Consider the following 95,095-nt stretch of genomic DNA (forward strand, 5'->3'; position numbering starts at 1 on the left):
CCGCCGGGCTCCCCCCCCGGGGCGTCTCCCCCCCCCCGTGGGGGGGGGTTTGGGGGGGGGGGCGGTTTCCCCCCCCCCCCGACCCCGAATGCGCTCAAGCTGCGTCGCGATAGGTCCGCGTGTTGGCCTGCGCCCTGCCCAATTCGGTAACCCGGCAGAACGCGGCGATGGTGGAGGAAACCACAGCCGCCGGCCGCACACAGATATTATTCGCCGCGGAATACGATACTGTTCTATCGATCTCGTAGAATCGCCTTGCGCAAGAACGCGCAATGACTGCAGCCAGATATGGGGTGCTTTAGCTGACGACGTTCCTTTTGCCGAGGAGGGCCGCGCGGATCTGTTCGCTTTTGCTCAACAGGGGAGCGGGAACCGGTGCTGCCTGCTCTGGCGCGTCGGCTTTGCCGGTGATCTGTTTGAGACTCAGGAAACGTTTTTGCGCGACCAGCCGGTCTTCGGGCGACAGTGGCTCGACGGGTTCGCCGTCAAGGCCATGGCGCATGGAATCGGGCTGGGCGCTGGCGAAATAGTAGCGCCGGCAGTGGACATAGGCCGCGGTCGCCCGCCGCAGGGTCGTGACGCCGGCATCGGGCTTCAGGAGCGGACGGAACTCGTTGAAAAGACCGACGGCAAAGGGACGGATCGCATCTCCCGACTTGGCCGGAAGGACGCCGACCGGCCGGATCAACAGCATGTTGATCGCGTTTGCCTTCTCCACGTCGAGCTCGGTTGCCGCAATCGGTCCGCGGCTGATCTTCCAGGGCTTGTCCATGCGTCCTCCATGTAACGTCCATAGCGACCGACTGTGATGGTATCTTGACGGACAGGGCGAGTAACGGAAGTCGCACATCGTCGGTTCCACTGCAAGCCGGTGAGGAGCGGTATGGGAGCCCGTGTGGTGAAATGGCGTTTCCGGGGTCGATATCGCCTGCTGTCATCGGCTGCCGTTGCATCTAATCGTTTTTATCGAGAAATATGCATTGACCTGTCACATCGATTACACTTCATATCCGCGCCCAAGATGGAGTGACCGGCCGCGGGGAGGATATATGCGGGTTTTCTCGAGTATTGACGAGCTGCGCCACACGCTCGATGCACTGAAGCGGCAGGGGCGAACCGTCGGCCTCGTTCCGACGATGGGCTATCTCCATGCCGGTCATATGGAGCTCGTCGCGCGTGCGCGCGCTGAGAACGACATCGTCGTCGTCTCGATTTTCGTCAATCCACTGCAGTTCGCCCCGGCGGAAGACCTCAGCAAATATCCGCGCGATCTGGAACGCGATGCCGCCATGCTGAAACAGGCCGGCGTCAATTTCCTCTTTTCGCCTGGCGTCGAGGACATGTATCCCCGCCCGATGCTGACTGTCGTCGACGTTCCCGATCTCGGCTGCGAACTCGAGGGGGCGGTACGCCCCGGGCATTTTGCCGGCGTCGCCACTGTCGTCTGCAAGCTTTTCAACATCGTGCAGCCGCAGACCGCCTATTTCGGAGAGAAGGATTACCAGCAAGTCGTCATCATCAAGCGCATGGTGGACGATCTGGCCGTGCCGGTGCGGGTAATATCGGTGCCGACGGTCAGGGACGCCGACGGCCTCGCCTTGTCGTCGCGCAACGTCTATCTCAGCGCAGCGGAGCGGCGTGCCGCCGTAATCGTTCCTCAGACCCTCGACGAGGCGGAGCGTCTGGTCGCCGGCGGCCTTACCGATCCGGGGAAGCTCGAGGCCAAGCTCACGGCGTTTCTTAATCGCGAGCCTCTGGCAAAGCCGGAGGTCGTCGCCGTCAGGGATGCCTCGACACTGCAGCCGGTCACGTCGATTGCGGAACCCGTCGTCATCGCACTCTTCGTTCGGGTCGGCTCGACACGGCTTCTCGACAACAGGGTTATCGGTGACAACAGGATTGCCGGGGGCAACAGGGTCGCCGGGGGCAACCGCATTATCGGCGGGCGGAGCTTGCCGGGAAAGGGAGTGGCCAGATGAGCGCCGCCGGAATTCAGAAGCGCCTTACGCCAGCCCGAATCTTGGCGATGAAGGGCGGCAAGCCGATCGTCTGCCTGACCGCCTATACGACGCCGATGGCGCGGCTGCTCGATGAGCATTGCGATCTCCTGCTGGTCGGGGATTCACTCGGCATGGTGCTCTACGGCATGGAGACCACCATCGGCGTCACGCTCGACATGATGATCGCGCACGGCAAGGCGGTGATGCGCGGCGTCGGCAAGGCCTGCGTCGTCGTCGACATGCCGTTCGGCAGTTATCAGGAATCGAAGGAGGTCGCCTTCCGCAATGCCGTCCGAATCCTGCAGGAAACCGGCTGCGATGCCGTCAAGCTGGAGGGCGGCGAGGAGATGGCCGAGACCATCGCCTTTCTGACGAAGCGGGGTGTCCCGGTCATGGGGCATATCGGTCTGATGCCGCAGCAGGTCCAGACCGCAGGTGGCTATCGTTCCGTCGGCCATTCCGAACACGAGACGTCGAAGATCCGGCGCGACGCACACGCCATCGGCGGCTCGGGCGCCTTTGCAGTCGTCATCGAGGGCACGGTTGAGCCGCTCGCCCGCGAGGTAACGGCCGCCATGCACATACCGAGCATCGGTATCGGCGCCTCTTCGGCCTGCGACGGCCAGGTTCTGGTCTCCGACGACATTCTCGGGCTCTTCAACGATTTCACCCCGCGTTTCGTCAAGCGCTACGACGAACTGGGCAAGAGGATCGCGGCGGCCGCCGCTGCTTATGCGGACGAGGTCCGGTCGCGACAGTTTCCGGCAGCCGAGCATACATTCAAGCGGCGGCCCTGAAGCGAGCCGCCCGGCCCATCACCGGACGATAGACTGTTGGCGCATCGTCTCGGCCGACCGGCGGACCGCCTCGGAAACCTGCAGCAGCTGTTTGGCCATCGGTGTCGAATTGCGCCAGACCATACCAATCGTGCGCGACGGCTGCGGAGACGGGAATCGGGAAATCGACACACGCGCCGAGCGTGTTTCCACCGGAACGGCCATCTCCGGAATCAAGGTGATGCCGATGCCGGCACTGACCATCTGCACCAGAGTGGAGAGCGAACTGCCTTCCATGACTTCGCGGGGCCGAGCCGGCCCTATCTTGCAGAAAGACAGGGCCTGATCGCGGAAACAGTGGCCTTCCTCGAGCAGCAGCAACCGCATTTCGCGCAGCACCTCGCGTTCCGGCACAGGTTTGCCCTCGTCCTCATGTCGCCTGACCAGCACGAACTCTTCCTTGAAGAGCTCGAGTTCCGTGAGGGAGGGTTCCGACACCGGCAGCGCAACGATCGCCATATCCAGCTGACCGTGCGCCAGTTCCTGAACCAGCTTCGCCGTCTGCGTCTCGCGCACCTCGATCTGGATGCCGGCGAAGGTCCTGTTCAGGTCGTTGATGATGACAGGCAGCAGATAAGGTGCGATCGTCGGTATGATGCCGATGCGCAGCCGCGTCAGGAAGGAATTGCGCGAGGCGCGCGCCAGCTCCCCAAGCTCGTCGACGGCGCGCAGGATATCGCGGACCCGCAGCGCGAAGGTCTGGCCGAACGGAGTGAGCTTCACCTCGCGCGCACTGCGCTCGAAGAGCTCGTTGCCCAACTCTTGCTCAAGTTCTTTGATCTGCATTGAGAGCGCAGGCTGGGAGATGGCACAGGCGTCGGCAGCACGTCGGAAGCGGCCATCCCTTGCCAGGGCTTCAAAATAACGCAGCTGTTTCAGGGTAAGATTCTTCATAAGCTCAGCTTATCGCAACGATCAGTAAATCCAACTTAAAATTATTAAACGCTTCCGATATGAAGACTGCAGGGGAGAGAGCGGGCGCCGGCTCGGCTCATCTTTTTCGACGGGCAGACAAATTAAGCAATGAAGGAGACGATCATGGACAACCCCACTGACAGCGCAGGCAAATGTCCTGTTGCACATACGCATAAGGCTCCGACTGCCAGGACGAATCGTGACTGGTGGCCGAACCAGCTGAATGTTCAGATTCTTCATCACAATTCCGGCCGCGCCGATCCGTTGGGCCAGGCCTTCGATTATGCCGAAGAGTTCAAGAAGCTCGATCTCGACGGCCTGAAGAAGGATCTTCAGGCACTGATGACGGATTCGCAGGACTGGTGGCCGGCTGATTTCGGTCATTACGGCGGTCTTTTCATCCGCATGGCCTGGCACAGCGCCGGCACCTACCGCATCACCGACGGCCGCGGTGGCGCCGGCCAGGGCCAGCAGCGTTTCGCGCCGCTCAACAGCTGGCCTGATAATGCCAACCTCGACAAGGCCCGCCGCCTGCTCTGGCCAATCAAGCAGAAATACGGCAACCGCATCTCCTGGGCCGACCTGCTGATCCTCACCGGCAATGTCGCGCTCGAATCCATGGGCTTCAAGACCTTCGGTTTCGCCGGCGGCCGCGCCGACGTCTGGGAGCCGGAAGAACTCTACTGGGGTCCTGAAGGCACCTGGCTCGGCGACGAACGCTACAGTGGCGAGCGCGAGCTGGCCGAACCGCTCGGCGCCGTGCAGATGGGCCTCATCTATGTCAACCCCGAAGGCCCGGGCGGCAATTCCGATCCGCTGTCTTCCGCCCGCGACATCCGCGAAACCTTCGCCCGCATGGCGATGAACGACGAAGAGACCGTGGCGCTGATCGCCGGCGGCCACACCTTCGGCAAGACGCATGGCGCCGGCGACCCGTCCCTGATCGGCCCCGAGCCGGAAGGCGGCGCGATCGAGGATCAGGGCCTCGGCTGGAAGAGCTCGTTCGGCACCGGTGTCGGCAAGGATGCCATCACCGCCGGCCTCGAAGTCACCTGGTCGCAGACGCCAACCAAGTGGAGCAACTACTTCTTCGAAAACCTCTTCGCCTTCGAATGGGAACTGACGACGAGCCCGGCCGGCGCGAAGCAGTGGCAGGCCAAGAACGCCGAAGCCTCCATTCCGGATGCCTACGACGCCTCGAAGAGGCACCTGCCGACCATGCTGACGAGCGATCTGGCACTGCGTTTCGATCCGGCCTACGAGAAGATCTCGCGCCGCTTCCTCGAGAATCCAGACCAGTTTGCCGACGCTTTCGCCCGCGCCTGGTTCAAGCTGACCCATCGCGACATGGGACCGAAGGTACGCTATCTCGGCCCGGAAGTTCCGGCCGAAGACCTGATCTGGCAGGATGTGATCCCGGCCGTCGACCATCCGCTCGTCGACGACAAGGACATTGCCGACCTCAAGGAAAAGGTTCTCGCCACCGGCCTCACCGTGCAGGAACTGGTCTCGACCGCCTGGGCGTCAGCCTCGACCTTCCGCGGCTCCGACAAGCGCGGCGGCGCCAATGGCGCACGCATCCGCCTTGCCCCGCAGAAGGACTGGGACGCCAACCAGCCGGCGCAGCTCGCCAAGGTGCTCGGCGTTCTCGAAGGCATCCAGAAGGACTTCAACGCCGCCCAGACCGGGGCTAAGAAGATCTCGCTCGCCGACCTGATCGTTCTCGCCGGTGCAGCAGGTGTCGAGAAGGCGGCAGCGGCCGGCGGCAACGCCGTCAGCGTGCCCTTCACGCCGGGCCGCATGGATGCCTCCGAAGCCCAGACCGACGCGCATTCCTTCGCAGCGCTCGAGCCGCGTATCGACGGCTTCCGCAACTACGTGAACGACAAGCGCCATCAGTTCATGAAGCCGGAAGAAGCACTCGTCGACCGCGCCCAGCTCCTGACGCTGACCGGACCTGAGATGACCGTCCTCGTCGGCGGTCTGCGCGTCCTGAAGGCAGGCAGCCCCGAGCACGGCGTCTTCACCTCGCGTCCCGAGACGCTGACGAACGACTTCTTCGTCAACCTGCTCGACATGGGCACGCAGTGGGTTCCCCTCGCCGGCAAGGAAGGCGTCTATGAAGGCCGCGACCGCAAGACCGGCGCTGCCAAGTGGACCGGCACCCGCGTCGACCTGATCTTCGGCTCGCACTCGCAGCTTCGCGCCTTCGCCGAAGTCTACGGCCAGGCCGACGCCAAGGGGAAGTTCGTCAAGGACTTCGTCGCCGCTTGGACCAAGGTCATGAATGCCGACCGCTTCGACCACGTCTGATCGGTAGCATTTTGCCCGGGCGCAGTTTCGGCTGCGCCCGGGCATTTCTCTTTTGGGTCGGTTTGCGCTTCCACTGCAACCCTTCTTCTCCCTCACCTCTGTGCTCGGGCTCGACCCGAGTGATGTCACGGAGATCCAGTGCGCCCAAGTCCTTGGGCGCGCGAGACGTCCTTGCTTTGATTGGAGTCATTCACCGCGCAGACGCGGGGTGGCACCACATGTGCGTTTTAGCGAGGCAGAATGCCGAAAGGCGAAAGTGACAGCAGATCGGGATCGGTCGTGGCCGTCGCCGTCGCTACCTCGGCATGGTTCATGCTATAGCCGTAGGTGAGAATGCGGTTGCCGTCGATCATGAAGAATTGCGCCTCATCCAGGCCGGGCTGCAGGGCACCCGTCACGGTGACGGTCTCGTACATTCTTGTAAGGTGCAAAGGCGCTTGCGGAACGACGCGAACCAGTTGGTTGGGCGGAGGGGAAGGCATGTGGCTGCAGGCTCCGGCCCAAGGCACCAGCATGAATTCGTAGACAAGATCGCCATCCTGGTCGATCGGCAGAACGAAGCCCGTCAATTCGATCGGATGTTCCTCGCCATGCCAGGCGAGTGTTTCGCCCTGCGGACCGCTCACCGGCTTACCCGACAGCGGCACCGTCGCCTTGGGCTGATCGGCCGGCCGTAAAGCGCTCCAGAAGATAGGCTGCGCAGCAGCGAAGGCGTCAGAAATCGGCCATGCGGAACAAAATGCGAGCGCCGCGAACGTCAGGAGGAAAGGTCTGTGTTTCATCATTGCATCTCCACCGCCGGCCGCTTTGACCACCTTGCCGCTGCCGCGTGGATGCTACTCCCGATCCCGCTTAGCCGTCAAAGCTTCGGGCGCGGATTACTCAGGCTTTGCAAGGAATAAGGAGAGGGCGTGCCGTGGCCACCCTCCGCCGTTTCGTCGCACTGCGATGCCAATTGTTTTGGGGAAACTGGTGCGTCCGGCCGATCTCACACCTGTGGGGGAGATGACCGGCAGGCCAGGCTCAGGAGACCCCGCATGGGGTATCTCCCTGCCGGACCGGCAAGCCATGAGGCCTTACTTCTCCGGCATCATCGAGGAGTGGTGCGAGGTGATCAGCCAGTTCCCGCCCTTGAACTCATAGGTATAGGTGTAGCGGGCGGGAACCTTCGAGCCGTCCTTCATGGTGAAGGTGTAGGTGCCGAGGTCGACGGCCCAGTTGCAACCGATCTTGATGTCGCGACTGTCGACATGGCCCTTGGGCTCATTCGCCAGGAAGTGTTCGAAATAATCGATCCGTTCGCCCTGGGTCAGACGAGGTTTGTTCGACAGCGTCGCGAGAAGCACGGAATCTTCGCTGTAGTTCTTGGCGACCTCCTGAGGGCTCAGCGTCGCAAGCGAGGTATTCCAGCGATCGAAGAGCTTGGCGATTTCCGCCTCGCTTGTCGGCGCACAGGCTGCGGTTTCGGCAGCCGCCGCGGCCGACTGGACCTGAACGAAACCGAGAACGAGAGCGGCAGCAATGATGGTACGCATTTTGACTTTCCTATGTGGCGGTTCCGGCGGACATCGCATCGGTCAACCGCATGACCAGCAATTTAAGTATCCTGAGCTGCCGCCTCATCTGCCGGGTGGCTTCGATCCGATCTGCCGAACGGCATAGATGACATTCCCGCCGGAATGACTATCGTGCCGGCGTCATTCATCTTCGGAGCAGTCCTGTTGGGCATGGAGCACGATACAAGTCCGACGCATTCGCCAAACGTTGCGGAACTGCGAGCCCTTTACCGGGCGGCGGAAGCGCGAGCGGCACGTCTGCGTTTCATCATCGAAGTGCAGAACCTGCTCGATGCCGCGGCATTCGAAACGGCTGCCCGGGACGTTCTGTCCCGGCTTGCCGACTTCGCAGGAGCATCGCTCGCCAGGCTCATTTTCCCGTCATTGCAGGGAGAGGCGCCCGTGCAGCTGACGGTGGGTAAGTCGACGAGCCCGGTAAGCGACACCATCCTGTTTGCCTCTCAGGACGGCTCCGATCTCTGTTTGACGATCTTCGGCTCGTCGAAAGCGCGCGCCATCGATGCCGACGACCGGCAGACATTGGAGGTGGTGGCCGGGCAGCTCGCCGACGCCTACAATCTCAATCGGCAGGCAGCGGAAAATCAGGCGCTTCTCGGCGATCTCCAGCGGCAGCGAAGTGAACTCGCGGCCCTTGTCGCCCAGTTGATCCAGGCGCAGGAACAGGAGCGGCAGCGCGTGGCGCTCGATCTTCACGACGGCTCGGCGCAACTGGCCACCGGCCTCAGCTACCGCCTGCAAGACCTTGCGGCCCGCATCGGCGAGGCGCATGCCCTGAAGCCCGAGATCGACCAACTCGCTGCATTGGCGCGCCATTCCGTTGCCGATCTCAGGGCTGCTATCGCCGATCTTCGCCCGCCCGAACTCGATGATCTCGGTGTCGCCGCGGCGCTGCGCACGCGTCTCGATGCGATCGACGGTCTCGAAGTGATCGCCGACCTCGATGCCGCCTCCGATCGCTGGCCGACATCGACCGGCATCATCTTCTACCGCGTCGCGCAGGAAGCGATCACCAATGTGATCAAGCACGCCGAGGCAAGGCGGCTAGTCGTGCGTCTCTTCGAGGACGGCATGGGCGAAGCGCATCTCGAAGTGATCGACGATGGCAAAGGCATCGGCGAATTGCGCCATCCCCAGATGCGGGGCGGGCGGCTCGGCATCGTCGGCATGCGTGAACGGCTGGCGCTGCTCGGCGGCCGCATCGAGATCGGGGCCGGATCTTCGGGCGGCACGCATCTCCGCGCCGCAGCCCCCCTTATGCAGGAGACGCCATCAGAATGACGGCATCGATCCTTGTCGCCGATGATCATGACATCGCCCGCGCCGGCCTTATCGCCATGATCGGCGGCCAGGACGATTTCCATGTCGCCTGGGACGTGCGCGACGGCGTCGAGGCGGTGGAGACCGCAGCTCAGCACAAGCCGGATCTGGCACTCCTCGACATCCGCATGCCGCGCATGGACGGCCTCGCCGCAACGAGGGAGATCCGGCGCGTGTCGCCAGGCACACGCGTCATGATCATCACGATGCATGACAGCCTGGATTATCTGGAAGCGGCGATCGAAGTCGGCGCCACCGGTTATCTGCTCAAGGATGCCAGCCGGGAAGACATTCTCCGCACGATCCGGTGTGTCCTTCAGGGGGACGCCTTCTTCGACGGTCCGCTCGTCGCCAAGCTGCTGCGCCGCGCTGCCACCAAGCCGCAGACCAACAGCAGCGCTTTGGAGACGCTGACGATCCGGGAGCGCGAAGTCCTGTCGAAAGTGGCCGAAGGCCTGACCAACAAGGAAATCGCCAGGGCGCTGAAGATCTCGCCCGGCACCGTGAAGATCCACGTCGAGCGCATCATCGGCAAGCTGGATGCCGGGGACCGGACGCAGGCCGCGGTCATGGCCGTGCGCGGCGGGCTCGTCGCAACATCCCGGGAAGAGCAGCCATGACCGCCACGCGCCGGCGGGCGTTGCGTTTCGCCGACCTTCCGCTCAGAGCAAAGGGCATCGTCATCATCACGGTGCCGTTGGCGCTGCTGCTGGCGGCGCTGGCCTCGGTCTTCGTGGCCGACCGGCAAAGCCGGATTGCCGAGGATCAGGTGCGGGTGACGCTGGAGATCCAATCGGGCATTCAGGAGATCCACGCCTCGATCGCCGAAGCCGCCACCGCGATGCGCGGTTATCTGCTGACCGGCAGAAGTGATTTTCTCGATCCTTTCGACCGCGCCGAGGATAGGCTGCCCGTCGTGCTCGACGAGGTCGGCGGCCGATTGCGGGATGGGGAGCAAAAGATGCGCCTCGACCGCATCCGCGCCCTGGTCGACGCGAAAGTCGACCGTCTCCAACTCCTGAAACAGGCCGATACCCTGCGCGCCGGCGGACGCGAGGACCTTGCGGCCAAGCTCATCGAGGGCAAGCAGGTCCTCGATGAGCTGAGACAGGAGATCGACGCGATGAGCCGGCGGGAGGCGGATCTGCTTCACTCGAGAACCGAGGCCGCGGACCGGGTTCGCACTCTGTCGCGAAGCCTGATGATCGCCGCCGGCTTTCTTGGTTTTGCCGGCGCGCTCGTCGCCGTCTTCCTGTTTTCGGCAAGCATCGTGCGCCGTGTGCATGCGCTGAAAGCCGAGGCGCATCGGCTGTCGCAAGGCGAGGTCGTGACGGTGGCGGACCCCTTCCGCGATGAACTGGGGAGCCTCGGACAGGCGCTCGAAGATGCGAGCGTCCTTCTGAAAAGACGCGAGGCCGATCTGACCGAGAGCGAGGAGCGCTTCCGGCAACTGGTCGAAGGCGTCAGCGACTACGGCATCTTCGGGCTCGATACGACAGGGCGGGTCGTGAGCTGGAATGCCGGCGCCGAGCGGATCACCGGTTATGGCGCCGAGGAGATCGTCGGTCAGCATTTTTCCCGCTTCTATCCCACCGAAACCAGAGATAGTTTTCCGGCAGAAGAGCTTGCCAAAGCGACCCGTCATGGGCGCACCGAAGCGGAAGGCTGGCGCGTGCGCAAGGACGGGTCACAATTCTGGTCGCACGTCGTCGTGACCGCACTCCATGACGAGGCGGGCCGGTTGCGTGGCTTTTCCAAGATCACGCGTGACATTACCGAGCGCAAGCAAATCGAAGAGGCCCTGCTTGCCGCCCGCGAGGATGCGATCCGCGCGAGCAATGCCAAGAGCGAATTCCTGTCGCGCATGAGCCACGAGCTGCGCACGCCGCTGAACTCCGTGCTCGGTTTCGCGCAGCTTCTGGAAATGGACGTCACCGATACCGAGTCCAAAGAGAGCGTCGCGCAGATCTTGAGGGCCGGCCGACATTTGCTCAGCCTGATCGACGAGGTTCTCGACATGGCGAGGATCGAGGCCGGGCGCATGGATCTCGCGGTCGAAGCACAGTCCGTCGCCGAGGTGATCGACGAAGCCGTGTCGCTTGCAAGACCGCTCTGCGGCAAGCAGCAGATCACGATCGAGGTCGTCGAGCCGGCCGAGCCGGATCTTTCGGTGCTCGCCGACCGACGGCGGCTGCTGCAGGTGTTCCTCAACCTTCTCTCCAATGCGGTGAAATACAATCGTCCCCAGGGAAGCGTAACCGTCAGCCACCGCGCGATGGATGGCGGCTATATCCGCATCGAGGTCAGCGATACCGGCCCCGGCATTCCGGCCGAACGGGTCTCCCGGCTGTTCACCCCGTTCGATCGGCTGGGAGCCGAACGGATCAGCCAGGAGGGAACCGGTCTCGGGCTGGCGCTGTCGAAACATCTGACGGATGCCATGGGCGGAACGCTCGGCTTCAGCAACCGGGAAGGCGGCGCCACGTTCCATATCGATCTGCCGCGCGTGCCGGCGTCGGTAGAGGCAAGGCAGGCTGCGATGCGAAGCCCACCTTAATGGCATCGCCTTTGATTTGGCCGCGCCGCTTGATATCAGTTCGGCATCGCTTCAACGAAATATTGGGTCCATGACAGATTCCACCGATATCGTGCGAGGATCGACGATCCTGATCGTCGACGACGAGCCCGCCAATGTCTCGCTGCTGGAGCGCATCCTCAAGCGCGAAGGCTTTACCGCGCTGATCAGCACCACCGAACCGCGCGAGGCCTTGCGGCTTTTCCGCGAACATCCTGTCGATCTCGTTCTTCTCGATCTGATGATGCCCGATCTCGACGGCTTCGCCCTGCTGGAGACCTTTGCGAGGCTCATTCCCGAAAACAGCTATCTGCCGATCCTGGTGCTCACTGCGGATGCGACCCTGCCGACGCGCAGACGGGCGCTTTCGCTCGGTGCGAAGGATTTTCTGACGAAGCCCTTCGATGCGATCGAGGCGGTGCTGCGCATCTTCAACCTTCTCGAAACACGTATCCTGACACTGGAACTCGCCAAACACGGACTGGCGACGCCGAAATCGGAGCGTCCGCGGATTGATTGATCGGAATCGATTGATGGTGCCAGTTATCTTGGCGTATGGGCGTCAGGCCATTGGCGAATGTTGACCCAGCAGCGCAGCGGAAATCGGCAGCAATGAAACGGCTGAACCAGGCGCGTGGCGCCAATGACGGGGCCGGCCGCAAGCCGGCCCCCTAGAATTCAGAACATCGTGTTCTTGTTGGCAGCCTCGCTCGGAACCGCCTGGATCACGTCCCAGTGCTCGACGATCTTGCTGTCCTTGACGCGGAAAATATCGACGATGGCCTGGCCGCGGTCGTCGGCGCCGTTCGTCGCATGCACATGCAGCCAGACGAGATCGCCATCGGCGGCGCTGCGGACGATCTCCGCCTTCGATTGGGCATTGTCCTTGAAGAAGCCGGAGAAGAAGGAAATCAAAGGTTTCTTGCCGTCGGGAACCTGCGGATTGTGCTGCCGGTAGTCGTCGGCGACGACCGAGGCGGCTTCCAGATCGTGCTTGTTGAAGAAGCGGTCGTAGAACTCCACCACCAGCTTCCGGTTGGCTTCCTCGACCTTCAAATCCCGCGAGGCCGATTCAGCAAAAGCGCCGGCCGGCGCGGCGACGCCCGCCAGAATGACGAGTGCGAAAAGCAATTTCCCGAGTGTCATGTATCAAGCTCCTTGGTATGGATCGGCGATCTGGTCTAGAAAGCAGACTATGAGAACTGGTCTATGAAACCTCGACATGTCGAGCAAGGAGGCAGGTTTTGGTGGCAAGGTCAGCCGATAGTGACCGAGGAGGCAGCATGCCCAGGGAAACGGACGAGCCGAAACAGCGGCCTGGGGCGGGATGCCCGATCAGAGGCGTGCTCGATCGTATCGGCGATCAATGGAGCCTGCTCACCCTCGAGGCGTTGGAAGACGAGAAGAAGCGTTTCAACCAGCTGCTGCGTGAGATCGGGGACATCTCGAAACAGATGCTCTCCAAGACGTTGAGGCATCTGGAGCAGGACGGCTTCATCAGGCGCACCGTCTATCCGGAGGTGCCGCCGCGCGTGGAATATGAGCTGACGGAGCTGGGGCAATCCTTTCTCATCCCCATGAAAGCCCTGATCGGATGGGCTGAGCAGAACCACACGGCAATCAAGAGCGCGCGGCAGCGATACGAAACCCCTTAGCGGGGAAATCCTCCTGTCAGGCGAGCAGAACCTTTCCGCCGGTCCGGAACGGAAGGGCGGATTGCAGCGCCTGGCCGACCTTTTCCAGAGGAAACACCTCCCGCACCTCGGTCGCGATGACCTTCGAGGCGATCTGCGCCGCGATCTCGGAATAGGCGCGCTGGACCTCGCTCATCGCTTCGGAATGGACCCATTCCCGCAGATGGCAATAGGAAAAGGCGATATCGGGATGGGAGGCCCAGAAGGATGCCGGAATGCTCTGACCCGAAAGCAGGCCGTAGTGCACGAAATGTCCGCCCGGCTTCAGCGCATCGGCGAGAACGGAGGCGCGCGCACCGCCGACGCAATCGAGCACCGCGTCGAGCCCGTGCCGGCCGGCGAGGCCGGCGGCGAGGTCGCTGTCCGCCCTGTCGACGATGACCGTCTCGAGGCGGCCGCGCAGACGCGCGAGCGAGGCTTCGTTGCGGACGATGGCGATAGGCGTGACGCCCACGGCATTGGCGAGCCCGATCAATACCGATCCGATCGAAGAGGCGGCGGCATTGATGGCGATGCGCATGCCGGATCTCAGGCCGATCTTATTGTGCAGCATCAGCCAGGCCGTCATCGGGTTGACGTAGCTGGTCGCCGCCTCGAAGTCGGTGAGCTCATCCGGAACGCGAAGGCACCAGCCGGAATCGGTATCCTTGAACTCCTGCCATCCGCCGGCGCTGCGCACCGGCAGCACACGTGTTCCCGGTGAAAGCCCATGAACCTCCTCGCCGCACTGTTCGACCACCCCGAACGCCTCGAAGCCCGGAATGAAGGGCAAGGTCGTGCGCCCGGCATAGGCGCCTGAGATGGTGATGATATCGGAGGGATTGATCGACCGCGCCAGCAGGCGCACCCGGACCTGGTCGCGCCGCAGCGGCGCCAGTGCTACCCGCTCGAGCTCGACGACCTCCTGAGCCGGCCCGAATTTTCGCACGACCGCCTGATATTGCATTGCATCCCCCACACACTCCCGGTTAGATCACGCCTTCGAATTTGGGTGATCGAATGAGTGTTGACGACAGGCCTTTAGCATCCTTCCGGGTCTCGATGCGAGACATCGACATTTATGGCCATGTCCACAACTCCGTCTATCTCGATTATTGCGAGGATGCGGTCGTCGAGTTCCTGCGGCACCGGCAAATTCTCAGCCATTTCCGCCATACCTCCTCCGGCGTTGCCTATCACGTGAAGAAGGCGGAGATCACCTTCCACAGCCCGATCGACGTCGATGACGTCGTCGAAGCGAAGGTCAGCATCGAGAAAATCGGGCGATCGAGCCTCTCATTTGCAATCGAACTCTTTCGCCAGCGCGACGGCGCCCATTGCGCATCGGCTGGCCTCGTCTGGGTATGCGTCAGTCTTTCCGACAGCCGCCCGACACCAATACCGGACGCGACCAAAACCGCTTTGTCTCTGGGTTAGTCGCCGATCAATCAAGCCCAGTGGGTATTTATGCCGATCCATGCGCAGCTTCTTCGACATGCAACGGAGACACCGGACAAGCCGGCGCTGGTGATTGACGGGCATTCCCTGAGCTACGGCGAGCTTTATTCCCGCGCCAAGGCAATCTATCGGTTTCTCCAGAAGCTCCCCCGCTCGAACCGCCGCATGCTCGATCTACCCGGTGTGGACAAGCTTGCCGCTCTCAGCCTCGGCAACCATATCGGCTTTGCCGAATATTTTGCAGCTGCTACCGCCTTCCCGACTGCTTGCGCGGTGATCGATCCGATGATGCCGCCGGAAAGGATCGAACGCATTGTCGAGCGCCTGGCGCCGGACGTGCTTGTTGTTGACGATGCTGCAGGCCCAAGCGCCGAAATCGGCCGCAGGTTCGGCATACCGGTGATCACGGCCAGTGCGGAGCCCTTCGACCTCGCCGCGACGGGAGACGACCTGCCTGTCGATACCGACGGAATCTTCCTGATCGGTTTTACCTCGGGCACCACCGCCGAGCCGAAAGCCTATTATCGCTCACGCGAGCAGTGGCGCCGAAGCCTCGACCGGGGGCGCGTCGTTTTCCAACTGGAAGACGCACCCTCCACCATGTGCCCGGGAGCCCTCGCGCATGGGCTGGCGCTTTACGCCCTGGTCGAAGCCTTGGATGCCGGGGCGACCTTCCATTCGGTCAGGAAATGGGAACCCGGCACGGTCGCGCGTATTCTCTCTTCCGCGCAGATAGAACGGATGGTTGCCGTGCCGACGCATATAGCGGGCATCGCTCGGGCCTGGTCGACGGAGCCCGCTTTGACATCGCTGCGCGACGTGCTGACCGCCGGCGCAAAACTCGATGTGAACGGCGTCGACTCCATGCGCCGCCTCTTTCCGAAGGCGCGCATTCGCGAATATTACGGCGCCTCCGAGATCGGCTTCATGACGGTCTCGACCCTCGTTGGCGGCGCAGTCGATTTTCCGATCGACCGGGTTGGACAAGCCTATCCCGGCGTCGAAATCTCCATTCGTGATCCGAATGAAAACGACGTCGGGAGCGACGTGCCGGGCACCATTTTCGTCAGAAGCGACCTGATCGCCGATGGCTATCTCTGGGGCGACGACGGTCAGGCGTTCCGGGTCACGGAAGCCGGAGCGACGGTCGGAGATCTCGGCGAACTCGATGCAAACGGCATGTTGCGGGTGATCGGCCGGGCGGGCGGCATGATGATATCAGGCGGCAACAACGTTTATCCTGCCGAAGTCGAGAGCGCGTTGAAAGCCTGCCCAGGGGTCGAAGATGCCGTTGTCTTCGCGCTACCGGACGCCTATCTGGGTCAGCGGATCATTGCTGTCGTCTCGGGAGAGATGAAGGACGCGAAAATCCTGGCCGATCATTGCGCGCGAGAGCTCGCCAGGTACAAGATCCCCAAGCAATTCTACCATATCGGAACCTGGCCGATGACGAGCAGCGGCAAGATCTCGAGGGGGCAAGTGGAGACATCAGTGGTTTCTGGAGGCGATCTTGTCTTACGCCTATCAGCCTGACGAGGATTGGCAGCCGGTCGTGGTTGCCGCTTACCGCACGCCGATCGGCCGGGCTTTCGGATCGCTTGCGACCGTCGCGGCGGAAGACCTGCTTGCGCCGATCATCCGTCGCATTGTTGCCGAAACGGGAATTGCGCCCGAAACCATAGACGACGTGCTGGTCGGCAATGCCGCAGGCGGCGGCGGAAACATCGCGCGGCTGGCAGCCCTCACCGCCGGCCTGCCCATGGTGGTTCCGGGTATGACGATCGACCGGCAATGCGGCTCGGGCCTGGAAGCGATCATCATGGCAGCCCGGCTGATCCAGGCGAAAGCGGGCTCGTGTTTTCTGGCCGGCGGCGTGGAGAGCGTCAGCACCGCGCCATGGCGCGTCGAAAGACCTAAGGCGAATGGGGCGCTGCCGCGCTTTTATGGCCGCGCCCGGTTTTCGCCTGAAACGATCGGCGACCCGGAAATGGGAATTGCCGCCGAAAACGTCGCACGTCAGTTCGGCATATCGCGCCAGCGACAGGATGAATTCGCCCTGCGCAGCCACCGGCTCGCCGTGCAGGCGGCCGAGGCGGGCATCTTTCGACCCGAGATCGTTGAAATTTCCACCAGCCACGGCCTGATAGAACGGGACGAGTGCCCCCGAGCCGCGACATCTCTTGAGGCGCTTGCAAACCTCCGGCCAGTGTTCCTGCCGGATGGTTCGGTGACGGCAGGCAATGCCTGTCCGCTGAATGACGGCGCCTGCCTGGTGCTTGTCATGAGCCGCGGAATGGCAAGAAGCATGGGCATCGACAAGGGCCTGGCCTTCATCGACAGTGCCGCTGCCGGTGTGGATCCCAACCTGCTCGGCATCGGGCCGGTCGCCTCGACCAGGAAACTCATGCGGCGTCAGCCCGGGCTCTCGCTCGCAGGCATCGATGCCATCGAATTCAACGAGGCCTTCGCGGCTCAGGTTCTGGCATCGCTGGATCAGCTCGAAATCCCGGCCGACGCGGTCAACAGGAGCGGCGGCGCGATTGCCTTGGGCCATCCATTCGGGGCCTCCGGCGCCGTCCTCGTGACCCGTCTATACAGCCAGATGATCCGCGACACCGGGGGAACCTTGATGACAGGCACGACCGGGCTTGCGATGATCGGTATCGGCGGCGGCATCGGACTGACTGCCATGTTCGAGGCTATTGAGCTTTCCTGAACCCAAGGGGCAACAGCGTCCGGCGCGAGACCATACGACGGTATTGCCTGCCCTCACCCTTGAACCAATCGACTACAGCCCGGCTCGTATCATAGCCTCCATCTGCTCGGGAACGACATGTCTGTCGATGGAGCGGATGAGGAGCAAAAGCATGTCGGATTCAGATACGAATATCCTCGCCGGTGAAGCTTACTTTTCTCACACGCGACCGGAAGCGATCTCCCTCAATGCAAATCCTGCGGATGCGATACTCGGCATCGTCCACGACTTGGGTAACCTGATCCAGGTCGCCACCTCCGCGCTGAACATGATGTCGCACAGTCCCGACATCGAGATGGGCTCGACCCTGGTGCCGGTCTTCGCCAGTGCCAGGATCTCGCTTCAGCGGGCGGGAACGCTCGTTCAGCAGACGATGCGCCTTGCGAGTGACGGCAATGCCGCGGCCGAGCCAATCGACATCCGGGCTTGCCTGATGGAAATCGAAGCCCTGGCGAGAGCCACCTGGGACCGTGATATCGCGTTCGAGATATATGCGAGCGAGACACTTCCCATGCTCAGATGCAGCCGCGTGGGGTTGCAAAGCGCCATCATGAACCTGCTGCTCAACGCGCGCGACGCCATGCCGGATGGCGGTGTGATTTCGATCGCAGCCGCCGCCATCGACGGCGAAGGCGAAGGCGCCGGGATTGAATTGCGGATTTCGGACAACGGTCTCGGGATGACAGAAGATGTGCTGCACCGGGCGACCGATCCTTTCTTCACGACGAAAGCATCGGGGCTTGGAGGCTTCGGCCTGCCGATGGTCAAACGCTTCGCCCAGGAAGCACGGGGAAATCTCCATCTGGAAAGCGAGCCAGGCCGAGGCACGGTCGTGACGCTGCGATTGCCCGTCGAACGCTGATCCATCACTTTATTCCGGCAGATCCCGGCGAGCTGGAAAGAAACCAGTCAAATAGCCGGACGAAGTCTTTCGCCCGGCTCATTCGTCGTTCAACTGCTATCAGGCGGCGGCGCGTTTGTGATCCGCCGGATGCTGAAGCCGGAAGCCGATCGCCAGCCTATTCCAGGCATTGATCATCGCGACGCCGATCGAAAGCGCCAGAAACTCGTCATCCGAGAAGTTGGCGTGCGCCTCTTCATAAATATCATCCGGCGCATGGCTTTTGGTGATCTCGGTGAGAGCCTCGGCCCAGACGAGCGCGGCCCGCTCCCGAGTGGTGAAGAGCTGCGACTCCCGCCAGGCGTTCAGAAGCAGCAGCCGGTCGTCCGTTTCGCCGAGCTTCAGCGCGTCTTGGCGGTGCATATGCAGGCAGTGAGCGCATCCGTTCATTTGGGACACGCGCACTTTGACGAGCTCGAGCAACTTCGGATCGAAGCTCTTGGCAATCCAGGCTTCAACCGCCACTAGACCATCGATGCCGCTATTTCTATAAGCCATGAAGTTCAGACGCTTGATCATTCTTGTCTCCATCGTGAGAGGATTGATGGTGCAAGCCAAGGTTTGCAGGCCAGTGAATACGCCTTGCCCTCCAGGTCGGCTAGCTGCCCCGACGGTAAGTTCGGCCGATGCCTGTCGACGTGACACGTTCCTCCATTTCGGCCGGATGCATGGACCGCAGAGCCAGCTGCCCTACTGCGTTCGCATAGGGTGACAGCGACCGAGGGAGAATGGTTTGGGACTGCGATCAGGCGCATTCTCCAATCCATCGGTTTACCGGCCGCACCGGAGATCTTGCGTGCGACGGCGCCGACGAAGTCGCTTCGCTCATCGAGGAAGCGGTGGGCACGCCGAGCAGCTGCCTGCTCACCTTCAAGTCACCAGAGGATTATCCTCACCAAGGACAAGGAGACTACCCATGAAAATCGTCGTTATCGGCGGCACCGGCCTGATCGGCTCGAAGACCGTGGAAAGATTGCGCAACAAAGGGCACGAGGTGTTGGCGGCTTCGCCGAATTCGGGCGTCGACACGATCACCGGCAAAGGCCTGACGGAAGCGCTCGCAGGCGCACAGGTGGTGCTCGATCTCGCAAATTCACCCTCCTTCGAGGACAAGGCCGTTCTGGAATTCTTCCAGACCTCGGGCCGCAACCTGCTCAAGGCGGGGGCTGCTGCCGGCGTGAAGCATCACATCGCTCTGTCGATCGTCGGCATGGAACGGCTGCAGGGCAGCGGCTATATGCGCGCCAAGATGGCCCAGGAAGAGCTGATCAAGAGCTCCGGGCTACCCTACACCATCGTGCACTCCACACAGTTCCATGAATTCATGGCTGGCATCGCTCAGTCGAACACCGTCGGCCAGGCGGCGCATCTGTCGCCGGCCTATCTGCAGCCGATCGCCTCTGACGACGTCGCCGACGTCATGGCCGAGGTGGCGCTCGCCCCGCCTGTCAACGGCACGATCGAAATCGGCGGGCCGGAGAAAATCCGCCTTACCGACATCGTAACGCGTCTGTTCAAGGCGACGAACGATCCGCGCCAGGTGATCGCCGATCCGCACGCCCGCTACTTCGGCGTGGAGCTCGAGGACAATTCGCTCGTGACCGGCCCCAAGGCGCGGCTCGGCCGGATCCGCTTCGACGACTGGCTCAGCCGTCAGCCGGCCCAGAAAAAGAGCGCCTGATACCGGGCGTCCGACCCATTCCCATCAACGTAGGAGACCAGACATGCTCACCAAAATGATCTCGGCGGCGGCGCTCGCCGTTGTCCTTACCACAGGCACTCAGGCTCACGCGGCAGGCGGCGACGCGAAGGTAAGCGTCGTTTACGACCAGAAGCTCCCCAATGTTCCCGGCAAGAGCGTGCGGGCGGTGCTTGTCGAATATGGGCCAGGCGGCTCCTCGCCCGGCCATACGCATCCGGCTTCGGCCTTCATCTATGCCACCGTTCTCGAAGGAGCGATCACCAGCAAGGTGAATGACGGGCCGGAAAAAGTCTACAAGGCCGGCGAAAGCTTTCCCGAATTTCCCGGCGATCATCACAGCGTCAGCAAAAACGCCAGCAAGACAAAGCCGGCGCGCCTGCTTGCGGTCTTCGTGCTGAACACCGACGAGACGGAGCTGACGATCGACGACAAGTGACGCCATGCGTGATGCCCGGCGGCGCCGGGCATCACTTCCTCGCCGTGTCTCAGGCCGCCTGCAGCGCCAGTTCCAGGTCGGCAATCAGATCATCCGGATGTTCGATGCCGATCGACAGGCGGATCGTCGATTCCAACACACCGATGCGCTGGCGGACATCGGCAGGCACACCGGAATGCGTCATGGCGGCCGGATGGCTCGCAAGCGATTCCGTGCCGCCGAGGCTGACCGCGAGCTTGAAGATCTGCAGCGCGTTCAGGAATTTGAACGAAGCGGGCTGACCGCCGCGAATATCGAAAGAGAAGGTGGAGCCGGCGCCGGTGCATTGCGCCCTGAAGGTCCGGCCGGCCGGCGATTCCGGATCGTGGTAGGGCAGGTAGTGGACCTTCTCAACCTTCGGGTGATCACGCAGAAAATCGGCAACGGCCCGCGCGTTGTTGTTTGCCCGCTCCATGCGCAGCTGCAGCGTCTCCAGCGAACGGCCGAGCATCCAGCAGGAATGTGGATCGAGCTGCGTGCCGATCGCGCCGCGCAGAGCCTTGATCTGCTTGATCACTGCCTTGCGACCAAGAACGGCGCCGGCGATCAGATCGGAATGACCGCCGACATATTTGGTCAGCGAATAGAGCGAGATATCGGCGCCGTGCTCGATCGGCCGCTGGAAGACCGGTCCGAGCAGGGTATTGTCGCAGACGATGATCGGCATATGGCCCTGTCTTGCACCGATCATGTCGGCCACCCGCCGGATCATCGCGACATCGACCAGGCTGTTGGTCGGATTGGCAGGCGTCTCGATCAGGATGACGGAGACGCGGCCTTTGCCCATCGCCTCTTCCGCCGCCTTCTGCACCGATCCTTCGCTGACGCCGTCGGCAAATCCAACGGCGGCGGTGCCGAGGTTGAGGAAGGTCTTCGCCAGCAATGTTTCCGTTCCCCCATAGAGCGGTTGCGAATGCAAGATCGCATCGCCGGGCCGGACGAAGGCAAGCAGAGTGGTGGCGATCGCCGCCATGCCGGATGAAAACAGCACGCCGCTTTCCGTCCGTTCGTAGACGGCAAGCCTGTCCTCGACGATCTCGCTGTTCGGATGGTTGAAACGCGAGTAGACGAGGCCGGCCCCTTTCCCCTCGGGCGGCTCGCGGCGGCCCGACACATAATCGAAGAAGTCGCGGCCATCCTCCGCGGTATTGAACACGAAGGTGGAGGTGAGGAACACCGGCGGCTTGACTGCCCCTTCCGAGAGTTCCGGATCGTAGCCGTAGTTCAGCATCTGTGTTTCGGGATGCAAGGCATGATTGCCGATATGGGTTTTGGAAGGATGCGGGGCGGTCATCATCGTCTCCTGTTTCGGGACTGCAGAAACGGCAGAATACATCAAAACTATATGAGAGGAGCAATCATCGCGGTCAGCTCATGGTCTCGCCCAGAGTGTCCGCGACATAGGCGCCACGCGCTCCCATCGGCAGCGGCGTGCCCGTCGTCGTGTCCTTTGCGGTCTGATGCTCCAGTTCGGCGTTAAGCTCCCCTCCGACGATAAGAATGACGACGGAAAGCCAGATCCAGATGAGGAAGCCGATCAGCGCGCCGAGCGTGCCGTATGTCGCGTTGTAATTGGCAAAATGATCCAGATAGAAGGAGAAACCGAGGGACATGGCAGCCCAGGCGACCGTGGTCAGAACCGCGCCCCACGTCATCCACCGGAGCGTGGCAGGCTCGCGGCTGGGGCCGAAGCGGTAGACTGATGTGACCGCCACCGCGACGACCAGCAGAAGCAGCGGCCATCGCATGAGAAGAGCCATATGCTCCTTGAATTGATCGAGCCAGAGATAGGAGAGGACCACCGGCATGACCCCGACGAGCGCCACCATGACCACCATCAAAAGCATCGCGCACAAGGTGAAGCAGAGACCTATCAGGTTCAACCGGACAAGCCCCCGCTTCTCCTCCTCCTCATAGGCGACGTTCATCGCGTCTCAGATCGCCAGCGTGCCGCTATGCGTGCTCCACAGGGCGATGCCGAGACCGACGAAGAAGGTCATGCCGAGCGTGGCGTCGCGCCGGTTGACCAGTTCCTTGATCTGGTCGGCAAGAAGATCGAACGCGCCGGGCGGCAAAAGCGCGGCCAATTCGCGAAGGTGTTCGGATATGGTGATCGGATCGGCAACCAGCCCGTAAAGAGAGACCAAGGCCGCCATGGCTGGAAACAGCGCCAGCAACAGATAAAAGGTCACGCCCGCCGCAATCAACGTCACTCGGTCGGCGAGGACTTCGTGGAAGACACGCCAGAACACGTCGCGCAGACCGCTGAGAGGAATGGCCTCGGGCACACTGGCACTGCGGCCATGATCGTCACCCCGGTGGCCGGTATTCGCAGACGGGGCGACCGAACTGCGCTCTTTTGCCTGCATCAAGACAAGCGCGCCGATCCCCGCGGCCATCACTGTCGCGGCAATGGAGAGCCTCTTGAGGTGAAGCACATCGGACATGAGGATGTTCTCCGGTCTGGTGCTGACATAACGCAGGCCGCCGCTAAAGGATGCAAGCCGTTGCTTTCCTACGGACATTTGATGCGGGGGCGACGTCAGTCTGTTCCCAGGCGGGTCAGGCTGCAGGGGAATGGACACGAAAGCGGGAGCAATTCGGAAAGCCATAAGTCATTGATATCGCTTCAATCACATAAGACTACGGAAGCAAAATCGGACTTTGGTTTCGTTACCGCGTTGCCGGCTGCCTGTCCGAAAGGGCTGCCAACTAGGGTTTCTTGGCGGCCACGAGGCCATAGATTGGCGCTCGGCTCACATCCGGAGCGCAATTTGGTTCCAAAATCCACTCCCCAACATCCCGATTCCGGCACCTTTCGGCGACCGGCATCCGCAGATGAAGCGTTGATCACAAGCCTGGCAAAAGAATAGCGCCGGCGACGATGGCCTGCAATAGCCGCTTGCGTTTTCACCCGACAAATATCGGGTCAGAGCATCCACGACCGATTGCTTTCCCCCGGCACAGCTCACGACCAAGCGTCGTCGAGACCGAGACGCTGCCTGCTCACGGACACGATCTTGAAGGCCTCGTTGTCGCGTACCAGATTGTCGGCAATTGACAGAATACGCCCAGCGATCGACGAACACGCAAGCATCTGCGCAGCAAGAAGGCGAAGCCAGCTGCCCACTCAGGATGGCGAGCAGTTCGCAGCCTGGCCTCATTCAGCCATCGGCGCCCCGACTGTCGCCGGCGGCGCTGCTCCGGCAGTTCAGTATCAGGCGCCCGTGGGCACCCCCTTCGCACGGCGCAGGATCATCTCGAGGTATAGTGGCCAGGATTGACGCAGGTCTTCCCCAGACTGCCTGAGAGCAAGGGACTTCCCCATCAATACGCGCACCACTGTCGGGCGCTGCTCCATCTGCCATGGCGGCGCGGCCTTAGCGCCACATATGCCTATCCCACGAGAATGAACCGGGGGCTGCCGTTTCACACATGCATTCGGCTCGCCACCGCGGGCAAATCGCTGAACGTCACCGCAGCTTCATGTGCGCTAACGAAGGTCTCATCCGCGAACTGCCGATCCCCTGCCCCGCAATCCTTCCACTCAATCACATAAGGACCCGACTGCAGATGACAGCTGCGCCGCTGGACCGCATCACACCGAGACGGCAGCCTCAATGGCGGGACGGCAATCCCTGCGCCCGGACAACTGCCTGATGGACCCCGTTGTCCGCGGACAACGGGATGATCAACGTGATTCCAATCAGATCATTTGCGCGAACGGCCCCACAGCAATTGATGGCGCGACCGACGAGATACCCCTGATGTCACCTTGCCAGCCGGCATCCTGGACGCGCAGCACCATGACCGCCGTGGCGGCGCCGCCAGCCATCGCAGAGCGGCGCCTTGTCGAACAGCTTCGTGAATGTGCGCAAAGAATTTGGTAAAGATCGGACCAGCCGGCAGATCTGCCCGCTCGTTCCACAAGGGACGGAATGCGGCCCATTCGAAAAGCCGCGCAGTTGCCGGCGTAGTGATTTTTCTCGCCGAAGGCTTCCACGGATGATCGTCGGCTGGCTCAGCGACGAGGCGGAAACGAACTCATCCACCGCGCGGTGGGAAGCCACTGGACCAATTAACAAGGCCGAAGCGAAAGTGGCTTGATGACAGCGGCAGCATCCGCATGCGGTGGAAGCCGATGGGCCGGTCCCTGCCGCAAATGACCAGTGTAAGGTGGTCAGTTTGGCGACCGCTTGTCGAATATTCGATCAATGCACCCATCAGCTGGACGGCGATGCGTAAGGTCACGCGCTCGACCGAGCGAAAGGCCCAACCAAGACAGACCAAGAGAGGATCGTCGTCGTCGACCACCGAGCCGCCCTCACCTTCGCGCACCCCGGCGCTTGAGGCGCAGCAATGCGATCACTGATGCTCTCACCGATCGCTTCACCCCGGACCGAGCCGACCTCCGTCGTCTCGCAGCGAAGCGCAGCCCTTCCTCCGGCATCGCACCTCGGCTGGTTGTCCGCGGACAACACCATGCCAGCCCCATCACCTGCGAGAAAAGCTGCACCTGCCCGACCGCCTTCGTCCGCAGCGTGATCCACATAAAGAGCGGCGCAACCGCCAGGCTTGAATTTGCCGCATTGCGGCACTACCTCGTGACGGACTGAAGCGCTTAACCCCTCCGAGCAGCTTCGGTCCGACGGACAGCATCTCTCCTCCCCGGCTGTCGGTCACAATCGAAGCCCGGCGCATCTCTCCCGCGCCGGGCTTTTGTCGTTTTGGCCGCCTTCCGTCGCCGGCGAGTCAGCAACGCTTCCCAATTTCTCCATTCTTGTGGACGCTCCTCAAGCGATAGGCCGTGAACCGGTGAAGCCGGCGGAAGCGACTTAGTACCCGTCGCCTGCTGATCTTCACTGGCATCTGAACGCCGCCTTCCCAGAGGAGCCTCGAATGCCTCGGCGAGACCGCGCGCGCTCGGATCGGCCAGCAGCTCGTCCGTGGACGCGCCGTATCCAGATCCATACGGACCAGAGCAATCCCGCTTCGTCCTCCGCGGACACGGCCGTGGCTCGGACACCTCGGCGCACTTGGCCAATCTCAAAGGCACCGGCAGTAAAATCTCACCGGCAAGCATTCCGGCGCCAGGGCAGGGGAGACCGTGACGCGCCTGCACTCAGCTTAGGGAGGGTGAGTCAGACGTCGGCACTCCAAGCTTTGTCATCACCCATGCCGTCCTAGGCAGAGTGTTTGGGTGTGGCGATACCATTGCCGGCCAGAAGTGTGACCGGCTGATTGCGCCGCCAAAGGGCAGGGCGGCATCGAGGGCGTTTATCTCTTTGGCACGACGGTGTGCTGCGTCGCTCCCATTTCTCACGAAGATGGAGCAGTCGACCCGTGCGGGACGGATGTTTCAAACGTCGTCGTAACAAAGCGCCCATTGGTCGCCGATATACCAGCAGCGTCCAATCCGCGGGTCCGCCTTCCACAGCAGGCTTTTGATGAACTCAATACCCCCGCGCTTGAAGGCGGCCGTCAGCGCTTCGATTTCGTTCTCGTCGATCGCCAACCCGCCCTCGGCGCAGACGAAATAAGCCGTGCTGATCCACCGCGCCGCAAATCCATTCTCGCCGCGCTCGATGCGAAGCGCGGCGCCGTGGGATGCGTGACGGCCGCCATTCGACGGTCGGCCCTGGCGCGGCACGCCAAGCGGCAGCACCAGGCGCCCTCCAGGCCGCAGCCCTTCGATCCAGGATGCCGCAGGACGCGCGACGGCGAAATTCACATAGATCGCATCCACCTCTTGCTGCGGCCATTGAGTGCCGTCGGCGATGATGACGGTGACATTGGCTCGGTCGGCAAGCGCGGTTTGAGCGTGGCCGGCCAGATCGGCGTCCATCTCGACGGCATAGACATGACCGGCAGCACCGACCAGCTCCGCGAGGATGGCGCTATAATAACCGGTGCCGGCACCGATATGGGCGATACGATCACCGACCTTTACGTCCAGTTGGCTCAGGAGCCGGGCATGCAGTGAGGGACTGCCGTTGTTGACGCCCTTGTCGGGCTGCAGGGCGAATAGCACATCTTGATAGGCCAGAACCAAATCGGAGGAGGGGAGGGGGCGATATCCGCCACCCAGATTGGCGATCTGCCATGGCGGAGCACCGAGGAATTTTTCGCGTGGCACAGCGGCAAAGGCAGCTTCGATCCGCGGGTTCGTCGTCGCGGCAGTTGCCGCCACCTGATGGGCATAAGCGCGGCGGATCACCGCAAGGTCGTCGGCCGTGAACATTGCACTGGGCATAGGCAAATCTCCGGACATGGCTCTGATCTGTTCTGTTTTACGTCTTTGCGGCTCTAGGTCCATCACTATCGATATTTGATCCCTTACCGGCAGTGAGAGAGGTATTCGAGCCCATTCCGTTGTAGCGGAAGCAATCGCCTTATTAAGTTCATTATGGCGATCAATTAATCATATTTTCAGTGAACTGCAGAGATGCTGGACATTTATGCGCCACCGTCGAACTGGCCGGGCAGGCAAATGCGGTTGATGGCCGCCTCGCGCATTTATTTATCAGTCAATCCGGGGCAGGGGAGACAATGACGGCCGATGCCCTTTGGGACCTCCGCCTTCATTATCTCACGTCGAATCCCTTTCGGACCGCCGCGCATATCGATGCTCGATCCGGGACAGCCTATACCTCGCACCGCGCCCTTAGAGCGCTTCAGCTTTTCACGGAAACACAGAAGCGCTCTAACTTTTTGTTTTTACACAATTCCGGACGGAAAACCGCTTCGCACTTTTCCTGGAATTGCTCTAGATCATATACTCCGGTTCGGACAAGGTTTGGTCCATCGTAATACCCGGCAGGTTGAAATGGCGCCTGCCCACCTGCTTTGCCGGAATGCCGGCGACCGATGTGTAGTCGGCAACAGCATTGACGACCACGCTGCCTGCACCCACCTTGGCGCCAACGCCGATTTCGATGTTGCCGAGGATCTTGGCTCCCGCTCCAATCAATGCGCCGCGCCGCACCTTCGGATGCCGGTCGCCGGTCTCCTTGCCCGTCCCTCCCAATGTGACGTTCTGGAGGATCGATACATCGTCTTCAACGACCGCCGTCTCGCCGATGACCAGGCCGCTCCCGTGATCGAGCATGATGCTCCTGCCCATCTTTGCGGCCGGATGAATGTCGACGCCGAAAACTTCGGAGATGCGGCTCTGGATGTGTCGCGCCAGATGCAGGCGATCATGGTGCCAGAGCCAGTGGGCGACGCGTTGGCCCTGCAAGGCCACAAAACCTTTAAAATACAGGAATGGCGTCAGGATTTCCGTGTTCGACGGATCACGCTCCTTGATTGCCGTCAGGTCCGCCGCGGCATCGGCGACAATATTGCGATTGCCGATGAACGCCTGCGCAATCACCGCCAGCAGCTCGTCATGGTCGAGGTCGTGATTGGCCAGCTTGATCGCGACCCGCTGGGCCAGCGCCTGGGCGAAACTCGCGTGATAAAGCACTGCGGAATTCATGGCGCGCGTCAGTGCTGCATCCCTAGCCGAAGCATTGACGGCCTCCGCACAAAGAGCCTCCCATATGGCGGCAACCTGAGGCGAGGGGGAGGGCTCGGTCGACAGATTGCTCAAGCTGACCAGTGGAACCGTCATAGCACCTTCCTTCTACAGGCGAACGTCGCGACGTCCGGCATGAGGTTAGGTGAATCCGGCCCCCGATAGATGGTCTATAATTACGCGGATCTTCGCAGCCGCTCTAAAATTCCTCTCTTTTTTCGCAAGAACCGGGAAATTATTTCCAAGTCGTCGCATCACCCGTCACCAGTGCTCCGGAAGGCTGAAGCGAGCAGCAGCAAGGAAGCCGAGGCTCGCCAGACGCCAATGCCAAGCCGTCATCACTTGAAGTCGAATAGTGCTTGCGTTCCGGATATAAATTTCTATGGTTTTAGTAGAGAATTATGCGACCGGTCGGTTCTGATGGATACGGAGCCGAGCGATCCAACGCAGAAGGAGCCGATGAATGACTCTTCTCTCGTCACGTTCTTCGAATTCGGAGAGCAGGGATGCCGACCAACTTGCAAGGATTGCGATTGTCGGCCGAGGCTTTACGGGGATCATGACCGCAATTGCTCTTTTCAAAAGAGTTGATCGGCCCTTCCATCTGGTGATGTTCGACCCACGCGCAAAGATCGATATCGGCGAGGGCATCAGTCAGCCCGGGTCGACGGTGTTGACCAGCCGCGTTCGCGACCTTTCCGTCGACCCCGAGCTGCCGGACGATTTTCGCCGATGGCTGGAAACGGACGACACGTGGCGCGATCATCTGAGCTCGGATCCTGCAGGTCTCGAACACGCCTTTGTGCCTGGAGATATTTTCAGCACCTATGTGTATAAACGCTTTTCCGAAGCCCTGACGCATCGGCCCGATGTCATCGTCCAATTTGGCTCGGATGCGGTCACGGCGATCGACAGGCACCTGGACGGGGGGTATTCCGTTTGTCTTGGAGCAGAGCAGCGAAGCCGCTTTGATGCCGTGTTTCTCGCGACCGGTTACGGCATGCGGGAAAATTCGGACGTGGGGCCTGCCGGTGGAGCGCAAAGCGCCGTCGTGATCGGCGGCGGCATCCACGCGGTCGACAGGGCGCTCGGACTGCTGGCGGACGCCAAGATTTCCCATGTCACGTTGATCTCGGAATCGGGCTTCCTGCCTCAGTCGCATGCTCCCGCCGCCGTCGGAGCTGTTGTCACCGACCAACCCATGCCGGGGACGCTGCGCGGCGCCTTTCGTTTCCTGCGTGAGGCCGCCAGCAAAGCCGATCTGGAAGGTTCGGGATGGCAAGGCATTATGAACGGCTTTCGTTCACGTGCGCGCGATCTCTGGGCGGGATTGACGCCACAAGAGCGGGCGCGGTTCAAACGCCACGTGAAGGCCATTTACGACAGCCATCGCAACCGCTTGCCGCCGGAGCACTATCAGCGCCTGCACCATGCGATCGCCAGCGGCGCGATCGCCGTGAGGAAAGGAAAAGTGAATTGCATCGCCACGAATGGCGTGCTGTTTTCGGCGCCGGCCGGGCTCGAGGTCCTTCCCGCAGATCTGACGATAGACTGCCGCTTCCGGCCGTCCGGGACCGATAGCCCGCTTGTTCGTTCGCTTATCGTTGCAGGCCTTGCAACGCGGGACGAACTCGAGATCGGCATCGTCGTAGACGAATGCGGGCGGACCAAGGCGAATGCGTTACACGGGCTGTTTGCGATGGGGCCGCTCGGCCTGGGCAGCCTTCCGGATATCGATCTAGTGCCTCAGATCGTCTTGCAGAGCCATGCGGCTGCGTCGTTGCTCAACAGCTGGATTGGTGACGTGGCCAAAGGGCGGCACGTCGCCAAAGGCTTTGGCGACGTGTGAAATGTATCTGCTCCCCAAGCTGAGGCCGGCTTGCCGTCAGGCCGTTCGCGATGCCTCGACGACCGTCGGCGACGCAAGCGGCGGCAGCTCCAGATTGGAGCGGAAATCCTCTCCGACATAATCGGTGTCGATCAGTTGGCGGCGGCGGAGTTCGGGCAGCAGACCGTTCACCAGCAGGTCCTCCTGGTCGGGGTTGCCGAAGCCGTGCAGTGACAGGACATCGAGAACGCCTGACTGGACGCGCTCTTCGATCGCATCCGCCAGCTGCTCCGGCGTGCCGGCAACCGACCAGTGGCCGGTCTCCTGCGCCTGAATGATCAGTTCGCGCAGCGTCAGTCCCTGGCGCGCATAGCGGCGGAAGATCTCCACCCTCCCGCGCCGGCGGTTGATGCTGGTCACGTCAGGCAGCAATGTTTCCGGCAATGGCCTGTCCAGCGGCAGACCGGACAAGTCGAGATCGCCGCCCAGCATGTCGGCAAGCTTCAGGCGGCCCTGCTCATAGTCGATGCGCTCGTGTTTTTCCTTGAGCCGCCGCGCCACGTCGGCGTCGGACTCGCCGATCACCGAGTGGAAGGAATTCATGATGAAGGGCAGATTGTTTCCACGACCGAAACTCGCCGCGCGGCGGCGCAGATCGGTCGCGAAGGCAATGGCGTCCTCGAGCTTGGGCTGCGAGGTATAGACGACCTCTGCATAGCGCGCGCCCACCGTCACCCCGGCTTCGGATTGACCGGCCTGAAACTGGACGGGGCGGCGCTGCGGCAAGGGCGGCACGTTCAACGGGCCGGCGACGCTGAAATGCTTGCCGCGATAGTCGATGCGGTGGAACTTGGCCGGGTCGATGCCGATGGCTCCGGAACCCTTGCGCTGGGCTGCGTCCCGTTCATTGGCATCATAGAGCGCATTGACGATCTCGATGAATTCGGCAGCGCGCTCGTAACGTTCTTCCGGGCTCGGCAGCGTCTCTCCGAAATTCTCTTCGCCGACGGAGGACGTCACCGCGTTCCAACCGGTGCGGCCGCCGCTGGCGTGATCCAGCGTGCCGATCTGGCGCGCCAGATTGTAAGGGTGATGGAAGGTGGTCGAGACGGTGGCGATCAGGCCGATCTCAGATGTCGCCTGGCTGAGCGCCGCAAGCGCGATGATCGGCTCCTGGATGCCGGCCGTGCCGGCAAGGCCGGCTGGGTCGATATGCAAGAGATCGGCGGTGAACAGGCCCGTGATCTTCTCGGCCTCGGCTTTGCGGGCGAGCTCGACGGCACGCTTTGCACCGGCCGAAGGCGTGGCGTCATTCGATGCGAAGATGACGCTGCTGGCGCCGGTCAGGGTCTTCAGGCGACGTTTGCGGGTAGGGGTCATGACGGATTTCTCGCAGATTGAATTCATCTCTCCGGCAAGCGCTTGCCGGACGTTCTGGCAAGCGCCGCTCAGGCCAGCACCGGGACCGCATCCAGGAGGGCGCGGGTATAGCTGTGCTGCGGCGCGGAAAAGACGTGCTCGACGCCGCCCGCCTCGACGATCCGGCCATCCTTCATCACCAGCACCCGGTCGGTGAGATGATTGATGACGCCGAGATCATGCGAGATGAAGAGAAGCGCCGTACCGGAGGCGGCCTGGAGTTCGGCAAGCAGATCGAGAACCTGTGCCTGCACCGAAACGTCGAGAGCGCTGACCGGCTCGTCCGCCACCAGAAGCCGCGGCCGCGGCGCGAAGGCGCGGGCGATTGCCACCCGCTGGCGCTGGCCGCCGGAAAGCTCCCGCGGATGACGGTGGAGATAGGCCGAACCCAGGCGCACGGCATCCAGCACTTCGCGCACGCGCTCGCGGCGGGACGCGCCAAAGATACCGACGGAGTCGAGGCTCTCGCCGACGATCTTTTCGACCGTGTAACGCGGGTCGAAGGAACTCAAGGCATCCTGGGCGATCAATTGCATGCTGGCGCGCCGCAAGCGGCGTCGGGCCTCCGGAATATTGCTCCACTGCTCGCCATCGATGAACACCGTGCCGTCGTCCGGCTCGACCAGGCCGAGGACTATTTTCGCAACGGTGGTCTTGCCGGAGCCGGATTCGCCGACGATCCCCAGCGCCTCGCCGGCGGCAAGGTCGAACGACACGTCGTTGACGGCGAATGCGCCTCCGACCCCTCCATAACGCTTGAAGAGATTATGGGACGACAGGACGCGGTTCTGCTGGTCGATATGTTTAGCCGGCAGCGGAACGCGTAACCGCTCGACTGGTGCCGCAGGCACACACACAGTCTGTTGCTGGGAATCAGGCTCGCTTGGAGAAGACAGACGATAGCCCCGCGATCCGGCCGACGGCACCGCATCGAGCAATTGTCTCGTGTAGGGGTGTTCCGGACGGCTGAGGATCCGGCCCGGCGGTCCCTCCTCGACGATCCTGCCATTCTGCATCACCAGCACGCGGTCGGCCAGGCGTGAGACGACAGCGAGATCGTGGCTGATCAGCAGCAGCGTGTGCCCGGCCTTCCGGCGTTCGGCCAGGAGATCGAGGATTTGCTTTTGGACGGTGGTGTCGAGCGCCGTTGTCGGCTCATCGGCAATCAGCAGCGACGGCTGCCTGGCAATCGCCGTGGCGATGAGCGCGCGCTGGCGCAGCCCGCCGGACAATTGATGCGGATATTGCAGCAAGCGCCGTTCCGGATCGGGAATACCGACCGAGCGCAACAGCGCGTGGCTGTCCCGGCCGACATCCGGGCGCACGAAAAGGCCGCGCCTGCCGAAGGCATCCGACAATTGTTGGGAAATCCGCCGGAGCGGATCGAGCGACACCAGCGCATCCTGAAGAACGAAGCCGATCTTTTCGCCACGCAGGCGTCGCCAGTCCCTTTCACCGAAATTGAGGACGCTTTCACCATCGATGTCGAACCGGTCGGCACGCACAGTGGCGCCGACGCCGGAAAGCCCGATGAGCGAACGGGCCGTCACGGATTTACCGGAACCGGATTCTCCCACCAGCGCAACGGTCTCGCCCTTGTTGATGGTCAGGTCGATGCCATGGACGACGGCATTGGCGCCTTCGTTCTGGGGAAAGCCGATGGTGAGATTGTTGATGTGAACGACTGATGTCACGACTGCCTCCTGCCTTCGAAGGCCAATTGCCAGCGTTTTCCGAGAACGCTGATGGAAATGACCGTCAGCGTGATGGCAAGACCGGGCCACACCCCGATCCACCAGGCGACGCGAAGATAATTGCGGGCTTCGGCCAGCATTGCACCCCATTCCGGTGCCGGAGGCTGCGGCCCCATACCCAGAAAACTCAGGCCGGCGGCCTGGATGATCGTCGTGCCGAGGCCGATCGTCGCCAGAATGGGAACCTGGGCTATCGCATGCGGCAGGACATGGCGGATGACCAATACGCGCGGCGTCAGCCCGAATGTTTTGGCCTGTTCGACATAGCCGCTTTTGGCGATCACGAAGGTCTGGGCGCGCACCACCCTTGCGAAACGGGGCACCGATGCCACGCCGAGCGCGAAGATCAGGTTGACGGTGCCCGGACCGGTGAAAGAGATCAGCACCAGCGCGAGCAGCAGATCCGGAAACGAGGAAACGACGTCCAGGAAGCGCGAAATCGCCTCGTCGACGAGACCGCGGGCAAGGCCCGAGAGAAGGCCGAGCAGAGAGCCGATGACGGCGGCGATGGCAACCGCGCTCACCCCGATCAGAATGGAATAACGGGCGCCATGCACGACACGGGAAAAGACATCCCTGCCGAGATGATCGGTGCCGAACCAATGGTCGATGGAAGGCGGCAGCTGCGCCTGCAAGGGATCGGCGGCGATCGGATCGGCCGCGGTCAGGATATGCGGCCAGACGGTTGCAACCGCTACCAGCAACAAGAAAAGCGAGGATAGGACGACGCCTGGTCGGGACAAGGCTGCGCGGAGCAGGCGGACGGTTCGGCCTCTCTCTTGCTCCGGCACTGTGGAGGAAACACTCATCGGCCTGTCTCCCTGGCGTCATCGCGCAGGCGAGGGTCGAGCAGCAGATAGAGAACATCGACCAGCGTGCTCAGCACGACGTAGATGAATGCGGAAAGCACGGCGACCGCCAGCACGACCGGCAGGTCGTGCGCCAGAACGGCGTTGACCGTGATCCGCCCAAGGCCCGGCCGGCCGAACACCGCCTCGGTGATGACGGCGCCGGACAGCAGGTTGCCGATCAGCCAGCCCGTCAGCGTGACGGCGGGTAAAGCGGCGTGCCGCAGGCCGTGCCGCAGCCGCAGCACGAGGTCGCCGGCACCCCAGCTGCGAACGGTCAGAGCGAACGGCTCTTCCAACGCCCGCTCCAGCCCCTCACGCAGGACCTGGCCGATGACGGCGCCGAGAGAGAGGCCGAGCGACAGGGCCGGCAGCACCAGTGCGGAAAGATCCCGGTCGCCGGAGACGGGAAAGAGCTTCAGCGTGAAGGAGAAGATGAACAGCAGCAGGATCCCGAGCCAGAAGGTTGGCGTGGAGATCAGAATGAGTTCGATCCCGCCGGCGATGCTGCGAGGCAGGCGCTTACCGGCGGTCAGGACGGCGCTCGCGACCGCAAATACCACCGCAACCACGAGGGCGGCCGCCGTCAGTTTCAAGGTCGGCAGCATCTGCGACAGGACCAGGCCGGAAACGTCGGTCTGCAGGATGTAGGAGCGTCCGAAATCGCCGTGCAGGATGCGCGAGAGATAGGAGAAATATTGCGTCAGCAGCGGCTCATCCAGACCCCACTCGGCGCGGATGGCGGCTTCCACATCAGGCGTTCGCAGCTGTTCGCCGATCAGAAGGCTGACAATATCGCCGGGGGCGAGCTGAAGACTGATGAAGCTCAGGCTGACGGCCGCCCACAGAACCAGGATACCGGAGCCGAGCCGGGCCAGGATCTGCGACCTCAGGCTGTTGCGCTTCAGCCGGCGTCGCCGCGCGAAAAAGGCGGCAGGCGCTTCGCCCAGGACGGTCGTGTTATCGGCAGTCATTGTCTGTCGCTCCTGCATTGACCCTGCGGCCACGGCCGCAGGGTTGCGTTGACGGGACTGATTTATTCGCTGCGCCAGATGTCGTAGGCGCTTTCAGGCAGCTGCTTGAAGGCGCGGAAGGTGATGCCCTTCACATAATCGGCTGCCGCGACCTGATCCTCGGGCTCGTACAGCGGCAGGGCATAGGCCTGGTCGAGAATGGCGAAGCGCTGCAGGCCGGCATAGAGTTCGAAGCGCTTCTTGTTATCGAGGGTCGAGGCGGCTTCGTTTAGCCACTGCGCCAGCTCAGGCGCGGCCGCGCGGCTGTAATTGATGGTGCCGCCCTTATCCAGCGGCAGGTAGTGATATTCGATGTCGATGGCATCGGTCGGGGTGTTGGAATTGGCGATCGAGCCAAACTGACCGGTTTTGCGCCGGTCCGTATAGGTGCCCGCATCCACGAAGACGATGGCGAGATCGATGCCCGCGTTCTGACGCGCCTGTGCCTGCAGCGCCTGCAGCAGCACGTCACGCTGGTCGCGCACGGTGGCCTGGGCCTGGACCACCTCGATGGTCAGCCGCTTGCCGTCCTTCGTGCGGAAACCGTCCGCATCGCGGGCTGTCCAGCCTGCTTCGTCCAGGAGCCGGTTGGCGAGCTTCGGATCGGCGCCGTAAACCTTTTCGATGCTCTTGTCGTAGAACTGCGGATCGATCGGGGAGGTGATGCCCCAGGCCCGCGTGCGCTCGCCGCGATAGACGGCTTTCAGCACGGCATCCACATCGATGGACGCGACCAGCGCTTTTCGCACGTTGATATCCTGGGTCGGCCCCCAGGTGACGTTGAGGAAGAGCGAATAGGGCGTGCCGGTGTTCAATGCGGTCTGATAGCTGAAATCGGCATTTTCCTTGAACAGCGCCGCATCATTGCCGGAGATGCCTTCGATCACGTCCACCTGGCCTGAGGTGAGCGCTCCGGCCCGCACCGAGGATTCCGGCAGGAAACGATAGGTCACTTCGTCGAGATAGGCCGGCCCCTGATGAGCGGCAACTTTCGGCGCCCAGTTATAGGAGGGGTTTTTGGCGAACTGGATTTCCTGGCCCTTGGCGTAACGCTTCAGGATGAAGGGTCCGGTGCCAGCGATTTCAGGTCCTCCGGACTTCAGCTGCGAAGAGGCGAAAGCGGAAGGAGACAGGATTTCCAGGCTGGCGACATAGTCGAGGAAAGGAGCATAGACTTGGCTGAGCGTGAAGGAGACGGTATCGTCGCCGACGGCCTTCACTTCCGCGATGCGCGAGACCGGACCGGCGCTGACACTGCCGGAATAGGCCGCGTCCTTGAGCTTGGTGAAATTCGTCACGACGGCTTCAGCGTTCAGTTTCTGGCCGTCGGTGAAGGTGACGTCATTGCGCAGCTTGAACGTGTAGGTCTTGCCGTCCTCGGAAATCTTGTACTCGGTTGCCAGCCACGGGACATATCCACCCTCGGCCGTTCGGGCGAGCAGGGATTCATAGGCGTTGCGCAGCAGAAGCTTGGTCTTGTCCTGGCCGTTCAGTTGCGGGTTGAGCGTGGCGGGCTCCGTTTCGACGCCCCATGTCAGCTTGCCGCCGCTGACAGGTTTGGCGTCCTCAGCAATGGAAAGAGCCGGCAGCATGGAGGCCGCAAGCACGGCTGCGGTCACGGTCAGGAACTGTCTGCGGATAAGCATTTCGAATTTCGTCTCCCTTTTGAAAGCTGACGCAGGTCGGCTCATGCCGCCTGCTGCAGCCAGATGTCGTATGCATTTTCAGGAAGCCGCTTGAACGGCCGGAAGCCGACGCCCTTCACCGCGATGGAGGCGGCGATCTGATCATCAGGCACATAGAGCGGCAGGCCGAGCGCTTGATCGAGCAGCGCAAAGCGCTGCAGTTGCGCGTAGATCTCGAAGCGCTTCTTGGCATCGAGCGTCGAAGCCGCTTCAGCTAGCCAGGCGGAAATTTCAGGCGCTTCGGTTCGGCTGTAATTGATCGATCCGCCCTTGGCGCGCGGCAGATAGTGGAAATAAATGGTGACGCCGTTTTCCTGCGTCGTGGTCGAATTGGGGATGATGCCGTACTGTCCATCCTTCTGACGGTTCGTATAGGTCCCGGCATCGACATATTGCAGGGCAAGATCGATGCCTGCGTTCTGGCGGGCCTGTGCCTGGACGGCCTGGAGCAGGATGTCGCGCTGGTCGCGCAGCGTCGCCTGGGACTGCACGATCTCGATGGTCAGGCGCTTGCCGTCCTTCGTGCGGAAACCGTCGGCGTCCCTTGCGGTCCAGCCTGCCTCGTCGAGAAGGCTGTTGGCGAGCCCAGTATCGAAGCCGTAACGGCCCTCGATGCTCTTGTCGTAGAAATCCGTGTCGGCGGGCGTGAGAATGCCCCAGGCACGCTTGCGCTCGCCGCGATAGACCGAGGCGATCACCCGCTCCACGTCGACAGCCGCCAACACCGCCTTGCGCACTCTGACGTCGGTGGTCGGGCCGACCGTCACGTTCAGGAAGAGCGTGTAGGGCGTTCCGGTATTGATGGCGCTTTGATAGGTGAAATCCGGATTGTCCTTGAACAAGGCGGCGTCATTGCCGGCTATGCCTTCGATGACATGCACCTGTCCGGAGGTCAGCGCGCCCGTTCGCACAGCCGACTCCGACAGGAAACGGTAGATCACCTCGTCGAGATAAGCAGGTCCCTGATGGGCCGCGTTATCAGGAGCCCAATTATAGGCAGGATTCCTCTTGAAGCGGATTTCCTGGCCCTTGATATAGCGATCGAGAATGAAGGGGCCGGTGCCTGCGATATCAGGGCCGCCCGACTTCAGCTGCGAGGATGAAAATGATTTCGGCGACAGGATCTCTATGCCGGCGGCGCCGTCGAGGAAGGGCGAATAGACGTCGTTAAGCTGCAGCACCACCGTGTGGGAATCGACTGCAACCGCTTCCAAGACATGCGAAACATGACCGGCACTGATGCTGCCGGAATAGGTCGGCTCTTTCAGCTTGGTGAAATTGAGGGCCACGGCGGCCGCATCGAGCTTTTCGCCGTCGCTGAAGGTCACGTCGTCGCGAAGGGTGAAGGTGTAGGTCTTGCCATCCTCGGAGACCGAATAGCTCTTCGCCAGCCACGGCACGTAACCGCCATCCGGCGTGCGGGCCAGCAATGTTTCATAGGCATTTCGCAGGATCAGCTTCGCCTTCGCCTGGCCGTTCAGGTGCGGATTGAGCGTGCTCGGTTCCGTTTCCACACCCCAGCTCAGCGAGCCGCCGCTCGCCGGCAGATCCTTGGCCTCTGTCGTGGAAGGCCGCAATCCCGCCGTCAGGGAGAGTGCCGCGATGCCGGTGCCGGCTAGAAAATCTCGTCTTGTTACCACGGTGATGGCCCCCGATTTGTTGTCCGATGGTCAGGCGGCGATGGCTGCGCGCCCGCCGGCCAGGAGTTCGATCGTTTTCAGGCGCTGCGCGCCATCCGAGAGCGGGCAGTCGATGATGAATTCGTCGATGCCATAGGTCTTGTGCAGCTGCTGCAGCTCATCATGGACGCTCGACGGCGTGCCGCGAATGAGCCGCGGGCTTCGCTCCTCGATCTGGTATTGCGTCTTGCCCGACTGGCGCACATATTCACGCGCCTGGTCCTCGCTGCCGACATTCACCGCCTGGCCGCCTTCGACCTCGACCCGGAACCGGCGCGTCTCGCCGCCGATGCTTTCGGCAGCCGCATTCGTTTCCGCGATGATGACGCTGACGGCCAACAGGACCGATGTGCCGCCGGCGTTTCGGTAAGCCGCCAATGCTTCGGTAATCGCGCTCGCATCACCATGGATATGGGCTGCATAGACGAAGCCCCATCCAAGGCGAGCCGCCAGCGTTGCGCTATCCGCACTTGCGCCGAGCAGAAAGCGGCCGGGCGGCTGGTCCGGCACCGGAAAGGCGACAGGACTTTCAGTCTGCGATTGGCCGGCATCTCCGTGGCGCAAGAAACCGTCCAGTTCGGTCAGTTGTTCTGGGAAGGACGGTTTGCGGTCGAGGTCGTAGGCCTGCTGCAGGGCGCGTGTCGACAGAGGCAGGCCACCGGGCGCCTTGCCGACGCCGAGGTCGACCCGGCCCGGCGCGAGAGCGGCAAGCAGGTTGAAATTTTCCGCGACCTTGTAGGCACTGTAATGCTGGAGCATGACGCCGCCGGAACCGATGCGGATGCGGCTCGTGCGGGCCAGCAGGAAGGAGATCAACACCTCGGGCGACGAGCTCGCAAGGCTGGGCGAGTTATGATGCTCGGCCACCCAGAACCGCCGATAGCCCAGCTCCTCGGCCCTTTTGGCCAGGTCCAGGCTACGCTGCAGCGCCGCCGCTGCCCGTTCCGGGCCATGGATCGGACTTTTATCGAGAAAGCTGAGGGCGTATGACATATCTGCTCCCGACCCGACGGGTCGATTAAAACATGTAATCTATATTTTTAGTGATCTATCAAATCGAGCAATGATCTTTTAATATTCGGCGGCAAACGCAACAATCATGCCGTGCAAACCGATCCTTCGATCAGGCATGCTGACGATGTTAGGCGCGCGTCGGACGACCTTCAGGCCATTTTTCTGAAGCCGCATCCGGAAGCGAGCAGACCTTCATCGGAGGCGTGTTCATGACTGATATAGTTGTCCGGTCGTCATTGCTGGACCCTGCTGCCCAGCCCCTGATCGATGGGCTGGTCAGCGAATATGACGGGAGATACGGAGCCGCGAGCCGCCCCGGTGGGGCGCGGGCGGAAATCTTCCGTTATCCCGTTTCGCTGTTTTCCCATCCGCTCGGAGATTTCCTGCTGCTGCAGCGGGATGGTCAAACCGTTGCCGGCGGCGCCTTCATGAGCCATGACGATGAGACGGCCGAAATGAAGCGGATCTGGACGCATCCGCATCTCAGGCGTCAGGGCCTGGCCCGCGCCATCGTTCTGGCGCTCGAGGAAAGTGCCGCCCGGCTTGGTTACACCAGATCCTATCTTTCGACCGGCTTCCGCCAGCCGGAGGCGGTCGCCCTTTATCTGTCGCTCGGCTACCGCCCGCTCTTCGATACATCAGCCGATCCCTCGCTCTACCGTTCCTTGCCTTTCGAAAAACATATCGGCGAAAGGGCCGGGCAGGTGGGAACAACGCCGATCTATCCGCCCGCAGCCTCCTTCGAAGAGGCGACTGCGCGGGTCACGGCACTGAAAACAGGACAGGAAGCGAAGATCAGGGACCGGCTGGCAAGCCACGACGCCTCCGCCGCATGACGATGCGAGCGCGATGACCAATCTACCATTCCAACGGAAAAGATCATGACGCTTCCCCATGGACTTCAAGTCGGCGTCGGCGTTGATGTCGCCGCATACCCGCTCGACAGCCACACCTCCCAGCGCGACCTTTGGCGGACCCTGGTTTCTCGTCTCGACGAGGTGGTCGAATTCATCACTTTGGAGGACGGTTTCGCCGCGGCCGGCGGTGACGGACTGGATGCCATTCTGCTTGCCAACTGGCTGGCGCCGCACAGCCGCAAGATCGGCATCCTCGCCGGCGCCCCGATCAATTTTCTCGAGCCTTTCCACGTTTCGACCGCAGTGGCGACCCTCGACTATGTCAGCGAAGGCCGGGCCGGGCTTTTCGCCCAGCAGCTGCGCGGCGATCGTGTTCTGCAGGCAAAGCAGGCGATCGGCACACTCGGTGGTTTTCCAGTGACAGATGGGCCGGCGATAGACGGGCCGGCCCTGGAACAGGATGCAACGGACGCGGTCGAGGTCATCCGTCGCCTGTGGGACAGCTGGGAAGAAGACGCTATCATCCGCGACCGGGAAAGCTTTCGCTTTTTGGACGGCGCCAAGCTTCACTACATCAATTTCGAGAGCGCAGGGTTTAAAGTCCTCGGACCGTCCATCACACCACGTCCGCCGCAGGGCCAGCCGGTCGTGGCCGCCGTCCGGACCGAGGCTGGCGACGCCTCGGCCACGGCCGATATCGTCTTCATCGGTTCCGATCTGCGCGATCTTCCCGCCGGCCCGAAAGCTCAAACCTTCTTTGTCGATCTCGACATCGATCCTGCGCCGTCTTCCGTCGCCGAATTAATCGCTGCAGTCGGCCGGATCGCAACATCCGGCGCCAATGGCATCCGCCTGATCGTGCGCGATCCCAGGCAACTCGATCACCTCGTCGATACGCTCCTTCCGGCGCTCGGCGAGGCATCGCTCTTGCGAAAGCCGGGAAGCGGGACGCTTCGAGAACGCCTCGGCCTGCCCGCCGCCATCAATCGCTACACCTCTGCTGCATGAGCGGAAAGGACCGTCCATGACCAAGAAACAGGTTATCCTGGGAGCCCAGTTTCCCGGCGTCAACAACTTCACAGTCTGGAGCGATCCGGCGGCAGGAAGCCAGATCGAGTTTTCGTCGTTCAGGCATTTTGCCGAAACCGTGGAGCGCGGAAAATTCGACTTCATCTTTCTGGCGGAAGGCCTGCGGGTCCGCGAGCAGGATGGCCGCTTCCATGAGCTCGATGTCGCCGGTCGCCCGAATACGCTGGCGATTCTGACGGCGCTTGCATCGATCACAGATCATGTCGGCCTGATCGGCACCCTGACCACGACCTTCAACGAACCCTATCCACTCGCGCGGCAACTGGCGACGCTCGATATTCTCTCCGGCGGACGCGCCGGCTGGAATGTCGTCACTTCGCCGGGCGCATTTACCGGCGCGAATTTCCGCCGCGGCGATCACCTGCCGCACCGCGAGCGCTACGAGCGCGCCCGGGAATTCATCGAAGCCGCGCGCAAGCTGTGGACCGGCGGTGATCTGGCCGCCAATTCCAGGCATTTCGACATCGCTGCCCGATCGGCATTGGCGCCGCTTCCACAAGGCGCCCCGGTGATCGCGCAGGCGGGAGATTCCGACGAGGGGCGCGAGCTTGCCGCCAGCCATGCCGACCTGATCTATTCCCGCCACGGCTCGCTCGAAGCCGGTCAGGTCTTCTATGCCGATGTGAAGCGGCGTCTGACGAAATACGGTCGAAACCCGAACGCGCTGAAGATCCTGCCCGGCGCCAATTTCGTGATCGGCGACACCCAGGCGGATGCGCAGGAGAAGCTGAGAGCAATTCGTCTTCAGCAGGTCAGCCCCAGGAATGCGATCGTCTTTCTGGAGCAGGTCTGGAACAGGGACCTGTCGAATTATGATCCGGAGGGACCTTTGCCGGATATCGAGCCGGATATTTCCGAGGAGCGACTGGCACAGGGACGCGCCAACAATCAGGACGTCGCCGGCAGGCTGGAAACGGCGCGTGTGTGGCGTGAACTGGCCGAGCGCGACAAGCTCAGCATTCGCCAGTTGATCATTCACGTCACCGGCCGGCAGCATTTCGTCGGTACGCCTGATGAAATCGCCACCGAGATCAACCGCTATGTGCAGGCGGACGCGGCCGACGGATTTGTCTTCGCACCGCATCTGACGCCCGGCGGCTTCGACGAATTTGTCGAACGGGTCGTACCGATCCTCCAGGAAAGAGGCGTCTACCGGACCGACTACGGCGAGAGCACATTGCGGTCCAACCTCGGACTGCCGGATCCGGCCGCGCAATATTCGACACCGCATCTTGCCGCCGCCGTTTAGCGCCTACGCGCTTGTCTCACGTCCAGCGAGCACCGATGGGCGCGCAAAGAGCCGATCGCCAGGGACTGTGGCGATTTCGATCACCTCGTAGATCTCTAAGCTGACGACGGCGAAGGTCGGAACCCGCCATGCCGCATCAAGAAGCCGTTTTTTCCCGAGCTCGCCGAGAAGATTTTTGCGGAACGGATTTTTTCATCCGCGGGCGCAAATGAACCAGAATGCCTTTAGTCCATAAATTTAATAGACAATATATGCTAACGCCTGATTGTTCATCGACACTTGAACAGCCGCCGGGCCAGACCTGAAGCATCACCAACTCCGGGACCAGATATGACCGTAAAGACTTTCAAGACATTCCCTAGACGAAATCGCATTGCTTTTGCCCTGACATTTCCCCTTCTGACATTTTCCCTTCTGGCATCTGCAGGCCCGCAAGCGCATGCGGCCGAGAGCGCAAAGCCGGTGGAGGGCGGCACGCTGACCGTTGGGCTGGCCACGGACACGGCGATCATAGATCCGTCGATTACCGGCAGCTCGATTACCGCCGTCATCAGCCGAAACCTCGTCGATTCCCTCGTCGGGCAAGCCGAGGACAATAGTTTCGCGCCGTGGCTGGCCGAACGCTGGGAGATCAACGGCGACAACACCTTCTATACGTTTCATCTCAGGCAGGGCGTGACCTTCAGCGACGGCACGCCGCTCGATGCCGCGGCGGTCAAGTACAATTTCGACCGGATCCTCGATCCGAAGACGACGTCGAGCTACGCAAAATCGCTGCTCGGCCCGATCGACAAGATCGAGGCGGTCGATGCCGGCACACTCGTCATCCACTATAGCAAGCCTTTCGCGCCGCTGCTTCAGGGGTTGAGCCTGCCCTATCTCGGAATCCAGTCGCCGACCTATCTGCAGAAGGCGACGAGCACGACCAATACGGTTGTCGGCTCCGGTCCCTATATTCTCGAAAGCTTCGTCAAGGGCAGTGGCAGCAAGCTCACGCGCCGCGCCGACTACAATTGGGGGCCGGGTTATGCCAAGCATACCGGCCCGGCCCATTTCAACGGCATCGACTTCAAATATCTGCCGGAATCATCGGTTCGCCTCGGCGCCCTGGCAAGCGGCCAGGTTCAGGCGATCGACGAAGTTCCGCCCGCCAATTACCGCTCCGTGCGGGGCGATGACAAGCTTCAGGTCGTGACCAGGGAGAATCCCGGCGTCAACAGTTCCTATTTCCTCAACACCTCCAAGGAGCCTTTCCAGGACGTCAAGGTCCGTCAGGCCTTCCAGAGCGCCGTGAATGGGGCGGCGGCGGTAAAGGCCGCCTATCTCGGCACGCTCAAGCCGGCCGACAACATCCTCGGGCCGTCGACGCTCTATTACGATGGCGGCGTCGCCGGCACCTGGGGCTTCGATCTCGCCAAGGCGAACAAGCTGCTCGACGAGGCCGGTTGGACGAAAAAAGATGCCGAGGGATTTCGCACGAAGGACGGCCGGCGCCTTACCGTGCATTATGTCTATGACAGCGCGTCCGTCGGCGCATCGAATGTGACCCTTGCGCAGGCGGTGCAATATCAGGTCCGCCAGGCCGGCTTCGATTTCCAGCTCGATCCGGTCGACGCCGGCGGCTACACCGCCCGGGCCAACAGCAATGATTACGATCTGGTCTCCTTCTACTTTGTCCGAGCGGAACCGGACATATTGCGCACGGTGTTCCATTCGGCCTATGCGCCGCCGAACGGATCCGATTACGTGCGCGTCAACAGCCTCGATGAGAAGCTGAGCAAGGCCATCGGTGCGAGCGATGCGGAACGGAAGCAACTCTATGGCGAGATCCAGTCGGAAATCGTCGGACAGGCCTATGCGGTCCCGCTCTTTGTCGCCGCCTACCAGCTCGGGGCGTCGAAGAAGCTTCACGGCATCAGCTGGGCAACAAACGCAAAGCCGCTGTTCTATGATGCCTGGCTCGAGCCGTAATTTGATCCGCGCCGGGTTGAAGCGGCTCGGTGTCGTCGTTGCGGTGCTCTGGGGCGCCGCAACGATCGCCTTTGTCGCCGTAAAACTTATTCCCGGCGATCCCGTCTCGGTGCTGTCGGGCGGCGAGAACGTGGTCGACGCGGCTGAACGCGCCGTGCTGACGCAGCAATACGGTTTGGATCAGCCGCTCTACGTTCAATATGCGCGCTACGTGCTCAATGCCCTGACCGGCGATTTCGGTGAAAGCTATCAATATCGCCAGCCGGTTACAGAGCTCATCTACGAGGCGGCCGGGCCGACATTGCAGCTCGCCGGCAGTGCGATTTTCATCGCCTTGATCCTGTCCTTGAGCATTGCGCTGGCTACCGCCGGCCGGCGCAAGGGGATCGCTATTGCCATCTCCGGCATCGAACTGGTCCTGCTCAGCACGCCCGTCTACTGGATCGGCATCGTGCTGCTGTCGGTCTTCAGTTTCCGACTGCAATGGTTTCCGGTGACGGGCAATGCCGGCTTTTCCGCGCTGGTCCTGCCGGCCATTGCGCTCAGCCTGCCGCTGGCGGCACTGCTGACCCAGGTGCTGCGGGATGGCCTGGAGGAGGCGCTGCTTCAGCCCTTTTCGCTGACGGTTCGCACGCGTGGCGTCGGCGAGACGGCTCTCCGGCTGCGGCACGGCCTGCGCCATGCGGCACTTGCTGCTTCTACTTTGACGGGAACGCTGTTTGCAAGCACGCTTGGCGGCTCGATCCTCACCGAGACCGTGTTCGGCCGTTCCGGCATCGGGCAGATCACCCTGCAGGCCATCAAGACCCGCGACATGCCGCTCGTCCTGGGGCTGGTGATGCTGTCCGCCTTCGTCTTCGTCATCATCAACCTTCTGGTCGATGCCCTCTATCTGCTGATCGATCCGCGCCTGCGAAGGAGGGCAGCATGAGCAGTACGGAATTGTTCGATACGGTGCTGCGCGACCGCACGGCTCTCGGTTCTCGTCGCAGGCATCCCTGGCGCGCGCCGGGGCTGCTGCTGCCGCTTGCCGCGGTCGTCGTCCTCGCCTTTGCCGTCTGGGTGCCGCAATGGTTTACGGCGTTCGATCCGGACGCGATCGACACCAATGCCATCTTGGAAGCGCCAAGCGGCATTCACTGGTTTGGAACCGATGAACTGGGACGCGATCTCTTTTCCCGCATCGTCTACGGAACATCGCAGTCGCTGACGATCGGGATCGGGGCCACGGTGATCGCCTGTTTCGGCGGCGTCATTCTGGGGACGGCTGCAGCCCTGTCGCCGAAGCCGATGAGCCGGCTTCTGGTCCGGGTGATCGACATTCTCCTGGCGTTTCCGGAAATATTGCTGGCGCTGCTGGTGATCGCCGTGCTCGGGCGAGGACCGCTCAACACCCTGCTGGCCGTTGGCCTCTCCTCCATCGCCGGTTACGCCCGCCTGATCCGCTCGCAAGTCCTGCAGGTCAAGCTCTCCGGCTATGTCGAGCATGCCGTGGCGCTTGGTGAACATCCCTGGACGATCATTATCGAGCATATCGTGCCGAACGCCGTCCGGCCGCTGGTCATCCTTGCGACGATCGGCGTCGGCGCCTCGGTACTGACCGCCTCGGCGCTGAGTTTTCTCGGCCTCGGTGTCGTGCCGCCTGCCGCCGAATGGGGAGCGCTCTTGGCGAACGGCCGCAATTTCATCGATATCGCTCCCTGGACAAGTCTGCTGCCGGCCACCGTGGTCGCAGTCTCGGTGATTTCGATCACCCTTGTCGCCAGGCGATTGCAGACGCTTCTGGCGCGGGGTGATGCCTGATGAACATACGACCCGGTCCGCGCCCGCCCATCTTTGCCTCGCCCAGCCCACCGCTCCTCGAGATCGATGGGTTGCATGTCGCCTTCGACACGCCACAGGGCGTCGTCGAGGCCGTTTCGGATCTTTCCCTGCGGATCGCGCCGGGCGAGATCCTCGCGCTGGTCGGCGAGTCCGGATCGGGGAAATCGGTGACGGCGCGCACGCTGGTCGGTCTTGCCGGCCCGTATGCGCATGTCCAGGCCCGCAGGATGGTGCTGGCGGGACATGACGGCCGGCCGCTCGATCTGCTGCGGCAGTCGCAGAAGGCCTGGCAAAGTATCCGCGGCCGCGAGATCGGCTTCGTGCTGCAGGACGCCTTGGTTTCCCTCAACCCGCTGCGCATGGTCGGGCGCGAGATCGCCGAGCCGTTGCTTGCGCATCGGCTCGTGGCGCGATCGCAGGTGGCCGCGCGCGTCGGCGAACTTCTGACGCGCGTCGGCATTGCCGAGCCGGAATTGCGCGCCGCCCAGTATCCGCATGAGCTTTCCGGCGGGCTTCGGCAGCGAGCCCTCATCGCATCGGCGCTTGCGGGCGAGCCGCGTCTGCTGATCGCCGACGAACCGACCACGGCACTCGACGCGACCGTCCAACAGCAGGTTCTATCGGTCTTCAAGGGTCTGGCGAACGCAGGCTTCGGCGTTCTTCTGATCACCCATGATCTTGCCGTTGCGGCGCAATTGGCCGATCGTGTGGCGGTCATGCAGAATGGCCGTCTCGTTGAATCAGGCCCGGCGCAAGACGTGCTCTCCGCCCCGCAGCACGCCTATACCCGCCGCCTGCTGGCTGCGGTACCCACAGGCGCCACGCGCGGCCGGCGCCTGAGTGCGCCCGATGCCGCGCCGGTCTATAGCCGCGCGCCGGTCGATGGAGAGCCGCTGCTGCAGGTCCGCAATGTCTCCGTCAGCTTCCGGCGTCCCGACGGCAGTCTCCTGGAGGCGGTCAGGGACGTGTCGCTGCAGATCGGCCATGGAGAAACGCTGGGCATTGTCGGCGAATCCGGCTCCGGCAAGACGACACTCGGCAAGATCGCGCTCGCGCTGCGCAGCCCGAAGTGCGGCGACGTGCTCTTTGATGGGCGCCCCTGGAGTGCGCTGACCGAAGCCGCCCGCCGGCCGGCGCGAGCCGGCATCCAGACGATCAGTCAAGATCCTTTGAGTTCATTCGATCCGCGTTTCACCGTCGAGCGCATCATAGAACAGCCGCTACGGCTGCTCGGCAGGCTCGACAAGGTGGCGCGCCGGCGGAAGGTGGCGGAACTGATCGAGATGGTCGGCCTCGCGCCGGCATTGCTCGCCCGCCGCCCGACCGCGCTTTCCGGCGGGCAGCGTCAACGCGTCTCGATTGCGCAGGCGCTCGCCGCAGAACCAAAGCTTTTGATCTGCGACGAGCCGGTTTCTGCGCTGGATGTGACGACCCAGGCGCAGGTATTGGATCTGCTGGGCGATCTGCAGCAGCGGCTGGGGCTTTCGATGATATTCATCTCGCATGATCTGGGTGTCGTCCAGCATATGAGCCACCGGATCGCCGTCATGAAAGATGGGGTGATCGTCGAAAGCGGATCGGTGGAGCAGGTGTTCGACCATCCGCAGCATCCCTACACGCGCTCGCTCATCGCCTCCGTCCCGAATTTGGCGGCGCATCAGGCACATTTTTGGTCGAATTCCCGGGCCGCTCCTTAGAGCGAAGGCAGGTCGGCGAAGACACTTCAGTGCGCCGATGGTGCCGGCCCGCCATCCTGGTGGACGATGATATTCCTGCCGAAGGGATTGAGCGCGACGAGGCCGAACATGGCCGCAAGCAGGATCACGGTTATGATCGAAGACGTATTCAGCTTCATGGGCGGCCCCCGCGCCGGATGTGTCGATTCCAGCGTGCTTCGGTGAACGCCGGATGGTCAAGGTCTATGTTACCGCCCGTCCAAAAGGTCCGCATGATGCTCGCGCGCCACGTCGGGATGCGAGCGCAGCCGCGATTTCAGCACGTTGCGGCCCACCTCGCGGAACAAAGGATTGAGAGGATCCTGCGTCACGCCCCGCACCTCTGCAAGAAGCGCTGGCGGCAAGTCGAGAACAGGGATGGTCGCAGCCAGATTCGCGCCGAGGAAAAACGGAATGGATAGCCTGTCGCCGCCGGCCGGCGGGGTGACGACGCGATGGATATTGGCCTTGAGGTAACCGTTGGAGGCGAGTTCCAAGAGCTCTCCGACATTGACGACAAAGGTGCCGCGGATCGGCGGCGCGTCGATCCAGCCGCCTTCGCCGTCGTCCACCTGCAGGCCGCCAATGACGTCCTGCAGCAAGATGGTGACGAAGCCGCCATCCTTGTGGGCGCCGACGCCCTGGTCGCTCTCAGTCTGATCGCGACCGGGGTACCGCACGATCTTCAGAAGCTGGTTCGGACCATTGGCGTAGATCGGTGCGAAGACATCAGGGCTCTGGCCGAGCGCCTCGGAAAATGCCTGGAGCACCTTCAGGCCGACGGCGGTCACCTCTTCGATCCATTCGAGCACGGCCGCACGCATGTGCGGAAGCGCCGAGGGGAATTGGTTCGGGCCGAACAGCCGCTTCCATGGAGGATCGCCCGGGCCGATCTCCAGCCTCCGACGTTCAGGACCGAAATCGACCTGTTCCCGCCAATCCTGCTTGCCGCGCGTATATTCGAAACCGGCTCTGTTATAGCCGCGGAAGTGCGGCGACTTGCGCATCTCGATTTCCAGCTTCTGCTCTTCCGGCAGCGAGAAGAAACGGCGTGCGAGTTCGCTCAGATCGTCGATCCGCCGCTGCGGAATGCCGTGTCCGGTGAGATAGAAGAATCCGAGTGTCCGGCTGACGTCACGAAGCTCGGCCAGCGCTTGTTCCCGTTCCGGGTGATCGGATGCAAAACGCCCGAGGTCGAGTATCGGAAGCGTTCTTGCTGCAGCGGTCACGGCATTATCCTTCTTGCTGAAACTCATGTCGGGGTAGGGGGACGGCACGCGTTGCCGCGACCGGCAATAATGTCTCAAGCTGCGGGACGATATTCAAAGGGGCCAGATGCAATAATTCGGCGATCGGAGAAAACGCATTTTATTTTTCCAGCAAATTTGTAGATTATTCGCCTGCCACCACCGCAATTTCCGCGCGCCCAGGGACGCCGCCCGTCGCCGGTTTCGTCACCTGCCGGGAGAAGGATAGTTTTCTGCACTACGCCTCAATCCTGAATTGCCATTTCTTTAATCCATTAGTTTTGTAGACAATAGTGATTTCAACGAAAGGACGATCAATGCCGGTTCTCGAACGCGTTGGAATGACAGCCAGTTTCAATCCTCCATCCCGAACATTGCCGCTTGCCGAGATGTTCAGGGATCGGCACGGGTCGAAGCCGGCTATTCGGTCATGCGGCGGGCGACATGGCCGATAGCGATATCGAAGACGCGCTGCTTGCCGACGGTCCTCGTGACGCGACGCCGCGGGATCGCCGCCGCGAGATGGTCGATAAGATCGTTCTGACGCTTGGGGAATTTATCAGCGGCCTCGACGGACGGGACGAGCGGTCCCGGGCCTCGGTCGGGCAGTTGATGGCCATCCTGCAGACCATGACGGACAGCATTGCGTCGGCCGATGACAAGACATTCACCGCCATCATGAGGGAGGCTGCGCTGTTGATGCGAACCCTGAAGGAACGGCAGACCTATTTCAGCAAATACACTATTCACTAGATGCGGGCGATCTCCCAAACCGATCTGCTGACGGAAGGCGCCTTTGCCGGGCGAAATTCGGGCCGGCATCGTGGAAGCGCGATGGCCCTGACCGACGAGCTTGTCTCGCTCAGCCTGCGGCTGGAGGTAGATCCCGGACCGGATCCCAGCCGGCTCCCGCTGAGCGACGGGCAGTTGGAAAACCTTGCGGAACGTCTGCACCGCGAGTCGCTCGGCAGGCCGCTCTGGGTATTTGCCTACGGTTCGCTGATCTGGAAGCCGGATTTCGATGCGGTGGAATGGCGGCGTGCCGGCGCCCGAGGCTGGCACCGGTCCTTCTGCCTGCATATGACGCGCTGGCGCGCGACGGAGGTCCAGCCCGGCCTGATGATGGCGCTCGATCAAGGCGGGCAATGCAATGGTGTTGCCTTCAGGCTCGCCGAGCAGGACCGCCTCGGCCAAATCCGCCGCATGATCCGCAGGGAAGTCGGCACCCTGGACGATTCATCTTCCGTCCGCTGGATTACCGTCGAAACGCGGGAAGGGCCGTTGCGCGCCCTGGTATTCTGGGCCGGGCCGAAAGGAGAACGTGTCCTGCGCAGGCTGCCATTGGCGACAGTCGCCGGGATCCTGGCACGCGCTTGCGGCCATATGGGATCCTGCGCCGAATATCTCTATCTCACCGTCAAGCATCTCGAAGAGAAGGGCATTCGCGACCGCAATCTCTGGCGGCTTCAGGCATTGGTCGCCGACGAGATCAGGCGCATCCACGGCCTTGCTGCATAATGGCCGTGGCCGATGCGCTGCGTCGGCCAGCCAATCCACAAGCTGGGCTTTGTTATCCGCATTTTGCCCCTTCGATCGAGCGGAAGCGCGAATTCTACCGTGTCGCCGAGTCCGCTCAACGTGCCTCGCCAGCGGCAGCGGCGTGCACGCATCGGGGCAGGGCGGAGCCTCGGGGCCAGGCTCGATTCTGCCGCGACATATGGCGAGAAGCCGCCAGGCAGTCGGATCATGAGGCGCCGGCTCCGAGGGCTGCATCTTCCACCTCGCTCACCGGGACCATCCTCAACCCACCGAAAATGAGGCCCGCCAACGACCGCCAAGTCGCTGGCGGCAAGGGCATGACGGGGAACCTCTGAAACAAGAGGGAAATGCTGCACTGCCGAAAAAACCGCCACGCGCGCCACTGCGCGTTTTTTCAGCATGCCCCATTGACAATTCACCCCTGATGGCACTTGATAAGCCAATCCAATAAAATAGACACATGTCCGGTATATTGGATTAATGAGAAACTTCCTATCAAGGGGAACGCCATGACCATTTCCTTTCGCACCGGCGTGATGTCGCTGATCGCCGCCGCCCTGTTGTCCACGCCTGCGCTGGCCGAAGGCAGCAAGCTCGATGAAGTGCTGGCCCGCGGCCACCTCGTCCTCGGCACGGGCAGCACCAATGCGCCCTGGCACTTCAAAAGCGCCGACGACAAGCTTCAGGGCTTCGACGTCGACATGGGCCATATCATCGCCAAGGCTCTCTTCGGCGATCCTGAGAAGATCGAGTATGTGAACCAGTCCTCCGACGCCCGCATCCCGAACATCACCACTGACAAGGTCGACATCACCTGCCAGTTCATGACCGTTACCGGCGAGCGCGCCCAGCAGGTTGCCTTCACCATTCCTTATTATCGCGAAGGCGTGGGCCTGATGCTGAAAGCGGACGGAAAATATGCCGATTACGCCGCCCTCAAGGCAGCCGGCTCCTCCGTCACCATTTCCGTCCTTCAGAACGTCTATGCCGAGGCCATGGTGCATGCGGCCTTGCCGGAAGCGACCGTCGACCAGTACGAATCCGTCGACCTGATCTACCAGGCGCTGGAGTCGGGACGTGCCGATGCAGTCGCCACGGACCAGTCGTCGCTCGCCTGGTACATGACGCAGAATCCGGGCCGCTATAAGGATGCCGGCTACGGCTGGAACCCGCAGACCTATGCCTGCGCCGTCAAGCGCGGCGATCAGGATTGGCTGAACTTCGTCAACACCGCCCTGCACGAAGCCATGACCGGCGTTGAATTCGACTTTTACGCCAAGTCCTTCAAGACCTGGTTCGGCAAGGATCTGGCGCCGCCGCAGATCGGCTTTCCCGTCGAGTTTAAGTAACAGCCATGCGGAGCGGGACTTGTCTCCCGCTCCGCTCGACTAAAGAATGAGAGCATGATGTCGTCCGAAAACTGCTCACACTTTTCGGCATCATGCTTTGGTCTGAAAGGGCGGCCCGTATGGGTTACACTTTGAATTTCGCTGCCGTCTGGCGCAATTTCGATTTTCTTTTGAGCGGGCTTGCGCTCAGTCTCGGCCTCGCGGTGATCTCGATCCTGATCGGAGCCGTGATCGGTCTCGTCGTGGCCTTCGCGCTGACGTCCAAAAGCCGCTTTGCGGTCGTGCCGGCCCGGGTCTATGTCACGGTCATTCGCAACCTGCCGATTCTCGTCCTGGTGCTTTTCGCCTTTTTCGCGCTGCCGCAGATGGGCGTGCGCCTCGACAAGATAAAAAGCTTCGTCCTGGTTCTATCCCTCTATTCCGGCGCCTATCTGGCCGAAGTGTTCCGCGCCGGGCTGCTGTCGATTCCAAGAGGCCTGACGGAAGCGGGCCTTGCCATCGGTCTGACGGGGATGCAGATCCGCAGCTCCATCATCGCGCCCCTAATGCTGCGCAACGTGCTGCCATCGCTGTCTTCGACGATCATCTCGCTCTTCAAGGACACCTCGCTTGCCGCCGCCATCGCCGTGCCGGAACTGACCTTTGCCGCCCGCAAGATCAACGTCGAGAGTTTCCGCGTCATCGAAACCTGGATGGTCACATCGGCCCTTTATGTCGCGACCTGTTTCCTCATCGCCGCCGTCATGCGCTTCGTCGAGCGCCGTCTGGCGCTGCCGAGATAGACCCTGATGTCCCACACCTTTCTCGAACAACTCTGGATCGCCCGCTACGTCATCATGAACGGCATCGGCGTGACCGTGTCGATCTCTCTGCTGGCCATCCTCGCGGGGTCCGTGCTCGGCGTTTTCGTCGGCTTGGCGCTCGTCTATGGCGGCGTCATTTTGCGTCTGGCCGTGCGTGCCTATACCGATATCATCCGCGGCACGCCGGTGCTCGTGCTGGTGCTGGCGAGCTATTATGTCTCCGCCGCCGTCGGTCTCGATCTCGGGCCGTTCTCGGCAGGCGTGCTCGCCCTTGCTATCTTCTGCTCCTCCCATGTCGGCGAAATCGTCCGTGGAGCGCTTCAGGCGATCCCGAAGGGACAAACCGAAGCCGCCAAGGCGATCGGCCTGACCTTTACCCAGACCTTCACCTCGGTGCTGTGGCCGCAGGCCATGCGCCAGTGCCTGCCGGCCTGGGTGAATACGGCGGCCGAGATGGTGAAGGCCTCGACGCTGCTCTCCGTCATCGGCGTCGCGGAGCTTCTCCTGCGTACGCAGGAAATCATCTCCCGCAATTTCATGAGCCTCCAGTTCTATTTCCTGGCCGGTGGTCTCTATTTCATCATCAACTATGGCATCGAGCACTTCGGCAAATATGTCGAGCGCAAGACCGCCCTGCCGTCCTGAGGAGTTCCCCCGATGGCCAAGACCATTCTCGACATCAAGGGTCTGCGCAAGACTTACGGCATCCACGAAGTCCTCAAAGGCGTCGATTGCGCCGTGGAGGAAGGCGAAGTCATTTCCATCATCGGCTCGTCCGGCTCCGGAAAGACCACCCTGCTGCGCTGCATCAACATGCTGGAGGAATTCCAGGGCGGCACGATCAGCCTCGATGGCGAGGAGATCGGCTACCGCGCGGAAGGGACAACGCGACGACGCAAGAGCGAGAAGGAGATTGCACGACAGCGCGCGCTGACCGGCATGGCGTTTCAGCAGTTCAATCTCTTCCCGCATATGAGCGCCGCCGAAAACGTCATGCTAGGCCTCGTCAAGGTCAAGAAAATGACGAAGCCGGACGCTCGCGCCATCGCGGAGAAATGGCTCGATCGTGTCGGCCTTGCCGCCCGCGCGAACCATTATCCCGGACAGCTTTCCGGCGGCCAACAGCAGCGTGTCGCGATCGCCCGCGCCATCGCCATGTCGCCCAGGCTGATGCTGTTCGATGAGGTGACCTCGGCACTCGATCCGGAACTGGTGGGCGAAGTGCTGCAGGTCATCAAGGGGCTTGCCGCCGACGGCATGACCATGCTGCTCGTCACCCATGAGATGCGCTTTGCCTATGACGTTTCGTCACGCGTCATCTTCATGAACCAGGGCGTCATCTGCGAGGAAGGCAATCCGAAGGAGATGTTCGTGCATCCGAAGACCGAACGGCTGGCGGAATTCCTCAAGACCTCGAGTTTCAACTAGAGCAATTCCAGCAAAAGTGCGAAGCGGTTTTGCGCCCGGAATTGCGTGAAAACAAAGAGATAGAGCATTTCCATGATTCGGAGAAAACCGGAAATGCTCTAATGCATGTCGCCCAAAGGTGCGTAGCGGTTTTGGGCAAACGATTTGCATAAATAAAGAAAAATCCCACGGCGCTCCGCTCTGCGGATCGTCACGGGCGCTCGGTCCAAGGATCGACAAGCTCGATCCCAAAGCCCTCTAATCCTTTATATTGCGGGCGGCGAGGGTGAGATCATGAGTAATCGCGGTGGCGGCAATCAGGCCGTCCATTGACGACAAGCCGCGTCCGCTTCGCTTTGCGAACCCCATCAAGTCGCCCCAGCCTATCGCAACCGGCTGGCAGGTCCTGGGCAAGCCATTCGGCCAGCACGTCGCGATTCCGACCGCTTGCCATCAATGCAACGCCACGCCGGATCTCCGCGATCGATACGACGCTGATGAAAGAGCGATCCTCATCGAGACTGTCCAGCCATTGCAAGGCATGTGTATCGGGACGCGGCCGTGTCACCTCGGAAAGCACATTCGTGGCCGGCAGAAGTCTCACAGCTGGAGATCACGCGGTTCGTCGCGCTGCCGTTCGAGATCCAGATCGGCGCCACGCAAAAGCGATTGCATCAGAAACTCTGCAAGGGCTCCCTTGCGCGCGGTCTTCCGCTGCCATTCCCCGGCCGAACCGGTCTTGCCGCAAGCAGCTTTTCGAGAGTGAAGGGGCTTTGTGGGCTTTGGGCGGCCGGCGCCGATCCGGATTGACAACGAGTTGCCGACACTCGCACAATTTACGTTCAGTCTGCATTCCCAGGGTGCAAATTCCAGCCGCCGAATCCGAGATATCCTGGAAATCCTGAACGCAGAATTTTGGCACGCGCTTTGCTTTCTGTCTTGTATGCAAGATAGCCAGACATCCGAGACCACGCAGAAGACCATCGAGGAAACGATCGTTTCCGGGATTCTGTCAGCCAAGATCCGGCCCGGTACGCGGCTCAGCGAAAACCAGCTGGCAACCCTTTTCGGCGTGTCCCGCACCCGCGTTCGCGAAGCCATGATGCGCCTGGAAACACGCGGCATCGTACATGTCAGTCCGAGACGGGGCTGGTTCGTCGTCGAGCCGTCTGCCGAAGAGGCGATCGCGGTCTATGAGGCGCGGCGCGTCATCGAGGCCGGATTGCTGCGCAGCATGCGCGTGCTGACAGACGAGGGACATAAAGCTCTCGACGCGCATTTGAACGAGGAAAAAAGCGCCATGGCTGCCGGCGACCGCCAGCGCCTGACCTATTTGATGGGCGATTTTCACATCCGCATCGCAGAATTGAGCGGGAACGCCATCATCGTCGACATCCTGCGCGATCTCACCGCGAGGACGATCCTCATTTCGATGCTCTATCAGTCTGAATTTCATGCGACACAGTCTCACGACGGGCATTGCCGCATCTTCGAAGCGATGCAGGCGGGCGATTTCGGCAGAGCTGCGGAGCTCTCCGTCGAACATCTCGACGAAGTGGAAATGGGCCTCGACCTCACCGCGCGTCCGGATCCGCTCTCGGAACTGCGCAATTCCCTGTCCCTTCCTCCCAGAGCCGTATCCCCAACCGTCAGACCCAAAAAATCACAACTTCAAAGGAGCAATTGAAACATGCTGACAAGACGATTCTTCTTCGCAATCGCGACCCTGGCTGCAACCTTCGGCTTCGGCTCGGCGTCCTATGCCGATGCTCTCGCCGACATCACGGCGCGCGGGACGCTGCGTGTCGCCGTCCCGCAGGATTTCCCGCCCTTCGGTAGCGTCGGCACCGATATGGCGCCGATGGGCTACGATATCGATGTAGCCAATCTCATTGCCGAAAAGCTGGGCGTCAAGACCGAACTCGTGCCGGTCACCAGCGCCAACCGCGTCCCCTATCTGCAGACGAACAAAGTCGATCTGGTCATATCGAGCCTCGGCAAGAATGCGGAGCGCGAAAAGGTGATCGATTTCTCGGCAGCCTATGCCCCCTTCTTCAATGGCGTGTTCGCGCCGGCCGATCTTTCGATCGCCAAGGCGGAGGATCTTGCGGGCAAGAGCATCGGCGTCACGCGCGGCGCCGTGGAGGACCTCGAACTGACGAAGATCGCGCCGGCCGATGCGACGATCAAGCGCTACGAGGACAATAACGGCACCATCTCCGCCTTCCTGTCCGGCCAGGTCGACACCATCGCCACCGGCAACGTCGTGGCCGCTGCGATCCTCGCTAAAAATCCTCCCAAGCGCCCTGAGCTGAAGTTCCTCATCAAGAATTCGCCCTGCTACATCGGCCTCAACAAGGAGCAGGCGGCGCTTCTGGAGAAGGTGAACGGCATTATCGCCGCCGCCAAAACCGATGGATCGCTCAACGCCATATCGCAGAAGTGGCTCGGCGCTGATCTCCCGTCGGATCTCTAAGGACCCGGTCTTACCAACGTCATCCCGCGCCCGCACGCGGGATGACGTGACGCTCGGTCACCGCAAGAGGGGACAATTCCTTGAGCTATCATTTCGAATTTGGCTGGCTGCTGCAATATTACCCTGAGATCATCAAGGGCATACTGGTCACCCTGGAGCTTATCGCGATCGGCGGTGTGCTCGGCATTGCCCTCGGCATCTTCTGCGCCTGGGTGCGCGCACTCGGCCCGGCCTGGCTGAAACCTGTCGTTGCGACCTATGTCGAACTGATCCGCAACACGCCCTTTCTGATCCAGCTCTTTTTCATCTTCTTCGGTCTGCCGTCGCTCGGCCTCCAGCTTCCCGAACTGACGGCCGCCAATCTCGCGATGGTCATCAACCTCGGCGCCTATAGCTGCGAAATTATCCGTGCGGGCATCCAGGCGACCCCGAAGGGCCAGTTCGAGGCAGGCGAGAGCCTCGCCATGACGCGCTTCGAAACCTTCCGCCATGTCGTTCTCGTGCCGTCACTGCAGCGCATCTGGCCGGCGCTATCGTCGCAGGTCGTCATCGTCATGCTCGGCTCATCGGTCGTGTCGCAGATCGCCGCCGAGGATCTGACCTTTGCGGCGAACTTCATACAATCACGAACCTTCCGCGCCTTCGAGGCCTACATCGTCTCGACATCAATCTATCTCGTCCTGGCAATCCTGCTCCGGCAGCTGCTGGGAGTGGTCGGCGGGTTCATTTTCCCGAGGAGGGCGGCACGATGATCGAGTTCACACTCTGGGACATCCTGCGCAACCTGCTGCTCTCCACCCGCTGGACGATCCTGCTTTCGCTCGTCTCGTTCATCGGCGGCAGCGTGGTCGGACTGGGGCTGCTGTTCCTGCGCATCAGCAAGCGCAAGGCATTCAGGGCAATCGCGAAATATTATATCGAGCTCTTCCAGGGCACGCCGCTGCTGATGCAGCTCTTCATCGCGTTTTTCGGCCTCGGCCTCTTCGGGATCGACGTGCCGGCCTGGCTTGCCGCGGGTTTGGCGCTCATCCTGTGGAGTGCTGCCTTCCTCGCCGAGATCTGGCGCGGCTGCGTCGAAGCGGTCGCCAAGGGGCAATGGGAAGCCTCCGCCAGCCTTGGCATGGGACGGCTGCAGCAGATGCGCTACGTCATCTTGCCCCAGGCGCTGAGGGTCGCCATACCGCCCACCGTCGGTTTCTCCGTTCAAATCGTCAAGGGTACGGCGCTGACCTCGATCATCGGCTTCGTCGAACTGTCGAAAGCCGGCACCGTGGTCACCAATGCCACCTTCCAGCCCTTCACCGTCTACGGGCTCGTCGCCCTCATCTATTTCGCCCTCTGCTGGCCTTTGTCGAAAAGCAGCCAGATCCTGGAAAGGAAGCTCAATGTCGCTCATCGAAATCACTGAAGTCCGCAAGAGCTATGGAACCACCGAGGTGCTGAAGGGCATCAATCTCGATGTCGAGGCTGGCGAAGTCATCGCCATTATCGGCAAGAGCGGCTCGGGAAAATCGACCCTGCTTCGCTGCATCAACGGCCTGGAGACCATCACCGACGGCTCGATCTCCGTGGCCGGCGCGCAGCTCCTCGATGACGAAGTGCATCTGAAGGCCTTGCGCCTCAAGGTCGGCATGATCTTTCAGCAGTTCAACCTCTTCCCGCACCTGACGGTCGGCGGCAACGTCATGCTGTCGCAGACCGTGGTCAAGAAAACCCCGAAGGCCGAAGCCGAAGCCACCGCCCGCAAGATGCTGGAGCGGGTGGGGCTGGGCCACAGGTTCGACGCCTATCCGGACGAGCTCTCGGGTGGCCAGCAGCAGCGCGTCGCCATCGCCCGCGCGCTCGCCATGCAGCCTGCAGCCCTTCTCTGTGACGAAATCACTTCCGCGCTCGATCCGGAACTGGTCGCCGAAGTTCTGGCCGTCGTGCGCGAGCTTGCCGCCGAGGGCATGACACTGCTGATGGTAACCCACGAGATGAAGTTCGCCCGCGACGTCTGCAACCGTGTCGTCTTCATGCATCAGGGCCGGGTCCACGAAGCAGGCCGGCCGGAGGAAGTCTTCGCCAATCCGCAGACGGCAGAGCTGAAGCAGTTCCTCGGTGTCAGTTAAGAAACGACGACATGCTCTCGCTTATGCCGGCCGGCGTCGTCGGCCGGCAGGATGAGAACGCACTGAGCCACTAGCGTAGCTCTTCATCCAGTTCCGCGTCGACGGCATCCAGAGCCGAAAAGGGCAGCATTTCTCCGCGCCGGGATTCCTCTTCCGCCCGCAACAGCGAGCATAGGGCATAGCGGCCATCTTCTTCGCGTGCCATATCTTCGCGAATAAGGGCGTCCAGATATTCACTCGGCATCGTGTACTGGCTCTTCCCGTTGGCGCGCATATCGACAAGGCGATTCTCATGACCATTCCTTCCAGCGTCTATTCAATGCCCGGAACGTATTTTTTCGATCTGGCTCCTGTCGCGGGCGGCGAGCCCTATCGCATATTCCTGTCCATTCCGGCAGAGAGACCACCAGCGGAAGGATGGCCGCTTCTCGTGTTGACCGACGGCAACGCCACTTTCCCCTTCGCGGTCGCCAGCTTGGTCACGCAGGCACCTTATCCCACGGGAACGAATGTCGGCTGGGGGGTGATCGCGGCGATCGGCTACCCCTGCGACGCGCCCTATGATCCACTCCGCCGGTCTTGGGATCTAGGGCCTCCGCCGGTCAAATCCTATCCGCCCTTCGTTGAGGGCGGTCCGCCGGTTGTCATCGGAGGGACCGGCAAGCTGCTCGATTTCATCGAGCACGAGCTTATACCGCGGATTGCAGAGATGGTGATCCTGGATCCCATGCGCCGATCGCTTTTCGGACATTCCTTCGGCGGCCTCTTTACTCTCTATGGCCTGTTCGAGCGTCCAAGTCTGTTTGCCAATTGGATTGCCGCCAGCCCAACCATCTATTGGGAGAACAGTGAAATTCTCAAGAATGAGGCGAACCGCCAAGTCATACCGGGAAAGGCATCCTTCCTGCATTTGTCCGCCGGAGAACACGAAGGCGATGAGCTGGCACCCTTCCAGTACCGGAACGAGGATGCCGCGACACGTCTGGAGAAGAGGAAGATCGAGCGGACCGTCCTCCTGGCGCGGGAGATGGCGGAGCGATTAAACGGCACCGCCGACGGATTGCGTACCGAATTCGAGCTGTATGCCGGCGAGACCCATATGTCGGTTCTTGCGGCGGCCGTCAATCGCGCGGTGAGCATTGCGTTCGCCGTCCAGGATTTGGCCGACAGATAACGCTCTCTGCAAAGGCTTCATCGGCGAAATGGCCTCCCCTCGGGAGTTGGTGGGGGCACTCCATATTGACAGAATCAGAGCAATAACACATCGAAGAAATGGTAAAAATCTGGCAGGGGACTGGGTAATGGATAGTCTAATAACGCTGATGACGGACCCTGCAGTGCGGGCACGCGTCGACAACGAATGGGATAAGCTGGAGACAGATTTTGCCGCAGCTTATGCCGCGATGCCAGTCAAGTACATGTCCCGAACAGAATTGTCCTTTCATTCCTACGTGAAGCTTTTGGGATTTCTCAGTATCGACGTGGCCTCACTCGAGGGAGACATCGTTGAGATCGGCGTCTGGAAAGGCAAGTCTCTCGCCTTTATGCAAAGGCTTTCGTCGCCTTCGACAAAACTCGTTGGAATCGATCCATTCGAATTGCCAGGACAACTTCAAGAAGTCGATTATTTTCGCAATGTTCTTTATAGAACCTGCATTTTGGTAAGAGGCTACTCGCAAAATGCCATCGAGCGCACGCTTCAGGCCACCAAACGGTTCAAGATTTTGCATATCGATGGCGGTCATGCCAGCGAGAATGTATGGGCAGATTTCCTTCTTTATGAGCGATTTGTCGTACCTGGTGGGTATATCGTCTTCGACGACTATGGCGATTTTGCCCATTCACCAGAAGTAGGACCCGCCGTAGATAGAATAGGTGCAGCGGGCCTTTTCGAAAATTATGATGTTTTGGGTCAATTGCCGGAGTACGAGAGCAGCTATGTCCTGCGAAAGCGAAAGGGCGAGTGAAATTCCCCGCTTCTCGAACGCCGGCGAGCATTCTGTCTTTACCCTCAGCCAGCTTTCGCGAGCTGCCTAAGACGCCTTAACACTTTCAATCCTCGCATCGGCCCGAAAATCGATTCCGATTTTCGGGCCGATGCGCTGGTAGGCGCACCATTGCAATCCATGACATCGACGGTTATCGCATTTTCGGTATAGCTGACGGCACTCCGGAAGCATGAGTTCGTTTGCTTTGATAAGCCGTTGTTCTCGTTCTCAATGAGAGCCACACTGGCTGGTGAAACCAGCCTATAGGCGCCTTTGCAGCGCAAGTTGGGCGGGGTTTCTGCGCAAGCCTGCGGCAGGGTTGGCTTGCTAGGTCGCAGTACGCCTTCACTTCGCGAGTCAGATCCATGAACATTGCTTATCCAGGATCGTGCTGCCGCATATGCTGAATTTAGCTGTCAGACAGGAGTAAGAACATTGGGATTCATGTTGAACGCGGAAGCGCTGAAGGATTATCAGCCAAATCGATATCCTTTCCTGATGATCGACTGCGTCACCGATGTCGAGCCAGGTAAATATGCAAAGGGCTACAAGAACCTCTCCAACAACGAGTGGTATTTTCCCATCCACTTTCCCGGCCGTCCGAACATGCCCGGCGCGCTGCAGCTTGAGGCGATGGCGCAGATGCTCACCGTCGCGATCACCACGCAGGAAGGGCTGAAGGGGATGGTCACTCATGCGCTTCAGCACACGGTGCGGTTTCGCAAGGAAGTTCTGCCGGGAGAGTGCCTGCAGATCGAAGCTTACGTGGACAGCTGGCGACGCGGCATATGTAAGGGTCACGCGACGGGCTATACCAACGGCACGATCGCTTGCGAGGCCGATATGTTGATTACGATACCGGAAATCCTAGAGCAGTTTCTTCCGAAGTAATGGACCGTTTCCACTTCATCATTGTCGGAGCCGGGGCCGCGGGAGCGGCAGCGGCCTGGCGGTTGACGTCGAAGGGATATCGGGTGCTGTGCCTTGACCGCGGCCCGCGGATGGAGCCCTCCAGTTACCCATCCACAGGCCCGGACTGGGAGATCCGAAAGAGGGCGGAGTTCAACCCAGCAATTGCAGAACGGCAGAACCGTTTCGATTACCCGGTTGATGACGCAGATTCCCCGATTGCGGTATGCAACTTCAACGCTGTTGGTGGTTCAACGGTGTTGTATTCCGGTCATTTTCCACGGTTTCTTGAGCCTGATTTCTCGTTGAAGACCAATGAGGGCCTCGGTGAGGACTGGCCGCTGAGCTATGCCGAACTGATGCCGTATTTCGCATTGAACGAACGGCAGATGGGCATGTCCGGTCTCGTCGGCGATCCCTATTATCCGCACATCGAGGAGGCGCTTCCGCCTGTGCCGCTTGGCGTGGCGGGTGCCCGGCTCGCTCGGGCGTTCAATGAAAAACGCTGGCACTGGTGGCCAAGCTTTGCCGCAATCGCCACGCGGGACAAGGGCGGGCGCAGTGCCTGTCTCAACCTTGGCCCTTGCAACACGGGCTGCCCGCAAGGGGCCAAGGCGAGTGCCGACAATACCTATCTGACGGATGCGTTGAGGCAAGGACTAACGATTGTTCCCGAATTCGCTGTGTCGCGCGTCCTTGTCAAGGACGGTGTGGCCTATGGTGTCGAGGGTTTTGATGCGAACGGCGAGCGCCATGCGTTTCACGCCGACAACATCATCCTTGCTTCAAGCGCTATCGGTACGCCGCGCATTCTCCTCAACTCGAGGAATGCCGAGCGCCCGACAGGGATCGGCAATACGATGGGTCTCGTCGGCCGCAATCTGATGATCCATCCGCTTGGTTATGTGGAAGGCATCTTTGCCGAGCGGATGGACACGGACGCCGGCCCGCAGGGGTGCATGCTTTACAGCCTGCAGTTTTACCGTTCGCAAGAGGCGGGGCATAAGCTTGGTTATATGATGCATGCATTGCGGGGGACAGGCCCTGTCGAGACGGCGATGTCTGCGCTCGGCAAACGCAAGCTGCGTTTCGGGAGCGATATCTATGGCGATTTCGATGCGCTCTACGGCAAGCAACTCGTTGTGGCGATCATCTGCGAAGATCTGCCGGAGGTGGAGAATAGGATCGAGCTGGACGAAACACGACAGGATCGTTTCGGAGATCCGGGCATCAAGGTTCACTACAAGCTGCACGAAAATACGAAAAAGATGATGGTGCGCGGCATGACCCGCGGGCGCGAACTCATGGCGGCGGCGGGAGCCGTGAGAAGCTCGGCCTATGGCCCGGTCCGCAACACCGGATGGCATCTGCTCGGAACCGCGCGGATGGGCGACGATCCGCAGCACTCCGTCGTCGATCCATCCGGAAAAGTTCACGATACCGACAACCTCTACGTGATCGACTCCAGCGTCTTCGTCACCGGTTCCTGCGTTAATCCTGCCAATACCATTCAGGCAGTTGCCCTTCTCCTTTCGGATCGTATCGATGAACGTGTCAGACAGACCATTCTATAAACTGCTGGCAAGGATGTTTCCCGGTGAACCAGAAAGGTCGGTCCCGGCATTCGATGCAATTGCGGCCGCGCGCTTGGAAGAGCGGTTTGCCGGTCTGGCCGAGATTGATGCATTGATTCTGAAGGAGACGGAGGCCGCATGGCCGGAGGACGTCAATGTCTTGCTCAAGGCGCTGCGAAGTGGCGCACCGGATCTGGTCGATCATTTCACAGAGCAAGCGGTGGTCCTCTATTTTTCGACGCCGGCCGTTTCCAGGGCACTCACCGGCAAACCGGTTCCGCTTTTCCCGAACCGGACCGTCATGGACGATATCGACTATGATCTCCTGGAACCGGTGATCACCAATTGCGGAGGGCTTGCAGATGCCGAACGATCCTGAACGCGTTGCGGTCGTAACAGGCGGCAGCAGAGGTATAGGTCTCGCCGTTGTTCGCAAGCTGGTCGGGGACGGTTTTTCAGTCGCTGCCTGCAGCCGCCATCCGTCTCCCGCACTTCCGACGGGGGATGAAGGCGATGTCCGCTTCTTCCAGCTCGATCTCGCCGACCCGAATTCGGTGAAGGAATGTGCCCAGGCACTTCACCGGCAATACCAGCGCATCGATGCGCTGGTGAATTGCGCTGGTGTCGCTGCGGGCGGGCTGTTTTCGATGGCTTCGATCCAGGATCTGAAACGGATATTCGACGTCAATTACTTCAACCAGATTCTGTTTTCTCAATATGTGGCGAAGAGAATGGTACGCGCGAAGGCGGGCTCCATCGTCAATATCGCATCGACCGCCGGACTGCTTTCAGACGCGGGAACGCTCGCTTATGGGGGCAGCAAAGCTGCGCTGATCCACGCCACAAAGGTGATGGCGACCGAGCTGGGGCCATTCGGGATTCGCGTCAACGCCATTGCGCCCGCGGTGGTCGAAACCGATATGGCTCTTCAGATGGACGAGAAAGCAAGAACAGCGTTGGATGAGCGATCGGCATTGCAGGAAGTGGTCGAAGCGGCCGACGTGGCCGAACTTGTCGCCTATCTGGTGTCCGATGCATCATCAAAGATGACCGGACAGATCCTGCGGCTGGACAGGGGGCTGCATTGAATCGCGAGCTGAACCGCTCAGGTCTGGAAACTCGCTAAAGCCGTTGCGGATATTGCTGCATTCTCGCGCCCTTCCACTATTTCGATGCGCCGGGATAGAAGCGACAGAATGTCCTTGCCATCCCAGAAGGGGTTGATATCGAGCGCCTTGCCGATAGGGACGATGCGGTCGATCGCGTGATTGGCAGAACCCGACTGGAGAGCGAGGAAGAGCGCCTGCGGTTGCAGTCCGAAATAGGTCAGTGTCTGTTCCTGCGGGCGAAGAAACGCTGCGATGTCGGAAGGCGCCTGGACGTCAATTTCTGCAAACTGGCCGAAGCGCAGCCGCGTTTCCTTCGGCAAGGATTGGCCGATGCACCAGATATCCGGCGAATAGCGGTTGAGCGCCAGGGTTCCCCCGGTCGTGCGTATTGCATTCATCAGGTCGAGAAACTTGTCCAGTCGTGCGACCGTATCCAGACGAAAGTCCTGGCGATGCAGCTCTTCGTCGAGATGATGCCAGAAATCGACCTTGGCTTTGGCGATCGCGGCCGGTTCCCCAAGCCAGAAGATCTGACTTGGCGAGGAGCAGGCATTCTGGTCGACCAGATAGGTGTCGTTGAAGAAATCTCGCGCCAGTTTCGTCTTCTGTTCCGTCTCAAGCGCGGAATAGGCGCTGGCGTCGATCGCGGCCGATGATGTCCGGTCCGGAAAATAAAGCTCGACGGATCGAGGCTTCTTCGGCAGCGAGCGGAATTCGGCGACGGTCGCGTCGCCTCCCCAAACTGTCAGGCCATCAACCGCTGCAACGATCTCCTTGAGCTTGGCACTTCCCCGCGCCGTCTGGATGAATACATTGCCAACTGCGATCGATCGGAATGTTTCCGACTCTGCAGCGCCGTCGAATGCCCGCAAGAAGATATCGTTCTGTGGAAACGCCTTGCTCGGCATGCGCACAATGTTCGAATTGCCGGACAGCATGCCGAAGACCAACGAGAAGGCGAAATTGACGGGAATATTGGATGGCGCGATATGGGCCACAGTACCCCATCCACTGCGATATTCTGCATCTCGATATTGCTGCGAGAGTGTCCGCAGATTCGCCTTGCGGCAGAAATAGGCGAAGGTAACGAGGTCCGGATAATGCCGGGCATCGTTGTCCTTCATCAGACGACGGGAAAGCTCATGCAGAAAATCGACAACCCGCTCATCGAAGAAAGCGTGGCGTGACGAAAGATCGAATTGCTTCAGCCAGTCGCCCGCTTCGAACCTGTCGTCACGAATTATAGGCATCGCTGCATCCTCGAATTTCCGCCTTCTGCAGTCGGCCGTTGATTTTGACGATCGTGTTTCGATTGCCGCAGGAGCAGGATGCGCCGTCGAGCGTGAAGCCGACATCCTCCGTCAGCAACGAGTGGCCCGGATAGCTCTTCTGGATGGAGGAGAAGACCTGGATAAGGCCTTCCCGGCCGTGCGGGAGCGCATCGAGCGACGAAGTATCGCGAATGAGGGCATCGGAGCCGGGTGCGGCATGCATATTGCCGTGTTCGCACTCCATGAAGATCGTACCCGTTTGCTCGACCATGCCGTAATAATTCCGTATGTCGCTACAGCCGGTCCATTCGCGGACCTCGTCCTTGAACATCGCATCCGAGATCTTCTGATCGGCGAGTTTCTTCCATCCGCCGCCGTGCAGCAGGAAACTGTTTGACAGGTTGAGCCGCACATTCTGGCGGCGCAGCATCTGAACAAAGTTCAACCAGACGATAGAAGTGAAACCGAAGATGAAGATGCGGTTGTCGCGATTGCTTTCGGCGAAGGCCTGCACGCGATCGATGTCGACGGAAAGTTCGTCGTCGAGCGCGAAATCGCGTCCTCTTGAGAACATGCTGAAACCATTGATCGCCGCCGTGCGCGCGGAAAATTTTCGGCGGTCGGCAACAGTGTTCTCCGCATCGATGACAAGCATCGGGAAGCGGCTTTTCGAGAAGGCGATCGAGAAGACCTCGACGAGCTTGCGCGATTGTGCCTGTGACGTTTCCTTGTCGAGATAGATCCTTGAAACCTGTCCGGTCGTGCCGGACGAGGTCATGATTTTGACGACCTCACTATCGGGGACGCTTTTGAGGTCGAAGTTCTTGAAGGCCCGGACTGGCAGATAGGGTGTTTCGGCGAGCGACGTCGCCGCGCGGTCGCCGAACATCGTGTGCACATAATGACCGTAAAGATCGCAATATGCCTTGTGGTGCTCGGTCAACGAATTGATTTCGTTCAGGAACACAACAGGATCATTGGCGAATTGGTCGTCCATGGCCATGGCGTTTCAGCCTCTTCGTCCCATGGCTGCCGTGGCAAGGTCGGCCGTGGGCAGCGACGCCGAGTGATAATCCTCGTAGGTGGCGATCATGACATTGAATATCCGTGCCAGATCGCTGGCGGTCAGCGCGCCGAAGAACGGCAGGCAAAGGACCTCCTTCGCCGCCTGGGTCGCCACCGGCAGGTTGGAGGCCTGCGCGGAAGGCAGGTTCCGGTAGTGCGGGGCATCGCTGCAAAGCGGGTAGAAATATTTGCGCGCGAGCACGTTCTTTTCGCGGAACCTGCTGTAGAGGATGTCGCGTGTGAAGCCGGATTGATCGGGATCGATGCGTACCGGCAGATATTGATAGCTCGGCGTGACACCGGCCTGTGGCTCGAGGATGGTGACGCCGCGCATGGCGGAGATCAACGTGCGGTATTGCTCGAGCAATGACCGGCGACGTTCCCATTCATCCTTCACCATGTCGAGTACGGCAAGGCCGACGCCCGCTTGCAGTTCGTTCATTTTGCCGTTGAGGCCGGCGAGCAGGATTGTTTCTTCGTTGGCAATGCCAAAATTCCGCTGAAGGTAGATGGTACGCTGAAGTTCCGCATGCGGTGAAATCAGCGCACCGCCTTCGACGGTATGAAAAAGCTTCGTTGCGTGAAAGCTGTGCATCGTGATGTCGCCGAAGAGGCTGATCGGCTTCCCATCGACACGCGTGGCAAAGGCGTGAGCAGCGTCGTAGATGACTTTGATGCCGTGCTTTGCCGCGAGCGCATCAATGGCCTTCACGTTGCATGCAATGCCGTAGACATGAACGCCGAGGATGGCGCAGGTGCGGTCCGTGATAAGGTTTTCGATCCGAACCGGGTCGATGGTCAGCGTGACGGGATCGATATCGCAAAATACCGGCGTCAGTCCGCAGGCATCGATGACGTGTACACTCGCCGGAAAGGTGAAGGGCGTGACGATGACCTCGCCGCCGGCAGGCAGGTCGAGGCTTTTCAGCGCGATCTGCAGGGCGACGGTGCCGTTATTGAACAGGCTGACGAATGGAACGTCGAGAAAGTGGGCAAGCCGTGATTCCAGTTCACGGTGCTGAGCACCCATGTTGGTCAGCCAGGCGGTAGCCCAGATGTCGGCGAGGGTACGGTTGACCGTTGCGAGATCGGGAAGGAGCGGCTTCGTTACTGGAACAATGGGTAGTTCGTTCGCCGTCATTTCACTGCTCCATATCACGATATATGCCACAAGGCGGAAACCGGGCCTTGATTGTCTCCGCAGACTAGGGGGGTTAGCTTTCTCGTGGCTTGCGCGCGGGGTGCCGGACGGTGAGCAAGAGGGCAAAAGACTCGCACAAGGTTAAATTGGAAAAATCGGCGGCGAGATGGTTTGAGATGGGCCGTTTCCGCGCAGAAACCGCTTCCGAAAGTGCAGTCCGCCTGATGATCTCACACGCTTCGAGTGGTCGCCGTATCGTCGTCAATGAGGCGCCCGTGGAAAATGCCGCAGCGAGCTGCTCTTCGACAACAAGCGTTTTGAGCAGACAACGACTGCCGGAAATCAGGGCACCGGCCGTGCCGCCCCATCGACAGTCGCCAGGCATCGACTTCATCCGACATTGAATCTCGTGCTGGGGAACTGCGCGCGCCGCGCCAGCGTCATGCCACTTCCAACCGCTCACGGGTGAGACAACCGCAAAAAGGACCAGCAATGCCCCGAGTATCGATCTGCATCCCCGCCTACAAGCCGGATTTCTTTGAGCAAGCCTTGAAGAGTGCCATCGGGCAAAGCTATGGCGATACGGAGATTATCGTTTCAGACGATTGCCCAACGGATGCAATCGCAAATATCTGCGAGCGATATCAGCAGCATCTCTCCTATAGCCGAAATCCGAAGCCGAGCGAGTTTTCCAATGTCATCCGGCTGGCCAATCTTGCGAACGGCGAATACATCAAGTTTCTGTTCGATGATGACATTATCAACCCATTCTGCGTTCAGTTCCTGCTCGAGACACTGGAGGAGAGCCGCCATCTCGGCACGAGGCTCGCCTTTTCGCCGCGTTACCTGATCGATGGGAAAAACCGCATCACGTCGCTGGTCAATCACTTCGGCATCGCCGACCAGGCAAAGGTCATCGACGGCGGCGCCTTCATCCGTGTGACAGCTGTCAATCACATGAACCTGATTGGTGAGTTCTCGAGCGTGATGTTCCGAAAGGAAGATTGCTTCGACGAGAACGGCGCATTCCGCCTGTTTCGGGTCGATGAGGATGGGATCTTCCGCGGCATCCTTGATCTATCGGCATGGATCGATCTCGCCAAACGTGGCCCGATCATCGGACATCCGCATCCGCTTTCCTATTTCCGCCAGCATGCCAATTCGACCTCAAATCACGAGATCAATCCGCTCTTCATCAACGGCATTCTTTACTATGAGGAAGTGATGAAGATGGCCTTCGAAAAGGGCTATATGACAAGAGAGGATCTGCCGGCCTCCATGCGCCGTCTGCTCGAGCATTACGGCTACTGGCAGAACGCTTATCCGCAGTTGAGGGCCCGGATCGTCGACTTGCAAGCCATGCTGGCGAAGCTCTGATATTGCCGATAACCTGCTGCAGGACAGATACGGCTCTGCCGCCTTTGATTTCGCAGAGGTCTACAGGAAACGCTCGGACAGCGTAACGTAGTCCGGCTTTCCGGCGGAGGTGAGCGGTAGGGTTTCGGAGACAACCACCCTTGCAACAGACGGGTGGAAATTGAAGTTATCCTTCAACGCCATCTGCGCTCGCTCCGCATCCGGCTCCCTGATGCAGACCATCAGCCGGTTTTCGGCACCGATGACGATGCAATCAAGTCCGCCGGACTTCAGCACGGACTCCGCATGATCGAGATTGACTGAAATTCCGTGCAGTTTGATGAAACGCTTCTTACGGCCCACGATTGTGATGAACCCGTCCTCATCGATTTTGGCATAGTCTCCGGTATAAAGTTTACCGTGGAATTCGTCGCCCTTTTCAAGGTCTTGCGCGGAGGTCGCATACCCCATCGACACGTTCTGGCCGACATAGAGCAGTTCACCTTCGCCGATCGGCTCGCCCGTTTCCGCGATCAAAGCTCGACCGCCGGGCAGCGGAATGCCGACGCTTCCCAGCTTCTCGATCGCCTGGCCGGGGGGGACATAGGAAATGCGCGGCGCAGCCTCGGTCTGGCCATACATGGTAAAATAGCGCACGCCATGATCGGCGAAATACTGCCAGAAATGGCGAGTCAGTTCCGGTGCCAGGCGCCCGCCGGCCTGCGTCACGCAGACGAGATTGCCAAGGCAGGCCTCGCTCAGGCGAATGCGCCGCAATGTTTCGAATGTGAAGGGCACGCCGGCAAGGTCGGTAACCCTCTCCTCTTCGATCATTTGCCAAATGCTCCTGTCGAGGATGGACTTATCAGTCAACACCATGCAGGCGCGCGCGAAGATCGTATTGTGAAGAACGGAAAGCCCGTAGGAGTAATGAAATGGCAGAAGGCTGACCGTAATGCGTTCTCCGGTCATGCCGAGATATTCGACGATCGAACGCGTGCAGGCATCGATATTGTTGGCCGTCAGTCGCACGCATTTAGGGTCGCCTGTCGAACCCGAGGTGGGGATGAGCAAGGCAAGATCTTGATGCAGCGTCGTGTTTACGACCGACGACCGCTCGAACAGAGCCTTTGTGCCCAATCGCCCGTTTGGCGCATAGTCTTCCAGCGCCATCTCTGCGGGAGCGACGATGTAACGGGGGCTATAGGCTCCAACGGTGCGTTCCAGCGAGTGACGGGTCAGTTCACCGTCGACCAGCATGGGCACGAGGCCTTTCCGCAAGGCTCCCAGATAGGCCGCAACGGTTTCGGGCGACCGATCGCACAGAATCAGTACGATCGCCCTGTCGGCCTTGGAGAATAGCGCATCTCCGAGTCCGAAAACGTCGTTGTAGCAGTAGCGGCGTCCATCGGCGATCAGGAACGTCCTGTCATCGGCGCCATCCGAGAGGCTTTGCCAGAACATTCAGAACGACACGCCGTATTTCTCGAGCGTCTTCAGGCCGGTCTTGTACGAGCCGAAATCGACCACGTCGTCCATATCAAGCATGATGTCGAACGTATCCTCAAGAGATGCGATAAGCGCCATGTGACCGACCGAGTCCCAAGCGCGGATGCTCTGATACTGGAGGCCGTCGCTCAAATCCTCGGCGCCAATACCGAACGTTTCGATGAAAGCGGCATCGTATTTTTCTTTGTTGCTCATGTCTTGCTCCTACTTGAACACTTTTTTGTCTTCGTTCCTGCGAACGACGCGCGCGGGATTGCCCAGCGCAATGACTTCATCCGGAATGTCGATATGCACGACCGATCCCATGCCGACGATCGACGAGTGTCCGATTTGCACGCGTTCCTTGACGAGTGCGCCCATGCCCAGATAACTCAACGTCCCGACTTGCGTGCCGCCGCCCAGATTGACCATGGATGAGACGACGCAGTTTTCTTCTACTACAATGTCGTGGCCAAGGATCGAAGCTGTATTGACGGCAACGTTTCGACCGATCTTTGCCGTCGCCTGAATGGAGACATGCGGCGCGACGATCACGCCGTCGGCAATCTCCGCATACTCAGAAATGAAGGCATCGGGGGAGAAGATCGATTGAAGCACGAGGCCCAACCCTTCCACCTTCTCGAGCAGAGCTTTCCGGGCAAAAGGTTCCCCGACTGCGATCGTTACTTTGGCGCCGGGAACGTGATCCCCCACGGCGACGACCGGAAACCCAAGCACCTCAGTCGCCGTCGGATGATCGACGATGAATGCACAATGGTGCGGTTGCTGCAGGCCTCGGCGGATTGCCGATTGCAGTATGTCCATGGTTTCAATGCCGAGGCCGCCCGCCCCGTAGATGTACCAATGATCCAGACTCATGCTTCGATTTCCTATTGCAACAACTTTTCCTGCAGGAAACCGGCGATACCCTCGCCATCCAAGCGCGCAGCCTTCAGCATGAAGGCATAGTCACCAGTCTCGACGAAGCGATCCGGAATGCCGTGCGTCACGATGCGCGGAAACGGCATGCCCGAAGCATTGTAGTGATCAAGGATTGCGCTGCCGAGACCGCCAACCGTCGTGTGCTCCTCGATGACGAAAACCGTGCTGGCATGGCGAGCGACGTCAGCCAGTGCGACCGCATCCAGCGGCTTGATCGTATGCATGTTGAGGACGCCGACTTCCAGACCGGCTTCACTCAGCTTTTCAGCGGCCAGAAGGCAATGCCCGACCGTGGTGCCGCTCGAGATCAGCATCACCTCGCGTGGCGGCGTCAGCCAAACGGCCTTGCCGATTTCGAACGTGTAGTCTTCCGTATAGACGACCGGTGCATTGGGCGTGCCGGTCAGGCGGATATAGACCGGTTGGTCGAAGCCGACACAAGCCTCCAACGTCTTGTAAATTTCCGAGCAGTCGGCCGGCGATATGATCGTCAGGCCCGGCACAGTACGCATGACCGCGACATCCTCCAGGCCGAAATGGGAGTTGCCGAGATAAGCCATCGCCAGACCGCTACCAAGTGCGACGAGCTTCACCGGCTCGCCCATATAACCCATGTTCATGCGCACCTGTTCGCTTGCCCGCATTGAAGCAAAGGGCGCAAACGTCGAGGCGAACACGTCGAACCCCATGCGAGCGAGACCGGCAGCGCAGCCCACCATGTTCTGCTCGGCAATACCGGTATTAAGGAATTGGTCCGGATATTCCTTGGAGAATCGGTCTAGACCGGAAGACCGCCCAAGATCGGCGCTCATCGCGATAATGTTCTCGTTTTCGGTCGCGAGCGCTGTCAGCGCCTGGCCATAAACAGCCCGCGGCCCGATGCGCGACCATGTGCGTGCATTACGGCTCGACAACTCAACCACGGAATTCTCCTTCCGTTTCCAGCTCCGACCCAGTGCTCTCGCCGAGCGCCTTCAGGCACTCTTCATAGACAGTTCCCGTGATGCGATTGTGATGCCAATCGTTGTTATTCTCCATGAATGACAATCCCTTGCCTTTCACGGTACGGGCGACGATGGCGGTCGGTATATCCGCGACCTGCTTTGCCTGCTGGAGTGCCGACAGGATCTGATGGTGATCGTGGCCATCGACATTGATGACGTTCCAGCCGAAAGCTTTCCAGATGTTCGTCAATGCAATTCTATTGCTATAGGTGGCATTCGGCCCGTCGTTGCGGAACCCGTTCTCATCAATGATCGCGGTAAGGTTGCCGACGCCCATTTCCGAAGCGGAAGCGGCGCTCTCCCAAACGGACCCTTCATTGCATTCGCCGTCGCCGAGAAGCACATAAACACGACGGTCTTGTTTGCGCTTGCGCATACCAAGGGCGATGCCCATGCCATAGGCAAGGCCCTGGCCCAAGCTGCCATTGGAGCTTTCGATGCCGAGCGCAACCTTCTTTACCGGGTGAGCGATCAGATCGCTGCCGTTTGTCTGAAAGGTCGCAAGCTTTTCGGCGTCGAAATAGCCGAAGTGATGCAGCACCGCCAGATAGCCCAGCACTGCATGCCCCTTGCTAAGAATGAAGATGTCGCGACCGTCCCATTGAGGTTCATGGGGGCGATGCGAAAGCACGTCGCCGAAGAGCGTATTCAACAGCTCTACCATGCTCAGGCTACCGCCGATGTGCGCCGACTGTCCGCACCGAAACGCGGTGTCGACGATTATACGACGAACCCGCGCACAGGACTCCTCGAAGCTTGTATTGATCATCAGGCTAGCTTGCATCTTTCGGAAGCGGTTTAGATCGGAATGGTCCATCTCAAACCATCCCATTGCCGATCCTTCCAATTGAAGCTTGTGCGGGTCTGTTGCCGCTTCGTTGCCCGCCCCCAAGCCCGATCGAGACTGCCGGGCGCGCGGCCCGTGTTGCTCCAAAACCTCAAGGTTCGACTGGGTGCAAAGATGGTCACAAACCGTGATTATTAAGTTGACTCCAATTCTCCTGTTTGAGTAAACGCAACCTTAGCAGTGGCCGGAGGGGCGGCCGTCACACTGCCCGATATTGGTCTGACAGGGGATAGTATGACAGTGGGACTACAGGGAAAGTTGCGCATGTTCACAAGCCGATTGGTTGCGAGCAGCGCGTTGATAACGGTGTCGTTCGGATCGGCAGGCATCGGCTGGGCACAGGACAATTCGGCCGAAGAGGCGACGCAATTGGCCCCGATCGTCATAACGGGCAAGTCGGATCGTGTGGTTGGCCCGGATCGCACCATCGTCGCCAAGAATACCGCCACCGGCACCAAAACAGACACTCCGGTCATCGATGTCCCGGCCTCCGTATCGGTGGTGACGCAAAAGGAGTTGGAAGAGCGTCATGTGGACAATCTTCAGCAGGCGGTCGCTTATACTGCCGGCGTCTTTTCGGATGAGTTCGGCAACGACGACCGGTACGATTATATAAGAATTCGCGGCTTTGATCAGACGGCGCTCGGCACCTATCGGGATGGTCTGGCGGCGCGTATTCCCGCGTGGTTCACGGCCAGCCGCCTTGAACCCTATGGTCTTCAGCGCGTCGAGATCCTGAAGGGATCGACTTCGACCCTCTTCGGTCTCAACGGTCCGGGAGGGCTGGTCAATGCGATCACCAAGCGGCCCTTGGATGAGAAGCATGGCGAAGTTTACACCTCCTATGGTGATGGCACCAAGGAAGTAGGCGCGGATTTCGGCGGGCCGATCGATCCCGACGGCGTGTGGAGCTACCGGCTTACCGCACTTGTCAAGGACGGTGATCAGGGCTGGGATCATTCGAACGACGACCGCACCTACGTTGCACCGGCCCTGACGATCAAACCGGAAGAGGGGACCTGGCTCACCATCCTGACCGACTATTACAAACGCGATGGAACGGGCGCGCGCGGATTTCCCACGGACGCCGATATCGATATCGACACCTTCCTCGGCGAGCCGGACTTCAATCGCTTCAATACGGAGCAGGCCGACATCGGCTATCAGTTCGAACACGAGATCAATGAAAATCTGACCTTTCGCTCGAATGCCCGCTATACGCATCTCGAGCTCGACTATGCCGAAGTCTATGGCGCATCACTGGATCCGACCGCCGATCGAACGGCGTTCTCGGTCGACGGCATGTCCAACCGTTATGCCATCGACAATCAGCTGCAATATGATGCGACATGGAACGGGATCGACAGCAAGACGCTGGTCGGCGTCGATTACACCAACGACAATACGCGCGAGAACATCCTGTTCGGGACGGCCGGACCGATCGATATCAACGACCCCGTCTATTGCGGTCTCTCCTGCATCAATCTCGGCCCGTACGTGAACTGGCGCGTCAAGCAGCAGGCGGTCGGGATCTACGCACAGGAGCAGCTGACCTTCGACGACCGATGGATCGTTACCCTGGGCGGACGATGGGACCATGTCCACACGACTGCGGATTACCTCGACAGCGGGACAAGCGACGACGACACGGCGTCAGCCTTCACCAAGCGTGCCGGGCTGACGTATAAATTTACGCCGAATCTCGCAGCCTATGCGAACTATTCGGAAAGCTTCCAGCCGCTCGTCGCGCAGACCGCAAACGGATACACCGTGACGGGCTCGCTGAAGCCACAGGAAGGTGAACAATACGAGATTGGCCTCAAATATCGCCCTGATGGGTTTGATGGCCTCTTCACCTTGGCGCTGTTTGATCTTACCCAAACGAATGTGCCGAGCTATGTCACCCCTCTGGTTCAGGAGCAGATCGGCAAGGTGGGTGTGCGCGGCATCGAACTCGAAGGCAAAGCCGCAATCAACGACAGGCTTAATCTCACGCTTGCTTATTCCTATTGGGACGCCGAAATCCGCGAGGACGGCACCGGCGGCAACATCGGTAACCGGCCTTCACGCGTGCCGCGGCACTTGGCATCCGCCTGGCTCGACTACACGATGCCCGGAGACGGAAAGCGCGGCGACCTGACGCTCGGCGGCGGTGTGCGTTATATCGGCCAGTCCTATGGGGACGATGCAAATACCGTGTCGGTTGCCGCCTACACGCTGTTTGATGCCGCGGTCAGCTACAAGGTGACCGAGGACGTGACGCTTGCCGTCAACGCGACGAACCTGTTCGATCGCAAATATATCGCCAGCAGCTACTACGGAACTGAGTTCTACGGCGATCGGCGCAAGGTCGTCGGCACGCTGAAGTATTCCTGGTAAAGGTGACGGACGCCGCCTTGTCCGATCAAGGCGGCGTCCGCAATCTGAACGTCGAAGTTATAAGGATCGCTGCGCTGTAGCCAGTGTTCCAAGGCATCTATACCGAACGCCATGGTGAATGCTCAACTTTCGATGAACGGCCGCCCTTACCGTCTTTGACCATAGAAGCTATTCGCTATCGGTGCTGCCAGCGCCCTATCGTCGGAAGAAGCCGAACATCGCACCGGTATCCTGCTGGTGTCTGCCTCATGACCGGGGGCAGTAAGGCTTGCCCTCCGTCTGGTGCCAGCGCAGGCGCTTAAACCAGCTGTAGGCAGTCGCATCCCGCATCTTGGCGAGATCGAGCACCGTCAGCGTTCGGCACTCTGGCGAGAGCAGGAAATGCTGGCCCTTGGGCGTGTCGTCGGGGTTCGCCACGGCTCAACCACTCCGCCATCCGGAAGGCGGCTGGGCGTATTTCCAAGCCCCCGACCAACACACTGACGGTCGACACCTCGGCGCGGGAGCGATGGGCAATGGCAGCGGTGGCGATGAGGGTCATGTTCAGACTCCAGAGGTCGACGGCAGGCACAGCAGATCGGCGGACGAAAAGGCCGCGGGAGATCAGAGCTGTATTTGTATCATCCTGAACATGATCCAGGTTCTTATCTGGACTTCGCGTCGAGGTCGACCGAAGGAGGTCTAAATGGTTATTTTTGGCGAGAGATCGAGAGCCTTTTGCTGGATATCCGTGCGACCCGCGATTGCTTTCGGCCCATTGCAGGCATGTGGAAATGAATGCCCGGATGTCGGGGCTTTCTTCCCAGAAGCCCATTGGGGCCTGATTTCAAAACTCGAATTCACATTTCGTCAGATGAGGAATGTTCTGCGGGTTGATGCCTATGTCCTGTAGGCGTTGCTCAGTAAGACGACGCAAGTCTCGCTTGAGGTAATGCAGTGTCCGCCGCCGGCGCGTTTCATCGTTGAATCGACGCACCAGATCGTGCATTTTTGAATTAAAAAAATTGATGGTAACTTTGGTCGAGTTCATGTGGCATATTCCTTGCCGTTATCGCGGCGACCTGATATTTCTCGAATAATTGGCATACTCGCATATTGAATGCGAGCAGGGAAACGAGTATTCTCGTTCAGAATTTCAAACTTTCTTTGAAGCAAAAATGAGCATAATTCCTGGAATGCGGGCGCTAAGAGCGCTTGATGCCTCGGGGCGACATCTGAACTTCAGTCGAGCGGCCGACGAACTTGGCCTGACCCCGGCGGCGGTCAGCTACCAGATCAAGGAAATCGAGGACCAGCTCGGCCTGTCGCTTTTCAAGCGCACCAATCGCTCGATCCGCACGACGGAGGCTGGATTGATCCTTTGCCGCGCATCCGGTGACGCGCTCGAACTCATGAAGCGTGCCGTCGCACAGGCCCGCAGGAGCGAGCGCGGCTCCCGCCACCTGAAAATCACCGTCGATCCGGACTTTGCAGTCAAATGGCTGATGCAGCGGCTGAAACGCTTTCGTGGCGCTTGGCCGGAAATCGACCTGCGCTTTGATATCTCCCCCGAGGTGCGCGACTTCGAGCTGGACGACATCGATATCGGCATTCGCTTTGGCACGGGAAACTATCCCGGCCTTTGCGCTGATCGATTGTTTGATGACGTTGTCGTGCCCGTATGCAGTCCTCGGCTACTCGCGTCCGAGAGGCCCATTCGAACGCCGACTGATCTGCTTGATCACACCTTGGTCCATATCGAATGGGAGCGACAGGGTGTCGCGTGGCCGAACTGGTCGACGTGGATGGCGGCTGCCGGTATCGACGCCTTCGACGACAGTCGTACGGTTGCGCTCGCCACGTCATCGGAAATGCTTCAAGCCGCGATCAGCGGGGATGCTGTGGCACTTGTGGACCTCACCACTGTCGCAAACGATCTGGCCGAGGGGCGGCTTGTCCGGCTTTTCGATCTTGGCATCCCGATTCCGTCCGAACTCGCCTATTTCCTCGTGTATCCGCAGGAAACGGCTTCCGATCCCCGTGTCGTCGCCTTTCGCGAATGGATTCTTGACGAGGCGGAACAGATGCCGGGTCAGGAATCGCGAACACCTGCATCCGATGAAAAGGGGCGCGGGACCAGGGAGGCTTAGGCAGCCCAAGCCGTGCATCGAATTGCCCAACCAGAGGCAACATGTCCGAAGTATTCACACCCTCTACTCTGAAAAGCGTCACTCTCCGCAATCGCATTGCCGTTCCGCCGATGTAGGCTCCGTGGCAACGTTGTCAATAACCCAATCAACGTCAGCGGCATTCATGGGAATGCTGGCCTGAAATTCTGTTTTGATTCAGAGGCGTAAGGCGCTTTTGGTGGTCTTTGCTACCTAATGCCGGGCCTTCCTGTGGCAACCCTCAGCCGACACCGCGCTTGCGCATCATCAGCATCAGGAACGGTGCTCCGATGAGTGCGGAAACAAGACCGGCCGGGATCTGATAGGGCGATACGATCGTGCGGCCGACAAAATCGGCGGCAACCATAAGCCCCCCGCCGATCAAAGCGGCACCAACCATTTGCGGCAGCGCGCGTGTCAGTCCCGCCTCCCGCGCCAGGTGAGGTCCCATGAGGCCGATAAATGATAAGGGGCCGACCGTCAGCGTCGCGGCAGCCGTCAACAATCCTGCGAGGCCAAAAAGCGCAAATCGCGATTTCGCCAATGGTACGCCGACCGCCGCCGAAGGCGACGGCCCAAGGGGAAGTATGTCAAGCCAGCGGCGGGCGGCGAGCGCAACGGCAATCAGCACAGCGCCGAGCGCTGCCTCCGTTGTCGCGGTCGACCCTTCGATGAGGTAGGTGGACCCGCTCATCCACCGCATCAGCAGAACGGCTCTCGGATCTCCCGTCGAGCTCAACACGCCGACGACGGCATCGACCATCGCGCTTAAGGCAATGCCCGCAAGCAGGACCCGCTCGGGAGCGAAGGCCGATCGCCGGGAACTGGCGAAGATGATGGCAAGCACACTGATCGCACCGGCCACGGCAAACGCAAATTGACCGGAAAATCCGGGAGCGACGGCAAAGAGGGCAATCGCAACGCCGAAGGTCGCGCCGGCACTGATCCCGAGAACTTCGGGACTTGCCATTTCATTTCCGGTCAACCGCTGAAGGATCGAGCCCGCGACCGCAAGCATCGCGCCCGATGCCAGAGCGGCGAGGATTTTAGGTATCCTGATGGCAAGGACATCGTACGAGAATTCGCCGGAAGCGAAGGCCCAGCCGCCATTGACGTCACGTCCGAGAAAAACGCTGACCATCAACAGCATAAGCAGGCCGGCAGCAGCGATGACGACCGGTGCGGTTCCATCCCATCGACGTGACCGTCCGAACGCCGGCGATTGCTGCAATCGATGACGGATCTTCAGCCGCGGCAGGAGCGCGAGGAGCAGCGGCGAACCGAAGATGGCCGTTACCGCTCCCGTCGGCAAGAAATCACCAAGCCCGCCTGCGACCAGTTGCAGAACAGAGTCTGCGAAGAGAAGCAGCCCGGCGCCGATCAGGGGAGACCAGAAGATGAGCTGAGCGGGACGTCGTGCTCCGGACAATCGTGCAATCGTCGGCGCGACCAGTCCAATGAAACCAATGACCCCGACAGCGCTGGTGACAAATGCAGCAAGCGCGACAGCAAGGGCGACGACAATGAAACGCAGACGGACCAATCGGACGCCGAGTGCCGTGGAACTGCTCTCGCCAAGATCGAGCAGCGAAAGCGGTCTGATCACGAAAGTGCAGACGATGGCGACGACGCCCAACTTCCAAAGAAGCGACACGGGAATGACCCAGCTTTGCTGTGCCAGCGAGCCGGCGCCCCAGATGAACAGGCTCGAGAGGTAGCGCTGGTTCAGATAGATCAGGATCGCAGAGAGGCCGCCACACCACAGACTGAGAACCAGCCCCGACAGAACAAGCGAATAAGGCGAAAAACCGCGGCGCGCGCCAAGGCTGACGACGATCACGGCCGCGGTCGCACTGCCGATCAGAGCGACAAGATCACGGCCGGCGCCGAGCAGGTCCGGGAGAAACAGCGATGTTACCACCAGCGCCAGGTTTGCTCCGGCCGACACGCCGAGAGTGGTAGGGTCGGCGAGCGGGTTTCGCAAAACCTGCTGAAACAGCGCACCAGACAAGGCAAGCATAGCGCCGACAATGAGCGCCGTCGCAAGGCGGGGAAGCGTCGAATAGTACAATACCATTCGCGTGACATCGTAATTCGGTAGCGCCATTTCAGACAGCGCAGGAGCGGCAAGAAACCACGATGCCACGCCTCCACCGCCAATCAGGAGAAGGAAGACTAATGCTGGCCCGATATTGTCGCGGCGGGATATCATCATGCTTCTTTTTCCAGAAGATCTGTCAAAAGGCCCACGAAGCGCATGGCCTCGTTCACCATGCCAAACATCAGGGCCGGCGGCAGAATCGACAGGTGGCCGGGACGCGCAAAGGCCAACCTGTTCCACAGCGGGCTCTGAGCGAGTTTCGGAAGAACGTCCGGAGGAACGGGGTCGAAGGCGATCAGACGCGCATCTGGATCGGTGATCTTGGAGAGCTCTTCAATGCCGATCGTTTCAAAACCCCAATAATTCGACTCTCTGGTCCAGGCGTTCCGGACACCGATGCGCTCGAGCACATTGTGGAACAGCCCGGGACTCGAATAGATGCGGACATGGCGGGCATCCATGAAATTCACCAGGGCGACCGGCGGCAGGTTCTTGTCCGCCAGGCGGCTGCGGCATCGCTCGAAGAAGGCGTCGGAGCGCGCGAGGAACTGCTCCGCCTCATTCTGACGACCAAGCTCAACGGCCAATTTGCGCGTCGCCGCAATGGCAGCGGGAAGAATAGCTCCAATGCCCGGCACAAAGATTTCCAGCCGAACGACTTTCGCCACCGACTGCAGCTTGGGCAAGAGCTCATCGAGGTAGGGGGTGGTCAGGATGATATCGGGCTTCAGCGCGACGAGAATTTCAAAATTGACCTCGAACGCACTGCCAATATCGACGACGGATTCTGGCATTCGCGGCTCGACAACCCATCTGTCCCAATCGGCGAGGTCCGAGATCCCGACCGGAGACAATCCGAGGGATAAAAGCGTGGACGCAAGACCGTAGTCGAGGCTGACGACCCTTGGGCCGATCGGTTGCGCAAACAGCGGAGCTGGAATGACCGAGGCCGCCGCGAACTGCAGAAGGAAGCGCCGCGAAACACCCATTGAACGCCCAACCTCAGCAAACATAGGCGAGCGGGTAGGGCAGGGTGGGCGCGGAGATCACATCCATGTCGATCCCATAGATCTCCTGCAACGTCTTCGGCGCGAGGATCGCGCTCGGTGTTCCGCTGGCAACCACGCCACCGCGTTTCAATGCGTGGATCCGATCGCAGAAACGCGCGGCCATGTTGATGTCGTGAAGAACGATGACGACGCTCCTTCCGCCCTCATGCGCCAAGCGTCGCACAAGTGAGAGCACCTCAATCTGGTGGGCAACATCGAGTGCCGCCGTCGGTTCATCGAGCAACAGGCAGCGGGCATCCTGAGCGATCAGCATGGCGATCCAGGCTCGTTGCCGCTCACCGCCCGACAGTGTTCCGACGATACGATCGGCGAACTTCTCGATATGCGTCGCTTGAAGAGCCTCCTCGACTTTCCCTTCATCGTCCTTGGTGAAGCGGCCAAGCGCTCCGTGCCACGGATAGCGACCGCATCCCACAAGCTCGCGGACGGTCATGTCCGATCCGGTCGTGACATCCTGGGGCAGATAGGCGACCGAACGAGCGAAGGCGCGTTCGCTATACGTCCTCAGATCCCTGTTTCCGTAAGAGATCGATCCGGCGCTCGGCACGAGCTGGCGCGCCAGCATTTTGAGAAGGCTGGATTTGCCGGAGCCGTTATGGCCGACCAGGGCCACGACTTCTCCGCCCGGAAATGTCAGGCTTACGTCGCTGAGAATTGCGTTCCCCTCGATCGAAAGGCCTATATTTTCGGCGACAAAAGTTTCGGCCGCTCGAGGCGGATCTTGCATCGGGGGGACTATGGCCACGTGACATCCTTTAACCGGGTGATAGGTCGGTACTAAAGATGAGAGCAGCAATCAACTATTTTCGCTTCTTTCGACGCGGCTGCCCTGCTGCTCGTCACCAGCATGCGGCCGCACGCCTTTCGCCACTTGATCAGCCTGGTCTTTCGAAGGAAGAACCAGGCTGACAAGATGACCTTTGCGACGCCGCGCAAGGGTCCACGGCACTTGAACGGCAGGGGGCCTACGACAACGGTAAGGGTCACCACCGGAGTGTTCAAGTGACCCGGCAATCCGCTCAGATCAGCCCGTATTGTTCCGCCTTGTTGCGCAGAAATGGCAGGCCATTGCCCATGACCTCTTCCATATCGCGTGCAACGGGGCGCCAGACGGCCAGGCCATAGGCTACCTCAGGCGGCATGTTGATGAAGCTCTCCATGGCAAGTCCGCCCTTGAAACCGATTGCGGCGAGCGCGGCATAGATCGCATCCCACGGAATGTTGCCGTAACCCGGCGTGCCGCGGTCGCTTTCGGAAAGATGGATGTACTTCAGGTGGTCGCGGGCGATCAGGATGCCGTTGGCTGCGCCCTTCTCTTCGATATTCATGTGGTAGGTGTCGAGGTGGACGAAGATGTTATCCGCGCCGACACGCTCCACCATGTCGACGGCCTGCTGCGCCGAGTTGATCAGGTGGTTCTCGTAGCGGTTCACGGCCTCGACGCCAAGCTGAATGCCGTACTTCCTGGCGTGTTTTGCCGCGGCGTCGAGCACCTTGGCGATGTTGTCGTATTCGCCCTGCGTCGGCGGCACGCCGGTGCGTTCGCCGATGCCACCGAAGATGACGCCGGACAGGGCTTCGGCACTCATTTCCGCGGTCTTTTCGATCGCAACCTTCAGATGCTCGATCGCCGCATCCGGGCGGATGGAGGCCCAGGCATGCTCCGGCAGGCCGAGCGAGCAGACGGCGCGCAGCTTGTTCTTTTCAAGCAGGTCGCGAGTGTGTTTGGCATCGACGGCAGGCGCGTTGAGCAGCGCGATCTCGATGAAATCCATCTTGTAGTGCACGGCTCCGGCAATCGCCTTCTCGGCGCCTGCGCGGTCCCAGTTCATGGTCCACATGCTGGTGTGAACGCCGAAACCTTCCATGGTCGTATCTCCTATTTCATGATTCTGATGAACTTGGCCGAGAACCACCGCAGCACCATCACGACGATGAGCAGGATGCCCCAGACGGCAGTGGTGAGATGCTGGTTGGCGCCGAGCAGGTTGAGCCCCGAAGAAAGAAGCTGCAGCACGATGAGCGCCACGAAGACGGGCAGGACTCGGCCGAAGCCGCCAAAGGGATTGATGCCGCCGAGGAAGCAGGCGAGCACGGTGATCAGCAGATAGGATTCGCCGTGGCCGACGCGCACCGAATTGAAGCGCGCAAGCATGATGATGCCGGCAACTGCAGCCATCACCCCGGAGAGCATATAGACCAGCACCAGGATCTTGCGGGTGTTGATGCCGGAATAGCGGGCAGACTCGATATTGGAGCCGATCATGTAGGTTGAAAAGCCGAGCTTGGAGCGCGAGAGCAGGACGTGGCTGGCGATCACGCAGGCGATCAGGATCAACAAAGGTACCGGGATGCCGAGAATGCTGCCGTGGCCGATGGGAGCGATGAAGGTGGGGAAGCCCGAGATATCGCCGCCGCGCGTCAGGAACTCACCGAGGCCGCGCAGGAAGATCATCATCGACAGCGAAACGAGGATGGGGTGGGCGCGGGTAAAGGCGATGACGAGTCCCATGACCAGGCCGCTTGCCGCGCCGACGGCAAGCGCCAGAACCGAGCCGAGCAGAAAGGCGCCCGGACCGGCGTCGATGCCGCCATTGGCCTGCAGCGTCCAGGCGAGCGTCAGGCCGGCGATGTTGGCGGTGAAGGTGATCGCAAGGTTGAGGCCGCCGGTCAGGATCGGCATCAGCATCGCAAGCGTCAAGACGCCCAGCTCCGGAAGCTGAAAGGCGACCGATCCGAAGGTCGCGCCCGTCAGGAAATGGGGCGAAGCGAAACCGAAGACGACAAGCACCGCCGCCAGCGCGGCGAGGGGACCGGCCATGTCGGCGCCGAAGATGGCGTTGAAGCGGGCGGCGAGCGCGTTCATCAACTCTCTCCCCTTTCTGCAGGTCTGTCACCGGTCGATTTGCGGGTCGCAAACACCGGCACCAGATTGCCGATGCGAGCGCTCGACAAAGTGATCGCAACGAGGATGATCGCGCCGACGATCATCTTGAAGGCGAAGGGCGAGACGCCCATCAGGTTGAGGCCGTTCTGGGTGATCGAGACGAGCAGCACGCCCAACACGCAACCGAGCACGGAGCCCTTGCCGCCGCCCAGCCGCGCACCGCCGAGCACCACTGCGGCCAGGACATCGAGCTCGCGGCCATAGAGTGCGTTCGGAACGACCTCCTGCGCATAATGCGCCTGCATCAGCCCGGCGATGCCTGCCATCAATCCAAGCCAGCCGAAGGCGATGAACTGCATGGCGCCGATATTGATGCCGAAGCGGCGCGCGCCTTCCGGATTGTCACCGAAGGCATAGAGCTGCCGGCCGGTCGTCGTGCGGGTAATGAAGAACCAGGTGGCGAGCGTGCAGACGACCATGACCACAACAGGCAACGTGATCTCAGCCCAGCTCCCATCGGCCATTTCGCGCTCGTAGATGATGACGCGGCTCGTCAGCCAGTCGGGCAGATTGTAGATCGACACACCCTTGGTGAAGAACATCAGCAAGCCGAAATAGACGTTGAAGGTTGCGATCGTCGCGACGATCGAGATGATGCGAAAGCGGTGGATCAGGAAGGCGTTGATCACGCCGAGCACGATGCCGATGCCGGCCGCAATCAGGAAGCCGGATATCCATCCACCCCCGCCGATCCTCTCGAGCGCAAGTGCAGTGACGTATTGCACGATCGAGGCGGCGACGGCGAAGGAGATGTCGATCCCGCCTGATATCAGCACCACGAGCAGGCCAACGGCAAAGATAATGTTGACCGCGCTGATATTGAGCAGGTCGAAGACATTGCCGAGCGTCAAGAAACGGTCGGTCATGAAAGCCAGGACAATGCTCATCGCGATGATGACGGCGATGAGCACGAATTCAGTCGTATGGGACAGGAACAGCTTACGCATAGACCGCCGCCTCCAGGTCCTTCAGTGTGGTCGCGCGCGGATCATGCCAGCCGGCGATGCGGCCCTTTTCCATATGGATGATCCGATCGGCGTTGAAATAGACCTCCGGCACCTCGTCCGAAATCAGGATGATAGCCAGCCCCGCCTCGGCGAGACGCGCAACGATTTCGAAGATACCGGCGCGTGCGCCGACATCGACGCCGACCGTGGGCGCATCGAGGATCAGCACCTTGGGATCGGTGGCGAGCCATTTGGCGATCGCGACGCGCTGCTGGTTGCCGCCCGAAAGCGTCGAGATCGCATCGTCCTGCTTGCCGATCCTGACGCCGAGATCAGCGATCCAGCGCGCGACGAGCGAGCGCTTCTTTTCCGGCGAAATGAGCCGCCGGCCCAGGATGCGGTTGAGCGAGGCCATGACCAGATTGTCGGCGATGGATTGCGGCTGGTTGAGACCGAGCGAAAGGCGGTCTTCGGAGAGATAGGCGACACCTGATGTGATCGCCTCGCGGTTGGAGGCAAAGCGCACCGGCTTTCCCTCCAACACGATCGTTCCGGCAGCGGGCCGGCGCATGCCGAACAGCGTAAGCGCAAGTTCGGTGCGCCCCGAGCCAAGCAGGCCGGTTATCCCGAGCGTCTCGCCACGGCGCAGATCAAAGGAGATGTCGTCGAACTCGCCAGGCCGGGAAAGCTTGCTGACCGAGAGCACCACCGGGTTCTGCGATACGTCGCGGGCGAGAACATTCTGGTCGAAGGTGCGCCCGGTCATCAGCTCGGTGATCTTAGACTGGGTCATGCCCTCCACCGGGTAGACCCCGACCAGCGCGCCATCGCGCAGCACCGTGATGCGCGAGGAGATATCCAGCACTTCCGCAAGGCGATGGCTGACGAAGACCACGGCAACACCCGAAGCCGACAGCGTGCGCACGATCGCCAGCAGATGGTCGGTCTCAGACTGGGTGAGCGAGGCGGTCGGCTCGTCCATGAAGACGATCCGGGCCTCTCCGACCAGCGCGCGGGCAATGGCGACGATCTGACGCTGCGCGATGGCGAAATCCTTGAGAGGCCTGTCGACGTCGAGGGTGACGCCAAGCCGGGCGAGCGCCTCCTCGGCTATTCCGCGGATCGCGGCATAATTGACGAAGCGCGGGCGCGAACCGGAAAGGGTCTGGAAGGCGATGTTTTCCGCCACGCTCATTTCCGGAAAGAGCGCGAGGTCCTGCCAGATGATCTGAATGCCGCGGGACTGGGCCATGCCTGGCGTCATGTGGGATATCGTCTCGCCGTCAAAGACGATCTCGGCGCCGTCTGCAGGCCGATAGACGCCTGATATCACCTTGATAAGGGTGCTCTTGCCGGAACCGTTCTCGCCGGCGAGGCAATGCACTTCGCCGGGCAAGACTTCGAAGGAGACGTTTTTCAGCGCCTTCACACCGCCGAATGTAATGTTGATGCCGCGAAGCGAAAGAAGCGGCGGGGCCTTCACACCATCATCCGTTGCCATGCTCATGCCGGTTGCCTGTCCAGTCGAATGCCATGAAAGGTCAATGGTCCAGCCATGGCCGGATACCGCTCTTTTCCCGAACGTCGGGCCGGTCCATGTCGACCGGCCCGACACCCGGGGAGGGGGCCTCTTCAGAGGCCCATTGCGGCCAGGTCGTCGACCGTATCCTTGTTGATCGGCAGCAGCTGATCGACGATGATGTCGTTGCCAACCGGCTTGATCACGCCGAGACCCGGAATGTCATCACCTTCCTTGACGCTCTCGCCCTTGATCAGGCGATCGGCGAGCGTGACGAAGACTTCGCCGGCCTGCTTCGGATTCCACATGAAGCCGCCCGATATCGCGTCGGACTTGATCAGCTTCTGGCCCTGGCCGGGCGAGAACGGACCGAGCACGAAGATTTTGCCCGTCTTGCGGCGTTCTTCGACAGCGCGCCCGGCGCCGATTGGACCCTGGCTGCCGAAGGCAAGGAAGCCTTTCAGATCCGGATGGGCGGCAATAAGGTCGAGCGCCGTCGAGCGGCTCTTGTCGACGTCTTCCGCGACGCCATAGCGATCGCCGACGAGTTTCATGTCCGGATAGTTCGCCTTGATATAGGCGATTGCGGCGTCCGCCCAGGCATTGTGCAGCGGGACGGTCAGCGAACCGACGAAGACGGCATATTCGCCCTTGCCGCCCATCTTTTCGGCGAGCAGCTTGCCATGGGCCTCACCAAATCCGGTCGACGATGCGAGCTCGAAATTCCAGTCGGCGCCCTTCTGCGAGGGCGATTCATGCGTAATGACCTTGATGCCGGCGGCTTGCGCCTTGGTGAGCACGGGCTCGAGCACCTTGGCATCGTTCGGGACCACGCCGATGACCTTGACGCCCTGGGCGATCAGATCCTCGATGGCGCGCACCTGCAGCGCCGGGTCGGCACTGGTCGGGCCGATCATGAAGGCATCGACCCCTAACTTCTGGCCCTGTTCCTTGATGCCGGCTTCCATCGCGTTGAACCAGGGAATGCCGCCGATCTTGACGACAATGCCGACCTTCGGCGCGTCCTGTGCAAACGCGACCACCGCCCCGGCAAGCGACAGCGATGCGGCAAATGCCGCTACGATAAGGCTCCTCATCCTCACTCCTCCTCAAAGGTCGCTCATGCGAACGACGACCACCGGCCGGCTTCACGGCAGGTTGCTCCTGGTTGTTTCATGGCGAGGGAATACCCTTGCCTCCCGTCTCGCCTCCTCCGGCGAACCATCCTGCACAATCGATCTTTCTTTTTTGCACAATCGATGGTGCAATAACTATCGATCAAGGTGGGGCTTTCGTCAAGAGGGGTTTGTTTCTAAGGGAACGATAGAGGAAAGGCTGGGAATGACGGACATCAGCAAGAAAAAGGCGACAATCTACGATCTCTCGATCCTATCGGGCGCGTCGCCTTCCACCGTGAGCGCCGTGCTGAACGGAAGCTGGCGGAAGCGGCGTATCAAAGAGGCGACAGCCCAGCTCATTCAGAAGCTGGCGAACGAGCACGGCTATAAGGCAAATCTGCAGGCGCGTGGCCTGCGGTCGTCCCGCTCCGGCCTCGTCGGTCTTCTCCTGCCGGTGCACGACAACCGCTATTTCTCCTCTATGGCGCAGTCTTTCGAGGCGCAGGTCCGAAGCCGCGGCCAGTGCCCGCTCGTCGTCAGCGCCTGTCGCGACCCGGAGGAGGAGCGGCAGGTCGTCGAGACGCTGATCTCCTATTCTATCGACGAGCTGTTCATCGCCGGCGCGACCGATCCGGATGGCGTGCACAAGGTCTGCGAAAAGGCGGGGCTGAAGCACGTCAACATCGATCTGCCGGGCACGCTGGCGCCGTCGATCATCAGCGACAATTATGAAGGTGCGCGCATGCTGACACAGGCGATCATCGAGCGCGCACAGGAGGATGGCCCGCTTTCGCCCGACGATCTGTACCTGTTCGGCGGCCGCAACGACCATGCCAGCCATGAGCGAATTCGCGGTTTCCGCGACGTAAAGCGCGCCCTGCTGGGCGCGGATCCGGACATCTGCATCCAGCCGACCGGCTATTCCCCCGCCATGACTGCCCGCGCCTTCGAAGCCTTCTACGAAGGCCACGGAAAGCTGCCACGCGCATTTTTCGTCAATTCCTCGATCAATCTCGAAGGGCTGATGCGCTTCCTCGCGCTGCATCCGCACGAGACCTTCGCCGATATCATCGTCGGCTGCTACGACTACGATCCCTTCGGCTCCTTCCTGCCTTTCCCCGTCTTCATGATCCGGCAGGATAGCGAGGCGATGATCACCAGGGGGTTTGCGATCCTCGATGCGGATCGCGGCCCGGCAATCACGCATCTGGTGCAGCCGACACTCGTGCCGCCGCGCACGGCGCTGATCGGCCCACTCGATGCGTTGAAGGATATCGAGTAATGCGTCCTGTCTCGTTCGAGGTGACGGCCCCGAATTCTTTGATGCCTGATCGCCAGACACGACGCCGTCATCACGTATTCAAGTCGCTATCAATCCCATCCGCTCGTCTCCCAGATCTCGTTCAGACTCGGGGAGAGTGACATTCCAACTTTTGCAGAAACAGGACGCTTCATCCTTGAACCCACCCCCGCTAGAACAATTTGCGGCATAAGCTGAATTATGGAACTTTTCTGAACTGGCTCCGGTTGGGAGCCGGACCGCTGTCCGGCTCTTTGCGATCTAAGCCGCCAGGACACCGCTCTTCTTTGCCGTCCACGTGGCGATGTAGTCCATCAGACCAGGTGAGAGGCAGTCATAAGGCGCAAGATCCAGCTCGGTGAGACGCTCACGGATTGCATCCATCTTCGAGGGGTCATAGCCAGCCTCGATGATTGAGGATACGAAAGCGGCAAATCCGGGTTCCGCCCATCCTTCTTCTTCGAAACGCTCAGGATGGACGAAGGATAAGCCCTTGAACGGATGATCCCGGTCCACCGGCCCATACATATGGATACCGCACTCCTTGCAGGCGTGTCGCTGGATGAGGGCTGTTGCGTCGACGACCGTGAGCTTATCGCCGTTCTCAACGACTTCCACGGCTTCCGTGGGTACCACTGCAACAATCGAGAAGTTTGCGCCTACCGGTTTCCAGCACTTGGTGCAGCCGCAGGCATGATTATGGGCGATATCGCCGTTGATCTTCACCTTTACAGGGTTCGTCGTGCACTCACATACGAGAGTGCCTCCAGCGAACGGGCCGCCGCCCTTTTTCAATCCCCCATCGACATAAGGGTGTATGGTTGCCATTGCTTCTTTCCTCCTATTTGGCCAGACAACTGCGCCCGGCTTTCAGATCGGCAGGTGGCCGATCAGCGATTAGGCCGCTCGATTGGAACTCCGCTACAGTTCGACAGCGTAGTAGGTGAAGCCGCCTTCGTCCTTTCCGACACCAGAAATGGCTTCATTGATCCTCTCCAGCGGCCAAACCATCGGTGACATGACCGACATGTCGATGATCCCTGCTGCGACCATCGCCGCAATCTCCACCCCTTCTGCGGCCGTGAACCAAACCGAGCCGATCAATTCCATCTGCTCGTCCATCCACCATTTGACGTCGACGGGCAAAGCCCCAGACGTGCCGCCGATATTGACGACGCGCCCTCCCCGTTTGACGCCACCCATGGCGTCCAGCATGGAGTCGAGCGGCGCCTTGGCGCCGAGCGTATCAAGCATCAAGTCCGCGCCGCTCCCGTTAGTCTGCTCCTTGACGAAAGCTCCCGAGGATCCCTTCACGTTCGAGAACGTGACGATCCGGTCCGGCGCGATCGCTTTCAGCCGCTTGAGCAATGTCTCGCCCCTGGCCACGGCGTAGATTTTGGCAACGCCCATCGCCAATGCGAACAGCGTTGCACCCAAGCCTAGCGTCCCAGTGGCGCCGTTGATGATCAGAGTCTTGCCCATGAGCGGACCGCATTTTTTGAGCGCGGCATAGGAGGTGCCGAGATAGCCCATACGGGAACCCTGGACGAACGTCATATTGTCGGGGATTTTGATGACCTGAGCCTGCGGTGCGAGCATGAATTCGCCGAACCCGCCATAAGGATAACGGGCGAACATATCCATGCTTTTTTGGTTGTAGCCGAAGTAACCGCCAAGCGTCCAATATTCGCAGGCCTGCGGCTTGCCCGAAGAACAATGATGACATGCACCACAGAAGCGGCCGGGATTCACGTACACCCTGTCGCCCGGCTTAATGCTGACCACTTGGGGACCGACCTCGTGAACCACTCCACTTGGATCGAGGCCATGAATCGCGGGCCGTGGCGGCAATGGCATCTGCGGATACCAAGTCTCCCAGTTGGCCAGAACATTCGCGAGATTCGGAACCATTCCGCAGGCTTTCACGCGGACGATCACGTCACTTCCGGTGGCCTTCGGACGCTCGACCTCATCAATGCTCATCGGCTGACCCACGGCATGAAGCCGGGCGGCACGCATCAGTTCCATTGGTATTCCTCCCAAACTCAAAGATTGCGTCGTATTGACATCCTATATGGATTGTGAATACCGTTTAGTATCTGAAAAGGCAAGCGGGGAATGGCAACTATCCTCGCCGACCCGGCGGAGCCGGCGTCAAGGAGGAGAAATGGATTTCGTTTTGGTTGACTGGCTCCGCATTCTCTGCGGCGTCTGGTTCATTCCGCATCTCATCGGCAAGGGCCTGCACTATGAGAAAGCCGGGAGTACATTCGAAGCGGCGGGTTTCAAGCCCGGAAGACTTTTCGTGGGCCTTACCATGGTTGCTGAGGCATGTGCCGCAGTGGGCATGACTTTTACTATCTACCCCAGGGTTGCAGCCGTCGTAGGTGCCTCGGTATTGCTCGGGGCCGGCTACGCGGTCGTGAAGATCAACGGCATGAACTGGCGCTGGCAGAAGATGGGGCCGGAGTATCCGATCTTCTGGGCACTCATTTGTCTGCTAACGGCTCTTGTATGATCACTGCATTTTGAGGTACGCCTCGGTGTCTGGATACGCGAGAACGGGAATTGCGAATGGCACGGCTGACACGTGAGCAAAGTCAGGCTCGAACGAAAGAGAAGCTTCTAGCGTCGGCGTATGAAGTCATGGCACGCTACGGTTACGCTGGGGCTTCGATTGAGCGGATCGCCGAGGAGGCCGGTTATTCGAAAGGAGCGTTCTATTCGAACTTTGCCAACAAGGAAGACATCTTCCTCCAACTCCTCGCCGGCAATGCCGGTGGCGACGTGGTCCAACTGACGGAACTTCTCGGGAAATGTGATGATCCGATGGACCTCATCGACGTTCTCGCAACGTGGGCGAACAATCGCGGAGATGACCGCAAGTGGGGGATGTTGGCGATCGAGCTGCTGCGCATGGCACAGCATGATCACACGCTGGGAGATCGTCACATCAAGCTTTTCCGGGATCAATGGGAAGGCGTAGGTAAGATCCTCATCGACAAGTTGGATCTCGTTATGCAGCCTCCTGCGAGCCCATTCTATATCGGCGGTATCGTTCTCGAGCTCACCTATGGCGGTATTTCGAGCTTCCTCAAGGACGGAGCGCCTGGGGACATGGTCCGGGTCGTCTTGCGAGACATGTACCGCTCGTCGCGGGCAACCACGCCCGGTGTCCCTGCAAAAGCCTGACAGAGGCCATCTGCCGTCGACATGAGAAACGGGCGGCTCTGCCTTAGTCGTCCCGCACGCACTTGACCTGTCAACATTCTGTTGATCGTCGAAGCTGCGGCGCTGCGGGGGGAAGCACCCACATTGCGCCTATAGCAAGCTTGACATCTAAAAATTCAAAGACTAGGTTTCATTCAAAGTCTATTTGGTATGTGAAAACCATACGGTATTTAAGCTACAGACTGCGGCGACCGCTGTTGAGGAGCATGCGGGCTATGGGGGGATTATGAGCAAAGGTAAGATGACAGTGAGCTGTCGAAGCACGCAAGCCGGAGGCTAAGGCACCGGTTTTGTCGGCGCCGGGTGCCACGCGTCAGCGTGCTGGCGCTGCAGGATATACATCTCGCAATTCGGAAGACTTCGCATGTTTGGATTTGGCAACTCCCCGCAGGAGGCGCTGGCCGCGTCCCTGCTCGCCATGGTGCTCGTCGGCATTATCGCGTCGGGCCTGATGCGCTGGCGCCGCCTGATGCGCCCCACTGACCTCCTAATGCCTGCTGCATTGCTGGCAGCCTATTGGCTCGTCTACAACAAAGTGCCGGCTTTTCCGCCTGTCGGGGCGGTCAACAAGGTATTCTATGTGATTGTTATCGGGACGGCAGTCGGGTTCGCGGTCGAGATCGCCGCCCAACGCGCGGTTCGAGTTGTGTCCCTTTTTCAGCCGGTGGCGGCCGCATTCTATATTGGCCTGCCCCGCTTGGGAGTGGCGACGTGGGAAGTGGCGGCAGCTGCAACGGCTGGCGTGGCTATAGTGTGGCTCGTCTTGGGCGGGGCGTCGGTTCGCGCGGAGGATGACGTAAAGCGGGGCGGCGTCGTTGCCGTGCTCGCGCTCGGCTTCGCGCCGATTGCCCTTCTGGGTGCATCGTCCTCTTCGTTTCAGCTCTGTCTGATGCTCGTAGCAGGTTGCCTGGGAATTCTCCTGATACACATCATCAATCCCGTTTTCCGCTTTGGCGGCGCCTCGGCGACCGGCGCATTGGGTGGACTGATTTCCGTCGCTTACACCGTGGTATTGATCACGCGCAAAGCCGATCCCATCGCCATCGCGATCCTCGGCCTCTGCGTTGTGCTGCCAGTGTTCTCGGAGGGTATCTGCCGGCTGCTTGCTGTATCTCGGCAGTTTCCGCGCCTTTTCGTCCATATCGCCCTGGCTGCGCTTCCGGCCGCGTTGGCGGTCGTTGTCGCGTTCCTGGACTATGGATCGAGTTTTCCAGTTTAACATGAGGAGGAGAATGAAAATGAAATACAGACTTGCAGCTTTGTTGCTTTCGATGGCGTCGCTCGCCGGAACAGTGTCGCCCGCCTGGGCCACCAAATTCGACATCGACCCGGTCCATTCAGGGATCGCGTTTTACATCGATCACCTCGGCTTCTCGAAAGTGATTGGCGTCGCGCAGGAATTCTCAGGCGCTTTCGAATTCGATGCCACGAAGCCCGAGGGAAGCAGCCTTGATGTCAAAGTCGCGGTCGGTTCGATCTCGACGAACAACAAGCAGCGCGACGGCGACATACAGGGCGCCGATTGGTTCAATGCGACGGAATTTCCGGAAATCACCTTCGTCGGCAAGGAATTCAAGAAAACCTCCGACACCACGGGACAAATTATTGGCGACCTAACCATTGCCGGGGTCACCAAGTCCGCTGCCCTGGATGTCAAGTTCAATAAGGAAGGCCAGAACCCGTGGGACAAAAGCCACGTGGTCGGCTTCAGCGCGACAACCAAGGTGAAGCGGAGCGATTTCGGCATGAAGGCAGCGCTCGGAATGATCGGTGATGAGGTCGAGCTCGTGATTCAGGTGGAAGGCCGCGAGCACCAAGGCTGATCAAACAATCCGGACCGTAGAGTCCCTTCCCGAAAGGATACCGTCGCCACAAAGCGACGGTATTTTTCCGTATGGGCGCAACCCTTATGCCGTCCGGCCTGAGATAGGCAGCCGAGTTGGTTTTTCCGGCTTCTCAGATACTTTTTGGTATGCAAATACGAAATGGTATGTTAACGAGAGATAGCGCTTGCTGGAAGGCAGGGATAAAGCCGTTAGCGCGCATCGGGAGGATCTTTACATGCGTTCGTTTGCAGTCCTCGTTTGTGGTGAGGCCGCGCCGCCAAGCTCGACCGTATCCGGAGTGACAACGGCCGATCAAAATCTCCCTCATTCATCTGCGACGTAACACTCGCACTCAGGCCGCGCCGCGGCAAATTTCGTAACAATCGAAAGGAAACCCATGGACGTTCGCGCCGCCGTTGCCGTTCAGGCCGGAAAACCGCTCGAAGTGATGACTGTGCAGCTGGAAGGGCCGCGGGCCGGCGAAGTGCTGGTCGAGGTCAAGGCGACGGGCATCTGCCACACCGACGATTTCACTTTGTCGGGCGCCGATCCGGAAGGCCTGTTTCCGGCCATCCTCGGCCATGAGGGCGCCGGCATCGTCGTCGATGTCGGCCCGGGCGTCACCTCGGTCAAGAAGGGCGACCACGTCATTCCGCTCTACACGCCTGAATGCCGCGAATGCTATTCCTGCCTGTCCCGCAAGACCAATCTCTGCACCTCGATCCGCGCGACCCAGGGCCAGGGGCTGATGCCGGATGGCACCAGCCGCTTCTCGATCGGCAAGGACAAGATCCATCACTATATGGGCTGCTCGACCTTTTCGAACTTCACCGTGTTGCCGGAGATCGCCCTTGCCAAGGTCAATCCCGACGCCCCCTTCGACAAGATCTGCTACATCGGCTGCGGCGTCACCACCGGCATCG

Annotated in this window: 90 protein-coding genes and 4 pseudogenes; 49 read left to right on the plus strand and 45 right to left on the minus strand. The window is 60.7% G+C overall.

Translation table 11 applies throughout. The features are described 5' to 3' along the window. Positions 1-298: 298 nt before the first annotated feature. Positions 299-772, minus strand: coding sequence for a ProQ/FINO family protein (locus EEQ99_RS17940; RefSeq protein WP_063474036.1), 474 nt, complete (start codon positions 770-772; stop codon positions 299-301). A gap of 277 nt (positions 773-1,049) precedes the next feature. Between EEQ99_RS17940 and panC the strand changes: the two genes are divergently transcribed. Both panC and panB read left to right on the plus strand, forming a co-directional pair. Further along, a complete protein-coding gene (gene panC, locus EEQ99_RS17945; protein WP_063474035.1) occupies positions 1,050-1,979 on the plus strand; it encodes a pantoate--beta-alanine ligase in 930 nt (309 codons plus the stop codon). Continuing rightward, complete coding sequence (gene panB, locus EEQ99_RS17950; protein ID WP_047616670.1) at positions 1,976-2,797, plus strand: 3-methyl-2-oxobutanoate hydroxymethyltransferase; 822 nt, start codon at positions 1,976-1,978, stop codon at positions 2,795-2,797. Before panC ends, panB begins: the two co-directional genes overlap by 4 nt. Before the next feature lie 18 nt (positions 2,798-2,815). Here panB and EEQ99_RS17955 read toward each other — a convergent pair whose 3' ends face one another. After that, complete coding sequence (locus tag EEQ99_RS17955) at positions 2,816-3,730, minus strand: hydrogen peroxide-inducible genes activator (RefSeq protein ID WP_127430843.1); 915 nt, start codon at positions 3,728-3,730, stop codon at positions 2,816-2,818. 144 nt (positions 3,731-3,874) lie between these two features. Between EEQ99_RS17955 and katG the strand changes: the two genes are divergently transcribed. After that, complete coding sequence (gene katG / locus EEQ99_RS17960) at positions 3,875-6,064, plus strand: catalase/peroxidase HPI (RefSeq protein WP_127430844.1); 2,190 nt, start codon at positions 3,875-3,877, stop codon at positions 6,062-6,064. Between the two features lie 227 nt (positions 6,065-6,291). On the opposite strand, the gene EEQ99_RS17965 is transcribed toward katG, so the two are convergent. Together EEQ99_RS17965 and EEQ99_RS17970 are read right to left on the minus strand one after the other, a co-directional pair. After that, positions 6,292-6,849, minus strand: coding sequence for a DUF3299 domain-containing protein (locus EEQ99_RS17965; RefSeq protein WP_047616666.1), 558 nt, complete (start codon positions 6,847-6,849; stop codon positions 6,292-6,294). A gap of 291 nt (positions 6,850-7,140) precedes the next feature. Next, positions 7,141-7,599: a DUF4440 domain-containing protein gene (locus tag EEQ99_RS17970; protein ID WP_127430845.1), complete on the minus strand. Its 459-nt coding sequence runs from the start codon at positions 7,597-7,599 to the stop codon at positions 7,141-7,143. A gap of 144 nt (positions 7,600-7,743) precedes the next feature. Between EEQ99_RS17970 and EEQ99_RS17975 the strand changes: the two genes are divergently transcribed. From EEQ99_RS17975 to EEQ99_RS17990, 4 genes are all read left to right on the plus strand, one after another. Next, positions 7,744-8,919, plus strand: a complete 1,176-nt coding sequence (locus EEQ99_RS17975; protein WP_244604815.1) for a sensor histidine kinase — start codon at positions 7,744-7,746, stop codon at positions 8,917-8,919. Then, entirely contained in the window at positions 8,916-9,578 is a 663-nt protein-coding gene (locus EEQ99_RS17980; protein WP_127430846.1) for a response regulator, read from the plus strand. The genes EEQ99_RS17975 and EEQ99_RS17980 overlap by 4 nt, the downstream gene beginning before the upstream one ends. Further along, on the plus strand, positions 9,575-11,515 hold the full coding sequence (locus EEQ99_RS17985; RefSeq protein ID WP_063474028.1) for a sensor histidine kinase: 1,941 nt from the start codon (positions 9,575-9,577) through the stop codon (positions 11,513-11,515). Before EEQ99_RS17980 ends, EEQ99_RS17985 begins: the two co-directional genes overlap by 4 nt. A gap of 70 nt (positions 11,516-11,585) precedes the next feature. Next, complete coding sequence (locus EEQ99_RS17990; protein WP_047616656.1) at positions 11,586-12,053, plus strand: response regulator; 468 nt, start codon at positions 11,586-11,588, stop codon at positions 12,051-12,053. 158 nt (positions 12,054-12,211) lie between these two features. Here the strand turns inward: EEQ99_RS17990 and EEQ99_RS17995 are convergent, their stop codons facing one another. Further along, positions 12,212-12,679, minus strand: a complete 468-nt coding sequence (locus EEQ99_RS17995; RefSeq protein ID WP_063474027.1) for a nuclear transport factor 2 family protein — start codon at positions 12,677-12,679, stop codon at positions 12,212-12,214. Positions 12,680-12,816: 137 nt separating this feature from the next. Between EEQ99_RS17995 and EEQ99_RS18000 the strand changes: the two genes are divergently transcribed. Next, positions 12,817-13,188, plus strand: a complete 372-nt coding sequence (locus tag EEQ99_RS18000) for a winged helix-turn-helix transcriptional regulator (protein WP_047616653.1) — start codon at positions 12,817-12,819, stop codon at positions 13,186-13,188. Between the two features lie 16 nt (positions 13,189-13,204). Here EEQ99_RS18000 and EEQ99_RS18005 read toward each other — a convergent pair whose 3' ends face one another. Beyond that, positions 13,205-14,173, minus strand: a complete 969-nt coding sequence (locus EEQ99_RS18005; RefSeq protein ID WP_127430847.1) for a zinc-dependent alcohol dehydrogenase family protein — start codon at positions 14,171-14,173, stop codon at positions 13,205-13,207. A gap of 53 nt (positions 14,174-14,226) precedes the next feature. Here EEQ99_RS18005 and EEQ99_RS18010 point away from each other — a divergent pair, with 53 nt between their 5' ends. The 4 genes from EEQ99_RS18010 to EEQ99_RS18025 are packed head-to-tail and all read left to right on the plus strand — an operon-like array spanning position 14,227 to position 18,281. Continuing rightward, the gene (locus EEQ99_RS18010) at positions 14,227-14,643 is read left to right on the plus strand and encodes an acyl-CoA thioesterase (RefSeq protein ID WP_127430848.1); all 417 of its coding nucleotides are present in this window, start codon (positions 14,227-14,229) and stop codon (positions 14,641-14,643) included. A gap of 30 nt (positions 14,644-14,673) precedes the next feature. Then, the gene (locus EEQ99_RS18015; RefSeq protein WP_047616648.1) at positions 14,674-16,197 is read left to right on the plus strand and encodes a class I adenylate-forming enzyme family protein; all 1,524 of its coding nucleotides are present in this window, start codon (positions 14,674-14,676) and stop codon (positions 16,195-16,197) included. Then, positions 16,175-17,380, plus strand: coding sequence for a thiolase family protein (locus EEQ99_RS18020; RefSeq protein WP_097543297.1), 1,206 nt, complete (start codon positions 16,175-16,177; stop codon positions 17,378-17,380). The genes EEQ99_RS18015 and EEQ99_RS18020 overlap by 23 nt, the downstream gene beginning before the upstream one ends. Then, a complete protein-coding gene (locus tag EEQ99_RS18025; RefSeq protein WP_244604816.1) occupies positions 17,367-18,281 on the plus strand; it encodes a sensor histidine kinase in 915 nt (304 codons plus the stop codon). Before EEQ99_RS18020 ends, EEQ99_RS18025 begins: the two co-directional genes overlap by 14 nt. 99 nt (positions 18,282-18,380) lie before the next feature. Here the strand turns inward: EEQ99_RS18025 and EEQ99_RS18030 are convergent, their stop codons facing one another. Then, positions 18,381-18,839 carry a carboxymuconolactone decarboxylase family protein gene (locus tag EEQ99_RS18030; RefSeq protein ID WP_047616642.1) on the minus strand — a complete coding sequence of 153 codons (459 nt, stop codon included), beginning with the start codon at positions 18,837-18,839 and terminating at the stop codon, positions 18,381-18,383. Positions 18,840-19,236: 397 nt separating this feature from the next. Here EEQ99_RS18030 and EEQ99_RS18035 point away from each other — a divergent pair, with 397 nt between their 5' ends. Beyond that, a complete protein-coding gene (locus tag EEQ99_RS18035; protein WP_063474021.1) occupies positions 19,237-20,001 on the plus strand; it encodes an SDR family oxidoreductase in 765 nt (254 codons plus the stop codon). 43 nt (positions 20,002-20,044) lie between these two features. After that, complete coding sequence (locus tag EEQ99_RS18040; protein ID WP_063474020.1) at positions 20,045-20,458, plus strand: cupin domain-containing protein; 414 nt, start codon at positions 20,045-20,047, stop codon at positions 20,456-20,458. 49 nt (positions 20,459-20,507) lie between these two features. Here EEQ99_RS18040 and EEQ99_RS18045 read toward each other — a convergent pair whose 3' ends face one another. From EEQ99_RS18045 to cysE, 6 genes and pseudogenes are all read right to left on the minus strand, one after another. Next, a complete protein-coding gene (locus tag EEQ99_RS18045) occupies positions 20,508-21,791 on the minus strand; it encodes a cystathionine gamma-synthase family protein (RefSeq protein WP_047616636.1) in 1,284 nt (427 codons plus the stop codon). Positions 21,792-21,864: 73 nt separating this feature from the next. Further along, a pseudogene (locus tag EEQ99_RS18050) lies at positions 21,865-22,944 on the minus strand (YihY/virulence factor BrkB family protein). Positions 22,945-24,203: 1,259 nt separating this feature from the next. Beyond that, on the minus strand, positions 24,204-24,500 hold the full coding sequence (locus EEQ99_RS18055) for a hypothetical protein (RefSeq protein WP_125853679.1): 297 nt from the start codon (positions 24,498-24,500) through the stop codon (positions 24,204-24,206). A 41-nt stretch (positions 24,501-24,541) separates the two neighbouring features. After that, a complete protein-coding gene (locus tag EEQ99_RS18060; RefSeq protein WP_125853677.1) occupies positions 24,542-24,811 on the minus strand; it encodes a hypothetical protein in 270 nt (89 codons plus the stop codon). A 1,045-nt stretch (positions 24,812-25,856) separates the two neighbouring features. Then, positions 25,857-26,768 carry a protein-L-isoaspartate O-methyltransferase family protein gene (locus EEQ99_RS18065; RefSeq protein WP_127430849.1) on the minus strand — a complete coding sequence of 304 codons (912 nt, stop codon included), beginning with the start codon at positions 26,766-26,768 and terminating at the stop codon, positions 25,857-25,859. Positions 26,769-27,263: 495 nt separating this feature from the next. After that, entirely contained in the window at positions 27,264-28,112 is an 849-nt protein-coding gene (gene cysE, locus EEQ99_RS18070) for a serine O-acetyltransferase (RefSeq protein WP_127430850.1), read from the minus strand. A 367-nt stretch (positions 28,113-28,479) separates the two neighbouring features. On the opposite strand from cysE, the gene EEQ99_RS18075 reads away from it, so the two are divergent. Continuing rightward, on the plus strand, positions 28,480-29,865 hold the full coding sequence (locus EEQ99_RS18075; RefSeq protein ID WP_127430851.1) for an FAD/NAD(P)-binding protein: 1,386 nt from the start codon (positions 28,480-28,482) through the stop codon (positions 29,863-29,865). 36 nt (positions 29,866-29,901) lie between these two features. Here EEQ99_RS18075 and EEQ99_RS18080 read toward each other — a convergent pair whose 3' ends face one another. The 7 genes from EEQ99_RS18080 to EEQ99_RS18110 all read right to left on the minus strand — a co-directional run bounded on the left by EEQ99_RS18080 (position 29,902) and on the right by EEQ99_RS18110 (position 39,235). Further along, positions 29,902-31,224 (minus strand): NtaA/DmoA family FMN-dependent monooxygenase, encoded by a 1,323-nt coding sequence (locus EEQ99_RS18080; RefSeq protein WP_127430852.1) that lies wholly within the window; start codon positions 31,222-31,224, stop codon positions 29,902-29,904. A gap of 68 nt (positions 31,225-31,292) precedes the next feature. Then, a complete protein-coding gene (locus EEQ99_RS18085) occupies positions 31,293-32,957 on the minus strand; it encodes a dipeptide ABC transporter ATP-binding protein (protein ID WP_210212242.1) in 1,665 nt (554 codons plus the stop codon). Beyond that, a complete protein-coding gene (locus EEQ99_RS34910; protein WP_127430854.1) occupies positions 32,954-33,826 on the minus strand; it encodes an ABC transporter permease in 873 nt (290 codons plus the stop codon). The genes EEQ99_RS18085 and EEQ99_RS34910 overlap by 4 nt, the downstream gene beginning before the upstream one ends. After that, positions 33,823-34,839: an ABC transporter permease gene (locus EEQ99_RS18095; RefSeq protein WP_127430855.1), complete on the minus strand. Its 1,017-nt coding sequence runs from the start codon at positions 34,837-34,839 to the stop codon at positions 33,823-33,825. Before EEQ99_RS18095 ends, EEQ99_RS34910 begins: the two co-directional genes overlap by 4 nt. A gap of 62 nt (positions 34,840-34,901) precedes the next feature. Beyond that, on the minus strand, positions 34,902-36,524 hold the full coding sequence (locus EEQ99_RS18100) for an ABC transporter substrate-binding protein (RefSeq protein ID WP_127430856.1): 1,623 nt from the start codon (positions 36,522-36,524) through the stop codon (positions 34,902-34,904). Positions 36,525-36,565: 41 nt separating this feature from the next. Beyond that, positions 36,566-38,203 carry an ABC transporter substrate-binding protein gene (locus EEQ99_RS18105; protein ID WP_127430857.1) on the minus strand — a complete coding sequence of 546 codons (1,638 nt, stop codon included), beginning with the start codon at positions 38,201-38,203 and terminating at the stop codon, positions 36,566-36,568. Between the two features lie 30 nt (positions 38,204-38,233). After that, entirely contained in the window at positions 38,234-39,235 is a 1,002-nt protein-coding gene (locus tag EEQ99_RS18110) for an LLM class flavin-dependent oxidoreductase (protein ID WP_127430858.1), read from the minus strand. 230 nt (positions 39,236-39,465) lie between these two features. Between EEQ99_RS18110 and EEQ99_RS18115 the strand changes: the two genes are divergently transcribed. The 7 genes from EEQ99_RS18115 to EEQ99_RS18145 all read left to right on the plus strand — a co-directional run bounded on the left by EEQ99_RS18115 (position 39,466) and on the right by EEQ99_RS18145 (position 47,943). Further along, positions 39,466-40,092 carry a GNAT family N-acetyltransferase gene (locus EEQ99_RS18115; protein WP_127430859.1) on the plus strand — a complete coding sequence of 209 codons (627 nt, stop codon included), beginning with the start codon at positions 39,466-39,468 and terminating at the stop codon, positions 40,090-40,092. Between the two features lie 45 nt (positions 40,093-40,137). Beyond that, on the plus strand, positions 40,138-41,121 hold the full coding sequence (locus tag EEQ99_RS18120) for an LLM class flavin-dependent oxidoreductase (RefSeq protein WP_127430860.1): 984 nt from the start codon (positions 40,138-40,140) through the stop codon (positions 41,119-41,121). A gap of 16 nt (positions 41,122-41,137) precedes the next feature. Beyond that, on the plus strand, positions 41,138-42,451 hold the full coding sequence (locus EEQ99_RS18125; protein ID WP_127430861.1) for an LLM class flavin-dependent oxidoreductase: 1,314 nt from the start codon (positions 41,138-41,140) through the stop codon (positions 42,449-42,451). A gap of 330 nt (positions 42,452-42,781) precedes the next feature. Next, positions 42,782-44,422 (plus strand): ABC transporter substrate-binding protein, encoded by a 1,641-nt coding sequence (locus tag EEQ99_RS18130; RefSeq protein WP_244604817.1) that lies wholly within the window; start codon positions 42,782-42,784, stop codon positions 44,420-44,422. A 1-nt stretch (position 44,423) separates the two neighbouring features. Beyond that, positions 44,424-45,353 carry an ABC transporter permease gene (locus EEQ99_RS18135; RefSeq protein ID WP_244604818.1) on the plus strand — a complete coding sequence of 310 codons (930 nt, stop codon included), beginning with the start codon at positions 44,424-44,426 and terminating at the stop codon, positions 45,351-45,353. After that, complete coding sequence (locus tag EEQ99_RS18140) at positions 45,350-46,225, plus strand: ABC transporter permease (RefSeq protein ID WP_127430863.1); 876 nt, start codon at positions 45,350-45,352, stop codon at positions 46,223-46,225. Before EEQ99_RS18135 ends, EEQ99_RS18140 begins: the two co-directional genes overlap by 4 nt. Beyond that, positions 46,225-47,943: a dipeptide ABC transporter ATP-binding protein gene (locus EEQ99_RS18145; RefSeq protein ID WP_127430864.1), complete on the plus strand. Its 1,719-nt coding sequence runs from the start codon at positions 46,225-46,227 to the stop codon at positions 47,941-47,943. The genes EEQ99_RS18140 and EEQ99_RS18145 overlap by 1 nt, the downstream gene beginning before the upstream one ends. A 26-nt stretch (positions 47,944-47,969) precedes the next feature. On the opposite strand, the gene EEQ99_RS35385 is transcribed toward EEQ99_RS18145, so the two are convergent. Next, positions 47,970-48,101, minus strand: coding sequence for a hypothetical protein (locus EEQ99_RS35385; protein WP_280178090.1), 132 nt, complete (start codon positions 48,099-48,101; stop codon positions 47,970-47,972). Between the two features lie 69 nt (positions 48,102-48,170). Continuing rightward, positions 48,171-49,217 carry an isopenicillin N synthase family dioxygenase gene (locus EEQ99_RS18150; protein WP_174824468.1) on the minus strand — a complete coding sequence of 349 codons (1,047 nt, stop codon included), beginning with the start codon at positions 49,215-49,217 and terminating at the stop codon, positions 48,171-48,173. Between the two features lie 435 nt (positions 49,218-49,652). Between EEQ99_RS18150 and EEQ99_RS18155 the strand changes: the two genes are divergently transcribed. From EEQ99_RS18155 to EEQ99_RS18180, 6 genes are all read left to right on the plus strand, one after another. After that, positions 49,653-49,961: a hypothetical protein gene (locus EEQ99_RS18155; RefSeq protein WP_127430866.1), complete on the plus strand. Its 309-nt coding sequence runs from the start codon at positions 49,653-49,655 to the stop codon at positions 49,959-49,961. A gap of 81 nt (positions 49,962-50,042) precedes the next feature. Then, the gene (locus EEQ99_RS18160) at positions 50,043-50,726 is read left to right on the plus strand and encodes a gamma-glutamylcyclotransferase (protein ID WP_127430867.1); all 684 of its coding nucleotides are present in this window, start codon (positions 50,043-50,045) and stop codon (positions 50,724-50,726) included. 530 nt (positions 50,727-51,256) lie between these two features. Then, entirely contained in the window at positions 51,257-52,096 is an 840-nt protein-coding gene (locus tag EEQ99_RS18165; protein WP_127430868.1) for a transporter substrate-binding protein, read from the plus strand. Between the two features lie 119 nt (positions 52,097-52,215). Continuing rightward, entirely contained in the window at positions 52,216-52,878 is a 663-nt protein-coding gene (locus tag EEQ99_RS18170; RefSeq protein ID WP_127430869.1) for an amino acid ABC transporter permease, read from the plus strand. Between the two features lie 6 nt (positions 52,879-52,884). Then, positions 52,885-53,544, plus strand: a complete 660-nt coding sequence (locus EEQ99_RS18175; RefSeq protein WP_027664855.1) for an amino acid ABC transporter permease — start codon at positions 52,885-52,887, stop codon at positions 53,542-53,544. Positions 53,545-53,556: 12 nt separating this feature from the next. Beyond that, positions 53,557-54,327, plus strand: a complete 771-nt coding sequence (locus EEQ99_RS18180; RefSeq protein WP_063474013.1) for an amino acid ABC transporter ATP-binding protein — start codon at positions 53,557-53,559, stop codon at positions 54,325-54,327. A 190-nt stretch (positions 54,328-54,517) separates the two neighbouring features. Here EEQ99_RS18180 and EEQ99_RS35160 read toward each other — a convergent pair. After that, positions 54,518-54,910: pseudogene (locus EEQ99_RS35160) on the minus strand (PIN domain-containing protein). Continuing rightward, a pseudogene (locus EEQ99_RS35165) lies at positions 54,907-55,038 on the minus strand (prevent-host-death protein); the annotation flags it as partial. The pseudogenes EEQ99_RS35160 and EEQ99_RS35165, both read right to left, overlap by 4 nt. A gap of 211 nt (positions 55,039-55,249) precedes the next feature. Between EEQ99_RS35165 and EEQ99_RS18200 the strand changes: the two are divergent. From EEQ99_RS18200 to EEQ99_RS18220, 5 genes are all read left to right on the plus strand, one after another. Next, positions 55,250-55,993 carry a GntR family transcriptional regulator gene (locus EEQ99_RS18200; protein WP_063474012.1) on the plus strand — a complete coding sequence of 248 codons (744 nt, stop codon included), beginning with the start codon at positions 55,250-55,252 and terminating at the stop codon, positions 55,991-55,993. A 3-nt stretch (positions 55,994-55,996) separates the two neighbouring features. Continuing rightward, on the plus strand, positions 55,997-56,782 hold the full coding sequence (locus tag EEQ99_RS18205) for a transporter substrate-binding domain-containing protein (RefSeq protein ID WP_063474011.1): 786 nt from the start codon (positions 55,997-55,999) through the stop codon (positions 56,780-56,782). 80 nt (positions 56,783-56,862) lie between these two features. Next, positions 56,863-57,534 (plus strand): amino acid ABC transporter permease, encoded by a 672-nt coding sequence (locus tag EEQ99_RS18210; RefSeq protein ID WP_047616948.1) that lies wholly within the window; start codon positions 56,863-56,865, stop codon positions 57,532-57,534. After that, positions 57,531-58,190 (plus strand): amino acid ABC transporter permease, encoded by a 660-nt coding sequence (locus EEQ99_RS18215; protein WP_063474010.1) that lies wholly within the window; start codon positions 57,531-57,533, stop codon positions 58,188-58,190. The genes EEQ99_RS18210 and EEQ99_RS18215 overlap by 4 nt, the downstream gene beginning before the upstream one ends. Next, complete coding sequence (locus EEQ99_RS18220; RefSeq protein WP_047613813.1) at positions 58,168-58,893, plus strand: amino acid ABC transporter ATP-binding protein; 726 nt, start codon at positions 58,168-58,170, stop codon at positions 58,891-58,893. Before EEQ99_RS18215 ends, EEQ99_RS18220 begins: the two co-directional genes overlap by 23 nt. 70 nt (positions 58,894-58,963) lie before the next feature. Here EEQ99_RS18220 and EEQ99_RS18225 read toward each other — a convergent pair whose 3' ends face one another. Continuing rightward, positions 58,964-59,137 carry a hypothetical protein gene (locus tag EEQ99_RS18225; RefSeq protein ID WP_244604819.1) on the minus strand — a complete coding sequence of 58 codons (174 nt, stop codon included), beginning with the start codon at positions 59,135-59,137 and terminating at the stop codon, positions 58,964-58,966. Between the two features lie 48 nt (positions 59,138-59,185). On the opposite strand from EEQ99_RS18225, the gene EEQ99_RS18230 reads away from it, so the two are divergent. The 7 genes and pseudogenes from EEQ99_RS18230 to EEQ99_RS18255 all read left to right on the plus strand — a co-directional run bounded on the left by EEQ99_RS18230 (position 59,186) and on the right by EEQ99_RS18255 (position 64,452). Next, positions 59,186-60,067, plus strand: coding sequence for an alpha/beta hydrolase (locus EEQ99_RS18230; RefSeq protein WP_063474008.1), 882 nt, complete (start codon positions 59,186-59,188; stop codon positions 60,065-60,067). Positions 60,068-60,194: 127 nt separating this feature from the next. Beyond that, positions 60,195-60,860 carry a class I SAM-dependent methyltransferase gene (locus EEQ99_RS18235; RefSeq protein ID WP_063474007.1) on the plus strand — a complete coding sequence of 222 codons (666 nt, stop codon included), beginning with the start codon at positions 60,195-60,197 and terminating at the stop codon, positions 60,858-60,860. 465 nt (positions 60,861-61,325) lie between these two features. Then, positions 61,326-61,772, plus strand: coding sequence for a 3-hydroxyacyl-ACP dehydratase FabZ (gene fabZ / locus EEQ99_RS18240; protein ID WP_174824469.1), 447 nt, complete (start codon positions 61,326-61,328; stop codon positions 61,770-61,772). Continuing rightward, positions 61,772-61,897 (plus strand): annotated as a pseudogene (locus EEQ99_RS35390) (FAD-dependent oxidoreductase); the annotation flags it as partial. The gene fabZ and the pseudogene EEQ99_RS35390, both read left to right, overlap by 1 nt. 198 nt (positions 61,898-62,095) lie before the next feature. Then, complete coding sequence (locus tag EEQ99_RS18245; protein WP_244604824.1) at positions 62,096-63,364, plus strand: GMC oxidoreductase; 1,269 nt, start codon at positions 62,096-62,098, stop codon at positions 63,362-63,364. A gap of 73 nt (positions 63,365-63,437) precedes the next feature. After that, positions 63,438-63,743 carry a hypothetical protein gene (locus EEQ99_RS18250; protein WP_244604820.1) on the plus strand — a complete coding sequence of 102 codons (306 nt, stop codon included), beginning with the start codon at positions 63,438-63,440 and terminating at the stop codon, positions 63,741-63,743. Then, complete coding sequence (locus EEQ99_RS18255; RefSeq protein WP_063474004.1) at positions 63,727-64,452, plus strand: SDR family NAD(P)-dependent oxidoreductase; 726 nt, start codon at positions 63,727-63,729, stop codon at positions 64,450-64,452. The genes EEQ99_RS18250 and EEQ99_RS18255 overlap by 17 nt, the downstream gene beginning before the upstream one ends. A 17-nt stretch (positions 64,453-64,469) precedes the next feature. Here the strand turns inward: EEQ99_RS18255 and EEQ99_RS18260 are convergent, their stop codons facing one another. Genes EEQ99_RS18260 through EEQ99_RS18270 form a run of 3 tightly spaced genes read right to left on the minus strand, consistent with a single transcriptional unit; the run spans position 64,470 to position 67,950 of the window. After that, positions 64,470-65,723: an acyl-CoA reductase gene (locus EEQ99_RS18260; RefSeq protein ID WP_063474003.1), complete on the minus strand. Its 1,254-nt coding sequence runs from the start codon at positions 65,721-65,723 to the stop codon at positions 64,470-64,472. Further along, the gene (locus EEQ99_RS18265; RefSeq protein ID WP_127430870.1) at positions 65,707-66,747 is read right to left on the minus strand and encodes a LuxE/PaaK family acyltransferase; all 1,041 of its coding nucleotides are present in this window, start codon (positions 66,745-66,747) and stop codon (positions 65,707-65,709) included. The genes EEQ99_RS18260 and EEQ99_RS18265 overlap by 17 nt, the downstream gene beginning before the upstream one ends. Before the next feature lie 6 nt (positions 66,748-66,753). Further along, complete coding sequence (locus EEQ99_RS18270) at positions 66,754-67,950, minus strand: DegT/DnrJ/EryC1/StrS family aminotransferase (RefSeq protein ID WP_127430871.1); 1,197 nt, start codon at positions 67,948-67,950, stop codon at positions 66,754-66,756. A gap of 492 nt (positions 67,951-68,442) precedes the next feature. Here EEQ99_RS18270 and EEQ99_RS18275 point away from each other — a divergent pair, with 492 nt between their 5' ends. Then, positions 68,443-69,327: a glycosyltransferase family 2 protein gene (locus EEQ99_RS18275; protein WP_028758662.1), complete on the plus strand. Its 885-nt coding sequence runs from the start codon at positions 68,443-68,445 to the stop codon at positions 69,325-69,327. 60 nt (positions 69,328-69,387) lie between these two features. On the opposite strand, the gene EEQ99_RS18280 is transcribed toward EEQ99_RS18275, so the two are convergent. The 5 genes from EEQ99_RS18280 to EEQ99_RS18300 are packed head-to-tail and all read right to left on the minus strand — an operon-like array spanning position 69,388 to position 73,557. Beyond that, a complete protein-coding gene (locus EEQ99_RS18280; protein WP_127430872.1) occupies positions 69,388-70,770 on the minus strand; it encodes an AMP-binding protein in 1,383 nt (460 codons plus the stop codon). Continuing rightward, positions 70,771-71,010 (minus strand): hypothetical protein, encoded by a 240-nt coding sequence (locus EEQ99_RS18285; protein WP_007637453.1) that lies wholly within the window; start codon positions 71,008-71,010, stop codon positions 70,771-70,773. 9 nt (positions 71,011-71,019) lie between these two features. Continuing rightward, complete coding sequence (locus tag EEQ99_RS18290; protein WP_127430873.1) at positions 71,020-71,673, minus strand: LbetaH domain-containing protein; 654 nt, start codon at positions 71,671-71,673, stop codon at positions 71,020-71,022. A gap of 11 nt (positions 71,674-71,684) precedes the next feature. Further along, entirely contained in the window at positions 71,685-72,659 is a 975-nt protein-coding gene (locus EEQ99_RS18295) for a transketolase family protein (protein ID WP_127430874.1), read from the minus strand. Beyond that, positions 72,652-73,557, minus strand: a complete 906-nt coding sequence (locus EEQ99_RS18300; protein ID WP_244604821.1) for a transketolase — start codon at positions 73,555-73,557, stop codon at positions 72,652-72,654. The genes EEQ99_RS18295 and EEQ99_RS18300 overlap by 8 nt, the downstream gene beginning before the upstream one ends. Before the next feature lie 264 nt (positions 73,558-73,821). Here EEQ99_RS18300 and EEQ99_RS18305 point away from each other — a divergent pair, with 264 nt between their 5' ends. Next, positions 73,822-75,966, plus strand: a complete 2,145-nt coding sequence (locus tag EEQ99_RS18305; RefSeq protein WP_127430875.1) for a TonB-dependent siderophore receptor — start codon at positions 73,822-73,824, stop codon at positions 75,964-75,966. A 246-nt stretch (positions 75,967-76,212) separates the two neighbouring features. Here EEQ99_RS18305 and EEQ99_RS34650 read toward each other — a convergent pair whose 3' ends face one another. Further along, entirely contained in the window at positions 76,213-76,383 is a 171-nt protein-coding gene (locus tag EEQ99_RS34650) for a hypothetical protein (protein WP_164735943.1), read from the minus strand. 409 nt (positions 76,384-76,792) lie between these two features. Continuing rightward, positions 76,793-76,996, minus strand: coding sequence for a hypothetical protein (locus EEQ99_RS18310; protein ID WP_127430876.1), 204 nt, complete (start codon positions 76,994-76,996; stop codon positions 76,793-76,795). A 127-nt stretch (positions 76,997-77,123) separates the two neighbouring features. Between EEQ99_RS18310 and gcvA the strand changes: the two genes are divergently transcribed. After that, the gene (gene gcvA, locus EEQ99_RS18315) at positions 77,124-78,095 is read left to right on the plus strand and encodes a transcriptional regulator GcvA (RefSeq protein ID WP_127430884.1); all 972 of its coding nucleotides are present in this window, start codon (positions 77,124-77,126) and stop codon (positions 78,093-78,095) included. Positions 78,096-78,354: 259 nt separating this feature from the next. Here gcvA and fhuB read toward each other — a convergent pair whose 3' ends face one another. From fhuB to EEQ99_RS18355, 8 genes are all read right to left on the minus strand, one after another. Continuing rightward, positions 78,355-80,325, minus strand: coding sequence for a Fe(3+)-hydroxamate ABC transporter permease FhuB (gene fhuB / locus EEQ99_RS18320; RefSeq protein ID WP_127430885.1), 1,971 nt, complete (start codon positions 80,323-80,325; stop codon positions 78,355-78,357). Continuing rightward, positions 80,325-81,203 (minus strand): iron-siderophore ABC transporter substrate-binding protein, encoded by an 879-nt coding sequence (locus EEQ99_RS18325; protein ID WP_127430877.1) that lies wholly within the window; start codon positions 81,201-81,203, stop codon positions 80,325-80,327. The genes fhuB and EEQ99_RS18325 overlap by 1 nt, the downstream gene beginning before the upstream one ends. A gap of 13 nt (positions 81,204-81,216) precedes the next feature. Then, entirely contained in the window at positions 81,217-82,011 is a 795-nt protein-coding gene (locus EEQ99_RS18330; RefSeq protein WP_127430886.1) for an ABC transporter ATP-binding protein, read from the minus strand. A 292-nt stretch (positions 82,012-82,303) separates the two neighbouring features. Then, complete coding sequence (locus tag EEQ99_RS18335; protein WP_047613837.1) at positions 82,304-83,152, minus strand: sugar phosphate isomerase/epimerase family protein; 849 nt, start codon at positions 83,150-83,152, stop codon at positions 82,304-82,306. Positions 83,153-83,163: 11 nt separating this feature from the next. Beyond that, positions 83,164-84,150 (minus strand): ABC transporter permease, encoded by a 987-nt coding sequence (locus EEQ99_RS18340; RefSeq protein ID WP_063473989.1) that lies wholly within the window; start codon positions 84,148-84,150, stop codon positions 83,164-83,166. Further along, a complete protein-coding gene (locus EEQ99_RS18345) occupies positions 84,150-85,178 on the minus strand; it encodes an ABC transporter permease (RefSeq protein WP_047613842.1) in 1,029 nt (342 codons plus the stop codon). Before EEQ99_RS18345 ends, EEQ99_RS18340 begins: the two co-directional genes overlap by 1 nt. Further along, positions 85,171-86,685 carry a sugar ABC transporter ATP-binding protein gene (locus EEQ99_RS18350; RefSeq protein ID WP_097595421.1) on the minus strand — a complete coding sequence of 505 codons (1,515 nt, stop codon included), beginning with the start codon at positions 86,683-86,685 and terminating at the stop codon, positions 85,171-85,173. Before EEQ99_RS18350 ends, EEQ99_RS18345 begins: the two co-directional genes overlap by 8 nt. A gap of 125 nt (positions 86,686-86,810) precedes the next feature. Then, positions 86,811-87,794, minus strand: coding sequence for an autoinducer 2 ABC transporter substrate-binding protein (locus EEQ99_RS18355; RefSeq protein WP_047616953.1), 984 nt, complete (start codon positions 87,792-87,794; stop codon positions 86,811-86,813). 244 nt (positions 87,795-88,038) lie between these two features. Between EEQ99_RS18355 and EEQ99_RS18360 the strand changes: the two genes are divergently transcribed. Beyond that, positions 88,039-89,097: a LacI family DNA-binding transcriptional regulator gene (locus EEQ99_RS18360; RefSeq protein ID WP_047616954.1), complete on the plus strand. Its 1,059-nt coding sequence runs from the start codon at positions 88,039-88,041 to the stop codon at positions 89,095-89,097. Positions 89,098-89,376: 279 nt separating this feature from the next. Here the strand turns inward: EEQ99_RS18360 and gfa are convergent, their stop codons facing one another. Together gfa and EEQ99_RS18370 are read right to left on the minus strand one after the other, a co-directional pair. After that, a complete protein-coding gene (gfa, locus tag EEQ99_RS18365) occupies positions 89,377-89,943 on the minus strand; it encodes an S-(hydroxymethyl)glutathione synthase (RefSeq protein ID WP_063473984.1) in 567 nt (188 codons plus the stop codon). A 93-nt stretch (positions 89,944-90,036) separates the two neighbouring features. Further along, positions 90,037-91,143: an alcohol dehydrogenase catalytic domain-containing protein gene (locus EEQ99_RS18370; RefSeq protein ID WP_063473983.1), complete on the minus strand. Its 1,107-nt coding sequence runs from the start codon at positions 91,141-91,143 to the stop codon at positions 90,037-90,039. A 139-nt stretch (positions 91,144-91,282) separates the two neighbouring features. On the opposite strand from EEQ99_RS18370, the gene EEQ99_RS18375 reads away from it, so the two are divergent. The 5 genes from EEQ99_RS18375 to EEQ99_RS18395 form a co-directional block, all read left to right on the plus strand. Then, positions 91,283-91,633, plus strand: coding sequence for a DoxX family protein (locus EEQ99_RS18375; protein WP_097543269.1), 351 nt, complete (start codon positions 91,283-91,285; stop codon positions 91,631-91,633). A 56-nt stretch (positions 91,634-91,689) separates the two neighbouring features. Further along, a complete protein-coding gene (locus EEQ99_RS18380; protein WP_052213400.1) occupies positions 91,690-92,307 on the plus strand; it encodes a TetR/AcrR family transcriptional regulator in 618 nt (205 codons plus the stop codon). A 403-nt stretch (positions 92,308-92,710) separates the two neighbouring features. Continuing rightward, positions 92,711-93,565 (plus strand): hypothetical protein, encoded by an 855-nt coding sequence (locus EEQ99_RS18385; protein ID WP_097543268.1) that lies wholly within the window; start codon positions 92,711-92,713, stop codon positions 93,563-93,565. A 13-nt stretch (positions 93,566-93,578) separates the two neighbouring features. Then, positions 93,579-94,169, plus strand: coding sequence for a YceI family protein (locus EEQ99_RS18390; RefSeq protein WP_244604822.1), 591 nt, complete (start codon positions 93,579-93,581; stop codon positions 94,167-94,169). Positions 94,170-94,569: 400 nt separating this feature from the next. Continuing rightward, on the plus strand, positions 94,570-95,095 hold a 526-nt coding region (locus EEQ99_RS18395; protein WP_164735944.1), incomplete at its 3' end, for an alcohol dehydrogenase catalytic domain-containing protein.

Origin of the sequence: Rhizobium anhuiense (assembly GCF_003985145.1) — a bacterium.
GTDB lineage: Bacteria > Pseudomonadota > Alphaproteobacteria > Rhizobiales > Rhizobiaceae > Rhizobium > Rhizobium anhuiense.

Coding starts and splice junctions, on each gene's coding strand:
- EEQ99_RS17940 (WP_063474036.1), bottom strand. CDS start 772: ATGGACAAGCCCTGGAAGATCAGCCGCGGACCGATTGCGGCAACCGAG.
- panC (WP_063474035.1), top strand. CDS start 1,050: ATGCGGGTTTTCTCGAGTATTGACGAGCTGCGCCACACGCTCGATGCA.
- panB (WP_047616670.1), top strand. CDS start 1,976: ATGAGCGCCGCCGGAATTCAGAAGCGCCTTACGCCAGCCCGAATCTTG.
- EEQ99_RS17955 (WP_127430843.1), bottom strand. CDS start 3,730: ATGAAGAATCTTACCCTGAAACAGCTGCGTTATTTTGAAGCCCTGGCA.
- katG (WP_127430844.1), top strand. CDS start 3,875: ATGGACAACCCCACTGACAGCGCAGGCAAATGTCCTGTTGCACATACG.
- EEQ99_RS17965 (WP_047616666.1), bottom strand. CDS start 6,849: ATGATGAAACACAGACCTTTCCTCCTGACGTTCGCGGCGCTCGCATTT.
- EEQ99_RS17970 (WP_127430845.1), bottom strand. CDS start 7,599: ATGCGTACCATCATTGCTGCCGCTCTCGTTCTCGGTTTCGTTCAGGTC.
- EEQ99_RS17975 (WP_244604815.1), top strand. CDS start 7,744: ATGACTATCGTGCCGGCGTCATTCATCTTCGGAGCAGTCCTGTTGGGC.
- EEQ99_RS17980 (WP_127430846.1), top strand. CDS start 8,916: ATGACGGCATCGATCCTTGTCGCCGATGATCATGACATCGCCCGCGCC.
- EEQ99_RS17985 (WP_063474028.1), top strand. CDS start 9,575: ATGACCGCCACGCGCCGGCGGGCGTTGCGTTTCGCCGACCTTCCGCTC.
- EEQ99_RS17990 (WP_047616656.1), top strand. CDS start 11,586: ATGACAGATTCCACCGATATCGTGCGAGGATCGACGATCCTGATCGTC.
- EEQ99_RS17995 (WP_063474027.1), bottom strand. CDS start 12,679: ATGACACTCGGGAAATTGCTTTTCGCACTCGTCATTCTGGCGGGCGTC.
- EEQ99_RS18000 (WP_047616653.1), top strand. CDS start 12,817: ATGCCCAGGGAAACGGACGAGCCGAAACAGCGGCCTGGGGCGGGATGC.
- EEQ99_RS18005 (WP_127430847.1), bottom strand. CDS start 14,173: ATGCAATATCAGGCGGTCGTGCGAAAATTCGGGCCGGCTCAGGAGGTC.
- EEQ99_RS18010 (WP_127430848.1), top strand. CDS start 14,227: ATGAGTGTTGACGACAGGCCTTTAGCATCCTTCCGGGTCTCGATGCGA.
- EEQ99_RS18015 (WP_047616648.1), top strand. CDS start 14,674: ATGCCGATCCATGCGCAGCTTCTTCGACATGCAACGGAGACACCGGAC.
- EEQ99_RS18030 (WP_047616642.1), bottom strand. CDS start 18,839: ATGATCAAGCGTCTGAACTTCATGGCTTATAGAAATAGCGGCATCGAT.
- EEQ99_RS18035 (WP_063474021.1), top strand. CDS start 19,237: ATGAAAATCGTCGTTATCGGCGGCACCGGCCTGATCGGCTCGAAGACC.
- EEQ99_RS18040 (WP_063474020.1), top strand. CDS start 20,045: ATGCTCACCAAAATGATCTCGGCGGCGGCGCTCGCCGTTGTCCTTACC.
- EEQ99_RS18045 (WP_047616636.1), bottom strand. CDS start 21,791: ATGACCGCCCCGCATCCTTCCAAAACCCATATCGGCAATCATGCCTTG.
- EEQ99_RS18065 (WP_127430849.1), bottom strand. CDS start 26,768: ATGTCCGGAGATTTGCCTATGCCCAGTGCAATGTTCACGGCCGACGAC.
- cysE (WP_127430850.1), bottom strand. CDS start 28,112: ATGACGGTTCCACTGGTCAGCTTGAGCAATCTGTCGACCGAGCCCTCC.
- EEQ99_RS18075 (WP_127430851.1), top strand. CDS start 28,480: ATGACTCTTCTCTCGTCACGTTCTTCGAATTCGGAGAGCAGGGATGCC.
- EEQ99_RS18080 (WP_127430852.1), bottom strand. CDS start 31,224: ATGACCCCTACCCGCAAACGTCGCCTGAAGACCCTGACCGGCGCCAGC.
- EEQ99_RS34910 (WP_127430854.1), bottom strand. CDS start 33,826: ATGAGTGTTTCCTCCACAGTGCCGGAGCAAGAGAGAGGCCGAACCGTC.
- EEQ99_RS18095 (WP_127430855.1), bottom strand. CDS start 34,839: ATGACTGCCGATAACACGACCGTCCTGGGCGAAGCGCCTGCCGCCTTT.
- EEQ99_RS18100 (WP_127430856.1), bottom strand. CDS start 36,524: ATGCTTATCCGCAGACAGTTCCTGACCGTGACCGCAGCCGTGCTTGCG.
- EEQ99_RS18110 (WP_127430858.1), bottom strand. CDS start 39,235: ATGTCATACGCCCTCAGCTTTCTCGATAAAAGTCCGATCCATGGCCCG.
- EEQ99_RS18115 (WP_127430859.1), top strand. CDS start 39,466: ATGACTGATATAGTTGTCCGGTCGTCATTGCTGGACCCTGCTGCCCAG.
- EEQ99_RS18120 (WP_127430860.1), top strand. CDS start 40,138: ATGACGCTTCCCCATGGACTTCAAGTCGGCGTCGGCGTTGATGTCGCC.
- EEQ99_RS18125 (WP_127430861.1), top strand. CDS start 41,138: ATGACCAAGAAACAGGTTATCCTGGGAGCCCAGTTTCCCGGCGTCAAC.
- EEQ99_RS18130 (WP_244604817.1), top strand. CDS start 42,782: ATGACCGTAAAGACTTTCAAGACATTCCCTAGACGAAATCGCATTGCT.
- EEQ99_RS18140 (WP_127430863.1), top strand. CDS start 45,350: ATGAGCAGTACGGAATTGTTCGATACGGTGCTGCGCGACCGCACGGCT.
- EEQ99_RS18145 (WP_127430864.1), top strand. CDS start 46,225: ATGAACATACGACCCGGTCCGCGCCCGCCCATCTTTGCCTCGCCCAGC.
- EEQ99_RS35385 (WP_280178090.1), bottom strand. CDS start 48,101: ATGAAGCTGAATACGTCTTCGATCATAACCGTGATCCTGCTTGCGGCC.
- EEQ99_RS18150 (WP_174824468.1), bottom strand. CDS start 49,217: ATGAGTTTCAGCAAGAAGGATAATGCCGTGACCGCTGCAGCAAGAACG.
- EEQ99_RS18155 (WP_127430866.1), top strand. CDS start 49,653: ATGGCCGATAGCGATATCGAAGACGCGCTGCTTGCCGACGGTCCTCGT.
- EEQ99_RS18160 (WP_127430867.1), top strand. CDS start 50,043: ATGGCCCTGACCGACGAGCTTGTCTCGCTCAGCCTGCGGCTGGAGGTA.
- EEQ99_RS18165 (WP_127430868.1), top strand. CDS start 51,257: ATGACCATTTCCTTTCGCACCGGCGTGATGTCGCTGATCGCCGCCGCC.
- EEQ99_RS18170 (WP_127430869.1), top strand. CDS start 52,216: ATGGGTTACACTTTGAATTTCGCTGCCGTCTGGCGCAATTTCGATTTT.
- EEQ99_RS18175 (WP_027664855.1), top strand. CDS start 52,885: ATGTCCCACACCTTTCTCGAACAACTCTGGATCGCCCGCTACGTCATC.
- EEQ99_RS18180 (WP_063474013.1), top strand. CDS start 53,557: ATGGCCAAGACCATTCTCGACATCAAGGGTCTGCGCAAGACTTACGGC.
- EEQ99_RS18200 (WP_063474012.1), top strand. CDS start 55,250: ATGCAAGATAGCCAGACATCCGAGACCACGCAGAAGACCATCGAGGAA.
- EEQ99_RS18205 (WP_063474011.1), top strand. CDS start 55,997: ATGCTGACAAGACGATTCTTCTTCGCAATCGCGACCCTGGCTGCAACC.
- EEQ99_RS18215 (WP_063474010.1), top strand. CDS start 57,531: ATGATCGAGTTCACACTCTGGGACATCCTGCGCAACCTGCTGCTCTCC.
- EEQ99_RS18220 (WP_047613813.1), top strand. CDS start 58,168: ATGTCGCTCATCGAAATCACTGAAGTCCGCAAGAGCTATGGAACCACC.
- EEQ99_RS18225 (WP_244604819.1), bottom strand. CDS start 59,137: ATGCCGAGTGAATATCTGGACGCCCTTATTCGCGAAGATATGGCACGC.
- EEQ99_RS18230 (WP_063474008.1), top strand. CDS start 59,186: ATGACCATTCCTTCCAGCGTCTATTCAATGCCCGGAACGTATTTTTTC.
- EEQ99_RS18235 (WP_063474007.1), top strand. CDS start 60,195: ATGGATAGTCTAATAACGCTGATGACGGACCCTGCAGTGCGGGCACGC.
- fabZ (WP_174824469.1), top strand. CDS start 61,326: ATGTTGAACGCGGAAGCGCTGAAGGATTATCAGCCAAATCGATATCCT.
- EEQ99_RS18255 (WP_063474004.1), top strand. CDS start 63,727: ATGCCGAACGATCCTGAACGCGTTGCGGTCGTAACAGGCGGCAGCAGA.
- EEQ99_RS18260 (WP_063474003.1), bottom strand. CDS start 65,723: ATGCCTATAATTCGTGACGACAGGTTCGAAGCGGGCGACTGGCTGAAG.
- EEQ99_RS18265 (WP_127430870.1), bottom strand. CDS start 66,747: ATGGCCATGGACGACCAATTCGCCAATGATCCTGTTGTGTTCCTGAAC.
- EEQ99_RS18270 (WP_127430871.1), bottom strand. CDS start 67,950: ATGACGGCGAACGAACTACCCATTGTTCCAGTAACGAAGCCGCTCCTT.
- EEQ99_RS18275 (WP_028758662.1), top strand. CDS start 68,443: ATGCCCCGAGTATCGATCTGCATCCCCGCCTACAAGCCGGATTTCTTT.
- EEQ99_RS18280 (WP_127430872.1), bottom strand. CDS start 70,770: ATGTTCTGGCAAAGCCTCTCGGATGGCGCCGATGACAGGACGTTCCTG.
- EEQ99_RS18285 (WP_007637453.1), bottom strand. CDS start 71,010: ATGAGCAACAAAGAAAAATACGATGCCGCTTTCATCGAAACGTTCGGT.
- EEQ99_RS18290 (WP_127430873.1), bottom strand. CDS start 71,673: ATGAGTCTGGATCATTGGTACATCTACGGGGCGGGCGGCCTCGGCATT.
- EEQ99_RS18300 (WP_244604821.1), bottom strand. CDS start 73,557: ATGGACCATTCCGATCTAAACCGCTTCCGAAAGATGCAAGCTAGCCTG.
- EEQ99_RS18305 (WP_127430875.1), top strand. CDS start 73,822: ATGACAGTGGGACTACAGGGAAAGTTGCGCATGTTCACAAGCCGATTG.
- EEQ99_RS18310 (WP_127430876.1), bottom strand. CDS start 76,996: ATGAACTCGACCAAAGTTACCATCAATTTTTTTAATTCAAAAATGCAC.
- gcvA (WP_127430884.1), top strand. CDS start 77,124: ATGAGCATAATTCCTGGAATGCGGGCGCTAAGAGCGCTTGATGCCTCG.
- fhuB (WP_127430885.1), bottom strand. CDS start 80,325: ATGATATCCCGCCGCGACAATATCGGGCCAGCATTAGTCTTCCTTCTC.
- EEQ99_RS18325 (WP_127430877.1), bottom strand. CDS start 81,203: ATGGGTGTTTCGCGGCGCTTCCTTCTGCAGTTCGCGGCGGCCTCGGTC.
- EEQ99_RS18330 (WP_127430886.1), bottom strand. CDS start 82,011: ATGCAAGATCCGCCTCGAGCGGCCGAAACTTTTGTCGCCGAAAATATA.
- EEQ99_RS18335 (WP_047613837.1), bottom strand. CDS start 83,152: ATGGAAGGTTTCGGCGTTCACACCAGCATGTGGACCATGAACTGGGAC.
- EEQ99_RS18340 (WP_063473989.1), bottom strand. CDS start 84,150: ATGAACGCGCTCGCCGCCCGCTTCAACGCCATCTTCGGCGCCGACATG.
- EEQ99_RS18345 (WP_047613842.1), bottom strand. CDS start 85,178: ATGCGTAAGCTGTTCCTGTCCCATACGACTGAATTCGTGCTCATCGCC.
- EEQ99_RS18350 (WP_097595421.1), bottom strand. CDS start 86,685: ATGAGCATGGCAACGGATGATGGTGTGAAGGCCCCGCCGCTTCTTTCG.
- EEQ99_RS18355 (WP_047616953.1), bottom strand. CDS start 87,794: ATGAGGAGCCTTATCGTAGCGGCATTTGCCGCATCGCTGTCGCTTGCC.
- EEQ99_RS18360 (WP_047616954.1), top strand. CDS start 88,039: ATGACGGACATCAGCAAGAAAAAGGCGACAATCTACGATCTCTCGATC.
- gfa (WP_063473984.1), bottom strand. CDS start 89,943: ATGGCAACCATACACCCTTATGTCGATGGGGGATTGAAAAAGGGCGGC.
- EEQ99_RS18370 (WP_063473983.1), bottom strand. CDS start 91,143: ATGGAACTGATGCGTGCCGCCCGGCTTCATGCCGTGGGTCAGCCGATG.
- EEQ99_RS18375 (WP_097543269.1), top strand. CDS start 91,283: ATGGATTTCGTTTTGGTTGACTGGCTCCGCATTCTCTGCGGCGTCTGG.
- EEQ99_RS18380 (WP_052213400.1), top strand. CDS start 91,690: ATGGCACGGCTGACACGTGAGCAAAGTCAGGCTCGAACGAAAGAGAAG.
- EEQ99_RS18385 (WP_097543268.1), top strand. CDS start 92,711: ATGTTTGGATTTGGCAACTCCCCGCAGGAGGCGCTGGCCGCGTCCCTG.
- EEQ99_RS18390 (WP_244604822.1), top strand. CDS start 93,579: ATGAAAATGAAATACAGACTTGCAGCTTTGTTGCTTTCGATGGCGTCG.